Source organism: Aquitalea aquatica, from assembly GCF_013911085.1.
GTDB classification, from domain to species: Bacteria; Pseudomonadota; Gammaproteobacteria; order Burkholderiales; family Chromobacteriaceae; genus Aquitalea; species Aquitalea aquatica.
Genome location: NZ_JACERN010000022.1, coordinates 1 through 114,566, shown reverse-complemented (window position 1 = coordinate 114,566; position 114,566 = coordinate 1). Strand labels below are relative to the sequence as shown.

General features: G+C 59.9%; 102 protein-coding genes and 1 tRNA gene (1 of these 103 running past the window's edge). 50 read left to right on the top strand and 53 right to left on the bottom strand.

Annotation, left to right across the window (positions count from 1 at the left end; all coding sequences use genetic code 11):
* The 3 genes from mnmL to msrQ form a co-directional block, all read left to right on the top strand.
* Window positions 1–614 carry the 3' portion of a tRNA modification radical SAM protein MnmL/YtqA gene (gene mnmL, locus H2Z84_RS06450; protein WP_181835244.1) on the top strand. 313 nt of this gene lie to the left of the window's left edge, so 614 of the gene's 927 nt are visible here — the last part of the coding sequence; its start codon lies off the left edge, out of view; its stop codon occupies window positions 612–614.
* A gap of 107 nt (window positions 615–721) precedes the next feature.
* Window positions 722–1,630, top strand: coding sequence for a protein-methionine-sulfoxide reductase catalytic subunit MsrP (msrP, locus tag H2Z84_RS06445; protein WP_181835243.1), 909 nt, complete (start codon window positions 722–724; stop codon window positions 1,628–1,630).
* Between the two features lies 1 nt (window position 1,631).
* On the top strand, window positions 1,632–2,252 hold the full coding sequence (gene msrQ, locus H2Z84_RS06440; protein ID WP_181835242.1) for a protein-methionine-sulfoxide reductase heme-binding subunit MsrQ: 621 nt from the start codon (window positions 1,632–1,634) through the stop codon (window positions 2,250–2,252).
* Here msrQ and H2Z84_RS06435 read toward each other — a convergent pair.
* A complete protein-coding gene (locus H2Z84_RS06435; RefSeq protein ID WP_181835241.1) occupies window positions 2,249–2,545 on the bottom strand; it encodes an antibiotic biosynthesis monooxygenase family protein in 297 nt (98 codons plus the stop codon). The two genes, msrQ and H2Z84_RS06435, sit on opposite strands and share 4 nt — an antisense overlap.
* A 104-nt stretch (window positions 2,546–2,649) precedes the next feature.
* Here H2Z84_RS06435 and ybaK point away from each other — a divergent pair, with 104 nt between their 5' ends.
* Complete coding sequence (ybaK, locus tag H2Z84_RS06430) at window positions 2,650–3,132, top strand: Cys-tRNA(Pro) deacylase (RefSeq protein ID WP_181835240.1); 483 nt, start codon at window positions 2,650–2,652, stop codon at window positions 3,130–3,132.
* A gap of 57 nt (window positions 3,133–3,189) precedes the next feature.
* Here ybaK and H2Z84_RS06425 read toward each other — a convergent pair whose 3' ends face one another.
* From H2Z84_RS06425 to H2Z84_RS06405, 5 genes are all read right to left on the bottom strand, one after another.
* Window positions 3,190–4,644, bottom strand: a complete 1,455-nt coding sequence (locus H2Z84_RS06425) for a 4Fe-4S binding protein (protein ID WP_181835239.1) — start codon at window positions 4,642–4,644, stop codon at window positions 3,190–3,192.
* The gene (locus H2Z84_RS06420; RefSeq protein ID WP_181835238.1) at window positions 4,641–5,459 is read right to left on the bottom strand and encodes an FTR1 family iron permease; all 819 of its coding nucleotides are present in this window, start codon (window positions 5,457–5,459) and stop codon (window positions 4,641–4,643) included. Before H2Z84_RS06420 ends, H2Z84_RS06425 begins: the two co-directional genes overlap by 4 nt.
* A gap of 28 nt (window positions 5,460–5,487) precedes the next feature.
* Window positions 5,488–5,811: a cupredoxin domain-containing protein gene (locus tag H2Z84_RS06415; RefSeq protein WP_181835237.1), complete on the bottom strand. Its 324-nt coding sequence runs from the start codon at window positions 5,809–5,811 to the stop codon at window positions 5,488–5,490.
* A 121-nt stretch (window positions 5,812–5,932) separates the two neighbouring features.
* Window positions 5,933–6,478: an iron transporter gene (locus tag H2Z84_RS06410; protein WP_089083616.1), complete on the bottom strand. Its 546-nt coding sequence runs from the start codon at window positions 6,476–6,478 to the stop codon at window positions 5,933–5,935.
* A 207-nt stretch (window positions 6,479–6,685) separates the two neighbouring features.
* Window positions 6,686–7,894, bottom strand: coding sequence for a multidrug effflux MFS transporter (locus tag H2Z84_RS06405; protein ID WP_181835236.1), 1,209 nt, complete (start codon window positions 7,892–7,894; stop codon window positions 6,686–6,688).
* Window positions 7,895–8,176: 282 nt separating this feature from the next.
* Here H2Z84_RS06405 and arsC point away from each other — a divergent pair, with 282 nt between their 5' ends.
* From arsC to H2Z84_RS06380, 5 genes are all read left to right on the top strand, one after another.
* A complete protein-coding gene (gene arsC, locus H2Z84_RS06400; protein ID WP_181835235.1) occupies window positions 8,177–8,527 on the top strand; it encodes an arsenate reductase (glutaredoxin) in 351 nt (116 codons plus the stop codon).
* 256 nt (window positions 8,528–8,783) lie between these two features.
* Window positions 8,784–9,278, top strand: coding sequence for a MarR family transcriptional regulator (locus H2Z84_RS06395; RefSeq protein ID WP_181835234.1), 495 nt, complete (start codon window positions 8,784–8,786; stop codon window positions 9,276–9,278).
* Between the two features lie 104 nt (window positions 9,279–9,382).
* Entirely contained in the window at window positions 9,383–10,810 is a 1,428-nt protein-coding gene (locus tag H2Z84_RS06390) for an efflux transporter outer membrane subunit (protein WP_309545445.1), read from the top strand.
* 11 nt (window positions 10,811–10,821) lie between these two features.
* Entirely contained in the window at window positions 10,822–11,967 is a 1,146-nt protein-coding gene (locus tag H2Z84_RS06385) for an HlyD family secretion protein (protein ID WP_181835233.1), read from the top strand.
* A 66-nt stretch (window positions 11,968–12,033) separates the two neighbouring features.
* Window positions 12,034–13,569 (top strand): DHA2 family efflux MFS transporter permease subunit, encoded by a 1,536-nt coding sequence (locus H2Z84_RS06380; protein ID WP_181835232.1) that lies wholly within the window; start codon window positions 12,034–12,036, stop codon window positions 13,567–13,569.
* Between the two features lie 62 nt (window positions 13,570–13,631).
* Here the strand turns inward: H2Z84_RS06380 and H2Z84_RS06375 are convergent, their stop codons facing one another.
* The 6 genes from H2Z84_RS06375 to polA all read right to left on the bottom strand — a co-directional run bounded on the left by H2Z84_RS06375 (window position 13,632) and on the right by polA (window position 19,517).
* Window positions 13,632–14,069 carry a type IV pilin protein gene (locus H2Z84_RS06375; protein ID WP_181835231.1) on the bottom strand — a complete coding sequence of 146 codons (438 nt, stop codon included), beginning with the start codon at window positions 14,067–14,069 and terminating at the stop codon, window positions 13,632–13,634.
* Window positions 14,051–14,740: a pilus assembly PilX family protein gene (locus tag H2Z84_RS06370; protein WP_181835230.1), complete on the bottom strand. Its 690-nt coding sequence runs from the start codon at window positions 14,738–14,740 to the stop codon at window positions 14,051–14,053. Before H2Z84_RS06370 ends, H2Z84_RS06375 begins: the two co-directional genes overlap by 19 nt.
* The gene (locus tag H2Z84_RS06365; RefSeq protein WP_181835229.1) at window positions 14,728–15,540 is read right to left on the bottom strand and encodes a PilW family protein; all 813 of its coding nucleotides are present in this window, start codon (window positions 15,538–15,540) and stop codon (window positions 14,728–14,730) included. Before H2Z84_RS06365 ends, H2Z84_RS06370 begins: the two co-directional genes overlap by 13 nt.
* A gap of 7 nt (window positions 15,541–15,547) precedes the next feature.
* Window positions 15,548–15,973 carry a hypothetical protein gene (locus H2Z84_RS06360; RefSeq protein WP_181835228.1) on the bottom strand — a complete coding sequence of 142 codons (426 nt, stop codon included), beginning with the start codon at window positions 15,971–15,973 and terminating at the stop codon, window positions 15,548–15,550.
* Window positions 15,966–16,523, bottom strand: coding sequence for a GspH/FimT family pseudopilin (locus tag H2Z84_RS06355; protein ID WP_181835227.1), 558 nt, complete (start codon window positions 16,521–16,523; stop codon window positions 15,966–15,968). The genes H2Z84_RS06360 and H2Z84_RS06355 overlap by 8 nt, the downstream gene beginning before the upstream one ends.
* Window positions 16,524–16,721: 198 nt before the next feature.
* Entirely contained in the window at window positions 16,722–19,517 is a 2,796-nt protein-coding gene (gene polA, locus H2Z84_RS06350; protein ID WP_181835226.1) for a DNA polymerase I, read from the bottom strand.
* Between the two features lie 16 nt (window positions 19,518–19,533).
* Between polA and H2Z84_RS06345 the strand changes: the two genes are divergently transcribed.
* The 3 genes from H2Z84_RS06345 to thrB are packed head-to-tail and all read left to right on the top strand — an operon-like array spanning window position 19,534 to window position 21,560.
* The gene (locus H2Z84_RS06345; RefSeq protein ID WP_059285725.1) at window positions 19,534–20,262 is read left to right on the top strand and encodes an LOG family protein; all 729 of its coding nucleotides are present in this window, start codon (window positions 19,534–19,536) and stop codon (window positions 20,260–20,262) included.
* A 26-nt stretch (window positions 20,263–20,288) separates the two neighbouring features.
* Window positions 20,289–20,612: a DUF2782 domain-containing protein gene (locus H2Z84_RS06340; protein WP_181835225.1), complete on the top strand. Its 324-nt coding sequence runs from the start codon at window positions 20,289–20,291 to the stop codon at window positions 20,610–20,612.
* Between the two features lie 9 nt (window positions 20,613–20,621).
* Window positions 20,622–21,560, top strand: coding sequence for a homoserine kinase (gene thrB / locus H2Z84_RS06335; protein WP_181835224.1), 939 nt, complete (start codon window positions 20,622–20,624; stop codon window positions 21,558–21,560).
* A 68-nt stretch (window positions 21,561–21,628) separates the two neighbouring features.
* Here the strand turns inward: thrB and H2Z84_RS06330 are convergent, their stop codons facing one another.
* Window positions 21,629–22,495 carry a LysR family transcriptional regulator gene (locus tag H2Z84_RS06330; protein WP_103523554.1) on the bottom strand — a complete coding sequence of 289 codons (867 nt, stop codon included), beginning with the start codon at window positions 22,493–22,495 and terminating at the stop codon, window positions 21,629–21,631.
* A 176-nt stretch (window positions 22,496–22,671) separates the two neighbouring features.
* Here H2Z84_RS06330 and H2Z84_RS06325 point away from each other — a divergent pair, with 176 nt between their 5' ends.
* The gene (locus H2Z84_RS06325) at window positions 22,672–23,703 is read left to right on the top strand and encodes a YeiH family protein (RefSeq protein ID WP_181835223.1); all 1,032 of its coding nucleotides are present in this window, start codon (window positions 22,672–22,674) and stop codon (window positions 23,701–23,703) included.
* Between the two features lie 61 nt (window positions 23,704–23,764).
* Here the strand turns inward: H2Z84_RS06325 and H2Z84_RS06320 are convergent, their stop codons facing one another.
* On the bottom strand, window positions 23,765–23,953 hold the full coding sequence (locus tag H2Z84_RS06320) for a YbdD/YjiX family protein (protein ID WP_159874716.1): 189 nt from the start codon (window positions 23,951–23,953) through the stop codon (window positions 23,765–23,767).
* The gene (locus H2Z84_RS06315; protein WP_181835222.1) at window positions 23,946–26,012 is read right to left on the bottom strand and encodes a carbon starvation CstA family protein; all 2,067 of its coding nucleotides are present in this window, start codon (window positions 26,010–26,012) and stop codon (window positions 23,946–23,948) included. The genes H2Z84_RS06320 and H2Z84_RS06315 overlap by 8 nt, the downstream gene beginning before the upstream one ends.
* A 160-nt stretch (window positions 26,013–26,172) precedes the next feature.
* On the opposite strand from H2Z84_RS06315, the gene H2Z84_RS06310 reads away from it, so the two are divergent.
* The 4 genes from H2Z84_RS06310 to hemF all read left to right on the top strand — a co-directional run bounded on the left by H2Z84_RS06310 (window position 26,173) and on the right by hemF (window position 30,509).
* Window positions 26,173–26,880 (top strand): winged helix-turn-helix domain-containing protein, encoded by a 708-nt coding sequence (locus H2Z84_RS06310; RefSeq protein ID WP_181835221.1) that lies wholly within the window; start codon window positions 26,173–26,175, stop codon window positions 26,878–26,880.
* Window positions 26,877–28,238, top strand: a complete 1,362-nt coding sequence (locus H2Z84_RS06305; protein ID WP_258869315.1) for an ATP-binding protein — start codon at window positions 26,877–26,879, stop codon at window positions 28,236–28,238. The genes H2Z84_RS06310 and H2Z84_RS06305 overlap by 4 nt, the downstream gene beginning before the upstream one ends.
* Before the next feature lie 102 nt (window positions 28,239–28,340).
* Window positions 28,341–29,171 (top strand): alpha/beta hydrolase, encoded by an 831-nt coding sequence (locus H2Z84_RS06300; RefSeq protein WP_181835220.1) that lies wholly within the window; start codon window positions 28,341–28,343, stop codon window positions 29,169–29,171.
* 429 nt (window positions 29,172–29,600) lie between these two features.
* Window positions 29,601–30,509 carry an oxygen-dependent coproporphyrinogen oxidase gene (hemF, locus tag H2Z84_RS06295; RefSeq protein WP_181835219.1) on the top strand — a complete coding sequence of 303 codons (909 nt, stop codon included), beginning with the start codon at window positions 29,601–29,603 and terminating at the stop codon, window positions 30,507–30,509.
* Window positions 30,510–30,515: 6 nt separating this feature from the next.
* Here the strand turns inward: hemF and H2Z84_RS06290 are convergent, their stop codons facing one another.
* Both H2Z84_RS06290 and H2Z84_RS06285 read right to left on the bottom strand, forming a co-directional pair.
* A complete protein-coding gene (locus tag H2Z84_RS06290; protein WP_181835218.1) occupies window positions 30,516–32,036 on the bottom strand; it encodes a sensor domain-containing diguanylate cyclase in 1,521 nt (506 codons plus the stop codon).
* 241 nt (window positions 32,037–32,277) lie between these two features.
* Window positions 32,278–32,886, bottom strand: a complete 609-nt coding sequence (locus H2Z84_RS06285; protein ID WP_181835217.1) for an FMN-dependent NADH-azoreductase — start codon at window positions 32,884–32,886, stop codon at window positions 32,278–32,280.
* A gap of 109 nt (window positions 32,887–32,995) precedes the next feature.
* Here H2Z84_RS06285 and H2Z84_RS06280 point away from each other — a divergent pair, with 109 nt between their 5' ends.
* Entirely contained in the window at window positions 32,996–33,922 is a 927-nt protein-coding gene (locus H2Z84_RS06280) for a LysR substrate-binding domain-containing protein (protein ID WP_181835216.1), read from the top strand.
* On the opposite strand, the gene H2Z84_RS06275 is transcribed toward H2Z84_RS06280, so the two are convergent.
* Complete coding sequence (locus H2Z84_RS06275; protein WP_181835215.1) at window positions 33,919–36,594, bottom strand: bifunctional diguanylate cyclase/phosphodiesterase; 2,676 nt, start codon at window positions 36,592–36,594, stop codon at window positions 33,919–33,921. The genes H2Z84_RS06280 and H2Z84_RS06275 overlap by 4 nt on opposite strands.
* A gap of 299 nt (window positions 36,595–36,893) precedes the next feature.
* Here H2Z84_RS06275 and H2Z84_RS06270 point away from each other — a divergent pair, with 299 nt between their 5' ends.
* Window positions 36,894–37,592 (top strand): dienelactone hydrolase family protein, encoded by a 699-nt coding sequence (locus tag H2Z84_RS06270; RefSeq protein ID WP_181835214.1) that lies wholly within the window; start codon window positions 36,894–36,896, stop codon window positions 37,590–37,592.
* A 77-nt stretch (window positions 37,593–37,669) separates the two neighbouring features.
* Here H2Z84_RS06270 and H2Z84_RS06265 read toward each other — a convergent pair whose 3' ends face one another.
* The 3 genes from H2Z84_RS06265 to H2Z84_RS06255 all read right to left on the bottom strand — a co-directional run bounded on the left by H2Z84_RS06265 (window position 37,670) and on the right by H2Z84_RS06255 (window position 41,275).
* The gene (locus H2Z84_RS06265) at window positions 37,670–38,443 is read right to left on the bottom strand and encodes a hypothetical protein (RefSeq protein ID WP_181835213.1); all 774 of its coding nucleotides are present in this window, start codon (window positions 38,441–38,443) and stop codon (window positions 37,670–37,672) included.
* A gap of 106 nt (window positions 38,444–38,549) precedes the next feature.
* Window positions 38,550–39,149: a response regulator transcription factor gene (locus H2Z84_RS06260; protein WP_181835212.1), complete on the bottom strand. Its 600-nt coding sequence runs from the start codon at window positions 39,147–39,149 to the stop codon at window positions 38,550–38,552.
* Window positions 39,146–41,275, bottom strand: a complete 2,130-nt coding sequence (locus tag H2Z84_RS06255) for a sensor histidine kinase (protein ID WP_181835211.1) — start codon at window positions 41,273–41,275, stop codon at window positions 39,146–39,148. The genes H2Z84_RS06260 and H2Z84_RS06255 overlap by 4 nt, the downstream gene beginning before the upstream one ends.
* A gap of 183 nt (window positions 41,276–41,458) precedes the next feature.
* On the opposite strand from H2Z84_RS06255, the gene H2Z84_RS06250 reads away from it, so the two are divergent.
* Window positions 41,459–42,790 carry an MFS transporter gene (locus tag H2Z84_RS06250; RefSeq protein WP_181835210.1) on the top strand — a complete coding sequence of 444 codons (1,332 nt, stop codon included), beginning with the start codon at window positions 41,459–41,461 and terminating at the stop codon, window positions 42,788–42,790.
* A 1,110-nt stretch (window positions 42,791–43,900) separates the two neighbouring features.
* Here H2Z84_RS06250 and H2Z84_RS06245 read toward each other — a convergent pair.
* On the bottom strand, window positions 43,901–44,230 hold the full coding sequence (locus H2Z84_RS06245; RefSeq protein WP_181835209.1) for an ArsR/SmtB family transcription factor: 330 nt from the start codon (window positions 44,228–44,230) through the stop codon (window positions 43,901–43,903).
* A gap of 157 nt (window positions 44,231–44,387) precedes the next feature.
* On the opposite strand from H2Z84_RS06245, the gene H2Z84_RS06240 reads away from it, so the two are divergent.
* The 6 genes from H2Z84_RS06240 (at window position 44,388) to H2Z84_RS06215 (ending at window position 50,448) form a co-directional block, all read left to right on the top strand.
* Window positions 44,388–45,425 (top strand): ScbA/BarX family gamma-butyrolactone biosynthesis protein, encoded by a 1,038-nt coding sequence (locus H2Z84_RS06240; RefSeq protein WP_181835208.1) that lies wholly within the window; start codon window positions 44,388–44,390, stop codon window positions 45,423–45,425.
* Between the two features lies 1 nt (window position 45,426).
* Entirely contained in the window at window positions 45,427–46,107 is a 681-nt protein-coding gene (locus H2Z84_RS06235; protein ID WP_181835207.1) for an HAD family hydrolase, read from the top strand.
* Window positions 46,104–47,321 carry a cytochrome P450 gene (locus H2Z84_RS06230; protein ID WP_181835206.1) on the top strand — a complete coding sequence of 406 codons (1,218 nt, stop codon included), beginning with the start codon at window positions 46,104–46,106 and terminating at the stop codon, window positions 47,319–47,321. The genes H2Z84_RS06235 and H2Z84_RS06230 overlap by 4 nt, the downstream gene beginning before the upstream one ends.
* An 18-nt stretch (window positions 47,322–47,339) precedes the next feature.
* Window positions 47,340–48,866, top strand: a complete 1,527-nt coding sequence (locus tag H2Z84_RS06225; RefSeq protein WP_181835205.1) for an MFS transporter — start codon at window positions 47,340–47,342, stop codon at window positions 48,864–48,866.
* 127 nt (window positions 48,867–48,993) lie between these two features.
* Complete coding sequence (locus H2Z84_RS06220) at window positions 48,994–49,239, top strand: XRE family transcriptional regulator (RefSeq protein WP_181835204.1); 246 nt, start codon at window positions 48,994–48,996, stop codon at window positions 49,237–49,239.
* Between the two features lie 141 nt (window positions 49,240–49,380).
* Window positions 49,381–50,448, top strand: a complete 1,068-nt coding sequence (locus H2Z84_RS06215) for a hypothetical protein (RefSeq protein WP_181835203.1) — start codon at window positions 49,381–49,383, stop codon at window positions 50,446–50,448.
* A gap of 97 nt (window positions 50,449–50,545) precedes the next feature.
* Here the strand turns inward: H2Z84_RS06215 and H2Z84_RS06210 are convergent, their stop codons facing one another.
* Window positions 50,546–51,433 carry a LysR substrate-binding domain-containing protein gene (locus H2Z84_RS06210; RefSeq protein ID WP_181835202.1) on the bottom strand — a complete coding sequence of 296 codons (888 nt, stop codon included), beginning with the start codon at window positions 51,431–51,433 and terminating at the stop codon, window positions 50,546–50,548.
* Window positions 51,434–51,536: 103 nt separating this feature from the next.
* Here H2Z84_RS06210 and H2Z84_RS06205 point away from each other — a divergent pair, with 103 nt between their 5' ends.
* The 3 genes from H2Z84_RS06205 (at window position 51,537) to H2Z84_RS06195 (ending at window position 52,906) form a co-directional block, all read left to right on the top strand.
* Entirely contained in the window at window positions 51,537–51,857 is a 321-nt protein-coding gene (locus H2Z84_RS06205; RefSeq protein WP_181835201.1) for a carboxymuconolactone decarboxylase family protein, read from the top strand.
* 7 nt (window positions 51,858–51,864) lie between these two features.
* Window positions 51,865–52,266: a tautomerase family protein gene (locus tag H2Z84_RS06200; RefSeq protein WP_181835200.1), complete on the top strand. Its 402-nt coding sequence runs from the start codon at window positions 51,865–51,867 to the stop codon at window positions 52,264–52,266.
* Window positions 52,267–52,342: 76 nt separating this feature from the next.
* The gene (locus H2Z84_RS06195; RefSeq protein WP_181835199.1) at window positions 52,343–52,906 is read left to right on the top strand and encodes a DUF4865 family protein; all 564 of its coding nucleotides are present in this window, start codon (window positions 52,343–52,345) and stop codon (window positions 52,904–52,906) included.
* Between the two features lie 141 nt (window positions 52,907–53,047).
* Here the strand turns inward: H2Z84_RS06195 and H2Z84_RS06190 are convergent, their stop codons facing one another.
* A complete protein-coding gene (locus H2Z84_RS06190; protein WP_181835198.1) occupies window positions 53,048–53,725 on the bottom strand; it encodes a carbonic anhydrase family protein in 678 nt (225 codons plus the stop codon).
* A 105-nt stretch (window positions 53,726–53,830) separates the two neighbouring features.
* Between H2Z84_RS06190 and H2Z84_RS06185 the strand changes: the two genes are divergently transcribed.
* Window positions 53,831–54,745 (top strand): LysR family transcriptional regulator, encoded by a 915-nt coding sequence (locus tag H2Z84_RS06185; protein ID WP_181835197.1) that lies wholly within the window; start codon window positions 53,831–53,833, stop codon window positions 54,743–54,745.
* Between the two features lie 211 nt (window positions 54,746–54,956).
* Here the strand turns inward: H2Z84_RS06185 and H2Z84_RS06180 are convergent, their stop codons facing one another.
* The 5 genes from H2Z84_RS06180 to H2Z84_RS06160 form a co-directional block, all read right to left on the bottom strand.
* Window positions 54,957–56,291, bottom strand: a complete 1,335-nt coding sequence (locus tag H2Z84_RS06180; RefSeq protein ID WP_220272724.1) for a Bcr/CflA family multidrug efflux MFS transporter — start codon at window positions 56,289–56,291, stop codon at window positions 54,957–54,959.
* Window positions 56,257–56,838: an NAD(P)H-binding protein gene (locus H2Z84_RS06175; protein WP_220272723.1), complete on the bottom strand. Its 582-nt coding sequence runs from the start codon at window positions 56,836–56,838 to the stop codon at window positions 56,257–56,259. The genes H2Z84_RS06180 and H2Z84_RS06175 overlap by 35 nt, the downstream gene beginning before the upstream one ends.
* A complete protein-coding gene (locus H2Z84_RS06170) occupies window positions 56,838–57,305 on the bottom strand; it encodes a (R)-mandelonitrile lyase (RefSeq protein WP_181835195.1) in 468 nt (155 codons plus the stop codon). The genes H2Z84_RS06175 and H2Z84_RS06170 overlap by 1 nt, the downstream gene beginning before the upstream one ends.
* Entirely contained in the window at window positions 57,302–58,360 is a 1,059-nt protein-coding gene (locus tag H2Z84_RS06165; protein WP_181835194.1) for an NAD(P)-dependent alcohol dehydrogenase, read from the bottom strand. Before H2Z84_RS06165 ends, H2Z84_RS06170 begins: the two co-directional genes overlap by 4 nt.
* A 111-nt stretch (window positions 58,361–58,471) precedes the next feature.
* A complete protein-coding gene (locus tag H2Z84_RS06160; protein WP_181835193.1) occupies window positions 58,472–59,314 on the bottom strand; it encodes an SDR family oxidoreductase in 843 nt (280 codons plus the stop codon).
* 133 nt (window positions 59,315–59,447) lie between these two features.
* Here H2Z84_RS06160 and H2Z84_RS06155 point away from each other — a divergent pair, with 133 nt between their 5' ends.
* Window positions 59,448–60,422, top strand: coding sequence for a LysR family transcriptional regulator (locus H2Z84_RS06155; protein WP_181835192.1), 975 nt, complete (start codon window positions 59,448–59,450; stop codon window positions 60,420–60,422).
* Between the two features lie 247 nt (window positions 60,423–60,669).
* On the opposite strand, the gene glmS is transcribed toward H2Z84_RS06155, so the two are convergent.
* From glmS to mnmG, 16 genes are all read right to left on the bottom strand, one after another.
* On the bottom strand, window positions 60,670–62,499 hold the full coding sequence (glmS, locus tag H2Z84_RS06150) for a glutamine--fructose-6-phosphate transaminase (isomerizing) (RefSeq protein WP_181835191.1): 1,830 nt from the start codon (window positions 62,497–62,499) through the stop codon (window positions 60,670–60,672).
* Window positions 62,499–63,290: a DeoR/GlpR family DNA-binding transcription regulator gene (locus H2Z84_RS06145; protein ID WP_181835190.1), complete on the bottom strand. Its 792-nt coding sequence runs from the start codon at window positions 63,288–63,290 to the stop codon at window positions 62,499–62,501. Before H2Z84_RS06145 ends, glmS begins: the two co-directional genes overlap by 1 nt.
* A gap of 195 nt (window positions 63,291–63,485) precedes the next feature.
* Window positions 63,486–64,850, bottom strand: a complete 1,365-nt coding sequence (gene glmU, locus H2Z84_RS06140) for a bifunctional UDP-N-acetylglucosamine diphosphorylase/glucosamine-1-phosphate N-acetyltransferase GlmU (RefSeq protein ID WP_181835189.1) — start codon at window positions 64,848–64,850, stop codon at window positions 63,486–63,488.
* Window positions 64,851–64,943: 93 nt separating this feature from the next.
* Complete coding sequence (locus tag H2Z84_RS06135; RefSeq protein WP_059285294.1) at window positions 64,944–65,366, bottom strand: F0F1 ATP synthase subunit epsilon; 423 nt, start codon at window positions 65,364–65,366, stop codon at window positions 64,944–64,946.
* Between the two features lie 15 nt (window positions 65,367–65,381).
* Window positions 65,382–66,776 (bottom strand): F0F1 ATP synthase subunit beta, encoded by a 1,395-nt coding sequence (gene atpD / locus H2Z84_RS06130; protein ID WP_124644486.1) that lies wholly within the window; start codon window positions 66,774–66,776, stop codon window positions 65,382–65,384.
* Between the two features lie 42 nt (window positions 66,777–66,818).
* Window positions 66,819–67,685, bottom strand: coding sequence for a F0F1 ATP synthase subunit gamma (gene atpG / locus H2Z84_RS06125; protein ID WP_124644485.1), 867 nt, complete (start codon window positions 67,683–67,685; stop codon window positions 66,819–66,821).
* A gap of 39 nt (window positions 67,686–67,724) precedes the next feature.
* Window positions 67,725–69,269: a F0F1 ATP synthase subunit alpha gene (gene atpA / locus H2Z84_RS06120; RefSeq protein ID WP_181835188.1), complete on the bottom strand. Its 1,545-nt coding sequence runs from the start codon at window positions 69,267–69,269 to the stop codon at window positions 67,725–67,727.
* 8 nt (window positions 69,270–69,277) lie between these two features.
* Complete coding sequence (locus H2Z84_RS06115; RefSeq protein ID WP_103523579.1) at window positions 69,278–69,814, bottom strand: F0F1 ATP synthase subunit delta; 537 nt, start codon at window positions 69,812–69,814, stop codon at window positions 69,278–69,280.
* 7 nt (window positions 69,815–69,821) lie between these two features.
* Window positions 69,822–70,292 (bottom strand): F0F1 ATP synthase subunit B, encoded by a 471-nt coding sequence (locus H2Z84_RS06110; protein ID WP_103523580.1) that lies wholly within the window; start codon window positions 70,290–70,292, stop codon window positions 69,822–69,824.
* A 53-nt stretch (window positions 70,293–70,345) separates the two neighbouring features.
* Window positions 70,346–70,627: a F0F1 ATP synthase subunit C gene (gene atpE, locus H2Z84_RS06105; RefSeq protein ID WP_045847701.1), complete on the bottom strand. Its 282-nt coding sequence runs from the start codon at window positions 70,625–70,627 to the stop codon at window positions 70,346–70,348.
* Window positions 70,628–70,716: 89 nt separating this feature from the next.
* Entirely contained in the window at window positions 70,717–71,535 is an 819-nt protein-coding gene (gene atpB / locus H2Z84_RS06100; RefSeq protein WP_181835187.1) for a F0F1 ATP synthase subunit A, read from the bottom strand.
* 14 nt (window positions 71,536–71,549) lie between these two features.
* Window positions 71,550–71,909 carry an ATP synthase subunit I gene (locus tag H2Z84_RS06095; protein ID WP_181835186.1) on the bottom strand — a complete coding sequence of 120 codons (360 nt, stop codon included), beginning with the start codon at window positions 71,907–71,909 and terminating at the stop codon, window positions 71,550–71,552.
* Window positions 71,910–72,001: 92 nt separating this feature from the next.
* Entirely contained in the window at window positions 72,002–72,859 is an 858-nt protein-coding gene (locus tag H2Z84_RS06090) for a ParB/RepB/Spo0J family partition protein (RefSeq protein WP_181835185.1), read from the bottom strand.
* 4 nt (window positions 72,860–72,863) lie between these two features.
* The gene (locus H2Z84_RS06085; RefSeq protein ID WP_103523584.1) at window positions 72,864–73,655 is read right to left on the bottom strand and encodes a ParA family protein; all 792 of its coding nucleotides are present in this window, start codon (window positions 73,653–73,655) and stop codon (window positions 72,864–72,866) included.
* The gene (rsmG, locus tag H2Z84_RS06080; protein ID WP_103523585.1) at window positions 73,652–74,278 is read right to left on the bottom strand and encodes a 16S rRNA (guanine(527)-N(7))-methyltransferase RsmG; all 627 of its coding nucleotides are present in this window, start codon (window positions 74,276–74,278) and stop codon (window positions 73,652–73,654) included. The genes H2Z84_RS06085 and rsmG overlap by 4 nt, the downstream gene beginning before the upstream one ends.
* A gap of 16 nt (window positions 74,279–74,294) precedes the next feature.
* Window positions 74,295–76,187 (bottom strand): tRNA uridine-5-carboxymethylaminomethyl(34) synthesis enzyme MnmG, encoded by a 1,893-nt coding sequence (gene mnmG / locus H2Z84_RS06075; RefSeq protein WP_181835424.1) that lies wholly within the window; start codon window positions 76,185–76,187, stop codon window positions 74,295–74,297.
* Window positions 76,188–76,523: 336 nt separating this feature from the next.
* On the opposite strand from mnmG, the gene H2Z84_RS06070 reads away from it, so the two are divergent.
* The 4 genes from H2Z84_RS06070 to H2Z84_RS06055 all read left to right on the top strand — a co-directional run bounded on the left by H2Z84_RS06070 (window position 76,524) and on the right by H2Z84_RS06055 (window position 80,435).
* Window positions 76,524–77,273 carry a GNAT family N-acetyltransferase gene (locus H2Z84_RS06070; RefSeq protein WP_103523587.1) on the top strand — a complete coding sequence of 250 codons (750 nt, stop codon included), beginning with the start codon at window positions 76,524–76,526 and terminating at the stop codon, window positions 77,271–77,273.
* A gap of 118 nt (window positions 77,274–77,391) precedes the next feature.
* Window positions 77,392–78,093 carry a tRNA (N6-threonylcarbamoyladenosine(37)-N6)-methyltransferase TrmO gene (gene tsaA, locus H2Z84_RS06065; RefSeq protein ID WP_181835184.1) on the top strand — a complete coding sequence of 234 codons (702 nt, stop codon included), beginning with the start codon at window positions 77,392–77,394 and terminating at the stop codon, window positions 78,091–78,093.
* A 50-nt stretch (window positions 78,094–78,143) separates the two neighbouring features.
* Complete coding sequence (locus H2Z84_RS06060) at window positions 78,144–79,079, top strand: Tim44 domain-containing protein (RefSeq protein WP_181835183.1); 936 nt, start codon at window positions 78,144–78,146, stop codon at window positions 79,077–79,079.
* Between the two features lie 147 nt (window positions 79,080–79,226).
* Window positions 79,227–80,435 carry a sensor domain-containing phosphodiesterase gene (locus H2Z84_RS06055; RefSeq protein ID WP_181835182.1) on the top strand — a complete coding sequence of 403 codons (1,209 nt, stop codon included), beginning with the start codon at window positions 79,227–79,229 and terminating at the stop codon, window positions 80,433–80,435.
* 63 nt (window positions 80,436–80,498) lie between these two features.
* Here H2Z84_RS06055 and H2Z84_RS06050 read toward each other — a convergent pair whose 3' ends face one another.
* Genes H2Z84_RS06050 through H2Z84_RS06035 form a run of 4 tightly spaced genes read right to left on the bottom strand, consistent with a single transcriptional unit; the run spans window position 80,499 to window position 83,138 of the window.
* Window positions 80,499–81,086 carry a BON domain-containing protein gene (locus H2Z84_RS06050; protein WP_181835181.1) on the bottom strand — a complete coding sequence of 196 codons (588 nt, stop codon included), beginning with the start codon at window positions 81,084–81,086 and terminating at the stop codon, window positions 80,499–80,501.
* Window positions 81,087–81,677 carry a phosphoheptose isomerase gene (locus H2Z84_RS06045; RefSeq protein ID WP_103523592.1) on the bottom strand — a complete coding sequence of 197 codons (591 nt, stop codon included), beginning with the start codon at window positions 81,675–81,677 and terminating at the stop codon, window positions 81,087–81,089. It abuts the gene before it with no gap.
* Between the two features lie 31 nt (window positions 81,678–81,708).
* Complete coding sequence (locus H2Z84_RS06040; RefSeq protein ID WP_181835180.1) at window positions 81,709–82,044, bottom strand: YraN family protein; 336 nt, start codon at window positions 82,042–82,044, stop codon at window positions 81,709–81,711.
* Window positions 82,045–82,049: 5 nt separating this feature from the next.
* Window positions 82,050–83,138, bottom strand: a complete 1,089-nt coding sequence (locus H2Z84_RS06035; RefSeq protein ID WP_258869314.1) for a penicillin-binding protein activator — start codon at window positions 83,136–83,138, stop codon at window positions 82,050–82,052.
* A gap of 27 nt (window positions 83,139–83,165) precedes the next feature.
* Between H2Z84_RS06035 and rsmI the strand changes: the two genes are divergently transcribed.
* The 7 genes from rsmI (at window position 83,166) to H2Z84_RS06000 (ending at window position 88,539) form a co-directional block, all read left to right on the top strand.
* Entirely contained in the window at window positions 83,166–84,068 is a 903-nt protein-coding gene (gene rsmI / locus H2Z84_RS06030; protein WP_181835178.1) for a 16S rRNA (cytidine(1402)-2'-O)-methyltransferase, read from the top strand.
* 45 nt (window positions 84,069–84,113) lie between these two features.
* Window positions 84,114–84,198, top strand: a tRNA-Leu gene (locus H2Z84_RS06025).
* A 240-nt stretch (window positions 84,199–84,438) separates the two neighbouring features.
* Entirely contained in the window at window positions 84,439–84,642 is a 204-nt protein-coding gene (locus tag H2Z84_RS06020) for a hypothetical protein (protein ID WP_181835177.1), read from the top strand.
* Between the two features lie 356 nt (window positions 84,643–84,998).
* The gene (locus H2Z84_RS06015; RefSeq protein ID WP_181835176.1) at window positions 84,999–85,601 is read left to right on the top strand and encodes a hypothetical protein; all 603 of its coding nucleotides are present in this window, start codon (window positions 84,999–85,001) and stop codon (window positions 85,599–85,601) included.
* Between the two features lie 248 nt (window positions 85,602–85,849).
* Window positions 85,850–86,713: a hypothetical protein gene (locus H2Z84_RS06010; protein ID WP_181835175.1), complete on the top strand. Its 864-nt coding sequence runs from the start codon at window positions 85,850–85,852 to the stop codon at window positions 86,711–86,713.
* A complete protein-coding gene (locus tag H2Z84_RS06005) occupies window positions 86,691–87,113 on the top strand; it encodes a hypothetical protein (RefSeq protein ID WP_181835174.1) in 423 nt (140 codons plus the stop codon). Before H2Z84_RS06010 ends, H2Z84_RS06005 begins: the two co-directional genes overlap by 23 nt.
* Before the next feature lie 745 nt (window positions 87,114–87,858).
* Complete coding sequence (locus H2Z84_RS06000; RefSeq protein ID WP_181835173.1) at window positions 87,859–88,539, top strand: M24 family metallopeptidase; 681 nt, start codon at window positions 87,859–87,861, stop codon at window positions 88,537–88,539.
* 194 nt (window positions 88,540–88,733) lie between these two features.
* Here H2Z84_RS06000 and H2Z84_RS05995 read toward each other — a convergent pair whose 3' ends face one another.
* Window positions 88,734–90,965, bottom strand: coding sequence for a TonB-dependent receptor (locus tag H2Z84_RS05995; RefSeq protein ID WP_181835172.1), 2,232 nt, complete (start codon window positions 90,963–90,965; stop codon window positions 88,734–88,736).
* 259 nt (window positions 90,966–91,224) lie between these two features.
* Window positions 91,225–91,836, bottom strand: a complete 612-nt coding sequence (locus H2Z84_RS05990; protein WP_181835171.1) for a hypothetical protein — start codon at window positions 91,834–91,836, stop codon at window positions 91,225–91,227.
* Between the two features lie 95 nt (window positions 91,837–91,931).
* On the opposite strand from H2Z84_RS05990, the gene H2Z84_RS05985 reads away from it, so the two are divergent.
* From H2Z84_RS05985 to H2Z84_RS05960, 6 genes are all read left to right on the top strand, one after another.
* Complete coding sequence (locus tag H2Z84_RS05985) at window positions 91,932–92,267, top strand: hypothetical protein (protein WP_103525006.1); 336 nt, start codon at window positions 91,932–91,934, stop codon at window positions 92,265–92,267.
* 168 nt (window positions 92,268–92,435) lie between these two features.
* Complete coding sequence (locus tag H2Z84_RS05980) at window positions 92,436–95,420, top strand: bifunctional diguanylate cyclase/phosphodiesterase (RefSeq protein WP_181835170.1); 2,985 nt, start codon at window positions 92,436–92,438, stop codon at window positions 95,418–95,420.
* A 192-nt stretch (window positions 95,421–95,612) separates the two neighbouring features.
* On the top strand, window positions 95,613–96,407 hold the full coding sequence (locus H2Z84_RS05975) for a TatD family hydrolase (protein ID WP_181835169.1): 795 nt from the start codon (window positions 95,613–95,615) through the stop codon (window positions 96,405–96,407).
* A 217-nt stretch (window positions 96,408–96,624) separates the two neighbouring features.
* Entirely contained in the window at window positions 96,625–98,274 is a 1,650-nt protein-coding gene (locus tag H2Z84_RS05970) for a methyl-accepting chemotaxis protein (protein WP_181835168.1), read from the top strand.
* A 798-nt stretch (window positions 98,275–99,072) separates the two neighbouring features.
* On the top strand, window positions 99,073–100,254 hold the full coding sequence (locus H2Z84_RS21455; RefSeq protein WP_181835167.1) for a type IV pilus assembly protein FimV: 1,182 nt from the start codon (window positions 99,073–99,075) through the stop codon (window positions 100,252–100,254).
* A 373-nt stretch (window positions 100,255–100,627) separates the two neighbouring features.
* Window positions 100,628–101,302: a DNA-binding protein gene (locus H2Z84_RS05960; protein ID WP_181835166.1), complete on the top strand. Its 675-nt coding sequence runs from the start codon at window positions 100,628–100,630 to the stop codon at window positions 101,300–101,302.
* Between the two features lie 356 nt (window positions 101,303–101,658).
* On the opposite strand, the gene H2Z84_RS05955 is transcribed toward H2Z84_RS05960, so the two are convergent.
* Complete coding sequence (locus H2Z84_RS05955) at window positions 101,659–103,197, bottom strand: TolC family outer membrane protein (RefSeq protein ID WP_181835165.1); 1,539 nt, start codon at window positions 103,195–103,197, stop codon at window positions 101,659–101,661.
* A 153-nt stretch (window positions 103,198–103,350) separates the two neighbouring features.
* On the opposite strand from H2Z84_RS05955, the gene H2Z84_RS05950 reads away from it, so the two are divergent.
* Window positions 103,351–104,025, top strand: coding sequence for a transglutaminase-like cysteine peptidase (locus H2Z84_RS05950; RefSeq protein ID WP_258869313.1), 675 nt, complete (start codon window positions 103,351–103,353; stop codon window positions 104,023–104,025).
* 8 nt (window positions 104,026–104,033) lie between these two features.
* Window positions 104,034–105,950, top strand: a complete 1,917-nt coding sequence (locus tag H2Z84_RS05945; protein ID WP_309545444.1) for a bifunctional diguanylate cyclase/phosphodiesterase — start codon at window positions 104,034–104,036, stop codon at window positions 105,948–105,950.
* A gap of 149 nt (window positions 105,951–106,099) precedes the next feature.
* Here H2Z84_RS05945 and H2Z84_RS05940 read toward each other — a convergent pair.
* Window positions 106,100–114,566: Ig-like domain-containing protein (locus tag H2Z84_RS05940; protein WP_181835162.1), on the bottom strand; the 8,467-nt coding region annotated here is incomplete at its 5' end.

The following is a 114,566-nucleotide window of genomic DNA, read 5'->3' as shown; positions in this document are numbered from 1 at the left end:
TCGCCGCCGATGTGGTGGGCCTGTGCGTAGGCACCCGGCCAGACTGCGTGCCGGACAGCGCGCTGGAACTGCTGGCCTCCTATCAGGCCGCCGGCAAGGAAGTGTGGCTGGAGCTGGGCTTGCAAACCGCCCATGACCACACCCAGCGGCGCATTCACCGTGGCCACACCCTGGCCGACTACCGTGATGCGGTACGCCGCGCCCAGCAGCATGGCCTGAAGGTGTGTACCCACCTGATTGCCGGTCTGCCCGGCGAAGACACTGCCGATATGCATGCCACGCTGGAAACCGTGCTGGAAATCGGTGTACAGGGGCTGAAGCTGCACCCGCTGATGATCGTGCGCGGCAGCCGCATGGCGGCGCAGTACCAGCGTGACGAGGTGTCGGCCATGGCACTGGACGACTACGCCAGCCTGGCCGCCTCGTTGATCCGCCATACGCCACCCGAGGTGGTGTTCCACCGGATATCGGCCACGGCACAAGCCCCCACCCTGATTGCGCCCGAGTGGTGCGGCCCACGCTGGAGCGCCCTGCAAGCCATCGGCCAGTTGCTGGCACGCGATGGCGGCCAAGGCAGTGCACTGGGGCGGAGCTGGCCGACAGCAAGCGCCTGAGGCGAAATTAGTTACTGGCTATCAATCAGCCAAGAACAATCGCAAAGATTGCATGTCAGATTCTCCTTGTTGCTGCGACAAAGAAACACAGCACCGGAGAAACCATCATGCTCATCCAGAAACCTGCCGACATCGCCCCTTCGGAAATCACCCCCGAAGGTGTCTACTTCAATCGCCGCCAGTTCATGCTGGGTAGCGCCGGGCTGCTGCTGTCCGGTGAAACCCTAGCCGCACTGGCGGGCAAGAAAAGCACACTGTCGACCAGCGACAAGCCCAATAGCCTGAAAGAAATCACTACCTACAATAATTACTATGAATTCGGCACTGACAAGAGCGAACCGGCGATGTATGCCGGATCCTTGAAAACCCGGCCATGGAATGTGGTGGTGGACGGCGAAGTGGGCAAGGCGCGCAGCTTTGGCATAGAAGAACTGCTGAAGCAACCGCTGGAAGAGCGCATCTACCGCCTGCGCTGTGTGGAAGGCTGGAGCATGGTGGTTCCCTGGATAGGCTTTCCGCTGGCCAGCCTGCTTAAACAAGTAGCCCCCAACTCGCGCGCCAAATACGTGGCCTTCGAAACCCTGCAACGCCCGGCCGAGATGCCCGGTCAGCGCAGCCGCGTGCTGGACTGGCCTTACCGCGAAGGGCTGCGCATGGACGAAGCCATGCACCCGCTGACCATTCTGGCCGTGGGCCTGTACAACGATGTGCTGCCCAACCAGAACGGCGCGCCGATACGGCTGGTAGTGCCGTGGAAGTATGGCTTCAAGAGCATCAAGTCCATCGTGCGCATCCATCTGCAAGAGCAAATGCCGGCCACCAGCTGGAATATGGCCAATGCCCACGAGTACGGCTTCTATTCCAATGTAAACCCAGACGTGGATCACCCACGCTGGAGCCAGGCCAGCGAACGGCGCATCGGCGAATTTCTCAAGCGCAAGACCCTGCCGTTCAACGGCTATGGTGATCAGGTGGCCAGCCTGTATCGCGGCATGGACCTGCGACGGAATTTCTGACATGACCACCCTGCGCATGAAAAACCCGGCTGCCAGCCGCCAGCCAACCCGCTTCAACTGGCTGAAAATCACCGTGTTCCTGCTCGCCTTGCTGCCGCTGGCGCGCGCGGCGTGGATCGTGCTGTCCGGCATGGCGGTCAATCCAGTGGAGTTCATCACCCGCTCCACCGGCACCTGGACGCTGAGCTTTTTGCTGATCACCCTGGCCATCAGCCCCTTGCGCCAGCTGTCCGGCTGGGGCTGGCCACTACGCCTGCGGCGCATGCTGGGCCTGTATGCCTTCTTTTACGGCTGCCTGCACTTCACCACCTATCTCTGGCTCGACCAGTTCTTTGACTGGTCCGGCATATTGCACGACATCGCCAAGCGCCCCTTCATCACCGTCGGTTTTGCCGCCATGCTGCTGATGACGCCGCTGGCCATCACCTCCACTCAGGGCTGGATGCGCCGGCTCAAGCGCAACTGGGGCCGGCTGCACCGGCTGGTCTACCCGGTCGCCATGCTGGGTGTGTTGCACTACTGGTGGCTGGTGAAAAAAGACCTGACCCAACCGCTGCTCTACGGCACCGCGCTCGCGCTCTTGCTGGGCTGGCGGCTGTACCGGCGCTGGCGCCAGCCCTAAACCGGCAATATCTGCTCGAAATGCTCCACCACCGGAAACGGCTGATAGAAATGATGCAACAGCCGTTTCCACTCCTGATAGCCCGCTGACTGACGAAAACCCTGCTCATGGGCGGCCACGCTGTCCCAGCCAACCAGCAACAGGTATTTGCCTTCCACTTCCAGACAGCGTTGCAACTGGTGCCAGTGATAGCCCGGCATGCTGGCGATAATCAGCTGAGCCTGGGCAAAGGCGGCTTCGAACTCCTGCTGCATACCGGCTTTCACCTGCAGCATGGCGGCTTCCAGAATCATCACGGCTCCCCGCAGAAAACCTCAGCATGCCACAAGCCACACGGTTTGCAGTTGTCCGCCGCAGCCACTAAAGTAGCCGTTTTGCCGTAAATGGATAGACGGATATGTCCAAGGAAAAGACCCCGGTCACCCAGGCCATTCGCGTGCTGCGCGAACACAAGGTGGAGTACAGCGAGCATCTGTACAAATACGAAGACAAAGGCGGTACCACGGTGTCAGCCCGCGAACTGGGCGTGGATGAGCATTGCGTGGTCAAAACCCTGATCATGGAAGACGAGCAGAAGCACCCACTGATCGTGCTGATGCATGGCGACCGCGAAGTGGGCACCGGCATGCTGGCCAAACAGATCGGGGTGAAAAAGGTGAGTCCTTGCGACCCGAAAACGGCAGACAAGCACAGCGGCTATCAGGTGGGCGGCACCAGCCCCTTCGGCACCCGCCACCCGATGCCGGTGTACATGGAAAGCAGCATTGCCGAGCTGCCACGCATCTATATCAACGGTGGCAAGCGCGGTTTCCTGATTGGCGTGGCCCCGCAGGAAGTCATCCGCGTATTGCAGCCGGTGCTGGTACAGGCAGCCGCCTGAATCCGGACGCAAAACAGGGCGGTCACGCCGCCCTGTTTGCTAGCAAAGTCTGCCGCTTTACCACCACCAGAACATGAAGCCCCAGGCGGCATCCACCAGCGCCATGCCGGCCAGCAAGCTGGCTAGGGCTGGCACACTACGCCAGCCGGCACGCCATTGCCGCACGATGCCCGCCGCCAGCCATAGCGACCAGATATTGGCCAGCAGCAGCAAGCCCAGGCGCAGATCATTCGCCCAGCCGGTGGCAATGCCCTCGGCCTTGAGCAGGGTGACGGTCAGCGCCGACAAGCCCAGAAACACCCCGATACCGGCCAGCGGAATCAGGCTTTGTGCCAGATGATGCAAACGCTGCTTGCGCCAGGGCCCAGCCAGCCGCACCGCGACAGCCAACGCCAGCAGCAGGCCGCTACCAATCACCAGCGCGGTACCCAGCATGTAGGCGATGATGGACATGCCATCCAGCCAGGAAAACACGTCATTGTGATCCGGGTAATGCGTCAGTAGCCACCACGGCGCATCGGTATCCAGCGGCCACATGATATCGTGATCCACCAGCCATTCCGCCGCAGTCTGTTTCAGTTCGACAAACCAGGGGCTGGCTGTCCAGTGAAAGCCGCCCATGGCAATGCCGAGCAGGCCATAGACAATCAGCAGGGTCTGCCACACCGTGGCTTCCTTGGCCGCCACTTTCACCACCTCCTCTGCCGGCGAACGCAGGCTGAGGCTGATGGCATCGCGATGACCGCTGCAGCGGCCGCACATATGGCAGCCACTACCGCCCTGCATGTGGCGCAGCGGCTGCAAGGGTGCGCAATCCACCGCCTGGATACGGATCACGCCGGACTGGCGTGCCGACTCCTGCCAGCGCTGCTCATCCACCTTGTAATGCATGGGCGCCAGTTTGGAGAGCAAGGCAAACACGCCGTTTACCGGACACAGATGGCGGCACCAGGCACGCTTGCCACGGGTATACACCAGGCCGATGGCAATGGCGGCCACGGTAGAGCCGCCCAGCACCAGCAAAGCGGCCTTGGGGTACTGATACACACTCACCAGCTGACCGTACAGGGTGGTGAGGGCAAAGGCGACAAAGGGCCAGCCATCCCAGCGCATCCAGCGCGGAATCGGTCGGCCCAGGCCTTTCTTGGCAGCCCATTCGCTCAGCGCCCCTTCCGGACAGAGCACGCCACACCACAAGCGGCCAAACAGCACCATGGACAGCAGCACGAAAGGCCACCAGATGCCCCAGAACACGAACTGGGCAAAAATGGTGAGATTGTTGACGATGCGGGCGCTGTCACCCGGCAATGGCAGCCAGGCGGGAATCAGCAACAGTGCCGCATACACCAGCACCACCAGCCATTGCAGCAGGCGCAGGGTGCCGGCATGGTCGCGCAGCCAGTTGCCAACGGCAGTCAGGCGGCCATTGCCGGCAGCGGCGTGGCTGCCGCAACCGCTGTTAAGCGGGTGCAGCAACTCGGGCCGGCGACGGTGATCAGCAAGTGGTTTCATGCGGCCTGACGACGCTTGCGCCAGAAGAACATGCCAAATACGGCAGCCCAGAACAGGAGATAGGCCAGCAGGCTCATCAGCGCCGGGTGGGCACGGTAACCGGTAAGCGAAGCCACCACACCACCTGCCGGGCTCATGTCATCCAGCACCGCCGAACTGTCCCACAGCGGGTCGATCAGCGCCGGCAGGATTTCCATGGAAATCAGCTTCTCCACCCCAGCCAGGAACAAGGACGCCCCCAGCAGCAGCAGCATGATTTCGGTCACGCGGAAGAACAGCCGCCAGGACAGCACCTTGCCCCCCAGCTGCAAGACGAAGAAGGTGAGGAAGGCCAGCCCCAGCCCCAGTAGTGCCGCGCCGCTCATGTTCAGCAAGGTCTGACCGTCGGCACTGCCCAGCATGCCGTACAGGAACACCACGGTTTCGCTGCCTTCACGCGCCACGGCAATGGCCACCAGGGTGGTGACGCCCCACCAGTTGGCAGTGCTGGCATTATCCGCCAGGCCGGATTCCAGTTCCTTTTTCAGCGTGCGGCCATGCTCGCGCATCCACAGCACCATCTGCACGATCAGGCCGGAGGCCATGAATTCCATCACGGTCTGGAACACATCCTGCGAACCAGCCATCAGCGTACTGGCGGAAAACAGCGCCACCGCCAGCAATACCGCCAGCGCAATGCCCAGCGCCACACCACCCCACAAATAGGGTTTACCGGCCTTGCCCTGCGGGTTCTGGTTCATCCAGGCATTGAGAATGCCCACCACCAGCAAGGCTTCGACGCTTTCGCGCCAGACGATGAACAATACCTGACCCATTGTTTTACCTTCTTCCTGCGCGTGTCACTTACTTGGCAACAATCACGCCCTGCGCGGTTGCCATGTGGAAATCATCGAAGAACTTGTACTCGCCTGCAGCCAGCGGCAGGATCACTACCGAGGAAGTCACCCCTGGCGCCAATACTTTTTCCTTGCGCAGCTGGGTGCTTTCGAATTCGGCCGGCGTCTTGCCGGTATTGCTCACTTCCAGACGGAACTTGGTATTCACCGGCACCTGCAGGCGCGCCGGCTTGAGGACGCCGTCCTTCAGCTCCAGCTTGTAGGTGGGCATGTCGTCCGCCAGCGCCGACATCGACAGCAGTGCTGCCGCCAGAAACATCGCAATTTTCATGTGCAACCCCTGAATGGAAAACAGCGCTGTCTCAAATCAGGCAGCGCTGTTTCTTATAATACTCCAACGGGAATGGTTTGCGTTTAGATTCGCATTACACTTTGCCGTCGGGCGCTACGGCTTAGTAGCCGCCCTTCTTGCCAATACCGGCGTAGGTGAATTCGTAGTTCACCTCAAAAGACTTGTACCACGGGCCCACGCCGGTTTCCTTGTCCACATGGCGGCCAAAGTGGGCGTGCGGGTTTTCCGACGGCGGCAGGATGGTCAGCTTCAGCTTGTACTTGCCCGGGCCTTGCAGCTTGACGTTGTCACCATAGTGCGGGCCATCGTTGGCCACCATCGGCATCATGTCGCCCTTGATGCTGCCCTTGCCACCTACCTTGGTCAGTTCGTACTTGACCATCAGGTAAGGCATCCACGCGCCTTCTTCAAAACCATTGGGATTGTTCTTCAGCGCGTGAATATCGGCTTCCAGATGCACGTCGGACTCCTCAGCCTTGCGCATCATGCCTTCCGGCTCCATCTTGGTCGGCTGCAGGTAAACCGCGCCGATTTCCATGCCATTCTTGATCGCCGGCTTGCCAATCGGGTATTCCTTGGCCGCCGCAACGGCGCTCAGGGTCAAGGCGGCAGAAGCCAGCAACAAGGTGCTTACGGTAGAACGCATGAGATGCCCTTTCTCAAAGCAGCAAGCAGCCGGTGCGGCTACAAAAACTGCAAGCGAATGATAATTTTTCTCATTCTACATAAGAATCATTCTCTTTCGCAACATCCCCACACTGGCTTATCAGGAAAAAAACCGATAAATACCGGAATCAGCCAAGACATTTACCAGAAATTACCGTCGATACCAGCAGAAACTGACTGACTGCCATCAGCGCGCGGCAAGTCGTGCCAGGCGGCGGCGATAGGCACTACGGAAGAGGAAGCCCAGCAACAGAAAGCCCGCCATACAGCAAGCCAGGCTGAGCGTGCTGCCCCACACCAGCGGCGCAATCACGCCAGCCACGATGCTCCCCAGCATGGTCTGCAAAAAACCTTGCAAGGACGATACCGTCCCGCGCAGCGCTGGAAACTGGTCCATCAGGTTGAGCGTGATGGACGGTGCCGCCAGCGACATGCCGGTGGTGTACAGCGCCAGCGGCAATACCGCCCAGGGCATGGCTGCCTCTGCCACCAGCAGGTTGTAGGCCAGGTTGGCCCCGGCCGCAGCAAACATCAGCACATAACCCAGGGTAACGATCTCGCGTGCGCCGCGCCGGCCCGCCATCTTGCCGGACAGATAGGCCCCGAACATGATGCCGGACACCGCCGGGCCAAACATCCACAAAAACTGGTCTGGTCGCAAATGCAGATGCTGCAACAGAAACACCGGTGCCGAGGGGATATACAGAAAGAAACCGGCAAAATTGCAGGACACCGCAGCGGCCAGCAGCTGGAAATCGCGCTTGCGCAATACTTCCAGATAATTCTGCAACAGCGAGCGCCAGGCCAGCGGCGTACGCAGGTGGGCATGGTGGGTTTCATCCAGCGCAAACCAGCTCATCACAAACAACGCCAGGCCGATCAGCGCCATGAACACAAAGATGGAGTGCCAGCCAAAAGCACCAAACAGCCAGCCGCCCACCACCGGGGCAATCGCCGGCGACAGCGAAAACAGCATGGTCACCTGCGACATCAGCCGCTGCGCCTCCGCACCGTCCAGCTTGTCGCGGATGATGGCTCGCCCCACCACCAGCCCGGCCCCGCCACACAGCCCCTGCAAACCACGAAACAACAACAACCAGCCCAGCGAAGGCGCCAGCGCACAACCGAGCGAGGCCAGACTGAACAGCAAGGTGGTGACCAGTACCACCGGTCGGCGGCCAATGGCGTCGGAAATCGAGCCGTGCCACAGCATCATCACCGCATAGCACAACAAATAGACGGTGAGAGCCTGTTGCATTTGCAGCGGCGAAGCCGACAGCGATAACCCAATGGCCTGCATGGCAGGTAAAAAGGTATCGATCGAGAAGGGGCCCAGCGTGGACAGGGCCGCCAGTAATATGGCCAAACCGAAATGGCTGCGTGCGGAATACGACATGAAAATCCGATAAAAACAGGTGGGGGCGGCCCATGTTACCGCCCGCCCCGCACAAAGCCAAACCCTTGGCGAGTGCGCCTGGCTGGGCGAGAATGCGCGCCGGAAGAAAACCGCGCTACGCGGCAGACGATCTGCACTACACAAAAAAAAAGTTTTCTGCCTAAGATGGAAGTTGCTGACTCCACCCGCCGCGCCCTGGCGGCACAGCGCGGCCCTGCCTTGCACCACCGTGTACGGCCGCACCATCTTCCTGCCCCACCATAATCAAAAGGGAGACCATTCATGATCCGTCTATACCACAACCCGCGCTGTTCCAAATCGCGCGAGGCATTGGCACTGCTACAAGAAGCCGGTGCCGAGGTCGAAGTCATCGAGTACCTGAAACACCCACCGACCGCAGCAGAACTTGACCACATCCTCACACTGCTGCAACTGGAACCCCGTGACCTGCTGCGCACCAAGGAAGAGGAATACGAAACCCTGTGTCTGGACGACATCACGCTGGAGCGTGAGTCGCTGATCGAAACCATGGTGGACAATCCCATGCTGATCGAGCGCCCGATTGCCGTCAGCGCCAACATGGCCGTGGTCGGCCGTCCGCCAGAAAAGGTACTCAGCCTGCTGGATCGCTAAAAGCGGCTAAGAAAATAACGTAGCGTCCCTGGGGCAAGGTGCAATGCCGCAACAGGTTTTTTTGTTAGCAGCCCGAAGCCGCCAGCCACACCGCTCACCCAAACTGTCAGATACGCACCAGGCGATTCAGCCTGGTGTTTTTCATTGGCCTGACCGCCCGCTTGTCGTAGCAAAACTACAGCCCAGCCTTGCTGCAATGACTTCCATCCAAATAATAACTTGAAAAATAATAACGGACGTTACTAAAATGCCTTCCATGAACAAATCATTCCATCATCTGGAACAGGCAGTCGACCGCATCGAAAACCGCTTTCCGGGCGTACCGCGCCAGGAGGTGATTCTGACGCGGCTGTACTACCACATCATGCCGCGACTCACCTGCTATCTGAATGAGGGCATGAAGGAATACGGCCTCAACGAGTCGCTGTGGATGTCGCTGCTGGCCCTGTATGCCTGTCCGCAGCAGACGCTGTTTCCATCCGACATCAGCGACACGCTCGACTCCTCGCGTACCAATGCCACGCGGATTGTCGACGAACTGGTGCGCAATGACTGGGCCACGCGGATTCCCTGTGCGGAAGATCGCCGCAAGATCCGGCTGGAACTCACGGCCAAAGGCCTGGCACTGGTAGAAGAACTGCTGCCGATCTCCCGCGCCAGCCATCGCGCGCTGTGGCAGGACTTCGATGCCGAAGAACTGCAGCTGATGGAAAAAATGATGCGCAAGCTACTGGCCAGACTGGGCGGCTAACACACAGGCAGCGCCTGGCAACAGCTTGCTGTTGCACGCACAAATAATAACTTGAGTGACTATCACACCATCAATCATCATGATGGAATCTGGAGACCCACAAGGTGAATAAACCCAATTGGCAGCAGACCGCCGGCCTGCTGATGCTTACCGCCATGCTGGGTGGCTGCGCCGGTTTCGGCGACGACACCACCCCGGCCCGGCCGCTGTCTGCGACCCAGTTGCAGTTGGGCGAGCAGGCGGCCAGCCAGGTACATGCCGGCTGGTGGCAGCAACTGAATGATCCGGCACTCAATCAGCTGATCGACACCGCACTGCAGCAAGCACCGTCACTAAAAGTAGCCGATGCCCGTCTGCGCGAAGCACGCAGTGCCGTCGGCATGGCCCAAAGCAAGGAAGGCCCACAAGTCGAGGCCAGTGCCACTCTCGACCGCGAACGCTACTCGCTGTACGGCCTGCTGCCACCGCCCATCGGTGGCAACTACTACAACGTCTACACCATGTCGCTGGGCGCCAGCTGGGAAATCGACTTCTGGGGCAAGCACCGCGCAGCGGTAAAAGCTGCGCTGGGCAACCAGCAAGCCATCGCACTGGAAGGCCAGCAGGCCCGTCTGGTCATCACCCAGGCCGTGATCGCCCAGTACACCAGCCTGCAACGCATCCAGGAACAAGCCCGACTGCTGCAGGCACGCCAGCAACTGGCACAAAGCCAGCTGGCACTGACCCATGCCCGTGTTACCGCCGGCCTGCTGCCCGGTGACAGTCTGCGAGAACGTGAAATCCAGCTCAAGCGCCTGAGCCAGCAAAGCAGTGCACTGGCCAACGATGCCGACCATGCCCGTCATGCGCTGGCGGCACTGACCGGCCAGCCGCCTAATGCGCTGGCCAGCCTCAAGCCCGCCCCCTTGCGCCCAGCCCCGGCCATGCCGGAGGCCGCACTGACGCTGGACATCCTCAGCCAGCGTCCGGACATCGTGGCCCAGCGCGAGCGCGTTGAAGCCATGAACCAGTCGATCAAGGTAGCCAAGGCAGAGTTCTACCCCAATGTGTCGTTGTCGGCCTTTATCGGCCAGTCGGCACTGGAAACCTCGAACCTGTTCAATACCGGCTCCAAGATTGTCGGCATCACGCCAGCCATCCACTTGCCGATATTCACCTCCGGCGCGCTGCAGGCCAATCTGGCGTCCAGCCGTGCGCGTTACGACATTGCGGTGGAAAACTACAACCAGACCGTGCTGGATGCGCTGCGCGATGCGGCAGACAGCCTGTCCACCTGGCAAAAAGCCGCCAGCCAGTTGTCCGATGCCCACCAGGCGACACAGCTGAGCCGCAAGGCCTCCGACTCCACCGTGCTGCGCTTCAAGGCCGGTCTGGTCAACAAGCTGGCCGTACTGGATGCGCAGGAAGCCGACCTCAACCAGCAAGCCGGCAAGGTCGACGCCACTGCGGCCAACCGCCTGGCCTGGGCCGCACTGAATACCGCACTGGGCGGGGGTTTCGCCACCAGTGAAACCACCCAACAAGCCCGCTAAGGACACCCATCATGGATAAGCAGATCGAGACGGCGAAAAGCCGCAAACGCAATCTTTTTGTCGCCACCGGCATCATCGCCGCCCTGGCCATTGGCTACGGTGCCTACTGGGGCCTGGTGCTGAGCCATCAGGAAAACACCGACGACGCCTATGTCGCCGGCCACATGGTGCAGCTGACCCCGGAAGTGGGCGGCACCGTGGTGAAGATTGCCGCCGAGGATACCGACCGCGTCAACAGCGGCCAGACCGTGGTGGCGTTTGACAACAGCGATGCCAAGCTGGCCTTCGAGCGCGCCCGCAATGAATTTGCCCAGACCGTGCGTGAAACCCGCCAGCTGATGACCAGCACCCAGCAACTGGCCGCCCAGGTTGCCGTGCGCGAAGCCGAGCTGGCCAAAGCCCAGGCCGACCTGAAACGCCGGGAAACCCTGGCCGGCTCCGATGCCATCTCCAGCGAAGAACTGGGCCATGCGCGCGATGCTGTCAGCACCGCCAAGGCCGCGCTGGACGCCGCCCGCGAACAGGCCAAGGCCACCGATGCCCTGGTGGGCAAGGACGTACTGGCCAAGCAGCCGAACGTACAACGTGCCGCCAGCAAGCTGAAGGAAGCCTGGCTGGCGCTGCAGCGTACCGAGGTCAAGGCACCGGTTTCCGGCTATGTGGCCCGCCGTAATGTACAGGTTGGCCAGCGCGTGGCCGCCGGTACCCCGCTGATGGTGGTGGTGCCGCTGGAAAGCGTATGGGTGGATGCCAACTTCAAGGAAGTGCAGCTGGCCAAGATCCGTATCGGCCAGGACGTGGAGCTGACGGCCGACTTGTACGGCAGCAAGGTGAGCTATCACGGCAAGGTGCAGGGCCTGTCGGCCGGCACCGGCAGTGCCTTCTCGCTGTTGCCGGCGCAAAACGCCACCGGCAACTGGATCAAGGTGGTGCAACGCGTGCCGGTGCGTATCCAGCTGGACCCGAAACAGCTGAAGGAACACCCGCTGCGCGTGGGCCTGTCGGTGGATGCCGTGGTCGACATCTCCAAGCAGGATGGTCCTTCGCTGGCTGATACGCCGCGCACCACTCCGGCCCAGGAAACCCACGCCCTGACGCCAGACCTGAAACAGGCTGACGAACTGGTCGCCAGCCTGCTGGCCGCCAACGCCCAGTAATCCCCCGGTCGCTATCGGCTGCGGCAGCACGCCGCGCCGGCAGCTCCGTCTTGAGGACTTTCCGTCATGAATCATCCACCACTGTCAGGCTCGCGCCTGGTGTGGATCACGCTGGCGCTGTCGATGTCGGTGTTCATGCAGGTACTGGACACCACCATTGCCAACGTGGCACTGCCCACCATCTCCGGCAACCTCGGCGCTGCCACCAGCCAGGGCACCTGGGTCATTACCTCTTTCGGCGTGGCCAATGCCATCGCCGTACCGCTGACCGGCTGGCTGGCCAAGCAGGTGGGCGAAGTCAAACTGTTTACCATTTCTACCGTGCTGTTCGTGCTCACTTCGTGGATGTGCGGCATGGCCAACAGCCTGGAAATGCTGATCCTGTTCCGCGTGCTGCAAGGCGCGGTGGCCGGCCCGATGATTCCCTTGTCGCAAAGCCTGCTGATGGCCTGCTACCCACCGGCCAAGAAAGGGCTGGCGCTAGCGCTATGGGCGATGACGGTGATTGTGGCGCCGGTGTTCGGCCCGATTCTGGGCGGGGTCATCAGCGATAACTGGCACTGGGGCTGGATTTTCTTCATCAACGTGCCAGTGGGACTGGCAGCCGCCTTCATCAGCTGGAAGATTCTGAAAGAACGGGAAACCGGCCTGGTACGCCAGCCCATCGACAAGCTGGGCCTGGCGCTGTTGATCGTCGGCGTGGGCGCGCTGCAGATGATGCTGGACCGCGGTAAGGAGCTGGACTGGTTCAACTCCACCGAAATCGTGGTGCTGGCCATCGTGTCGGCGGTGTCGCTGATTTACCTGGTGATCTGGGAGCTGGGGGAAAAACACCCGATTGTCGACCTCACCCTGTTTGCCAAACGCAACTTCACCGTGGGCACCGTGGCCATCAGCCTGGGCTTCATGCTGTATTTCGGCGCAGTGGTGCTGCTGCCGCTGATGCTGCAAACCCAGATGGGCTATACCGCCACCTGGGCGGGCCTGGCTGCCGCGCCTATCGGCATCCTGCCGGTATTCCTGTCGCCCATCATCGGCAAGAACGCGCACCGGCTGGACATGCGCTGGCTGGTCACCATCAGCTTCAGCGTCTATGCCGCCTGCTTCTTCTGGCGCAGCACCTTCAATACCGACATGAGTTTCGCCTACGTAGTATGGCCGCAGTTCATCCAGGGTATCGGTGTGGCCTGCTTCTTCATGCCGCTGACCACCATCACCCTGTCCGGCCTGCGCCCGGATCAGATTGCCAGTGCCTCCAGCTTGTCCAACTTCCTGCGCATTCTGGCCGGCAGTATCGGCACCTCGATCACCACCACGCTGTGGGACCGGCGTGAAGCCCTGCACCATGCGCAGCTCACCCAGCATGTGACGCTGTACGATCAGGCCAGCCTGATGTGGTTCCGCCTGCTGGAAAGCACCGGCATGTCCACCAGCCAGCAGCAGGCTTACACGGCACTGCAGATTACCCGCCAGGGTTCGCTGATCGGCGTGAACGAGGTGTTTTGGCTGTTCGGCATCATGTTTGTCGCGCTGATTGCCCTGGTGTGGTTTGCCCGCCCGCCCTTCACTTCCAGCGGTGCGGCCGACAGCGGCGCGCATTAAGGTCTGACAGCAACAAAAAAGCCCGCGCAAGCGGGCTTTTTCGTGCGTCTATTCCTGACCGGCTAATCCACCTGGCAGCGCAACTGGCCGGCGCCATTCTCGGTGCACAGCCGGATATTGCCGTCCTGGTCCAGCACCAGCATTTCCTCGCCCAGCCAGGCCTCCCCTGCTTTGGGAATGGCGCGCAACTGGAAGCTGTCGGCCCGCGCATTGCCATCCTGCGCGCCAAAGCTCAGTTGGTAATGGCTGGTCGCGCTCAGCGGCAAGTCCGGCCAATGACCGCTGCCTGCGGTGTAGCGGCCATGCTCGCTGCGCCACTGCTCCATGAAGTGGCTGGCCTGCAGCAATGCCACTCTGGCTTCGGCCTGGCGCAGCCTCTGCACATGCCCGCGCCACAATGGCAGGGCAATCAGCAGCAATAGCGCCAGCATGGCCAACACCGTCAGCAACTCGACCAGGCTGAAGCCGCCGCGCTTTCTCTTCAGCGTAATTCGCGCCATGCCAGCCTCCTGCTGCGCGGGCTGCCCGTCGCCTCCGGCAACAGCAGCACATGGCTTTGCACAGTCACCGCACTATCCGGCAAACGGCCCCAGCCACGCGCCGTCACGCGTAATAGCAGACCGCGCTGTTCGCCATCCACATACTGCGGGTCCAGCAGCTCGAGCAGATAATGCGGGTCACTCCAGAACCAGGGTCCGCTGATCACCACCGGGCAGCGTCCAGCAGTCGCCACCGGCTGCAGCACCAGCCGCAATGCCACGCCACAGGGATGCAGTAAAGCCACCCCAGCCTCATCCTGCCTTTGCCAGGGCGGTGCAATCGCCTGCCCAGCCAGTGTGGCCGACAGGCATAAGCCCTGCTGCCAACCCGCCGGATTGCGCGACTGCCGACAGGACAGGGTAAACGGTGCGTCTGCCTGCAACAGCGCACTGCGGCTCATGCTGGCGACTTGCCCAGCCAGCGGCAGACTGAGCAAGGCCTGCTCGCCGGCCTGCAAACCCAGCTCGGCCAGCTGGAAGGCACGCTGGGCATCATCTAGCTGACTGGCGATGCGCTGCTCATCGCGCAATAAGCGGCTCAGCCCCAGCACCAGTGCGCTCATCAACAGCAGCAACAGCAAGGCCGTCACCAGTACCACCCCGCGCGCCCGCTGGCGCTTCAGCCGGGACATGCTGGCCCCGCCCGGCTTATCAGTTGCAGGCGATATGGCATGGGCGCAGCGCTGCTGCTGGCTTGGCGCATGGCCAGTTGCAAGGTCAGCCACTGCCGGGTTGTGCCACCCGGGCAGGTAGGCAGCGCTTGCACCAGCAGCTGCAGACTGGCAATGCCGCTGGCCAGCCATAGCGCCGGCTGGCCGGCCTGCTCCAGCCACAACTCATCGGCCGCATTGCCCTGGCCCAGCCGGTAATGGCGCTGCTGCAAGGCCAGCAGCTCGAGCGAGGGCAGATGATGTTCGGCCATGTGCACCGCCAGCGGACTAGCGGGGACAAGCTGCAACCAGAATGTGCCATCCTGCTGCTGCAGGAAAACATCACTACCCAGCGTCAGCAGATCGATACGGCGGCAACTGGCCAGCAACAGCAACTGCCCTGCAGACCAAGTTGGTGGCGGCTGCAGCAAGCGCCAACGGGTAATCTGGCCGTTGCCAGCGGCTGGCTCGGCCAGCAGGGCGATGCCGCCATCGCCATAGCTCAGGCTCAGCGCGCCCTCTGCTGCCTGCGGCATGATCACCGTCCCGCTGGCTGGCCACTGCGCTGGGCCGGCACAGGCAAAACTCCCGGCCATGCGCAAATCATGCGCCAGTTGCTGCAGTACAAAACGGGCTTCCTGCTGTGACGCCAGCCGCGCGCTGGCAAAGCTGCGGCTCTGCAATACCACATGCAGGCTTTGCCACAACAGGCCGCACAGCAGCAAGCCCAGCAAGATGCTGAGCATCAGTTCCACCAGCGAGAAGCCACGCGCCGCCGGCATCAGCGGCTTACTCCAGCGCCAGGGGCAAAGGCCCCGCCGCTACGGCCGGCTGCAGCAGCCATACCCGACCGCTGGCCTGACAGTCCGCCGCAAGCGGCACTGCCGGCAAGGCGCCGACATGGCGACAGAGCCAGAGGCTTATCGGCGGGCCCTCCGGCCACAGCGCACGGGCATCCTGCTGCAACTGCGCCAGCGCCACGCCGGCATATTGCCCGCCACCACCAGGTGACACGGCTTGCTGCCGCTCGGCCTGCATGGCCTCGGCCAGATTCAGGCTGGCCAGCAGCAGCCTGCTGTCCGCATCACTGGCGCGCAACTGCCGCAAGCTCTGCCCGGCCATGCCAGACAGGCTGAGCAGACCGAACAGCAGGATCAGCAAGCCCAGCATCACCTCGACCAGACTGAAGCCCCGGCTGAGCACTCGCCTAGCCACAGCAGCTGTCCTGGCTGCACCATTGCGCCCTGCCACTGGGCTGCAACTGCAGGCTATGGCACTGGCCACCGGGAGTGCGCAACTGGAAACGCGGTGCCGGGCCGCTATGCAAGCGGCCGTCCGCGGTAAAGGCAAAATCCTGCCGATTGCCACTGAGCTCTACGCTGGCGCTATTGAACAACAGGTGATGCAGCCGCTCGCCGCTGTCGTAGCGACCATTAGGCCGGAATGGCGCATCAGCAAATACCAGCATGCCTTCGCTCCAGTTGCCGATGGTGGCATTACCGGGCTGACAGCCCTGGATTTCCAGATTGACCTTGCTGTTGAGGGCACACACCCACACGGTGCGCTTGCCACGAATGGCCTCGCTGCGCGCCAGCTGCAGGCCGGATTGCAATAACTGGCCGCGTGCCAGCAAGCGCTGCCGCTCCAGCATGCCCTGCATGGCAGGCAGTGTCTGGCCCAGCAAAATGGCACTGACTGCCAGTACGATCAACAACTCGTACAGGGTAAAACCGCCACCTAGGCGGCAAGCAACAGAACGGGGCATGGGCAGGCCACCTCCGTGAGCGCAAGCAATTGATGGGCAAGACTGGACATGCTGCCCCGCCCTACCAGCGCCGGCTTGTGGCTTGTGCTGAGATCAGCCCGGAATGCTCTGATATACCGTCATCACAAACCGGATCAAACAAAGAAAAAGCCACCCGGATGGATGGCTTCAAGAAAAAATACGTGTGCCGCGCGGTAATCAGTGTGCGGCTTCCCAGCTGCTGCCCGCCCCCACCTCGGCCAGCAGCGGCACTTTCAGCGCCGCCACGCCAGCCATGATCTGTGGCAGTTTCTGTTTGACCAGTTCCAGCTCCGCTGCCGGCACTTCCAGCACCAGTTCATCGTGTACCTGCATGATCAGCAGGCTGGATAGCCTCTCCGCATCCAGCCAGTTCTGCACGGCAATCATCGCCAGCTTGATCAGGTCGGCGGCGGTGCCTTGCATCGGCGCATTGATAGCGGCGCGCTCGGCCCCGGCACGGCGCGCCGGGTTGGACAGCTTGATCTCCGGCAGATACAGGCGGCGGCCGAACACGGTTTCCACATAGCCGTGTTCGCGCGCGCTTTCACGGGTGTGCTGCATATATTCGGCCACGCCGGGGTAACGCATGAAATAGCGGTCGATGTATTGCTGGGCGGCGCTACGCTCGATATCCAGCTGGGCAGCCAGGCCAAAGGCGCTCATGCCGTAGATCAGGCCGAAGTTGATGGCCTTGGCCGCACGGCGCTGCTCGCTCGTCACCTGCTCCAGTGTCACTCCGAATACCTCGGCAGCCGTGGCCTTGTGGATGTCCTCGCCGCTGGCAAACGCCGCCAACATGCCGGCGTCGTCCGACAGATGGGCCATGATGCGCAGCTCGATCTGCGAATAGTCGGCACTGACAATGCTGTGGCCGGGCTTGGCGATAAAGGCCTCGCGCACCCGGCGGCCTTCGGCAGTACGTACCGGGATGTTTTGCAGGTTCGGGTCGGAGCTGGCCAGCCGCCCGGTAATCGCCACGGCCTGCGAATAATTGGTATGCACCCGGCCGGTGTCCGGGTTGATCAGCGTGGGCAGCTTGTCGGTATAGGTGGACTTGAGCTTGGTCAGGCTGCGGTATTGCAGGATGCATTTGGGCAGCGGGTAATCCAGCGCCAGCGCTTCCAGTACCGATTCGTCGGTGGAGAAACCACCGGACGGGGTTTTCTTGATGCCCTTGGTGGGAATGCCCAGCTTGCCGAACAGGATTTCCTGCAGCTGCTTGGGCGAATTCAGGTTGAAGGGCTGGCCGGCCAGCTCGTAGGCCTGGCTTTCCAGCTGCAGCATCTGCGTGCCCAGCTGATGGCTCTGCGCCGCCAGCTGGTCGCGGTCGATCAGCACGCCGTTGCGCTCCATGCGGAACAGCACTTCGGCTACCGGCAATTCGATATCGCGGTAGATTTCGCCAAGTTTATCGGTCAGTTGCGGGGCAAAGTACTGGTTCAGCCGCAGGGTGATATCGGCATCTTCTGCCGCGTAATTGGCAGCGATCTCGATATCCACCTCGCCAAAGCCGATCTGCTTGGCTCCCTTGCCGCAGATGTCTTCGTAGCTGACGGTGGTTTCGCCCAGATGGCGCGCCGCCAAGTCATCCATATTGTGGCGTTGGTGGCTTTCCAGCACGTAGGAGGCAAGCATGGAGTCGTCCACCACCCCGGCCAGCCGGATGCCGTGATTGGCAAACACATGGCGGTCGTATTTCAGGTTCTGGCCGCATTTGGGCTTGCTGGCATCTTCCAGCCAGGGCTTGAGCCGGGCCAGTACTTCATCCAGCGCCAGTTGCTGCGGTACACCGGCATAGTGATGGCCCAGCGGCAGGTAGGCTGCTTCACCGGCTTGCAGGGCAAAGCTGATGCCGACAATGCGCGCCTGCATCTGGTCGAGGCTGGTGGTTTCAGTGTCAAGCGACACCAGCGCACCGCTGCCCAGCTGGTCCAGCCAGCCTTGCAGTGCGGCTTCGTCCAGAATGGTGTGGTAATGGCGGGAGACGGCGCTGGCCGGCGGGGCGAGCGGCGCAGGAGCCGGCGCGGCATCGGCCATGGCAAACAGGTCGTCGGTCTGACCAGCAGCAGCGCGCGGCACATCCACGGCCACCGGGCTGCTAAGCGGCGCGTCTTCGCCTTCGGTCATTTCGCGGTAAAAGGTGCGGAAGCCCTGGTCCTTGAACAACTCGGCCAGCCGTGGGCGGTCTTTTACCCCGTGCTGCAGGCTGTTGAGGCCATAGGGCATTTCCTGCTGCAAATCGACATCGCACTTGATGGTGATCAGCTCATGGCCGCGTGGCAGCCAGTCCAGCGCGGCGCGCAGGTTTTCACCCACCTTGCCGCCCACCTTGTCGGCATTGGCGACGATATTGTCCAGCGTGCCATATTCTTCCAGCCACTTGACTGCCGTTTTGGGGCCGCACTTGTCCACGCCGGGGACGTTGTCCACCTTGTCGCCGATCAGGGTGAGGTAGTCGATGATGCGTTCCGGCGGCACGCCGAACTTATCTTTCACCCCGGCCTGGTCCAGGTTTTCATTGGTCATGGTATTCACCAGCGACACCATGGGCGTCACCAGTTGGGCCATGTCCTTGTCACCGGTGGAGATGATGACCTGAAAGCCGGCAGCCTCGCCCATCTTCGCCAGCGTGCCGATGACATCGTCAGCCTCCACGCCGTCCACCATCAGCAGCGGCCAGCCCGAAGCTTGCACCACCTCGTGCACCGGCTTAATCTGTGCGGCCAGCTCTTCCGGCATGGAAGGCCGGTTGGCCTTGTATTCCGGGTACAACTCATCGCGGAAAGTCTTGCCTTTAGCGTCGAAAACGCAGGCGCTATAATCGAACTGCACCTCTTTCTCCAGCCGGCGCAGCATGTTGACCATGCCGTATACCGCCCCGGTGGGCCGGCCATCCGGAGAACGCAAATCGGGCATCGCGTGAAAGGCGCGATACAGGTAGGAAGAGCCGTCGATCAATAACAATGTTTTCATAGAAGAGGGGCGAATGATGAGCTTGTCCGATAAGTTGCCGCAGACCAGTGATCGTTACGACATGATGCAGCGCTTCCGCTCGCGCGAGGCGTGGCACGTGATGAAGATCATGTCGGAGTTTGTCGACTCGGCCGAAGAACTGCAAGGCATCACGCCCGCAGTCAGCATCTTCGGCAGCGCCCGCACTCCGCGCGACCATCCCTATTATAAGCTGACCGAGGAAGTGGCCCGGCTACTTTCTGATTCCGGTTTCTCGGTAATTTCCGGCGGCGGCCCCGGCATCATGGAGGCGGCCAACAAGGGCGCTTTTTACGGCAAGAGCCCGTCGGTGGCGCTCAATATCGTACTGCCGCACGAGCAGAAGCCCAACGAATACCAGGACCTGTCGATCAAGTTCAACCACTTTTTCAGCCGCAAGGTCATGTTCGTCAAGCATGCCATCGCCTATGTGGTGATGCCGGGCGGCTTTGGCACACTGGATGAAATGTTCGAGGCACTGACGCTGATCCAGACCGGCAAGTCACGTCCCATCCCCATCATCCTGTGCTGCAGCGAATTCTGGAGCGGTCTGATCGACTGGGTAAAAAACCATCTGGTAAAAGAAGGTATGATCAACCCTGACGACGTGAACCTGATCCAGCTGATCGACGAACCCGGCCAGATCGTGGAAACCATTTTCAAGCACTACGAAACCCGCGGCTTCGAGGCTCTGCCGGAAGAACGCGAAAAACTGCTCAACCTATAACGACACTTCACCAAGGACCCATCATCATGCGCCGCTTCCTTGCCCTACTCGCCCTGCTGCCGCTATCGGCCGCCTGGGCTGCCACCCCGCCGGCCCCGGCCGTCGTGCCGCCGCCGCCCACCATTTCACAGGATGCCGCCGGCACAGCCGAGCCGGAAGTCCGCATCATCCAGCGTGGCGACGACAAGATCGAGGAATACCGCCTCAATGGTCAGCTCTACATGATGAAAGTGACCCCCTCCATCGGTTTTCCTTATTACCTGATGGATGAAGAGGGCAATGGCAGCATGAAGCAGGTGGATCCGAATCGCCGCATCATCATCCCGCAATGGGTTCTCAAGCGCTTCTGAGGAACAGGCATGTCGGTTTACACCACCGTCAGCGATGACATGATGCAAAGCTGGCTGAGCCGCTATGCGCTCGGCCAACTGGTCGAACTCAAGGGCATCGCCGCTGGCGTCACCAATACCAATTACTTTGTCACCACCACGCATGGCCGTTACGTTCTCACCATCTTCGAAACCCTGAAGCTGCAAGAACTGCCCTACTACCTGACGCTGATGAGCCATCTGGCGCGGCACGGTGTGGCCTGTCCGGCCCCGGTGGCCGACAACACCGACCAGTTTGCCTCGCTCTTGGCCGGCAAGCCGGCCTGCCTGGTGAGCTGCCTGTCCGGTGCCGACATCAGCCAGCCCAGCGCCATCCAGTGCCGGGCCGTGGGTGAAATGCTGGCACAGATGCATGTGGCCAGCGCCACCTTCCCGCGCAAGATGAAGAATCCACGCGGCCCGCGCTGGTGGAGCGAAACTGCCAGCGCCATGTATGGTTTCATGGATGAAGCCGACGCCGCCAGCTTGCGCCAGGAAATCCAGTTCCAGGATCAGCACCGTTTCGACCACCTGCCCAGCGGCGTGATTCATGCCGATCTGTTCAAGGACAATGTACTGATGGACGGCGACAAGATTGCCGGCTTCATCGACTTTTACTACGCCTGCAACGACATCCTGTTGTACGACGTGGCCATTGCCTTCAACGACTGGACGCGGCTGGAAGACGGCAGCATCTCCCCGGAGCGGGCCACTGCTTTCCTGGCCGGTTATCAGTCGGTCCGCGCACTGACTGCTGAGGAAGTCCGTGCCTGGCCGGTCATGTTGCGCGCAGCAGCCTTGCGCTTCTGGACTTCACGCCTGCTCGACCTGTACCAGCCGATGGCGGGCGAGCTGACCTACACCAAGGACCCCAAGGTGTTCCAGCGTCTGGTGGAGGCCCATCGCCAGCGCAGCGACTTCTGGCTGTAAGCAACCGGTTCACCAGCCTGCCCTGCCGCAGCCCACCACGGCCTTGCGGGCCAGCCCGCAGGGCCGTTTCACATGCGGTTGAACGCCAGCATGCCGCGCGTCTGGCTCTTGTCCTTGTGATGAATGCGATACAGCGGGCGATGCAAGGTGGGCAGCGGTGCCAGCACCGCCACCACCTGCCCGCTGTCCAGCAGCTCGCGCACCACATGCAAGGACAGGCAACTCACCCCCAGCCCGGCGGCGACTGCTCGCTTGATGGCTTCGGAATGGCCCATTTCCATCACCTGGGCAAAGCCGCCAACATGCGGCAGCAACAAGCGCTCCACTTCCTCGCGCGTGCCGGAACCGCTCTCGCGCAATACCCACTGCGCCTGCGCCAGCCGTGACAGGCTGACCGCGCCTTGCGCCAGCGGATGGCTGGCAGCGGCAAACACCACCAGGATATCGTCCTGCCATGGCTCTACCACAATGTCCGGATGATGGCAGGGCCCTTCGATAAAACCCATGTCCACCTTGAAACCAGCCACCGCCTCCACCACGTCGGCCGTATTGGCCACCATCAATTCCACCCTGGCCTGCGGCTGCTGCAACTGGAAACGGGCAATCTGCTCCGGCAGCAGATAATTGGCGATGGTGGTACTGGCCGCCAGCCGCACATGCATGGCTGCCTGACTGTCGAACAGCCGCTGCATGTCCTGCGCGGCATCCAGCATGGCGCGAGCACGCGGCAGCAACAGCCGGCCGTGTTCGTTCAGTACCAGTCGCCGTCCCACCCGGTCGAACAAGGGGGCGGCCAAGCCGGCTTCCAGTGCCGCCAGCGCCTGACTGGCCGCTGACTGGGTCAGCGCCACCTGCTCGGCGGCAGCCGTGACCGTGCCCTGCTCGGTTACCGCCACAAACACTTCCAGTTCACGCAAGCTCAAACGCAATGCCATCGGCTACTCCTGTTGCGGCGGTTCACCAGACAAGGCGGCCAGCCGGATTACACCCACCCAATATATTAATTTTTCTAATTGTTTTTAGATATTTTATCCGTTTTTCAACTTTAATGCGGCGGCGTATCGTTCAGACATCGGGGCAAAGCGCCCTCACTTCTTGCAGGTAGCTCATCATGAACACACTACGTCAGCACACACCCGGCCTGCTGCTGGTTCTGGTTCTGGCTCTGGGTTCGCTCCACGCCGCCGCATTGCCCTGGTTCAGCCAGCTTGGCCTGTCGGCACTGACCATAGCCATCGTCGGCGGCATGGTGCTCGGCAACACCCTCTATCCACGCATTGCCCTACCCAGCCACCATGGCGTCACCTTTGCCAAGGGGCAGATCCTGCGCCTGGGCATCATCCTGTTCGGTTTCAAGCTGACATTTCAGGACATTGCTGCCGTCGGCATCAGCGGCATCCTGATCGATGCCTGTGTGCTGACTTCCACCTTCTTGCTGGCCTTCTGGCTGGGCCGGCGCAAGCTGGGGCTGGACGAGCAAAGCGTCATCCTGATCGGGGCTGGCAGCTCCATCTGCGGCGCAGCCGCCATACTAGCTACCGAACCCGTGCTCAAGGCACATGCCGAGAAAGTAGCCGTGGCGGTGGCCACGGTGGTGGTATTCGGCACCCTGGCCATGTTCTTGTATCCCCTGCTGTTTTCGCTGGTGCAGACGCTGGGCGTGTCGGAATTTGCCTATGGCGTGTTTACCGGCTCCACCGTGCATGAAGTGGCACAGGCCGTGGCTGCCGGCCGTGCGGTGAGCGAGCAGGCCGCTACCAGCGCAGTGATTACCAAGATGATCCGGGTGATGATGCTGGCCCCCTTCCTAGTGATCCTATCGACCTGGCTAGCCCGTCGCCATCAGTCCGGCAGCAAGGAAGCACGCCGCATCACCATTCCGTGGTTTGCCCTGGGCTTTCTGGCCATGGCCGGTTTCAACTCGCTGCACTGGCTGCCGCAAGCCTGGGTGGCCCAGCTGATTGCGCTGGATAATCTGCTGCTGGCCATGGCCATGGGTGCCCTGGGTCTGACCACGCACTTTTCCGCCATCCGCCGCGCCGGCAGCAAGCCGATGTGGCTGGCCAGTGCGCTGTTTGCCTGGCTGCTGATTGGCGGCACGCTGATCAACAGCGGCATCAGCTATCTGGTTCACCAGCTCTGAAACACTACGTGCAATGAAAAACCGCCCGGAATCGGGCGGTTTTCCTATGGCTGACGGGAAATCAGCAAGGGCACTTTTTCATCGACTTGCCACCATAGCGCTCGCTCTGGCAGTGGGCGAAAAAGGCCTCGCGGCTCATCACCGGGGCATTGGGACTGCAACGGCGGCGGCTGGCGACATACTTGTCGTAGTCTTTCACCCCCACCATCAGCCGCGCCGCCTCGGTTAGCTGGCGCAACAACTCAGACATTGGCTTCTCCCTGACGATAAACCGCCGGCACTTCCTTGGTGGTCACCCACTTCACGGCCAGCGCCTTGCGGATGACATTGACCGAGAACACCAGCATGGCCACCACCACGGCAATGAACATGGCAGTCAGCGTGGCATCCACATAATCATTGAAGATGATCTGCTGCATTTGTGCCAGGCTTTTGGCCGGGGCCAGCACTTCACCCTTGGCCGCAGCGGTGGAGAACTTGTTGGCATGGGCCAGGAAGCTGATCTTGGGGCTGGCGTGGAACAGCTTCTGCCAGCCGGCTACCAAGGTAACGATCAGCAGCCAGATGGTGGGCACGGCGGTCACCCACACATAGCGCAGCTTTTGCATCTTGATCAGCACCACGGTAGCCAGGATCAGCGCAATACCCGCCAGCATCTGGTTGGCAATGCCGAACAGCGGCCACAGGGTGTTGATGCCGCCCAGCGGATCCACCACGCCTTGGTACAGGAAGTAACCCCAGCCGGCCACGGCCAGGCCGGTAGCGATCAGGTTGGCCGCCCAGGATTCGGTATTGGCCATGGGCTTGATGAAGATGCCCAGCAGATCCTGAATCATGAAGCGCAGCACGCGGGTGCCAGCGTCGATGGTGGTGAGGATGAACAGCGCTTCAAACAGGATGGCAAAGTGATACCAGAAGGCCATCATGGTCTTGCCGCCAATGACGCCGGACAGGATGTGCGCCATGCCCACGGCCAACGTCGGTGCGCCACCAGCGCGCGACAGGATGGTGGATTCGCCCACGTCCTTGGCCATCTGCGTCAGCACATCCGGGGTGATGACAAAGCCCCAGCTGGAAATCACCTGTGCCGCATCCACCGCGGTCTTGCCGATGACGGCGGCCGGGCTGTTCATGGCGAAGTACACGCCCGGATCCAGTACGCAGGCGGCAATCAGCGCCATGATGGCAACAAAGCTTTCCATCAACATGGCACCGTAACCGATGACGCGGGCGTGGGTTTCGTTCTCGATCAGCTTGGGCGTGGTGCCGGAGGCCACCAGCGCGTGGAAGCCGGATACCGCACCGCAGGCAATGGTGATGAACAGGAAGGGGAACAGGTTGCCGGCAAATACCGGGCCGCTGCCATCAATGAACTTGGTCAGCGCCGGCATGTGCAGGTTCGGCGCCACGATCAGGATGCCGATGGCCAGACCGATAATGGTGCCGATCTTGAGGAAGGTGGACAGATAGTCACGCGGAGCCAGCAGCAACCACACCGGCAGTACCGAGGCCACAAAGCCGTAGCCGATCAGTACCCAGGCCAGGGTAGTGCCCTGCAGGGTGAACAGCGGCGCCAGCGTGGCGCTCTTGGCCACATCACCACCATAGACAATGGCCAGCATCAGCAGCACAAAGCCGATGACGGAAATCTCGCCGATCTTGCCCGGACGGATATAGCGGGTATAGATACCCATGAACAGCGCAATCGGAATGGTGCAGGCAATGGTGAAACTGCCCCACGGGCTGCCGGTCAGCGCCTTGACCACCACCAGTGCCAACACAGCCAGCAGGATGATCATGATCATCAGGATGCCGATGGAGGCAATCACGCCGGGGATCGGGCCCAGCTCCAGCCGGATCATTTCACCCAGCGACTTGCCGTCGCGGCGCATGGACAGGAACAGCACCAGGAAATCCTGTACTGCACCAGCCAGCATCACGCCGATCAGAATCCACAGCGTGCCCGGCAGATAGCCCATCTGCGCAGCCAGCACCGGGCCAACCAACGGCCCCGCCCCGGCAATGGCGGCAAAGTGGTGACCAAACACCACCCATTTGTTGGTGGGTACGTAATCCAGGCCATCGTTGTGCCGTTCTGCCGGGGTCAGCCGTTTGGCATCCAGTTCCAGCACGGTCTTGGCAATAAAACGGCCATAAAAACGATAAGCGATGGAGTAGACCGACACGGCGGCCACCACCAGCCAGATGGCATTGACCGGCTCGCCGCGATTGAGTGCCACCACGGCAAAAGCGACGGCGCCCGCCAGGGCCACGGCAATCCAGATTGCCCATTCCTTTAAGCGTTGCATGTGATTTTCTCTGTCCTTGAATTAATCATGGGCCATTAATGAAACCGGCCTGAGTGCGTTGGGAAAACACGCGTTTCATTCTGTTCGCATGGATTCGGAAATACAAGCCATCTGCCAGTATGGTGATACTATTTCCTCCATTGATTTTCGCAGGCATGGCATGACACCCCACATTCTCATCATCGAAGATGACATTCATCTGGCTCAATTGATTTCCGCCTACCTTGGCAAACACGGTTATCAGGTCAGCCTGCATGGTCGCGGCGATACCGCTGCCGATGTGATTCTGGACACCCGGCCGGATCTGGTGATTCTGGATGTGATGCTGCCAGGTAAAGAAGGCTTTGATGTCTGCCGCGAGGTCAGGCTGCGCTACCACGGCCGCATCCTGATCATGACCGCGCGGGATGAAGATGTTGACGAAATCCTCGGGCTGGAACTGGGCGCCGACGACTATCTGGCCAAGCCGGTAGAGCCACGCCGCCTGCTGGCACGGGTACGCGCCCTGCTGCGCCGCGGCGTCGACGATGGCGGTAGCAGCGATGGTAGCGACAACGATGAACTGGTATTCGGCCAGTTCAACATCAGCCAGGGAACGCGCTCCGCCTATCTGTCCGGCGAGGAAATGGAGCTGACCACCGCCGAATTCGACCTGCTGTGGCTGCTGGCCAGCCATGCCGGCCAAGTACTGTCACGTGACGACATCATGAATGAGCTGCGCGGCATCGGCTTTGACGGGCTGGACCGCTCCATCGATGCCCGCATCTCGCGGCTGCGCAAAAAACTGGGCGACAGCCCCGATTCGCCCACTCGCATCAAGACCGTGCGCGGCAAGGGCTATCTTTTTTCCCGCAGTGACTGGGAATGATGCGTCTTCCCCTGTTGCGCACAGACAAGAAACAGCGCCTGGGCAAAACCTCGCTGGCCACGCTGTTTGCCCGCTACTTCATCATCGCCATGGCCGCCGAGCTGGCCATCATCATCGGTTTCGCCTTCATGCTGGGCAAGCTGTACCAGAATAGCGACAGCGAAAATGCCCGCCGCATGCTGGATGGCCCCGCCTCGCTGCTGGTACAGGAGCTGGAGCGGGTGCCGCCCGCCGGACGCGCACACGCCCTGCCACAACTGACACGCCATTTCAGCTATCCGGTCAAGCTGATCACCCAGCCGCCGGCTGATCTGGACCCCGACAGCAAGCAGAACTTCGCCGCCGGCAAAACCTATCTCGATTTCGACAACAATCTGCTCTATATCCCGCTACGCGACGAGCACCGCATGGTGTTGATGGGGCCGCTGGATGCCACCACCAACAGCAATGACAGCGGCTGGATTACCGAAGACATCGAAGTGCTGCTGCTATGGATCCTGTTTACCGGCAGCACGCTGGGGCTGCTGATTTACTTTTACCTGCGGCCGATGTGGCGCGATCTGGTGTCGGTGCGCGATGCCGCCGAACTGTTCGCCAACGGTGATTTCCATGTGCGTACCCCACAGGCGCACAGCCGGCTGTTCGCCCCACTGTCCACTGCGCTGAACAGCATGGCAGCCCGGCTGGAACGGCTGCTGGAAATGCACCAGGCGATGAGCCACGCGGTGGCGCATGAAATCCGCACCCCGATCGCCCGCCTGCGCTTTGGCTTGACCATGCTGGAAGAAGAAGAGGACGAGGCCGAGCGCCAGCGCTACCGCGACGGCATGGAACGCGATATGCAGGAACTGGAAGAACTGATCACCGCCAGCATGGAGTACGCCAAGCTCAACCGGGGCGAATCCATCCTGCAACGCGAACAGGTTGATCTGTACGATTGGTTCGACGATCTGCTTGATCTGGTCAACCCGCTAAAGCCGGCCACCCTCTCCCTGTCCATGGATTGCGCACGCGGCCAGGCCACCTTCGACCGCAAGCTGATCTATGTCGCCAGCCGCAATCTGCTGCTGAATGCCTTCAAATACGCCCAGCACCAGGTACAGCTGGTCGTCGTGCGCCAGGGCAATATGCTGGAAATTCATGTCGACGACGATGGCCACGGCATTCCGCCACAGGATTGGGAGCGGATTTTCGAACCCTTCCGCCGACTGGACCGCAGCCGCGACCGCGCTACCGGTGGCTACGGTCTGGGGCTGTCCTATGTCCGGCTGATTGCCGAGCATCATGGCGGCAACGCCTTCGCCAGCAAGAGCCCGCTGGGTGGTGCACGGCTCACCCTGCGCATTGCCCTCAGCTGAAAGGGTCACAGCCTGTCACAATCCTGTGACAGGAAACTGACAGACTGCCCACTTTATCTTGCCCATACTGCAGGCTGTTCATTCTCCTGCGCGGAATCTTCCATGCCCTCACCTCGCCCCGCCGCCCTGTTGATTCATGGGCTGGGTGGTACCGTTTACGACCTTGGCTCGCTGGGCCGCACTCTGGAAGAAGCCGGGATCGATACCCATGTCCCCCTGCTGCCAGGCCACGGCACGGTGCCGGATGATCTGCTGGAAACCGGCTGGCAAGACTGGATAGCCAGCATGCGCGCCGAATACCGCGCACTGAAACAGCGCCATGGTGTGGTGCATCTGGCCGGCGTCTGCCTGGGAGCACTGGTGGCACTGGAAGTGGCCCGGCTGGAAAACCATCAGGACAAGCTGGCACTGTATGCGCCGCCGCTGTTTCTGGATGGCTGGAGCCTGCCGCGCCTGACCTGGCTGCGCAAGCTGGGCTATATCCTGCCGGGTATGGCCAGACGCATGCGCGTGCCGGAAGCCGAGCCGTTCGGCATCAAGAACCAGCGCATCCGCAAGCTGATCCAGCAACGCTTCGAGCGTGGCGAACGCTTCCACTACCCGTATGTGCCGCTGGCCTGCATCCGTGAGGTAGACCAGCTGCGCAAGCAACTGATGCCACGCCTGAAGCAGATTACCTGCCCCACCCTGATCGTGCATGCCGACGAAGACGACATCACCAGCCCGCGCTCGGCCCACTATTTGCAAGCCCATCTGGGAGGCAAAGTGGAATTCATGCCGCTGTCCGACAGCTATCACATGGTGCTGGTGGATAACGAACGCATGGCGGTACTGGCGCGCAGTGTGGATTTTTTCCGCGCCCGCCCTGCCAGCAAGCCTCAGCCAGCCAGCACCACGCAGCCACTGTGGCAGGGTGAAGCCCTCACCGCCTGACCCCTACCCTGGCGCTTGCCACCACCGGGCCGACACTGCCAGCAGTGCCGGCCCTGTGTCATTGCGGGCAGGCGAAGTTCCCCGGCTTCATCAACCGCAACAAAGTCCGCCGCTTTGTCATGCAATGTCATCAAGCCGGCACAGCGCGGCTACATAGCCCAGACGCTAGCCGCACAGAGCTGCATGCTGGCTCTGGCACACTGTGTTCCATGCAAACAAGCCATGCCGCGGATACCCCCGAGCCTGCGGCAAGGTGCTTGCTCTGTATCTGTTTAGGGTCTGGCAACGGGCCCGTTCTCCTCTGTCCTTTGTGTGACTTTGTGTAACCCGCCCCCTCAGGCGGGTTCTTTTTTTGCCCACGCCGTGTGCTGCGGCGGCAGGGAATGGCTCTGCTACAATGCCAGCCACACCACCACCCAGGATATTGCGATGAGCCATCCCCACGCCAACGATGTGAAAGCCTTTCTGCTGCAACTGCAAGACCGCATCTGCGCCGCACTGGAACAGGCCGATGGCGGCGGGCGCTTTGTCGAGGATGCCTGGCAACGGCCGGCAGGCGGTGGCGGACGCAGCCGCGTACTGAGCCAGGGCGTGGTATTTGAACAGGCCGGGGTGAATTTCTCGCATGTCAGCGGTGATGCGCTGCCGGCCTCGGCCACCGCCCATCGCCCGGAACTGGCCGGCCGCCGTTTTGAAGCCATGGGCGTGTCACTGGTGATTCATCCGGAAAACCCGCATGTGCCCACCAGCCATGCCAATGTGCGCTTTTTCATTGCCGAACAGGATGGCGCCGAGCCGATCTGGTGGTTTGGCGGTGGTTTCGACCTGACACCCTACTATGGCGTGGAAGAAGACGTGGTCCACTGGCACACGGTGGCGCGCGAGCTATGCCAGCCGTTTGGCGACCGCGTCTATGCCGACTACAAGAAATGGTGCGACGAGTATTTCTTCCTCAAGCACCGCAATGAAGCACGCGGGGTGGGCGGACTGTTTTTTGACGATCTGAACCAGTGGGGCTTTGCCCGCTGCTTCGACTTCATGCAGGCCGTGGGCCTGGGGTTTGTCGAGGCCTATGTGCCCATCGTGGACAAGCGCAAGGCCACGCCGTGGACCGAGGCGCAACGCCAGTTCCAGCTCTACCGCCGTGGCCGCTATGTGGAATTCAATCTGGTATGGGATCGCGGCACGCTGTTCGGCCTGCAGACCGGCGGCCGTACCGAATCCATCCTGATGTCGATGCCACCCCTGGTACGCTGGGAATATGGCTATCAGCCGGCCGAGGGCAGTGCCGAGGCCGAGCTGTACCAGCGTTTCCTGCCGGTGCGCGACTGGGTCTGAACAGGCTTATGCCACGCCAGGAGGCTGCCCCCGCAGGTCGAGACAGACCCGGTTGCGGCCCTCCTGCTTGGCGCGGTACATGGCATCATCGGCCCGTTTCAGCACGGCCTCGGCCTTGTTGTCGCTGACCAGCACCACCGCACAGCCCATGCTGGCGGTCACTTTATCCGGCAAGCCCAGCTTGGCCCAGTTAAGCCGCTCCAGCTGCAGACGCAGACGCACGGCCGCTTTCATCGCATCACGCAGCTCGGTATTGGGCAACACCAGCACAAATTCTTCGCCCCCCAGCCGCGCGACCAGATCCTGATTGCGCAACATGCGCCGCGCCAGCCGCACCAGCACTTTCAACACCTCATCGCCCACGGCATGGCCAAAGGTGTCGTTGATTCGCTTGAAGTGATCCAGGTCCACCATCACCAGCGCAAACACCTCGCCACGTTCGCGGTAGTCCTCGTACAGCTGTGACAGCACGGACTGGAAAGCGCGGTGGTTCAAGGCCCCGGTCAGCGGGTCGTGCTCGGACAGGCGACGCAGCTCGCGATTGAGCACCCAGGTGCGGGTGAGCAAGGCCAGCGCCAGCCACAGCAGCAAGGCCGCCACGATGCCGGGTGCCGTTCCCTTGAGAATCTCCAGCGCCAGCACGCCATTGGGCAGGTAATGCAGCACCCGCATGCCGGTGTCTCCCACGGCAAATACCTTGACGTGGGCAGTGGGGCCGGCCAGGTAGTCGGCCATCACCGGCAGGCGCAACAGGTTTTCCTGCGGCAAGGCCTGCTCGGTATTGGCCGCGACAATCTGGTTCTGGGCATTCAGCAGATACAGCTTGCCCAGCACCTCGCCCGAGCGGCTCAGCAACTGCTGCAGGGTGCTGATGCTGATATCCATGTTCAGTGAGCCATAAAAATGGCCTCCGGCCACAATGGGTTGGCCGATGGTCAGCATGGCGCCCTTGCCCGCCTGATCGATATACACCGGCGTCATCAGCCGCCGCCCCGTCGGATTGGCTTCCGGCAGCGCCATGCGCCAGAACACGCCATTGGGCGTTTCCAGGCTGTAGTGGTAATCAGCAGCAGGGGCAAACGGATAAAGATAGATGAACTGCTGACGTGACACGTAGTAAATCCACGCCACGCCATGGTCATCCAGATTGCGGTAGGCGGCGCTCATCATCGGTGCCAGCCCCAGCGCCACGGCGATCTCGCGCTGGCGGGCCGGCTCGGGCTTGCCGGGCAGCACCAGTCCGGTCAGATTGCCGATCTGCTCGTGATTGAGCGGTGGCGGCAAATGATCCAGAGAAAAATAATTACTCCCCGGCACATGGCGCAGCGCCGACAATTGTTCATCCACATCATGGGATGGCTCGCCCGATTGCAGCTCGCGTACGGCCTCAGCCTGAATGGTGTCGATAAAACCGGATATTTTCTCGAAATGCTGGCGGATGCCGGTGACAGCACGGTGGGCATACTGGTCGGACAGGCTAAGTGAGCGGGAATAGACATACCAGCCGTTGGAAACAACCAATAGCATAAACACCAGCGTTAATATGCCGCGGAAGGCCCGCTGGTGATCCAGCACCATTTCTCCCAACAGCATCCTACGCATATTGCCAACCCGCTTGCGACTCTCTCGACACCATAGCCATGTACTTTATCTAGGCTCACACGCTAACACGGGTGTTAGCAGAGCTGTACTTTGCTCGGTCGATTCGCAAGCCGGCATTGAAAAAACGGGTCAGATTGACCCGTTTTTCCCACAACAACCCGCCGGATCAGAGTGCGAGTTTGGTAATCGCTTCCTTGGCGGCATGAATAGCGGTAGCACGCTTGTCTTCGCCCATATTCACCGCTTCAGCCCGCACGAATTCGATATCGCTGATACCCAGAAAGCCCAGCACGGTACGCAGGTAGTCTTCCTGGAAATCCATCAGCTGGCCCTGCTCGGTGGAGTACACACCGCCGCGGCTGGAGACGATCACCACTTTCTTGCCACCGGCCAGGCCCTGCGGACCATTCTCGGTGTACTTGAAAGTGCGGCCAGCTGCAGCCACGCGGTCAATCCAGCTCTTCAGTTGCGAGGGGATGGAAAAGTTGTACATCGGCGCACCGATCACCAGCACGTCGGCCGCCAGGAATTCTTCGATCAGCGCATTGCTCAGCGCGCTTTCGCTGCGCTGGGTATCGGTCCAGTCGGCTTCGGCAGTGAAATTGGCGCCGATGATTTCGCCGGACAGATGGGCAATCGATTGGCTGGCCAGATCACGGTAGCTGACATCGAGAGCGGCATGGCGCTGGCGCACGGCATCCACCACGGCGGCCGTCAGCTGACGGGAAACAGAATTCTGGCCAAGAATGCTGGAATCAAGGTGTAGCAGTTTCATGATGGACTTCCTTTTTGTGCAGTTTGGTATGGGTGAATAGTAGTTTTTGATACCAATCATGACTAGACTGCAAAAAAAGGAAACATTGTTCCACCCATAGGACAATTTCATGCAAGACCTCAACGACCTGCTGTATTTTGCCAAGGTGGTGGAATTCGGTGGTTTCATGGCGGCCAGCCGCATGCTGGGCATCCCCAAATCCCGCTTGTCACGCCGGGTAGCCGAGCTGGAAGAACGACTGGGTGTACGTCTGCTGCAACGCACGACACGGCGGCTGGCACTGACCGAGGTAGGCAGCAGCTATTACCAGCACTGCCAGGCCATGCTGGCCGAAGCCGAGGCGGCAGATGATGCCATTGCCCGCATCACTGCCGAGCCACGCGGCCTGGTACGGGTCAGCTGCCCCGAGCTGCTGGCCAAGACCTTGCTGGCACCGGTACTGCCGCGCTTCATGCTGCGTCACCCACAGGTACGGGTCAGCCTGGAAGCGACTAACCGGCGGGTGGACCTGATCGAGGACAATATCGATGTCGCCCTCCGCGTGCGCAACAGCCTGGACAACAGCGCCAACCTGGTGGTGCGCCAGTTGTCGGTCAGCCAGGTCATTCTGGTGGCCAGCCCTGATTTCATGCGCCAGCACCCCATGCCGCAATCGCCGGCCGACTTGCTCGCCCTGCCGGCGCTAACCATGAGCCGCCCGGATGGGCGTGGCCTGTGGCAGCTGCTGGACCAGGCCGGCCACACTTATAACCTGCAGATCGACAGCCCGCGCCTGATGACGGACGACCTGCTGGTACTGCTGGAAGCCGCCATCGCCGGTCTGGGCGTTGCCGCACTGCCGGTCATGGTCTGCGACGAAGCCTTGCAGCAAGGGCGATTGCTGCGGCTACTGCCGGAATTCGACAGCCCCTGGGGTATTCTGCATGCCGCCTTTACCAGCCGGCGCGGCCTGTCGCCCGCCATTCGGGCCTTTATCGATTTTCTGGTGACCGACCTGATCCCGCCGGGCCATCCCTCCTACCCACCAGCCGGCTAGGACGGCCGACCGGCACGCTGTGCCTGCAGATAGGCATGCAGCTGGGCGGCCGTGAGCGGCCGGGCAAAATGATAGCCCTGGGCCTGCTCGCAGCCCATTTGCCGCAGCAGCTCGGCAATCTGCTGGCTTTCCACGCCTTCGGCCAGCGTCTGCAATTGCAGCTTGCGCGCCATTTCGATGATGGCGCAGACGATATTGCCGTCGTCGGCATCTTCGGCCAGATGGCGGATAAAGGATTGATCGATCTTCAGCTTGTTGACCGACAGCCGCTTGAGGTAAGCCAGGCTGGAATAACCGGTACCGAAGTCGTCGATGGCGAGCCGGACACCCAGCTCGCTCAGCCGCGACAAGGTGTGCAACACGGCTTCGGTCTGGTGCAGCAAGGTGGTTTCGGTCAGCTCCAGCTCCAGCAGCTGTGGCGGTAAACCACTGTGCGCCAGCGCCTCGGCTACGGTATGTTCCAGATTGCCGCGCTTGAACTGCACTGCCGAAATATTCACCGCCACGCACAGCGGGCTGTCGTGTTCCTGCTGCCACTGTACCGCCTGGCGGCAGGCTTCGCGCAGCACCCACTCGCCCAGCGGCACAATCAGGCCACTGCTTTCTGCCATGGGGATGAACTCGGCCGGTGCAATCAGCTGCGCGCCATCCTGCCAGCGCACCAACGCCTCCACGCCCAATACCCGGCCATCCTCCAGCCTCACCTGCGGCTGGTAGTGCAATACGAACTGGCCGGCCTCCAGTGCCGCCATGAAATGGCTGCGCAAGCGCAAGACTTGCTGCGCCTCGACATTCATCCGTTCATCGAACAGGCGGTAAGTATTACGTCCGGCATCCTTGGCGTGATACATCGCGGTATCCGCCTTTTTCATCAGCGTGGTGAAATCACCGCCATCATCCGGATACAGCGCCACCCCAATGGAGGCCGAGGTGGACAGCTGATGATGCTGCAGGACAAAGGGCTGCTCCAGACCATGCAGGATGCGCCCGATCAGCAGCGCCAGCCCTTCCACTCCCCCCATGCCACGGATGCCGGGCAACAATAACAAGAACTCGTCGCCACCCAGCCGGCAGGCGGTATCGTGCTCGCGCAGCAAGGACTGCAAGCGCTGCGCCACCGCTTGCAGCATCTCGTCGCCCACGTCATGCCCCAGGGAATCATTGATGGTCTTGAAACCGTCCAGATCCAGGAACAGCATGGCCAGCCGCTCTTCGTGACGCTGGGCCAGGCCGGTCAGCTGGCAGAAGCGGTCTTCGGCCAGAATGCGGTTCGGCAGGCCGGTCAGCGCATCGTGATGGGCGAGGAAGGCAATCTGCTGCTGCTGCCGCTTGCGCTCGCCAATATCCTGGAACAGCAACACCGTGCCGACATTCTTGCCATCCTTGAGCAGCGGGTAGGCATCGTAACGCACGGCCAACAGGCTGCCGTCGGCGCGGGTAAACACGTCGTCGGCCTCATGCACGGTCTGCCCTTGCTGCACTGCCTGGCGGATCAGGCAGTCTGCGGGTGGCAGGGGCCGGCCATCGGCCTGCTGCCCATGAATCAGCCCAGGCAGGTCCTGCGCGTGCAGGGCGGCTTCGTCGGCATGGCCCAACAGGTGGCGGGCGGCCGGATTGGAAAACAGGTAGCGGCCCTGGCCATCCATACCGCAGATGCCCTCGCCCACCGAGTTGAACAATTGCTGGAAGCGGTCTTCGCTGGCCTGCAACTCGCCACTGGCATGCAGCCGCCGTTCTTCCGAGCGGCGCAGCCGCTGCAGCAGCCAGGCCAGCAACACCAGCGACAGCAAGGACACCACCACCGTCCCCAGCAAAGTGGCATGCCACTGCGCCAGGAAGTCATCGCTGGCAATGCCGGCCGCCACATAAAAAGGAAAATCACCCACCCGCTTGAACGCGTAAATCCGCTCGATATGATCGATGGCGGCATAAAAACGGATCACCCCCTGCTGCTCGCCGGCTTCCACCCGCTGGTGCATGGGATTGTTGTGCAAGGTCTGATTAACGGTGCCCGGCCGGGCCGGATGGCGCAACACCAGCCGGCCATCGTCACTGCGGCGAAAGGTAATCACCCCATGCGGCCCCAGATCCACCCCGTCGAACAATTGCTGGAAATAGCCGATATCCAGTGGCGCCATGGCAATGCCGGCAAAAGCGCCCTGCGGCGTGCGAATCGGCACTGCCATATACAGTTGCAGGCTGCGATTGATACGGCCGGTGGTCACTTCCGAAAAAAACAGAGACAGCTGCGGATGCTGGCTCAGGGCAATGAAATAGCTGCGGTCGCGCACATTGGCTTGTGGCAGCAAACGGTCCGAGGCATAGAGCACATTACCCTCGGCATCAATCAGCCGCAGGCCGACGATTTCGGGGAAATGGCGGGCCGGCAAGGCCAGTTGCCGCTGCATGGCCGCTGCATACTGCGGTCGGGCCGCCAGCGACAAGGCGGGTAGTGGCGTGCGCTGGGCCAGCTCTTCCAGATTGGCCTGGGTACGCCGTAGCGTCGCCTCCAGCCTGGCCTCCAGCACAGCCACCACATTACGGGCATTCACTTCGGCCTGATGCTGTTTCTCGACGTAAGCCGTCCCCAGCAGAAAGGCAATCAGTGCCGCCGTACCCATGAACAGCAGCAGGAAAAACACCAGATAAATACGTTGCGGGCGCTGGATCATGGGTAAAAGAAGGATCGTTGATGCTAAAAGCCATGTTAGCAAACCCTATCTGGCTGTCCTAGCAACTTCATGGTCAACAAGCTGATAAAAATCAAAGCTCCAGCCCGTCAAAAAATACAATGTCATTAATTGCCATTGCAAGCCATACAGAGCAGATTTTTCCACCACACTACCCCATTGCCACCTGCGAATTCACTGTGCTACACCACGGGTTTTGACTAAGCTGTGCCACGCACCTGGCCTTGCTGTGCCAGCGCTTACCCCCCCCGTGATGCACTTTCCGCGACAAGGAGTTGCCTGTGAACGCAAGATGGATTGATATCCCGGCCGCCGACGGCCAGACATTCAGCGCCTATCTGTCCCTGCCCCCCTGCGGCAGCGGTCCCGGCATTGTGCTGGTACAGGAAATCTGGGGTGTGAATGAACATATCCGCGCCGTGGCCGATCAGTATGCCCTGGCCGGCTATGTGGTACTGGCACCGGACGTGTTCTGGCGCCTCAAGCCCAGAGTGGAGCTGGATTATGACGCCGCCGGCACCCAGCAAGCCTTTGGCTACTACCAGACGGTGGATACGGCGCTGGCGGCTGCCGATGTTGCCGCAACCGTGGCGCAGTTGCGCCAGCTCCCCGAACTAACAGGCAAGGTCGCCACCCTGGGTTACTGCCTGGGCGGCCAGCTGGCATTCCGCGCCGCCGCGCAGAGCCAGGCCGATGCTGCCGTGTGTTTTTACGGCGGCGGCATCGATCAGCACCTGGCACTGGCCACCCAGATCAAGCAGCCCATTCTGTTTCACTATGCCGGCCAGGACGAGCACATTGCGCCCAGCGCCGTCGCCCAGGTCAAGGCGGCGTTTGCCGGTAAGGCCAATGCCGTATTCTTCGACTATCCGGCGGCCGGCCATGGTTTCAATTGCTGGGGCCGTCAGGCTGTCTACAATCAAACCGCCGCCGCGCTGGCAGCTGGCCGCACCCTGCAGTTCCTGGCCGAACATCTCTAAGCGTCTGCTCTGTACACAGACGGTTTGGCCTTGATCTGCCCAAACGGCCCCTCTATGGGGCCGTTGGTCATTGGCACTCAGGGTTGCCAGTCGCGGTAGGGCTGGTGCACTGCGGCATAAGCGCGGGCCAGTTCGCCACTGGCGCGTGCCGCCGCAATCGCCTTGCTCAGCACCTGGTTGACATAAGTGCCGCGCCGGTTGCAGGAAAGAAAGATCACGTCCGGGTAATCGTCGAAATGGGAGCGGTGCACATTATCCAGCTTGAGTTTGCGGATCAGGAAATCCGCCTCCTCCTGTGCCCAGATCACGCCGTCTATCCGCCCCTGGTTGAGCATTTTGAGCGAGCGTTCCAGATCCACCACACTCTCGGTGTGAAAGCCCCAGTTGGTTGGCGGTGCGGCCAGCTGATATTTGTTGAGGTTGGCCATGTCCAGTACCGCCGCCTTGTCCAGTGGCCTGGCCTTGTTGCTGTACAGGACAAAGCTGACCTTGCCCAGCATCTCATGACCAAACTGATAAGGCGTCTGGCTATCGGCTCCGTCGCGGATTTTCATGATGGGAAAGCGAAAATCGGCATTCTGATCGCTGATGTCCAGATAAACCCGCCGCACCGGCGCGATGCTGAGGCTGATCCGCCCATCGGGGTAGTACTTGTTCACCACCTTGATCAGATTGGCAAAGGGGCTGTCCACGACATTTTCCAGCACTTCCGGCAGAAACACCGCGATACCATGGATATCCGGCCGGTTGTAGGCCGCCGCCCCATCCGGCGTGACTGTCGCATTGCAAGCCTCTACCGGCAGCGGTAACAGGCCGAGGATAAGCGCGCCGCGCATGACAATTCGCCACATGTGTAAGCACCTTCAAGCAGCTTGCGATAATGCGTATTAGCATCAATCCGCCAACCGTGCTGGGCAAAATCAGCGCAAGCTCCATCCGCAATATCGGCGCAGGCGACTAGTCCAGCCAGGGATGCGCCGCCAGCCAACGACCCAGCTCATTGTCATTGGCACACTGCAGTTTGCTGAAGATATTGGCGCGGTGGGTTTCCACCGAGCGGTGGCCACACGGCGGCACCAGGATGCGGGCAATCTCCTTGTTGGGTTGGCCCAGCCCCACCAGCCGTGCCACCTCGCGCTCACGCGGCGTCAGCTCTGCCCAGCGTTGCAGGGCCTGGGCGCGGGCGCGCGCCAGCTCGATGGCCGCCGGCAGTTTATCCAGCAGCTGCTGGGTGTCCGGCTTTTCCACCCAGTCATAGGCCCCGCGCCGTACTGCTTCCAGTGCCGTAGGGATATCACCGTGCGCCGACAGGAACAGGGTGACCAGCGGGCTGTGTGCCGCCAGCAAGTGGTCAAACACGCTCAGCCCACTCATCCCGCCCAGCCGCAGGTCGAGGATCACACAGCCGGGCTGACGTAGATTGACCGCATTGAGAAAAGCCTCGCCTGAGGCAAAGGCCTGTACCGCCAGCCCCTGGGAAAATAGCAACAGGATCAGCGAGCGGCGTAGCGCTTCGTCGTCGTCGACAAGGAACAGAGTCAGTGGCAAGTCCTTCATGCTTCAACCGGTAAGGTAAAGGTAAACACCGCGCCACCACCGGCCCGGTTCTCAACCGTCATGGCACCGCCATGCGCTTCGATGATGGTGCGGCAAATATTCAGCCCCAGGCCCAGCCCATCTGGTTTGGTGGTAAAAAACGGAGCAAAAATCTGTTCGCGCTGCTCGGGGGGAATACCCGGCCCCGCATCGGCCACACTGATGGTGAGCAGCTGCTCCGCGCGCTGGCAGCTCAGCGTAATGGTGCGGCAGTGGGCCGGCTGGCCTTGCATGGCCTGTAGTGCATTGTGGATAAGATTGACCAGCACCTGCTCCAACAATACCGTGTCGCCGCGCACCGGAGCCGCCGCGTCGTCCAGCAGTAGCTGTAACTGCACACCGTGGCGTTGCAACTCCGGCTTCAGCAGCAGCGCGGCATGAGAGATGACATTCTCCATGCGCAGGCTTTCATGGTGCGCCCGCTGCGGGTTGATGAACACCCGTACCCGCTTGACGATTTCACTGGCCCGCCGCGACTGCTCGACAATTTCATCCAGTGTGCCGGCCAGCATGTCGGTTACCCCCTGCGCCGCCAGCGCCCGGGCGGCGACGGCAAAATTGGACAGCGCCATCAACGGCTGGTTAAGTTCGTGTGCCAGGGTGGAGGCCATTTCACCAACACTGGCCAGCCGTGCACTACGTGCCAGTTGCAGTTCCTGGTCGCGCTGGCGGGCTTCGGCCTGTTTTTGCGCAGTAATGTCCACCACCGAGCTCATCCAGCCACGGTGCACCCCCTGCGCATCCACCAGCGGCGCGGTGTACACCATGGTAATGACATCGTGTCCGTCCTTGTGGCGAATGCGTGACTCGAAGCCCTGCGGAGCAGCACGTCCCTGCAGCACCGCGTCGCTCTCGCGGGCCTGCTTTTCCAGATCATCCGGGTGCCAGTAAGGATAAGGTGGGCGGCGTCCCAGTAGCTCTTCCGCCGCATAGCCCACCATGGCGCACAATGCCGGATTGACATAGATGATGGTGCCTGCCGGGTCCCTAGCACGCATACCCACCAGCAAGGAGTCTTCCATCGCCTTGCGGAAGGTGTGCGCCTCTTCCAGATCCCGCGTGCGCTCCTCCACCCGGCGCTCCAGCTCCAGCCGCGCCGTGCGCTGTTCGACAAAGCGCTTTTCGCGCAGCCGCCAGTACAGGATGCCCAGCAGCAGCAGTGCCACCGCCAGGGCACTGAGCATCAGCGCCGCCTGGCGCGCCTGCACCACCTCTTTCATGTCGGTGGTCACCGTCAGCGTCCAGCCCAGTTCGGGCAAGGGGGTATCCAGCGCAAACAGTTCGCGCTGCTGGCCTTGCACCGTGGTGTGCAGGACAAATCCCGCCGCGTCACCCGCCGGTTCGCGACGCCAGGGCAGCACGGCAAAACGCTCGCGGCTGCCATACTGGCGATGGCCGCTAATCCAGCGCAAATCAGCCGGCGGCACTGGCTGGATACTGTGAAACAGCCACTCAGGCACCGCACTCAAAAAGACAATGCCATGGCTATCGCGCAGCACCACCGGGTCGCTGCCGCGCATCCAGGCACTCTGCAAAGGCTCCAGGCTGATCTTGACCACCACCACGCCCAGGATGGCACCCTTCACCCGCACCGGTTCGGCGATAAACAGACCGGACTGCCCAGTGGTGAGGCCAAGGCCATAAAACAGGCCGCGCCGACCGTGCAGGGCATCTTCGAAATAGGGCCTCTGCCGATACGACTGGCCGACAAAGCTCGAGGGCAGCTGCCAGTTGCTGGCGGCAAGCGTCAGCCCGGCGCGGTCGATGAGAAACAAGGCCGCCGCACCGGTAGTGCGCTGCAGATCAGCAAAATAGGCATTGACCCGGCCCTGCAAGGCAACATCCTGCGGCGTGCCGAGCAGGGTTTGTACGTCGGGATGGCGGGCCGCCGCATAAGGCAGGAAATCGTGTTTTTCCACCAGGCCACGCAGGCCCAGCACATGGGCAGCGGCGGCCTGACGCAAGGCGACGGTCTTGGATTGCATCTCATGCTGCGCAGCCCAGTTGCCCGATGCCACGATCAGAGCCAGAGCGCCGGCCAATATGATCAGCCTGCGCCAGTGGCGTGCTTTGAACCAGGCAAGCATGGCATTTCCCACAAGGCAGAGCAGACGACCATAGCAGCTGCCCCTGCGCTTTGGAACACGTCTCCGTAGTTTTACGGAGAAGCGGGCGACGAAGTTGCGGATGCCCATTCGCCTGCCGCCAGCGATAGTAGAAGGCCAAAAACGGGGGAAACCTACCCTCTCCCGCACAACAAAGGAGACAATATGAGCACCGCTTCCACCAGACCGGCCAGCCAGAGCCAGGCCAGCGAACGCATTTCGGGCAAACGCCTGCGCGCCATCTTTGTCGGCTCCGCCGGCAATCTGGTTGAATGGTTCGACTTTTACTGCTATTCCGCCTTCGCCCTGTACTTTGCCAGTGCCTTCTTCCCGGCACAGGACCCGACTGCGCAGATGATGTCCACCGCCGGTATTTTTGCCCTGGGCTTTTTCGTTCGCCCGCTGGGTGGCGTGCTGTTTGGCCACCTGGGCGACCGCCACGGCCGCAAGACGGCACTGATGGCCTCGGTGCTACTGATGTGTTTTGGCTCGCTGCTGATCGCCTGTGCCCCCACCTATGCCTCGGTTGGCATCCTCTCGCCGTGCATCCTGCTGCTGGCACGCCTGCTGCAAGGCCTCAGCCTGGGCGGAGAATACGGAGCCAGTGCCACCTATCTGTCCGAAATGGCCGACTCCAAACATCGGGGTTTCTATAGCAGCTTCCAGTACGTCACCTTGATTGGCGGCCAGCTGCTAGCACTGATCCTGCTGCTGGTCTTGCAGAAATTCCTGCTCAGCGCCGAAGAACTGCGCGCCTGGGGCTGGCGCATTCCCTTTGTCATCGGTGCCGGGCTAGCCATCCTCGCCCTGCGCATGCGCCACAACATGCCGGAAACCCAGTCGTTCGAAACTGCCCGCAAGCAGGCAAAACCGATGGGCGGACTGAAGCAGCTGGCACGCCATCCCAAGGAAGTATTGCTGGTGGTGGGCCTGACCATGGGCGGCACCCTGGCCTTCTATGTCTACACCACCTATATGCAGAAATTCCTGCGCCTGTCGGTCGGCCTGACCGACGGACAAACCACCGCGGTCTCCGCCGCCTCGCTGCTGTTCGCCATGTGCTTGCAGCCACTGTACGGTGCCCTGTCTGACCGCATTGGCCGCAAGCCGCTGCTGATCGGCTTTGCCCTGCTCGGCACCCTGTTCACGGTGCCGCTGCTCACCGCCATCCGTAACGCCAGCGGCCCGTGGGAAGCCTTTGGCCTGATTGCCTGCGCCTGGATCATCGTCTCTGGCTATACCTCGATCAATGCGCTGGTAAAGGCCGAGCTGTTTCCCGCCACTATTCGCGCCACCGGGGTGGGCGTCCCCTACGCCTTTGCCGTATCGGTGTTTGGCGGTACTGCCGAATACCTCGCCTTGTGGTTCAAATCCATCCACATGGAAAGTGGCTTCTACTGGTATGCCACCGCCGTCATCGGCTGCTCTTTGCTGGTCTGCTGGTTTATGCGTGATACCGCAGCCCATTCGCAGATTGATGCGGAAGCACGAGGGTAATCATGCGGCGGCCAGCCCGGCCGCTGCGGCCGGGAAGGGCTGGGTCATGACCGAATGTGGCCGCCGCCGGAGGGTGGCAGTTCACTCAGGCAATGACTGAGCGCGGTAATTTACAGCGCGCCATTGCATGAGCCGAAAGGCCCACTTGGGTCATGCTGTTCACTGCACAGAGAAGCACCGTGTCCAGATATGGGAAACGGTGCTTTTTTACGATTTCAGCGACTCCTCCAGCAGAAGAACCAGCACGCAGTCTTTAACTGCATGGCCTTCGCTACAGACGCCCCATTTTGCGGCAAGCCAAAACAAAAGCGCTGCCACCCGGTCCCGTCAGCGCGAGCCGACACGGTCATGCCGCCCAGGGTGTTAAGCGGTCGGCTGTCCACAGCGGCGCGACGCTAGCGCGCCGCAAGTTCCGGCCGCGCCCTGGCCGGCATGTTTCCGGTCTATACAGGCAAAGCAAAAGAAAGAAGCTCGCCAGCGGGGCGAGACCCGCGAAGTGGCTTTTGCTGTTGGTTTTAAACTGATGAGCACCGGGTGGGAATCCGCTGCGCGGATCATGTTTTACCTGCCGCTTCCGCGCAGCTAACGGGAAGGAGGGATTGCCTGGCCAATCCCTCCTTCACCTCCAAGGCCACCCCTGCAAGCATGGCCTGCGGCTACCCTCCGGGGCCCGTCACTGCTGCGGCACGGCTGGAACTCGCGATTGGCTAACGTCCAATCGCTCAAACAGCCAGCCGTTTAAAACCGCAGCAGTACCACCCGTCGGCATGCTTGACGGGGACGAGGGTCTCGTCGCCTGGTCCGGCATTTTTGATCAGTATCTGTGAGGATGGCCATCTTCTTATGCCAGGCTCAGCGACTGCAAGGCAAATACCGTTCAAACAACAGTGCAGACGGTAAGGTCCTTCGCTTAAACAAAAAAGCACCCTCTCCACCTAGGGGAAACGGTGCTTTGGGGGTGATTTTGGGGTGATTTCAGCGGCTCCGCCAGTCCGAAAAACTAGCCCAAAACCCTGAAGAAAACTGCCTTCGCCCACTTGGGCATCTTTGATTTACCGCCACCCGCAACTAGCAGGCTTGGCTACCCCACCGTCACCGGCAGACCACGCTTTATGGGGCAATATCCTTGTCGGCTTCTTGCAGGATCAGCCCGAGCAAGCCTGGAAAGCGTTGTTCGATATCCTGACGACGCAACTGGGCCATGCGGCTGTTGCCGCGGTCCACCTGGCGGATGAGGCCGGCTTCCCGCAGGATGCGAAAGTGGTGTGAGCGTGTGGCCTTGCTCAGTTGCAAGCCGAAAGAAGTGCAATGCCGTTCGGCAAATTCCACATCCTCCAGCAGCGCCTTGACCACCCGACGGCGTGTCGGGTCTGCCAGTGCCATCAATACTTTACCCAGTTCAATTTCATCCCGCTCAGGGTGCCCTTGCTCATCTGGCATTCATTCCTCTCCGAAAAATTCATTTGACATATATAAAACGCTGCTCTATAAAGCACTGGTTCGAAGATATTCGAACCTTCGACGAGTGTCAAACCATATGCGCATGATGATAGTGCGAGCCGCAAGATCTAATGCACTTAAGAGCAGGAGTTGATCGATGAAGATTGATCTTGGCCACGCATCGCCGGGCCTGGCTTACGAAAGCACCGTTCCGCGTCATATGGTGCACCGTGCAGCAGTCAGCGAAGTGTTCCTCACCGGCGGAGTGTGCTGCAGTGATCTGCATTTCCAGTGCAGTGCGCAATTGCCGCGAGCCCATCGCTATTTTAGTGATCACACCCACCCGCAGTCACACTACGACATGCTGTTGTTGCTGGAGGTGTTCCGCCAGGCTTCCATTTATGTCTCGCACGCTTTTCTGGATGTCAGCATTCAGGACAAGTTTATCTATCTGGATAGCGACACCCGGCTGCTGCAACGCTCTGCACTGGTGATGCGTGATTGCCCGGCCACGGCGCTGGTGGATGTGAAAGTGGTGGATGAGTATGTGCGCAACGGCGTGCGCTCTGGCGTGACACTGGACATGACCTTGCTGATCCAGGGCGAGGCTGCCGCGCACAAGCGCATGGGCATCCGCTGGCTGGATGAAAGCAGCTGGAACCGCATGCGGGCCAAGGCCATGCATAAAGTCATCGCCCATCCTGACCCGCAGATTCAGCTGCCAGCACCAGCCCTGCCCTCGCTGGTGGGCCGGGCTTATGCGGGTAATGTCGTGGTGGGCAGCAATATTCAGGAGCAGGATGGCGCGCTGATCGTTCCGGTGATTGTCGATCAGGGCAATGCCGGCATTTTCGACCATCCGCTCGATCATATTCCCGGCATGCTGCTGCTGGAGGCCTGCCGTCAGACCGCACTGATCGCGGCCAATCGCTACCAGGGTATCAATCCGGAAGAGGTTTTGCTGTCGCGCTGCCAGGTGCGCTTTACCCGCTTTGGCGAATTCGGCCTTGCCACCACTTGCCGCCTCACCAGTGATGCCGTTTGCCTGGCCGATGACCAGGAAACGGTGCTGATGTCCTTGCTGATCGAACAGGATGGCCAGGCAATCGCCACCGCCTCGCTGGAACTCACCGCGCTGGCCGGTAGCGCCGATGTCCGCCTGACCGCGCCGCTGACGCAGACGGAAAGGGTGTGAAATGCGTACTCCGAAAATGATCTGGTTTGATTTCGGCGGCGTGCTGTCGCCGCCCATTCCAGCGCTATTCCAGCAATATCAACACAAAACCGGCCTCGCTCCTGCGGTATTGCAGCAAGCCATGCGTGACGTGGCCGATGACATGCAGCTGCCCATGCTGGCACCAGTGGAAAATGCCGTCATCAGCGAGGCCGAATGGGGCGAGCGTCTGGAAAATGCCCTGCGCCGGCGCCACCCGGACATCGATTTGTCACGCGCCCGGCTGCGCGAATTCGGCGCGCAGTGGTTTGCCGGTGTCACGCCGAATCGGGCCATGGTGCAGGCGCTACGCCAGCTGAAGGCGGCGGCATATCAGGTGGGCATTCTCACCAATAATGTGCTGGAGTGGGAGCCCCACTGGTGGCCCGCGCTGCGGCTGGAGAGCGTGGTGGACCTGGTGGTGGATTCATGCAAGGAAGGCTGCCGCAAACCCGATGCCCGCTTTTTTGCCATTGCGGTACAACGGGCGGCTGTCGAACCGGCTGATTGCCTGCTGATTGATGACGTGGCCGAGAATATCGAAGCAGCGGCCAGCATGGGCTGGCAAACCCTGTTGTTCCAGGACAATGCCCAGGCCCTGCTGGAACTGGAAAGCATCACCAGGGTGGCCCTGCGTGAGCAAATGGAGCTGGTGGCATCATGAGCACTCCTGTCTCTGCCTTGGCATCGGTACGGGTTGGCGATATCCCGCATCTGGATGCCACACCGGTATACCAAACCACCAGCCCGGCCAACGGTATCGCGCGCATCATCTTGCCCAGCGGCCATGTCGCCTATCACCTGACCCGCTATCACCATGTACAGCAAGCTCTCACCGATACCCGCCTGGTGCGGCGTCCCTGCAATACCGAGGACGGTCCCAGCTTCCTGCCCACCATCACTCCCAACGAGCTGTTACTCAACAACGATGGCGCCAGCCATGCGCGCTTGCGCAAGGTGGTGGTGAAGGATTTCAGCGCCGCCGGGGTGGCGACACTGCGCCATGCAGTGGTGCAGGCCACCCACGCCAGGCTGGATGCCCTGCAATCGCGGACGGGCCCGGTCGACTTGCTGGGCCTGGTGCTGGAGTCCATACCATCGGAAGTGGATTGCCGCTTGCTGGGCATTCCGCTGGCGGATCGCAGTTATTACCGGCCGTTAACCCATACCGTACAGATTGCCGACCCGCGAGATGTACCGGAGTTGTTGCGCCAGTTCTGGCTGGTATACCACTACCTGATGGATCTGGTCACCGGACGCCGCCCCACCGCCCCCCATGGGCTGATCCGCCGCTTTGTCGCCGCGCGCGACGAAAGCACGCCGCCGCTGAACGATGAGGAGCTGGTGGGCATTCTGCTGGGCATTCTGATCGGCGGGGACCAGAACATCCTGACCGTGCTGTGCAAGGTGGTCTATGCGCTGCTGGCTGCACCATCGTTATGGCAGTCGCTGCGCGAGCAGCCCGAAGCCATCCCCGCCATGGTGGAAGAGCTGCTGCGGCTGATTCCACTGGGCAGCACCTCCACCTTTCCGCGCATCGCCAGTGAAGATGTTGATGGCAGCTTTGGTGTCATCCCGGCCGGCAGCGTGGTGTACGCCGATGTATTTGCCGCCAATCGCGACCCCGAGGTGTTTGCCGATCCCCTGCTGATTGATCCACAGCGCCATACCGCCAAGCATTTGCAGTTCGGTTATGGCATGCATCACTGCATGGGAGCCGCACTGGCCCGCATGGAAATCACCACCGTGCTGGAAATACTGCTGCAGCGCATGCCAGACCTGCAACTGGCGGTACCCGCCGCCAGTGTGCCATGGACCCACGGCACCATTCTGCGCAGACCCTCATCCCTGCCGGTCTGCGGATCAACCCTTCGCTAACAGGAAACGAGAATTACCATGAAGCAATCCATTGCAGACCAAGGACTGCTGGCGGTCATTTTGCTGGCCATCTTTGTCGTGCCCAGTTCCATTTCCGGCACTGCCCTTGCACTGCCGGCCATTGGCCGGGACATCCATGCCCCGCTGACCAGCCTGCAATGGGTGGTGAATGCCTTCAACCTGACTTTTGCCTGCTTCACCCTGTCCTGGGGTGCGGTGGCGGATAACTTTGGCCGTAAAACCTGCTTCAGCCTGGGCGCGGTGCTGTATGCGCTGGCCTCCTTGCTGTCGGCACTGGCCGACAGCCCCATGCTGCTGGATCTGTCGCGGGCACTGGCGGGTATTGGTGCGGCGGCAGTGTTTTCCTGCGGCATTGCCATTCTGTCCACCCGCTTTGACGGCGCGGCCCGCTTGCGCGCCTTTGCCCTGTTCGGCACTGTCGCCGGGCTGGGGGTGAGCCTGGGCCCCACCCTGTCCGGGCTGATCCTGGAGCATTTCAGCTGGCGCGCCATCTTCTGGTGCCACACCGTTGCCCTGCTGCTGGTCTTGCTGGGCAGCTCCTTCATTCCACGCGACCTGCCCAATATCGGCCAGCGCCTGCAATTTGATAGCGTGGGTGCCGGCCTGTTCATCCTGCTGCTGCTCGCCCTGATGACCGCCATCGTGCAAAGCTCGCAATGGGGCTGGAACAGCATGGGTATCCTGGCCCTGCTGGTGCTGGCCGTGGCCATGCTGGCGCTGTTCATCTGGCAGGAAAAGCGTCACCCCAACCCCATGCTTGATCTCTCCTTGCTGAGCAATCAGCGCTTTGTCGGCATGGCACTGGTGACGGTGGCGGCATCCTTCGGCTTTGTCACCTTGCTTACCTATCTGCCCAGCTATCTGGCCGGGGTGCTGCAATTGGCCCCCACCCGCGCCGGACTCACCATGTTGCTGCTGACCATGCCCATGCTGGTCTGCCCGCTGCTGGCAGGCAAGCTGGTGGCCCATGGTGTATCGGCCAACCGCGTGCTGAATGCCAGCCTGCTCAGCTTGCTGCTGGGCATCCTGTTGCTGGCCACCAGCAGCAATCCATCCAGCAATGGGTGGCAACTGGCACTGCCCATGCTGCTGCTAGGCTGCGGCATGGGGCTGTCTGCCGGTCTGGTGGATGGCATGGCGCTGAAAATGGTGCCAGCAGAAAAGGCGGGCATGGCCGCAGGCTTGCTCAATACCTTCCGCCTGGGCAGTGAGGCGGTGGCAGTGGCACTGTATGGTTCACTGCTGGCCACGCTGCTGGGCGATGCGGTACACGGCACGCTCACCACCTTGAGCAGCGATGCAGAGCAAATTCGCAGCTGGATCAACGATGCCGCGGCAGGCAATCTGACCACACCCGCCTCGCTAGCGGCCAGCCAGCTGCAGAGCATTCTGATCAAGGGCTATGACCAGGCTTTTCACGGCGTGTTGTGGGTACTGGCTGCCATCATCATGCTGCTTACCGTGCTGATTGCCTGGCTGATCCGCCCGGCCATGCCGGCCACAGAGGCCAGCCAGCCCTTGTAGACAAGCGAAACCCGCCAAGGTGGCCGCGCGCCTGGGCGCCGCCTTGCCGTTACCGGTAACAGACTGATCCAGTCGGCGGCAACATCAGCCTGCTTTGCTATCTGGCCACATTACTGTCGGGGGCTTTATGTCCAAGTTGCTTATTGATGATGGAAAAGTGCTGCTTGATCCACTGCTTCTGAAAAAATTGCGCAAAAACAAATGCTTTAGCCAGGATGACCTGGCAAGGCATGCCAGTAATCGCCGCTGCCCGGTATCCAGCGCCTCGATCAAACGTGCCGAACTCGGCTCGCCGGTACGCTACCGCACCGCCAAGAACCTGGCCCTGGCGCTGGATGTGGAAGTCGACAGCCTGTTTGCCCGCCTGGAATAATACTGTAGTAATAAATTGCTACCGATTTGATATTTATCTGATACCAAGATGATGCGGATATGATGCTGAAAACCATTCTCCATATTTATATATTTAATGAGCTGATGATTCAGCACATTATTTATTTTGGAGAAATTGAAAATGGCACAGATTTACAATATCTATGTAATCAATAAATCGGCAGATACCCAAAATTTCTGGTTGTTTTTGAAGCCACCGCAAGCCATGGAAGCTGACCCGGCCGTATTTGCCAACTCCAGCGCTTGCCTGACCATCGACAGCAATTCGCAAAGTTTGAATAATTTCGGCATTCCGCTGCAATATCGTGTGGGCTCGGGTGCCACTAACCAGGCTGTCGGCCTGGACGTGCAGATTTCTTCAAATGTTTCACTGGATGCTGAGATTAACCAGGCCTTTCAGGCCAATTACCAGGAAACGGTGCCGCCCAAAAAAGGGCCGACCATGAAACAAACCGGTGCTTCCACCAAGGATGGCACCATTCAAATTACCAGCAATAATTTTGACAAACCTGGCAATGAAGAAAACAGCTGGTTCTCGAATATGAGCTTCGGCATTCAATCGGCAGCCGGTTTTATTGGCATGACCTGGTCGCCGGCACCGGGCATGACTCGCACCCTGGAGCCGAAGTTTTCCTTTTATATCAGCACCGGTTCCTTCGATTACAACTCCCTGGCGCAATGGACCGATGTATCCAGCCAGGCCGCTACCGTGCAACTGTCTGACTTCAAGCAATTCAATTGCACGGTGACCCTGCTGCCCAACGGCACATGGACTGTTTCCCCAGGCCGCCCGCCGCAGCAAGTCTCCGCCCAGGCGTATCAGACGCTGGTTTCCAGCCACCAGGCTCTGTGCAATTCCCATGCCGAGCTGATCAGCCTGGCCAATGCAATTGAGCCGCTGGGTGACGGACTTGCCGCCACCGCTCAGCTGGATGTGATTACCGAAGTGGACTGGAATAATCAGCTCAAAGCCGCTGACGGCGCCTTCACCTTCCTGTCCGGCCGCCTGCGCGTGGGCACGGCATTGGCGGCTGGTTTTGGCTTTTTCATCCTCAGCGGGGTGCGCTTTACCATCAAGAACGGTGGCACCGGCGGCACGCAATTCGACTTTGAATATAACGGCACCCAGAGCGCCCAAAACATCAAGGCGCTGTTGCACGCCGGGGTAGAAGCAGAATTCCGTAAATAAACCTGCGTATCGCCACTGGCCCGGCCCGGATATCTGTGCGATGTCCGGGCTTTTTATCTGGCCAGCGTGCTTGCCCCGTCAGTATCCAAGGGAAAGATCAGTAACGCTGCAAACCATGCAGATAGCCATCCAGGGCATGGCTGACCACTTCCGCCAAGCGCTCACAACCGGTGGCCGCCGCTGACTCTGCCCGATAGAGCATGAGCCGGATATCCGGCAGTGCCGGTAGATCGTGACGCAGCTGCAGCGTATCCGGCAGGCCAAGCGGGGTGCGCACGGTAAGCCCCAGCCCCGCTGCCACGGCAGCCCATATCCCGCTCAGGCTGCTGCTGCAAAATGCCTGCCGCCAGCCCAGGCCCGCCTGCTCCAACGCGCTACAAGCAGCGGTGCGCATCAGACAGGGGGCCTCGAATGCCACCAAGGGAATGGCGCTGTCTGGTACATGGGCCACCGGGCTGGACTTGCTGTCTATCCAGCACAGCGGCAGCGTCCCCATCACCTGTTGATATGGCCATGGCTGACCACCATCCCAGGCCAAGACCAGATCAAGCTCCCCTTTGGCCAGGCCATCCAGCAATGGCTGATTGCGCGCCACTTTCACATCCAGCCGGAACTGCGGATGGGCCCGCGTGAATTGCCCAAGAATCTCCGGCAACAGCGACTCGCCAAAGTCTTCCTGCATGCCGAAGCGTATCCAGCCTTGCTCCAGTCCACTGCCCTGCACCGCTTGCACAGCCTCGTCATTCAGCGCCAGCAAGCGGCGCGCATAGGCCAGCATGACTTCCCCGGCAGGCGTCAGCACCAGGCCCCTGCCCGCCTTGCGCATCAGCGCTTGTCCTGCCTGTTCTTCCAGCTTTTTCAATTGCGCACTGATGGCTGATGTCGACCGGTTCATACGCTGTGCAGCCAGGGCAAAGCTGCCCATCTCCACGCCAGCCACAAAGCTGCGCAGCACATCCAGATCCAGGCTGATACGACTCGCCATAATAGTCCTGAAAAAATGAACAATTAATCAAAAAAATTTTGATTATCAAAACCATTCTGACTGGCTAAGCTGGCTTCTGTCAAAACCTGCAAGGGAGTAAAGCATGCCCACCTCCTCGTCAAACAGCATGCAGAACATGGCCACCGAAGCGGCCAAGCTGGCCGAGCTGACCGAATCCCTGTTATTTGGCGACATCTGGCAACGTACGCCACTCAGCCCACGCGAGCGCAGTATCGCGACAGTAGCGGCACTGGTCGCACTGTACCGGCTGGAGCAGCTGCCCTTTCATTTGCAGCTGGCCATGGATAACGGCGTCAGTCGGGCCGAACTGGGCGAGCTGATCACCCATCTGGCCTTTTACGCCGGCTGGCCAGCTGCGGTATCGGCAGTGGACAGGCTGGCCGACATCCCACAAGCAAAGTGAGCCCGCCATGCCCTATGTCCGTATCGCGCTTGCGGCAGGCAAGCCGCCAGCCTGGCTCTCGTCCATCTCGGCCAGCCTGCAACAGGCTTTGGAAGAAAGCTTTGAAGTACCGGCCGGTGACTGCTTTCAGGTTTTCCAGCAATGTCAGGCGGGGGAACTGGTGTTTGATCGGGACTATTTTTCAGGCGGCCGCAGTGACGATTTCATCCTGTTTCACATCACGGCAGGCCGCCCACGCAGCGCCGCGTGCAAACGCGCCTTTTTTGCCCGCCTGGCAGAACGCCTGGCGGCCAGCCCCGGCCTGCGCCAAGAAGACATCATGGTGGTGATCACCACCACGGAACTGGAAGACTGGTCATTTGGCAACGGCAAATCCGCCCTGCCAGACCATTCGTTTTCCCACCGCTAACAACACCTCGCAGCACACCCAGGCCAAAGCGCATCGCTACAGCGGGGTGTTGTCAGAGGATCTCAGGAGTAAGCCCATGCTCGCCATGCAATACCGTTTTACCCTGCCAGCCGACTACGATATGGCCATCATCAGGCAGCGCATCCAGCAACGTGGCCATCTGCTGGATGGCTTTCCCCAGCTGGAATGGAAGGCCTACCTCTGGTCGGAACGGGATGGCCAGCACCAGGGCGCGGTCAATGCCTATGCCCCGCTTTATCTGTGGCAGGACAACGACGGCATCAACCAGTTTCTGGCCAGCCCCGGCTTTGCTGCCGTTTGCGCAGACTTCGGCCGGCCGCAAGTCGATATCTGGTCGGTATGGGCTTGCCTGGGCAGCCAGACCATGCCTGCGGCCACCGTTTGCTATGAACAAACGCAAGCGATTGCACCAGGGACATCGCTCGCCGCACTACGCCAACAAGAACAGCAGCAGGCCACCAAGCTACACCAGCAAGGTGCCTTGTGTGTGCTAAGCGCTTACGACCCGCAACAATGGCGCATTTTGCGGATGTCGGCCTGGGATGCCGAGCAAGATTGCCTGCGCCAGACAAGCCACCACACCAGCTATCAGATTGGCTATGTGGCGACAAAGCGATAAGGCACAGCAGCACCATGCCGGAGAACCCTCCGGCATGGCTTACCCAGCGTCAGGCAAACAACCAGCCCACCTCCTGACCACTTCGCCGCACACCGGCCAGCAAGGCGGCGAAACACCGTTACGCACGGCCGCGCAGCATCACTATCCGGTAACGATGCGCTGCATTGTTGCCTCATCGTGGAACCAGGTGTCGGCAAAGAAGCTGACTTCGCCACTGGCCAGATTGTGTTTGGCACCAATAATGCCGATCTCGCCGGCGGCGATCATCTGCCCAAGGATGAAGCTGCGGTTGATGATGGAACGCACCGAGCGGCGTACATTCAGGTCGGCCACATTCTCCACAAAGGTGCTGTTCTGCGAATTGCGCCTGGCCGGGTCCAGGGTATGGCTCTCTTCGTACACCGCAGGCTGGATCTTCGACAGCAGCTCAGTCAGATTGCCCAGCTCCACATGGTCACAAGCCCCCTTTATCGCACCACATGAGCTGTGTCCGAGCACGACAATGAGTTTCGATCCCGCCACGTGGCAGGCGAATTCCAGGCTGCCGAGGATATCGGTGTTGATGACATTACCGGCAATGCGCACCGAGAAGATGTCGCCCAGGCCCTGGTCAAAGATCAACTCGGCCGAGGTGCGGCTGTCAATACAGCTGACAATGGTGGCAAATGGCCATTGGCCGTCGCGTGTTTCGTTGGCCTGCTGAAGCAAATCACGGCTGGCGCGCAGGTTGTTCACAAAGCGGGCATTGCCTTCCTTGAGCAACTGCAAGGCAAGTTCTGGGCTGCAAGTGGCTTGTGTTTCAGAGGTGTGCGTTTTCATGGCGGGCGTATCTTGATGGCGACAATGGGATGTGGTCGCCATGGTAAGCGCAGCATAAAATAATTAATAATCGATAATAGTTATTCAATCCATAGTAAAAAACCTATGAATGCCACTTTTCGCCAGCTACGCCTGTTTCTGGCCTTGGCCGAACACGGCAGCATCACCGCTGCCGCCAAGGCTTGCCATGTCACCCAGCCCACCGTATCGATGCAATTGCGCGAACTGGCGGACACCGTCGGCCTGCCGCTCTACGAACAGATCGGCAAGCGCCTGCACCTGACCGAGGCTGGCGAAACGCTCGCCAGGACAGCACAGGCCATGCTGGAGCAATGGCGGGAATTCGAACAGGACATCAATGCGATGAAGGGGCTGGAGCAAGGGCGCTTGCGCGTCGCCCTGGTCAGTACGGCCAAGTACTTTGTCCCGCGTCTGCTGGGCAGTTTTTGCGCGCAGCATCCAAATATCGAGATTTCGCTGGAGATTCTCAACCGCGATGGCGTCGTGGCACGCCTGCGTGAGAACCGCGATGATCTTTACATCATGTCGATGCCGCCCGAGAGCCTTGAGCTTGAGCAGCATGCCTTCCTGCACAACCCCCTGGTTCTGATCGCCCCGGCAGCACACCCGCTGCAAGGCCGCCAGCTGGAACTGACCGAGCTGCAGGCGGAACGATTCATCCTGCGCGAACGCGGTTCTGGCACGCGCCTGGCCGGTGACGCTTACTTCGCGCAATGCGGCTTCGTACCAGCGGTGCGGCTGGAGCTGGGCAGCAATGAGGCGATCAAGCAGGCCGTATCCGGTGGCCTGGGTCTAGCCGTGATCTCGCGTCATGCACTGGCCGCCCGGCCAGAGGACGATCAACTGACCGTTCTCGATGTCGCCGGCTTCCCGCTGCAGTCGCACTGGTTCACCCTGTATCCGCGCGGCAAAAAGCTTTCCCCGATTGCGGCGGTATTCCTTGAGCATCTGCAGCAGTCCGCCGCCGAATGGAGCGAGCGGCGCGAGTCTGGCGTGTAGCAAAAAACAGGGGCCAATGCCGGCTAACGCCAGATGACCGACGTCCGGGCATGTCCAGCATTTTGTGTAAACCAGACCTTCCCCACTCACCTGTCAAAAGACAGCTTTGGCCGACCAACAGCCGATGTGTCAGCCTGGCCGACGGTAATTCGGCCATAGCGGACAAATACCAACATACCATGCCAGCCGCTGATCATTTGCTTGCGGCCATTTACAAGACGCGCCATCTCTCCTGCATTGGCAATGGAATCACTGACAGAATCGCCACCAGCAAACTGGCCAATCCACATAGCCCCATCAGCCAGGCCATCGCCCATGGTGTGCCATCGGCAAACCATCCCACTAATGCAGCACTCAGAATTCCACTGCCGTAGTGCATGGCGCCAAGCAGTGAAGAGGCAGTGCCTGCCTTGTGTGGCAGATGCTCCAGAGCGCCAGCCACCGAATTGGCCACAATGAAGCCATTCATCGACATATAGAAAAAGATGGGTAACACCACGCCGGCCAAACCACCGATTGACCAATGCACATCCATCATCAGTACAAGGCCGGACAGTGCCAGGACCAAGCACCCGGCCATGAATAAATGCTTGCTGGAGAATCGTCCCAGCAGGTGGCGGTTGGCTGCATTAGCCAGCATCATGCCGGCAATATTGATACCGAACAGATAACCATATCCCTGTGGCGAGACATGAAAATACTCGATATAGGCAAACGGGGTTGCCACGATGAAGGTATAAGCACCGGCATAAAAAAATGCACCTGCCAGCGCATAGACCAACAAGCTTTTATCTTGCAGCAGGGACAGATACTCCCTGAACACCTGTTGGGCCGGCTGCGTGTTACGGTTTTTCCTGGCCAGTGTTTCTGGCAAATAGCGCAAGCAAAATAACAAAAGTGCCGCCACGATGGTCAGCAGCCAAAAAATGCCTTGCCAGGACCAGACCAGTAGAATCTGCCCTCCCAGCAGCGGCCCAAGCAAGGGAGCCACCCCCATGATGAGGATCAGCGTGGAGAGCTTGTGAGCCGACTGTTCCCGCCCGTAGCGATCCCGCACCATGGCGCGCGACAGTACCGGTCCGACACAGGCGCCAACTGCCTGGATGACACGCCACAGCATCATCTGCCACACGGTATCCGATAGTGCGCATCCTGCCGAACCAAGGGCAAACAGGACAATACCAATGGCAATTGGTTTGCGCCGTCCGACACGGTCGCTGTAGGGTCCCCAAAACAGTTGCCCCATGCTGAAGCCCACCAGGAAGGCAGAAAAGGTCAGCTCGATACCGGCACGGCTGGCGTGCAAGGCATGCTGCATGCTTGGCAGGGCGGGCAGGTATAAATCAGTGGAGATGGAGGCGAAAGACATCAGCGCGCTGAGAATCAGCATCAGGCGCAGATCACGTTGCTGTGTCATGGGGTAGTGGAGAAGAGTAGATAAAAAATGCAGAGATGTCTGACCGCAAAGATCAAGCTCGGCGCGGCCCGTCGGTACATGGGCTGCGCTGTGCTCATTGCCGGTGTACGCCCAGGCTTTCGCCGACATGCAGGGCAGGGTCCAGGCAAATGGCCCGGACAATTTCTGCCACGCTACGCCGGGATACCACCTCGTGCGCAGCCTTGAATGGCTCGCCTTTGCGCGTCAGGCCATATGCGGCGATATCTTCGTCATTGAGCCAGGCGGGGCGCAACAGGGTGTATTCCAGCCCGGATGCTTCAACAATGGCGGCAGAGTCCCGATACGGGTCGAGGATGTTGCGATACTTTTCGCCCGGAACCTCAGCGTAAATACCCATTGAGCTGATGAATACCAGCCGGTGCAGGCCAGTGTGCTGCATGGCTGCGACAATGGCCTTGGCCTGGCTTGCCATCTCGCCGGACAGGTTGGCATAGACTAGGTCCTGCCCGGGCATGGCCGCGCTCAACTGCGCTACATCGCGGGCGTCACCCTCTACCAGCGTCACCCGTGGATGCGTGGCGAGTGATTGCAGCCGCTGCGCACGGCGCAGGTAGAGCGTCAATGCCACATCAGCGTGCTCCAGTAACAGCCGGGTGACGACGCGGGCAATCTGGCCATGGGCACCAATAATCATCACCCGCCGCATGCGCTACCCTCTCCGCTGGCGGCATAGTCAGCATCGCTCACGGCCTCCATCCAGTCGGCCGATTTGCCGTCCAGCGCCTCCTGGATGGCAATATGGCTCATGCTGCTCTCAGGCATTGCCCCATGCCAGTGTCGGGTATGGGGCGGAATGCGCACCACATCGCCCGGGCGAATTTCCTGCAGCGGGCCGCCGGCGCGTTGTACATAGCCAGCCCCGGCGGTAACCAGCAAGGTCTGCCCCAGCGGATGGCTATGCCAGTGGGTGCGTGCTCCGGCAGGAAAGGTCACCAGACCGGCAGAAGCCCGGTCGGGGCCAGCCGGGGAGAACAGCATCTCCAGTTGAACCAGGCCGGTAAACCATTCGGCTGGCACGGCTACCGTGGCGCGTGTGCTGGAATGGGAAATCAGCAATCCTTCAGCCCCGGCGTCGCTACCCGTTTGCGTGTTGGTGTTCATGCCGGTTCTTTCAAAGAAGCCATATCAATGACGAAGCGGTATTTCACATCGGCCTTGAGCAGGCGGGCGAAGGCGTGATTGATATCCTGGATGCGGATCAGTTCGATATCGGAGTGAATGCCGTGCTGGCCACAGAAATCCAGCATTTCCTGTGTTTCTGCGATGCCGCCAATCAGCGAGCCGGCCAGCGCCTTGCGGCTAAACACCAGCGGGCCGGTATTGAAATCATCCAGCGGTCCCAGGTAGCCCACCATCACCATGGTGCCGCCGGATGCCAGCGTCGGAATGTAGGGATTCACATCATGCTGGTAGGGCACGGTGTTGATGATCAGGTCGAATTTTCCGGCTACTGCAGTCATCTGCGGGGCATCGGTGGACATCACCACATGGTCAGCGCCCAGGCGGCGGGCATCGGCCTCCTTGCCGGGTGAACGGCTGAACAGCGTGACCTCGGCCCCCATGGCCTTGGCCAGCTTCAGACCCATATGGCCCAAGCCACCCAGGCCGACGATGGCCACCTTGCTGCCCTGGCCGACCTGCCAATGGCGTAGCGGCGAATAGGTGGTGATGCCGGCGCACAGCAGCGGAGCCGCGCCAGCCAGATCCAGACTATCCGGCACTTTCAGCACGAAGTCCTGCGCCACGACGATTGTCTCGCTATAGCCGCCATAGGTACGGCTGCCATCAATCGGGTCCTGATGGTTGTAGGTATAGGTTGCCCCGTTCTGGCAATACTGTTCCTGGCCGTGCTCACAGGGCGCACAGTGTTTGCAGGAGGCCACCAGGCAACCCACGCCCACCCGGTCGCCGATCTGGAAACGGCTTACGCCGGAACCTACAGCCAGCACCTTGCCGATGATTTCATGGCCGGGCACCATCGGATAATTGGCATTGCCCCAGTCGTTATGCACATTGTGCACATCAGAATGGCAGACGCCGCAGTAGAGGATTTCGATCACCACATCATCTGCGCGCGGGCTGCGGCGTTCGATCTGGAATGGTGCCAGCAGGCTGCCGGATGACTGAGCGGCGTAACTTTTGACGCGATAGTTCATACGCTGTTTCTTCCTGAATACTTGATGTCTGGCAAGGGCTGCCAGTCGCCGGGGGCGGTGGCAGCCCATGCTGGTGTGAGCGGTTAGCGTTCTGTGGGCCTGAGTTCCGCTTCAGGACTGCACGACCGGCTGCTGGATATCGCCAAAGCGGAAGGCAGAAGTCACGCCGCCATCCATCAGGATGTCGCTACCGGTGATAAAGGTGCCATCCTGCCCCATCAGCAGGGCGGCGACATGGCCCACTTCATCCGGCGTGCCGGCTCGTCCTACCGGGCTGCCTTCAATCATGCGACGGTAACCGGCACCGCGCGGGCCATTCAGTTCGTCATTGGCCAGCGGGGTGATGATGATGCCGGGGCTGATGGTATTGACCCGGGCGCCACGCTGACCCCAGCGTACGGCCTCGGCCATCACCCGCAGTGAATTGCCGCGCTTGGACAGCTGATAGGCATGCAGGGTATCCACCACTTGTGATGGCTGCAGAAAATCCAGCTCAAGCAGCTGTTCGGTGGGTGTCATGGCCAGTGCACGGTCCTGTTCCTGGGTCAGGGCAGGCAGGCGATGACCGGATTGCGAAGCGATGACCACGGCAGAACCACCCCTGGCCATGACATTGCCGAACAGCTCCAGCACCAGCGCCGTGCCGTACAGGTCAACACGCAAGATCGTTTCCACCGGCGCTTGCGACGGGGAAACCCCGGCGGCATGAATCAGCCCGGTGATCGGGCCTAATTGTTCAGCTTGCTTGACCAGGGCCAGGACCGATTCGCGCGAACTCACATCCACGCTGGCGGCGGTGGCCGTGAAACCTGCATTGTGGAAAACGGCACTGGCTTGTTCTGCATCCTGAAGGCTCAGTGATGCCAGCAAGATCTGCTTGCCCACACCAATGCGCCGGGCAATGGCCTGGCCGATCAGTCCGGCTCCAACGACGACGACGACTTCTTTTTGCATGATCAAGACTCCTGCTTGTTTGTATGCCGCTACTATAGGAAATTAAATATCAAGCGAATAGCCGATAAAAAATTGCATAAGTAGCAACTTTATATTGATAATTCATCACGCCATTAATCTGCGATGCAGCCCCATGCCCATTAACGAGTTACGTTCCATTTCCATGTTTGCCAAGGCTGTCGAGCTGGGCAGTATCCGCAAGGCTGCCCAGGCGCAAGGGGTGTCGGCACAGGCGGCCACCCAGGCCATCGCCATGCTTGAAAAACACCTGGGCGTACGACTGCTGCACCGCACCACGCGTAGCCTGGCACTGACCGAGGAAGGGCAGCAGTTTCTGGAAGATGCACAGCCTGCGCTGGCGACGCTGGAGCGTGCAGTCAATACCGCACGGGCAGGGAAAGAAGGGATTGCCGGACCACTGCGGATTGTTGGGCCCAAGTCATCATTTGCCGGTATTTTGATGCCGCTGCTGGATGCATTCTGTCAGGCACATCCTGAAGTGCGACCGGATGTCGCGCTGGATGATGGTATTGGGGACTGGGTGCTGGACCGGGTGGATGTGGGATTTCGCATTGGCGCATCGGCACAGGATGGCGTGATCAGCCGCCGGCTGTTTCCCATCCAGTTAATCGTTTGCGCAGCACCAGAATATCTTGCGCGCTACGGCATACCGACAACCATAGAAGAACTCAGTACTCACCGCTGCAGTGTGTTCCGACACCCGGTAAGCGGCAAGGTATTGCCCTGGTATCTCACGGTGGATGGCAAGGTGGAGCAGCGCCATTTTCCCCCCGCCTTTTACAGCAACGATACTGAGCTGGAACTGCAAGCCGTGCTTTCGGGGCAGGTGATAGGGCAAGTGGCCAATCTTTCCGCAGCACCACACATCCGCTCCGGCAGATTGATTCCCTTGCTGCTGTCGCAACTGAGCACGCCGTTTGCACTGCATTTGTACTACGGCAGTCGACAGGCACTCCCGGTGCGGGTCAGGGCGTTTCTAGATCTGACGCTGGAAAAGTTGCGGGACAGCCCGGAACTGGTTCTGTCAGAGCAGGAACTTGCCACTGCCCATGAAAAAGTCAGCCAAATCTGTTTGCACGGGCAATAGATGAGCAATCCGGGTTCGGGCCTGCCCGGAACTCCGTGTAAAACGGTCCTTGCTTCCAATGATGCTGACCGGCCGCTTTGGCTGAGAAGCACTCACCCCACATGCGCTCACCTCTGGTGACCCTGCACACCCGCCAACTGAAAAAGGAGAAGGGGCCAATGGCCCCTTCTCCTTGCTCAGACTCCGACCAACTTTATTCGGATCCGACGAACTTTATTTACTCTAGTCACACACCACTCAGACTTGCTTACTCCACCGTCACACTCTTGGCCAGGTTGCGTGGCTTGTCGACGTCGGTGCCGCGGGCCAGGGCGACGTGGTAGGCCAGCATCTGCACCGGAATGGTGTGGACGATGGCGGACAGCACGCCGACATGGCGCGGGGTGCGGATGACGTGTACGCCGTCGGATTCGCTGAAATGGCTGTCCAGATCAGCAAACACGAACAGCTCGCCACCACGGGCGCGCACTTCCTGCATGTTCGACTTCACTTTTTCCAGCAGGGCGTCGTTGGGGGCAATCACCACCACCGGCATGCTTTCATCCACTAGCGCCAGCGGGCCGTGTTTCAGCTCGCCGGCCGGGTAGGCTTCGGCGTGGATGTAGGAGATTTCCTTGAGCTTGAGCGCGCCTTCCAGCGCAATCGGGTAGTGCAGGCCACGGCCGAGGAACAGGGCGTTTTGCTTGGCGGCAAACTTGTCGGACCAGGCCTTGATTTGCGGCTCCAGGTTGAGCGCATGCTGTACTGAACCCGGCAGCTGACGCAGCGCTTCCTGATAGCCATGCTCGGCAGCGGCATCCACCCGGCCACGCTGCTTGCCCAGGGTGACGGCCAGCGCAAACAGGCCGACCAGCTGGGTGGTGAAGGCCTTGGTGGAGGCCACGCCGATTTCGGCACCGGCGCGGGTGTAGAACACCAGTTCGCTGGCACGCGGAATGGCGGATTCACGCACATTGCAGATGGACAGGGCCATGGTATGGCCCAGTTCCTTGGCGTATTTCAGCGCTTCCATAGTGTCCAGCGTTTCGCCGGACTGGGAGATGGTCACCACCAGATGCTTGGGATTGGCAAAGGCATCGCGGTAGCGATATTCGCTGGCGATTTCCACATCGCAGCTGATGCCGGCAATGCTTTCAATCCAGTATTTGGCGGTCAGGCCGGCATAAAAGCTGGTGCCGCAAGCCAGAATTTTCACGCCCTCTACCTGCGGCAGCAGCTTGGCGGCGTTCGTGCCGAACAGTTCGGCGACAAAGCCGTTTTCCAGCACCGCTTCGATGGTGTCGGACAGGGCCTTGGGCTGCTCGTGGATTTCCTTCTGCATGAAGTGGCTGTACGGGCCCAGTTCCAGCGAGGCCAGCGAGACGTCGGACACATGCACGGCGCGTTCGATGACCTGATCGTTCTTGTCATGCAGCAGCACGCTGTCACGGGTAAGCAGGCCGATATCGCCCTCTTCCAGGAAGATGACGCGACGGGTGGCGGACAGGATGGCAGACACGTCGGAAGCAATGAAGTGCTCGCCTTCGCCCAAGCCCACCAGCAGCGGGCAGCCCATGCGGGCGCACACCAGTTCGTCCGGGCGGTCCAGCGCGATCACGCCGATGGCGTAAGCGCCGGTCAGCTGGCGGGTGGCTTGCTTGACCGCATCGAATAGGCTGACACCGCCTTGGTAGTAGTGATGTACCAGATGGGCAATGACTTCGGTATCAGTCTGCGAGGTGAATTGGTAGCCCAGTGCCTTCAGTTGCTGGCGCTGTTCTTCGTGATTCTCGATGATGCCGTTGTGCACCACGGCAATGCTGTCGTGCGAGACATGCGGGTGGGCATTGGGCTCGGTTACACCGCCATGGGTGGCCCAGCGGGTATGGCCGATGCCAAGCATGCCCTGCAGATTTTCGGCAGCGGCAGCGGCTTCCATTTCGGCCACGCGGCCAACACGGCGCACGCGGCTGATCGCCGTACCGGTATGCACGGCGATGCCAGCGGAGTCATAACCGCGATATTCCAGTCGTTTCAGGCCATCTACCAGGATGGAAACCACATTACGCGCCGCAATGGCGCCGACGATGCCACACATTATTTTCTCCTTGCACTATCACTGTTCGAGGGCGCGCAGATCAGCGTGATGCCCTTCGCTTTGATCATGTCCGCTGATGCGGCGGGCAGGGCCTCGTCGGTAATCAGGGTGTGAATGCTGTGCCACGGCAATTCCAGATTGGGAATGCGGCGGCCTATCTTGTCCGACTCCACCATCACGATGACTTCGCGCGCCACCTCGGCCATGACCCGCGACAGCCCCACCAGTTCGTTGAAGGTGGTGGTGCCGCGTTCCAGATCGATGCCGTCGGCACCGACAAACAGCTGGTCGAAATCGTAGGAGCGCAGTACCTGCTCGGCCACCTGGCCCTGGAAGGATTCGGAGTGCGGGTCCCAGGTGCCACCCGTCATCAGCAGGGTGGGTTCGTTTTCCAGCTCGCGCAGCGCAGCGGCCACATTGAGCGAATTGGTCATCACCACCAGGCCGCGCTTGTTGCCCAGCAGGGGAATCATGCCGCTGGTGGTGGTGCCGCTATCGATGATGATGCGGTTATGGTCGCGAATGCGTTCGGCAGCGGCACGGGCGATATCCAGCTTGCGGTCGGACAGCTGGCCAGCATCCGGTTCGGCCATCATTTCGCTGGGCAAGGACACCGCACCACCATAGCGGCGCAGCAGCAGGCCGCCGGTTTCCAGCAGGGCCAGATCCTTGCGAATGGTCACTTCAGAGGTGGCAAAGCGGCGGGTCAGCTCGTCCACGCTCACCTCGCCCTGTTCTTGCACCAGGGTGGCAATGGCATGGCGGCGCTGCTGGGTGTTTCGTTTGGTCATGCCGTGGTTTCGTTTCGAAAGTTTGCCGATGATAGCAAGGCGAAAAATCCTTGGCAATGAAGCAAAACAACAAATTAGGCAATTTTCTTTCGTTTCGAAAGAAAAACGACAACACTGAAAGAAAGCCCCCAGCAAAAACCCGGTGGCTTCCTACAGGAAACACACCGGGTTTCAGCAGAGCACTGGCCAGCCGCTTCAGCTCTTTTTCTGCGGTCGCTTCCAGCCGGCAATTGTCACCTGCCGTGCACGGGCCACGGTCAGGGCATCGGCCGGAGCGGTGCGGCTGATCACCGAGCCGGCACCGACGGTTGCGCCGCTTTCCAGCGTGACCGGAGCCACCATCAGCGTGCCGGAGCCGACAAACACATTGTCGCCAATCACGGTCTTGAATTTGTTCACGCCATCGTAATTGCAGGTTACCGAGCCGGCACCCACATTCACCTTGCTGCCAATCTCGGCATCGCCAATATAGGTGAGGTGATTGACCTTGGAACCCAGCCCAACCGTGCTCTTTTTGATTTCGACAAAATTGCCAATATGCACTTCGTCGGCCAGAGCCGCACCAGGACGCAGGCGGGCATACGGGCCGATGCGGCAATCTGCCCCGACCACGGCATCCTCCAGATGCGAGAACGCAGCGATACGGGTGCCTGCCGCGATCTTGACGTTTTTCAGCACGCAGTTGGCACCGATTTCGACATTGTCGCCCAGCTCCACCACGCCTTCGAACACGCAATTGACGTCGATGCTGACATCGCGGCCATGTTGCAGGCTGCCACGGATATCAATGCGGGCCGGGTCGGCCAAGGTGACACCGGCAGTCAGCAGGGCACGCGCCTGATTCAGTTGCAGGATGCGTTCCAGTTCGGCCAGTTGCAGCTTGTTGTTGACCCCAGCGGCTTCCCAGGAGGCCGACACGCTGGCGCTTTCCACCGGGATGCCAGCGGCGACGGCCAGTTCCAGCACGTCAGTCAGATAGTATTCGCCCTGGGCATTGCCATTACGCAAGGCATGCAGCCAGTCGCCCAGATGGCGGTTGGGCAGCACCATCATGCCGGTATTGATTTCACGGATGGCCAGCTGCTCCGGCGTGCAGTCCTTGTGTTCGACAATGGCCTTGAGCTTGCCATCGGCTCCGCGCAGCATGCGGCCATAGCCTGTGGCGTCGTCCAGTACGTCGGTCAGCACCGCCATGCCATCGCCAGCAGCGGCAATCAGCTGCTGCAGCGTTTCGCTGCGGGTGAGCGGCACATCACCGTACAGCACCAGGGTCTTGCCATCTTGTGGTAGTGCCGACAGCGCCATTTTCAGCGCGTGGCCGGTGCCCAGCTGCTCGGCCTGCTCGGCCCAGATGATGTCTTCATCCTTGATGACCTGACGCACCTGTTCACCGCCAAATCCGTACACCACCACCAGCCGTGTCGGCTTGAGCGTGCGGGCGGTGGCAATGACACGCGCCAGCATGGGCGCACCGCCGATGGGATGCAAAACCTTGGGTTTGGCGGAGTACATGCGGGTACCCTTGCCTGCCGCCAGAATGACAATGCTGAGGCTGTCCATGCGAGCTCTTTACTGGTCAAAAATAATGCAGAAATGAAAAAGGCTGCCACAAAAGTGGCAGCCTGCAACTATACACGATTCGTTCTCGCGCTTTTAGTGCACACGCTTCTTGAGGTAATCCAGTGCCTTGAGCTGGGCAATGGCTACTGCCAGGGCAGCGTGCGCCTTTGCCGTGCTCAGGTCATCGGTAGCATGCTGCAGAGATTCCTCTGCAGCGCGCTTGGCCTCATTGGCGCGAGCTTCGTCGAGATCCTCGCCGCGGATCGCCGTATCAGCCAGCACGGTGATGTGGGTGGGCTGCACTTCCAGCATGCCGCCGGAGACAGCCACCAACACTTCTTCCTTGCTGCCGGGTACTGTCATGCGCAGTACACCGGGTTTGATACGGGTCAGGAGCGGCACGTGTCGCGGATAGACACCGATCTCACCTTCCAGCGCCGGAGCGACCAGAAACTCGGCTTCGCCAGAGTAGATGAGTTGTTCGGTGCTCACCACTTCCACATGCATCTTGGACATAAGCCCTCTCCTTAATTAAAGGGTCTTGGCTTTCTCAGCGGCTTCTTCAATAGAGCCAACCATGTAGAACGCTTGTTCCGGCAGGTGGTCGTATTCGCCAGCGAGAATCGCCTTGAAGCCCTTGATGGTGTCGCGCAGGGAGACGTATTTGCCCGGAGAACCGGTAAATACTTCGGCCACGTGGAAGGGCTGGGACAGGAAACGCTGGATCTTACGAGCGCGTGCCACGACCAGTTTGTCTTCCTCGGACAGTTCGTCCATACCCAGAATGGCGATGATGTCGCGCAGTTCCTTGTAGCGCTGCAGCGTGGATTGCACGCCACGGGCTACGGAGTAGTGCTCGTCACCAACCACCAGCGGGTCCAGCTGGCGCGAAGTGGAGTCCAGCGGGTCAACGGCCGGGTAGATACCCAGGGCAGCGATGTCACGCGACAGAACCACGGTAGCGTCCAAGTGGGCAAAGGTGGTTGCCGGGGACGGGTCGGTCAAGTCATCCGCAGGGACGTATACGGCCTGGATGGAGGTAATGGAACCATCCTTGGTCGAGGTAATACGTTCTTGCAGACGGCCCATTTCTTCGGCCAGAGTCGGCTGGTAACCCACTGCGGAAGGCATACGGCCCAGCAGTGCGGATACTTCGGTGCCGGCCAGGGTGTAACGGTAGATGTTGTCAACGAACAACAGTACGTCACGGCCCTTGCCAGACTCGTCCTTCTCGTCACGGAAGTGCTCGGCCATGGTCAGACCGGTCAGAGCAACGCGCAGACGGTTACCCGGCGGCTCGTTCATCTGGCCATACACCATCGCTACCTTGTCCAGTACGTTGGAGTCCTTCATTTCGTGGTAGAAGTCGTTACCTTCACGGGTACGCTCACCTACACCAGCGAACACGGACAGACCGGAGTGGGCCTTCGCGATGTTGTTGATCAGTTCCATCATGTTCACGGTCTTGCCTACACCGGCACCGCCGAACAGACCAACCTTACCGCCCTTGGCAAACGGGCACAGCAGGTCAATCACCTTGATGCCAGTTTCCAACAGGTCGGTAGCGGAAGACAGCTCGTCGAACTTCGGAGCAGACTGGTGAATGGCGCGACGTGCGTCGGTAGCCACCGGACCAGCTTCATCAACCGGATTACCCAGTACATCCATGATACGACCCAGGGTGGCGTTACCCACCGGCACCGAAATCGGTGCGCCGGTGTTGGCAACAGCCATGCCACGCTTCAGGCCGTCCGAGCTACCCATCGCAATGGTACGGACCACGCCGTCGCCCAGCTGCTGCTGGACTTCGAGCGTCAGGTCAGCGTCAACCAGCTTCAGGGCATCATAAACCTTCGGCATGGCGTCGCGCGGGAATTCCACGTCGATCACCGCACCAATGATTTGTACGATTTTGCCTTGGCTCATTATCGGTTCCTAAACATTTAACTTTTACAGTCTGTGTACGGCTTACACCGCTGCGGCACCAGCCACAATCTCAGACAGCTCAGTGGTAATCGCCGCTTGACGGGCCTTGTTGTACACAAGGCGCAGCTGCTTGATCGTATTACCCGCGTTGTCGGTTGCGGCTTTCATGGCCACCATACGCGCTGCCTGTTCGGAAGCCATATTTTCGGCCAGAGCCTGATACACCACCGACTCCAGGTAACGCTTGACCAAGAACTCCATCAGGCTGGGGGCATCCGGTTCGTAGAGGTAATCCCACGAATGCGAGTGCTCCACCACCATGTGATGCGGAGTCAACGGCAGGAGCTGTTCGATTGTCGGTTCCTGCTTCATCGTGTTGATGAAACCGGAATAGACGATGTAAACCGCGTCCAGTTCGCCTTCAGCGTACTGCTTGAACAGCACTGTAAGCGGGCCAATTAGTTTGTCCATCTTCGGAATATCACCGAGCTGGACAGCGCTAGCCACAACATTGAGACGAGCACGCTGGGTAGCAGCCAGGGCCTTTTGACCCAGGCAGCACACGTCGATTTCGACGTTTTGATCCTGCAGCTCCTTGACTTTGGCATAGAAGCGCTTGAACGAGTTTACGTTCAGGCCGCCACACAGGCCCTTGTCAGAAGAAACCAGGATGATACCAGCGCGCTTGACAACGTCACGGCGTGCAAGCAGTGGATGACCAAGATCCGCGTTTGCCTGAGCAAGGTGCGCCATAACAGTGCGCACCTTCTCAGCATAAGGACGGGCAGCGCGCATACGCTCTTGCGTTTTGCGCATCTTGGAGGTTGACACCATTTGCATCGCGCGAGTGATCTTCTGCGTGTTTTGCACGCTTCGGATCTTGGTGAGAATCTCTTTACCGACTGCCATTCCTGAACCTTTCTTTAGCTACGACGTGAGTCGAAAGGCTCAGTTGAAGCTGTAGCCAGCCTTGAACGATTCCATCGCCTTGGCCAGTAGCTTCTCGTTGTCGCCGGACAGATCGCCCGAAGCGTTAACGGCTGCCAGTACATCGCCGTGGTTCGCACGCACGTAGGCGAGGAACTCGGCTTCGAATGCCAGGGCCTTCTTCACCGGAACGTCTTCGTAGCTACCCTTGTTCACAGCCCACAGGGTCAGCGCCATTTCAGCGGTGGCCAGCGGCACGAACTGCTTCTGCTTCATCAGTTCGGTAACCACTTCACCGTGTTGCAGCTGCTTGCGGGTTGCTTCGTCCAGGTCGGAAGCGAACTGCGAGAACGCAGCCAGTTCACGATACTGAGCCAGGGCCAGACGAATACCACCACCCAGCTTTTTGATGACCTTGGTCTGGGCCGCACCACCCACGCGGGATACCGAGATACCGGCGTTGATGGCCGGACGGATACCTGCGTTGAAGAGGTCGGATTCCAGGAAGATCTGGCCGTCAGTGATGGAAATCACGTTGGTCGGAACGAAGGCGGAAACGTCACCAGCCTGGGTTTCGATGATAGGCAGTGCGGTCAGCGAACCGGTCTTGCCCTTCACTTCGCCCTTGGTCAGTTTTTCTACTTCGTCCTCGTTGATGCGGGAAGCGCGTTCCAGCAGACGGGAGTGGAGGTAGAACACGTCGCCAGGGTAGGCTTCACGGCCCGGGGGACGACGCAGCAGCAGGGAGATCTGACGATAGGCAACGGCTTGCTTGGACAAGTCATCGTATACGATCAGTGCATCTTCGCCGCGGTCGCGGAAGTATTCGCCCATGGAGCAGCCGGAGTACGGTGCAATGAATTGCAGCGCAGCAGCTTCCGAAGCGGTAGCAGCAACGATGATGGTGTGACCCAGTGCACCGTGCTCTTCCAGCTTGCGAACCACGTTGGCGATGGACGAGGCTTTTTGACCTACGGCTACGTAGATACAAACAACGCCAGTTCCCTTTTGATTGATGATGGCGTCCAGAGCAACGGCAGTTTTGCCGGTCTGGCGGTCACCAATGATCAGCTCACGCTGACCACGGCCAACCGGAACCATGGAGTCAATGGCTTTCAGGCCGGTCTGCATCGGCTGGGATACGGATTGACGCGCAATCACGCCCGGCGCGATCTTTTCGATCGGGCTGGACAGCTTGGCGTTAACCGGACCCTTGCCGTCGATCGGCTGACCCAGAGCATTGACAACACGGCCCACCAGTTCCGGACCTACCGGCACTTCCAGAATGCGACCGGTACACTTGACTTCGTCGCCTTCGGAAATGTGTTCGTACTCGCCCAGAATCACGGCGCCGACAAAGTCGCGCTCCAGGTTCATGGCGAGGCCGTAGGTGTTGCCCGGGAACTCGAGCATTTCGCCCTGCATCACGTCTGCCAGACCGTGGATACGAACGATACCGTCGGTCACGGAAATGACCGTACCTTTGGTACGGACTTCAGCGCCTTCAGCCAGGTTCTGAATCTTGGCCTTGATCAGATCGCTGATTTCAGAGGGGTTCAACTGCATGATCTCTCCTAATTCTTGAGGCTTGCCGCCATCGCTTGCAGCTTGCCGCGCACGGAACTGTCGATGACATCGTCACCTACCAGTACGCGCACACCACCGATCAGATCGGCATTGTCACGCACATCAAGACGTACGGTTTTGCCGTATTTCTTGGAAAGCGTGCTGGTGAGTTCGGCTTTCTGTTCTTCGGTCAGCGGGAACGCCGTTTCAACTTGCGCATCAACGATGTTTTCCGCTTCGGCCTTGTACAGTTCGAACTGACTGGCGATATGCGGCAGCAGCATCAGGCGGTGGTTCTCGATCAGGGCGACCAGAAAGTTTTTCACGCTTTCATTGGCACGCTCGCCGAGGACATCCAGCATCAGCGCCTCAACCTCTTTTGCGGTATGTTTCGGATTGGTGACAACTTCGACCATATCCGGGTTGTTCACCATGGCAGCCAGCCACGCAAGCGCATCGGACCACTGGTCCAGCGTACGCGTTTCGGTGGCGAGGCTGTATACCGCTTCGGCGTAGGGCCTTGCGACGGTAATGAGTTCTGCCATGAGTTAATTAAAACTCCGCTTTGATGGAGGAAAGCAGGTCGGCGTGCTTGGCTGCATCGATCTCTTTGCGCAGGATCTTCTCTGCGCCGACTACGGCCAGCTGGGCCACATGCTCACGCAGGGCTTCCTTGGCACGCATCACTTCCTGATCGATCTGACCTTTGGCGTCAGCCACAATACGGGCACCTTCAGTGCTGGCATTGTCCTTGGCTTCGTCCACGATCTGGGTAGCACGCTTCTCGGCAGAAGCAATGATTTCCATTGCTTGCTGCTTGGCCTTGCGAACTTCGTCCGCAACGCGCTTTTCAGCGGCTTCCAGATCTTGCTTGCCACGTTCTGCAGCGGCCAGGCCGTCTGCAATACGCTTGGCACGCTCTTCCATCATATTGGTAAGCGGAGGCCAAACAAACTTCATGGTGAACCATACCAGGATGGCGAACGTGATCGCCTGGCCCAGTAGTGTTACGTTAAATTCCACGCTTGTTTTCCTCCAGAGAATGACTTCTACACCAACCGTTTACTGACTAAAAATTAGCCACCCAGAGCTGCTTTGGCAGCGGACAGGAACGGGTTGCTGAAGGTGTACAGCATGGCAACGCCCACACCGATCATGGAAATCGCGTCAAGCAGACCGGCGATAATGAACAGCTTGGTTTGCAGAACCGGGATCATTTCCGGTTGACGGGCGGAGGCCTCGAGGAACTTGCCACCCAGAATGGCGAAACCGATAGCAGTACCCAGAGCGCCCAGGCCAATGATCAGAGCAGCTGCGATAGCGGTCATCGACTGAATCTGAGAAACGAGTGCTTCCATTATTTATCTCCTAAGACTTATGCAAGGATGGTTGGTAAAAAAACTAAAACAAAGGTAAAGCTCAAACTAAAACAAATACTACGAACTCTTTAGTGCGCTTCCACTGCCAGGCTCAGGTACACGATGGTCAGCATCATGAACACGAAGGCCTGCAGGGTAATGATCAGGATGTGGAAAATGGCCCACGGTGCGCCCAGAACCCACTGCGCGCCCCAGGGCAGCAGTGCGATCAGGATGAAGATCAGTTCGCCAGCGTACAGGTTACCGAACAAACGAAGCGAGAGAGAGATCGGCTTGGCGACCAGTTCCACCAGCTGGAAGATGAAGTTCAGCGGAGCCAGGATGATGGCACCAACCGGATGGTGGGTATGGAAGGGAGCAGTCAGCAGTTCCTTGAACCAGCCGCCCAGGCCCTTGGCCTTGATGGAGAAGCCGATGATGCACAGGAATACGGACAGCGACATGGCGAAGGTGGCGTTCACGTCGGCGGTCGGTACCGAACGGAAATAAACGTGATGTGCTTCCAGGCCGAAGAAGCTGTGACCAATCCACTGCGCAATATTCGGCAGCAGGTCAACCGGCAGCATGTCCATGGCGTTCATCAGGAAGATCCAGCAGAAGATGGTCAGTGCCAGCGGGGCGATGACCTTGCTTTTTGCATGGAAGATTTCCTTGACCTGGGTATCGACCAGTTCAATGATGGATTCGACGAACAACTGCAGCTTGCCCGGATTTTCCAGGCTGGCACGACGGGCCACCATCGCAAAGATGCCGGCGAACACGAAGGCCAGGACCAGGGACACCGAGAAGGTATCTACGTGCAGGCTCCAGAAGCCACGAGCCGGGGACGGATCGGAGTTCCAGAAAGTAAGGTGGTGGTTAATGTACTCAATTGCGTTGCTTGCCATCGCTCTTTTCTCAATTATTTGATTAGAAGCCCTAACCAGTAGCCGGACACCGTGGCGAAAAAGCCTGCCAGCAAACCCACTACCGATAAATCCTTGAAAAACACCAAAGATGCACCAAACATTAAGACAGTCAGAATGAATTTGACTGCCTCTGCCATGAAGTGCGCCTTCATCAGCACCGCAGGTGGGACATGACGCTTGGCGTAGGCGATTCTGGCATAGACCGCGGCTGGAATCAGCGCCGACAATCCCCCCAACAGAACCGACACCGGAACCACCGTGGTGCCACCACTCAATACGGCGCCAAGTAGCACGGCCACTACAAGCAGTTTTGCCTGCAGGCGCAGCACGCGCCCGACTTCCGGATTTTGCATGTCCGACACTTAAAAAATCGCTCGATTATAGGCTGAGGGCTTGATTTGCGTCAAACTGAACATCACCCGCACCATTGCAGTGCAACATATAATCATTTGCTTGATTTTGCTTGAAGTTTTTCCAGCAGCCGTTCCAGATCGTCCAGATTGGCATACTCCACCTGCAAACGGCCCTGCCCGCGTGCGCCATGACGGATGCTGACCTTGGCTCCGATGCATTCCGAGACTTCCTGTTCCAGCCGGGCAATGTCCGGATCTACGCGCTTATCCACGGTCGCCACTGTGGTTTTTTGGTCAGACAATTGTTGTACCCGGCGCTCGACTTCGCGTACCGACCAGCCCTTGTCCACCGCCGTCTGCGCCAGCTCCAGCTGCTGCACCACCGGTAGCGCCAGCAAGGCACGGGCATGGCCCATTTCCAGCAGACCCTGATGCAACATGTGCTGTACCGGCTCCGGCAGCGCCAAGAGGCGCAGCAGATTGGACACGGCGCTGCGCGAACGGCCCACCGCATCGGCAGCGGTTTCATGTGTCAGACCGAATTCGCTGATCAGCCGCTTGAGACCTTGCGCCTCTTCTATCGGGTCCAGTTCCTGGCGCTGGATGTTCTCGATCAGCGCCATGGCCAGGGCAGCTTCGTCAGCTACGGTTTTCACCACGGCCGGCACTTCGGCAAGACCCGCCTTGCGCGCGGCACGCCAGCGTCGTTCGCCGGCGATCAGTTCGTATTCACCGAGGCCCACTTCGCGCACCACCACCGGCTGGATAATGCCCTGCACCCGGATCGACGCGGCCAGCTCATCCAGCGCCACTTCATTCATATGACTGCGCGGCTGGTATTTGCCGGGACGGATCAGGTCGATGGAAAGCGTGGTGAGACGGTCGTCTACCGCGGCGCTGGTGGCGAGGAGCGCGTCAAGACCGCGCCCGAGTCCTTTGAGTTTGGCCATGTTGTCAGACAGATGGAGTTGCGGTTGCGGATTCGAGGCGGGCAGTCAGTTCCTGCGCCAGCGCGAGATAGGCCTGTGCACCGCGAGCATTGCGGTCGTACACCAGACCGGGCAGGCCATGACTGGGGGCCTCGGCCAGACGCACATTGCGCGGGATGACGGTTTCGAACACCTTGCTGCCAAAATGGCTGGCCAGCTGCTCGGACACCTGCTGTGAAAGATTACTACGTGCATCGAACATGGTACGCAGCAGGCCCATGATTTCAATGCGCGGATTCACCGCTGCGCGCACCTTGCGCAGGGTGGTGACCAGATCGGACAGCCCTTCCAGCGCATAGTATTCACACACCATGGGAATCAGCACGCTATTGGCGGCCACCAGGCCATTGAGCGTCAGCAGATTGAGCGAGGGCGGGCAGTCGATCAACACATAGTCGTACTGATCGTCGACCAGGCTGAGTGCGTTTTTCAGACGGGCTTCGCGGGCCAGCTCATTCACCAGTTCCAGCTCGGCTCCACCCAGGTCGCGGTTGGCGGGCAGTACGTGATAGCCGCCCTGCTTGGCGGGCTGGCGCACCTCTTCCACCGAGGCATCGCCCAGCAGCACGTGATACACCGACTGCTCGAGCGCCTGCTTGGCAATGCCGCTACCCATGGTGGCATTGCCCTGCGGGTCGAGATCCACTATCAGTACCCGCCGCCCCAACTCAGCCAGACCTGCTGCCAGGTTGACCACGGTGGTGGTCTTGCCGACCCCACCTTTCTGGTTGGCGACCGCGATCACCCTTGCATTCATTTAGCCACCATTCTCACCAGATGGCGTTCGGCGTCCAGACCGGGCACCGACACCGGCAATACTTCGGCAACTGCCACCGTCTCTGGCAGCAGCGAGATTTCTTCGTAGGGATAGACACCCTTCATCGCCAGGTACTGACCACCCTCGGCCAGCAGGTGCGGGGTGAGCTTGACGAACTCGGCCAGCTCGGCAAAGGCGCGACTGGTGATGCGGTCGAACTTCTGCTCCGGCTGGTAGGCTTCCACCCGGCTGGTGATGACCTCGACATTGGGCAAACCCAGCTCGATGACCGCCTGACGCAGGAAGGTGGTTTTCTTGTGGTTGGAGTCCAGCAGCACCACCTGCAGATCCGGCCGGGCAATGGCCGCCGGAATGCCGGGCATGCCGCCGCCTGAGCCTACGTCCAGCAGACGGGTACCGCCATTCAGGTGTGGCACCAGCGACAGGCTGTCCAGCAGGTGGTAGCTGACCATGCGCTGTTCTTCGCGCACGGCAGTCAGGTTATAGGTGTGGTTCCATTTGGCCAGCAGCGTCAGATAGCCATCCAGCAAGGCCAGCTGTTGTTCATTCAATCCCAGGGCCAGTTGATCCAGCCCGTTTTTCAGTTCTGCAGTATGTGTCATGCGCTTGGCTTGGCAATTATTCAATTTTGGCGTCGGTAAAACCGCGTTTCAGATGCACCATCAGCAGCGCAACGGCCGCCGGGGTGATGCCCTGGATGCGCGATGCCTGGCCCAGGTTTTCCGGGCGCTGCTGATTCAGTTTTTGTTGCACTTCCTTGGACAGACCCTTGACCAGAGCAAAGTCGATGTCGGCCGGCAGGCGGATGTCTTCCAGATTGTCACGCCGCGCCAGTTCTTCGTTCTGGCGGTTGATATAGCCTTGATATTTGACCTGAATTTCTACTTGCTCGGCAACCACGTCGTCCGCCACACCGCCAGCGGCCTCAGGCAGGGTCATCAGGTCGCGGTAGGCGACATTGGGGCGCTTGAGCAGGTCAAACAGGTTGTATTCACGCTCAATGCCCTTGCCCAGCAAGGTTTCCAGCGCAGCAGCATCCTGCAGTTTGGCCGGATGCAGCCAGGTGGTTTTCAGGCGCGTGGTTTCGGCTTCCACTGCATCACGCTTGCGGCAGAAGGCATCCCACTGCGCATCGCCTACCAGGCCCAGCTTGCGGCCCATGGTGGTGAGGCGCAAGTCGGCATTGTCTTCGCGCAGCTGCAGGCGGAATTCGGCACGGCTAGTAAACATGCGGTAAGGCTCGGACACGCCCTTGGTGATGAGATCGTCCACCAGCACGCCCAGGTAGCCCTCGTCGCGGCGCGGACACCAGCCCTCTTCATCCCGTGAATACAGGCCGGCATTCAGGCCGGCCAGCAGGCCTTGTGCGGCCGCCTCTTCATAACCGGTGGTGCCGTTGATCTGCCCGGCAAAGAACAGGCCCTTGATAGCCTTAGTTTCCAGCGTGGACTTGAGGCCACGCGGGTCGAAGTAATCGTATTCGATGGCATAGCCGGGGCGCAGGATATGGGCGTTTTCCATGCCGCGAATCGAACGCACCGCTGCCAGCTGGATATCAAACGGCAGGCTGGTGGAAATTCCGTTGGGGTAGAACTCGTGCGTGGTCAGGCCTTCCGGCTCCAGGAAGACCTGATGACTGTCCTTGTCGGCAAAGCGGTTGATCTTGTCCTCGATGGACGGGCAATAACGCGGGCCGACGCCTTCGATCACCCCGGTAAACATCGGGCTGCGCTCGAAGCCGGAACGGATGATGTCGTGGGTTTGCTGATTGGTATGGGTAATCCAGCACGGCAGCTGCTTGGGATGCATGCTGCGCTGGCCACGATAGGAGAACACCGGTTCCGGAGTATCACCCGGCTGCTCTTCCATCACCGAAAAATTGATGCTGCGGCCATCAATGCGCGGCGGCGTGCCAGTTTTCAGGCGGCCAACCGGCAAGGCCAGCTCACGCAGACGCGCACCCAAGGTGGACGCTGCCTGATCGCCGGCGCGGCCACCGGTGTAGTTTTCCAGACCGACGTGAATCTTACCGGACAAAAAGGTCCCTGCAGTCAGCACTACGGTACGGGCACGGAAAGTGATGCCGATGGCGGTGATGGCACCGGCCACGTGATCACCTTCGATCAGCAGATCATCCACCGGCTGCTGGAATAGCGTGAGATTGGGCTGGTTTTCCAGCATCTCGCGAATGGCCGCCTTGTACAGGATGCGGTCGGCCTGGGCGCGGGTAGCGCGCACCGCCGGCCCCTTCGAGGCATTGAGGGTGCGGAACTGGATACCGCCGATATCGGTGGCCAGCGCCATGGCGCCGCCCAGTGCATCCACCTCTTTCACCAGGTGACCCTTGCCGATGCCACCAATCGACGGATTGCACGACATCTGACCCAGGGTCTCGATATTGTGGGTAAGCAGTAGCGTGGCGCGCCCCATGCGGGCTGCGGCCAGTGCGGCCTCGGTGCCGGCGTGACCGCCGCCGACCACGATCACGTCAAATTGTGTGGGATAAATCATCTGGCTGTACTCGGAACCCCGTGCATGCGAACGACGCATGGGTGATGCGTGCAGGAAAAACGGCCTATTCTACGGCAAAACCGATAACCGTGTAAGTCATTGATTTACTTCGCCCCTGTTGTAACCCGGCGTTAAAACGCAGGTCATCCACAAGTCATATGACGGAAATGTCTTCGTCAAACAGGATGATTAGCATGTTTTGGACGGACAGCAGGCCAAAAAGCTGCTGCCAAATGAAGGAGTTGCCGCAACGACCGGCCCGACTAGACGAAAGCCCGAGCGACATTCCTTGCTGACAAAACTAGCATGCCACGCATGTTCCGAGGGGAGTAAGTCATGCAACTGAACGAAAGCGTTTCCGCCCGCCGCCAGCTGAAACTGGGAGTACGTGTCGCTGAAACCGCCGAAGACATCCGCCGCGCCCAGAAACTGCGCTTTGATGTCTTTGCCGGTGAAATGGGGGCCGAGTTGTCCTCGCAGCAACTGGGCATAGACTGCGACGAATACGATGCGCTGTGCGACCACCTGATTGTGGAAGACGCCAACAGCGGCCTGGTGGTGGGTACCTATCGCATGCTGCCGCCGGACATGGCACGGCGCGCCCCCTCGCTGTATTCCGAACACGAATTCGACCTCACCCGCCTGGACAATCTGCGCGATGGCCTGATCGAAGTCGGCCGCTCCTGCGTCCACAAGGATTTCCGCAGCGGTGGCGTGATTGCCCTGCTGTGGTCTGGCCTGGCCGACTATGTACAGAAAAAAGGCGGCGAATATCTGGCCGGTTGCGCCAGCGTCAGCCTGGCCGATGGTGGCCACCAGGCCGTCAGCCTGTATCGCCAGCTGGAAGCCAGCCACCTGTCCCCGGCCGAATGGCGCGTGTTTCCGCACCTGCCGCTGCCGCTGGACCGCATTCAGGACGATGCCGCCTCCTCGCCGATGCCACCGCTGATCAAAGGCTATCTGCGCGCCGGTGCCTTCATCTGCGGCGAACCGGCCTGGGACCCTGATTTCAACTGCGCCGACTTCTTCATGCTGTTGCCGATGAGCCGCCTCACCGGCCGCTACAACCGTCACTTCGTAGGCTGATTCACAGCCTGCCGCAGCCTTGCTGTGTCATCAGCCCGGACGAAACCCCCCGCTCGTCCGGGCTGTTCTGCTTTCAAGCTGCCGCCCAGCCCGGCAGCTGGCTGCTACAATCCGCCAGATGAGCTACCCGTTTGCAGCAGTCGGCATCGTCCACTCGCCCTACAAGGAAAAATTCGGCATCCCGCGCCAACCTTCGCTGGCCCCGGCCGCCGACGTCAGTGTGGAATTACTGCCGCCATTCAATCATCCGGACACCGTGCGCGGGCTGGAAGCCTTTTCCCATGTCTGGATCAGTTTCGTGTTCCACCAGACTGCCCGCCGCGGCTGGCAAGCACTGGTGCGGCCACCGCGCCTGGGCGGCAATGCCAAGGTGGGCGTGTTTGCCAGCCGCTCCACGCATCGGCCCAATCCGCTAGGCCTGTCGCTGGTGGAGCTGCGCGGCATCGACTTTCACGACGGCGTACGCCTGCAACTAGCCGGCGCCGACCTGCTGGATGGCACGCCGGTGCTGGACATCAAACCCTACATTCCCTTTGTGGAAGCCCGGCCGGAAGCCCGTGGCGGCTTTGTCGACGGCCCGCCGGCCTGCCTGCAGGTGGACTGGACTAGCACAGCGCTGCAACAGCTGGCCGCCCTGCCCTCCCCGCCGCCCACCCTGGCCGCCCTGATCGAACAAGTACTGGCGCAAGACCCCCGACCGGCCTATCAGGACGACCCGCAGCGCATCTATGGCGTGCGGCTGTATGACTACAACATCCGCTTCAGCGTGGCGGATAACCATGCCCGCGTGCTTGAAATACAGCGGCTTGCCCCGAACTAAAGTCACATGCCCCAGTCACACCGGGGCCCTTTACTCTGGAGAATAAAATCATGACACCTCGCGCGAAGACGATCATGCTCGCCTTCACCCTGGTTTCTGTCCTGGCGGCACCGTTCGCGGAAGCCGCTCGCCTGGGCGGAGGCAAGAGCGCCGGCATGCGCCGCTCGGCCCCGACCAAGAGCTACCAGCAGCCCACCCCGATGCCGGCACCCGCACCGCAAGCTGCTCCGCAAGCACAGCCCAAGAAAGGTCCGGGCGTAGGCACGGCCATTGCCGCCGGTGCCGCTGGCGCAGCAGCCGGCTACATGCTGGGTTCGGCCATGAACAGCAATCACGCCTCCGGTAATGCATCAGAAGCCGCCAGCGGCTCCAGCTTCCCATGGGGCACACTGGCCTTGCTGGGCCTGCTGGGCATTGGTGGCCTGATGTGGTTCCGCCGCAAGAATGCCGCCACGGCAGCACCGATGAACACCCCGATGCCGGCTGGTAACGCTCCTGTATTCAATAGCAGCAGCCAGGATGCCGCCCGCTTCGATCCGATTCCCAAGATCGGCTCCGGCCTGGGTCAGGCACCGTCTTACGGCGGCGCTGCGGCAGCCATGGCAGGCGGTGCACCCGCCCGCCTGCCGGATGGCACGGAAACGCCGAACTTCCTGCGCCAGGCCAAAGCCACTTTCCTGCATCTGCAAAGCCTTAACTCACCGGACAGCCTGGAAGAAGTACGCAAGTACATGACGCCGGATCTGTTCGAAGGCCTGCGCAACGACATCGCCGGCAATGGTGATGTGGCGGACTTCCCGCAGCTGGACTGCCAGCTGGCCGAAGCCGTGGAAGAGGCCGGTCGTTATATCGCCACCGTGCGCTTCTCCGGCACGGTGAGCGAATCGGTCAACGCCCCGGCAGTGCCGTTTAGCGAATACTGGCACTACATCAAGGATGGCAGCACCGGCGGCAAATGGCTGGTGGCAGGCATTCAGCAGGAGTAATTTCCTTCTTTTATGCGGATTTATCTCAACGGGCCCAGTCGGGCCCGTTTTTTATTATCCGGCCATGCTCTACACTGGAATGCCAATTGCTAGAGAGATTGGCTTACGGGCCAGCAAGAGCCCCACTCCAGGAAGGAATGTACTGTAATGAAACGTTTCGAGCATGCCGGTCTGACCCTTGGCAGCCATTTTCAGCCCATCTACAGCCTGGCGCATCGCCGCACGGTAGGGGTGGAGGCCTTGTTGCGCGCCGAGCAGAACCAGCTGCCACTCTCCCCAGCCGAGGCCTTTTACGCCATGGTGTCGCCAGAACGGCGTCACGGGCTTGATCTGGCCGTGAGCCAGGCGCATGTCCAGCATTTTTCCCAGCTGGAACAAGCCCATCCGCACTGGCTGTTCCTCAATGTCGATGCCGCCTCGCTGTCGCGCCCCGAGCGCGCCATGGCGCTGGCCAACTCCATCCGCGAAGCCGGCTTGCAGCCTGGCAATGTGGTACTGGAAGTGCTGGAACATGTGCTGGAAGTGGATGAAGCGCTGATCGAAGGCGTTAATCTGCTGAAGAAAACCGGTTTTCTGATCGCCATCGACGACTTCGGCGTCGGCCATTCCAACCTGGACCGGGTCTGCCAGCTGGAGCCGGACCTGGTGAAATTCGACAAGGACTTGCTGCGCAGCGCGGTGAGCCAGCCACGCACCCGCAATCTACTGTCCAGACTGGTGCGTCTGATGCACGAAATTGGTGCATTAGTGGTGGAAGAAGGCATCGAAACCGAAAACGACGTACTGGTGGCGCTGGAATCCGGCTGCGATCTGGTACAGGGCTACTATGTGGCACGGCCCAGCCTGACCCCGGACCCGGACGACATCATCACCAAACGGCTGGATTCGCGCTGGGACGAGCTGATGGTGCGCGACTTGCTCAAGCGCAAGATCACCCGCCGCCAGATCGAGCTGGCACGGCAGGCTTTTGTACAATCAGCCATTTCGCTGATGCAGGGCACCCCGTTTGATCAGGCGGCCACACCGATGCTGGCCATGCCAGACGTAATCCGCTGCTTCCTGCTGGACAGCGAGGGCCGCCAGATTGGCCGCAACCTCAACAGCCGCCACAACACCGTGGCCAGCAACCTGAAATTTGCCCCGCTAGCCGACACCACCGGTGCCGTGTGGTCGCGCCGGGCCTATTTCCAGCACGCCATCGACCAGCCCGGCGTGCTGTACATGAGCGAGCCTTATCTGTCGATGACCGACACCCGCTCCTGCGTGACGCTGTCGATGGCGATTGAAATCGACGAAGCCATGCACGTGCTGTGTGCCGACGTACTCGCCCCGCGTGTACACAGCAGCCACGGCTGAAAACGGCAAAAGCAGCAATAAAAAAGGACCGCACGCGGTCCTTTTTCGTTTCCAGCTGCCGGCTTACTGCGCCGGGGCAATCTCGGTGATGTTTTCAAACAGGGTAACCACCTTCTGCACCCCTGCGGTTTCGCTCACCACTTGTGCAGCGGCCTGGCCCTCGGCCGGCGTTACCAGGCCCAGCATGTATACCACGCCACGCTCGGTCACTACCTTTACCTGATTGGGCGAATAGCCCTTGCCATCCAGCATGCGGGTACGCACCTTGCTGGTGATCCAGGTATCGTTGCTACGCTCGGACAGGCCGGACGCCGGTGCCACCACCGTGTAGTTGTACACCCGGCGGACATTGGGCATGCCGCGGGCAATCAGCTCGGCCTGCTGGCCGGCCTCGGCCGTCGGTACCTCACCGGTCAGCAGCACGGCGCGGTTGTAGCTGGTGGCGTTGACATGGGCAGATGGCAGCTTGTCGCCAATCTGGTGCGATACCTTCACTTCGATGCTCTGGTCATCCACATAGGCACCACTGGAACGACGGTCGGTAGCCACCAGCGCACCGCCGGCCACACCGCCAGCCGCCAGGGCAAAGCAACCGGACAAGGCACTGGACAAACCAGCAGCCAGCAACAGGGTCAGGACTGTGTGTTTCATTTACTCGCCTCCCAACAGCATGTAGTCAATCGCATCGCACAGTGCATGCACCAGCAGGATATGCACCTCCTGAATGCGCGCAGTACGCAATACCGGCACATTCAGCTGAATGTCTTCCGGCGACAGGATTTCACTGATCTTGCCGCCGTCCTTGCCGGTGAGGGCAATCACGCCCATGCCGCGTTCGTGGGCGGCATAGATGGCTTCGATCACATTGGCAGAATTGCCCGAGGTGGAAATGGCCAGCAAGAGGTCGTTGGTATGCCCCAGCGCACGTACCTGCTTGGAAAAAATCATGTCGAAATCGTAGTCGTTACCAATGGCGGTAAGGGCCGAGGTATCGGTTGCCAGAGAAATGGCCGCCAGACCCGGGCGCTCTTTTTCAAAGCGTCCCAGCATCTCTGCGGCAAAATGCTGGGCATCTGCTGCCGAGCCGCCATTGCCGCAGGCCAAAATCTTGCCCTCGTTCATCAGGCAGGTCACCATGCGCTCGGCCGCCAGTGCCACGGCTGGCGACAGCAACTCCATTGCCTCCTGCTTGGCAGCGATGCTTTCCAGAAAATGTCCGTTGACGCGTTCAATCAGGTCCATGCTTTTCCTCGTAGCAGCCAACCGGGGGCTGCTATGCAAAAATGTTTTTCAGCCACTGTAGCGGCTGCTCGCCTTCACTCAGCACAGCATCAAAACGACAAGGTGCGTCTACTACCCTATCGGACAGGTAGACTGCCGCCGCGTGCATGAGTTTCCTTTGTTTGTTTGCGGTAATGCTGTAAGCGGCACCGCCAAAGCGGGCGCTGGCACGATGGCGCACCTCGACGAACACCCAGCTGCGGCCATCACGCATGATCAGATCGATTTCGCCACCCCGGCACAGCCAATTGCGCTCCACCAGTTGCAGCCCCTGTCGCAACAGGAAGGACAAGGCCCGCTCTTCCGCCAGCCTGCCCTGCTCATTCATGGGGTTTACTCGCCCTCGCCAATCAGCGACACCGGCAACTGGCGGTCGAACACACGGTCGCGCCCCAGTTTCAAATCACCGGTCACGCCATCCAGCTTGATGCTGGCCGGATTACGGCTGGTCGCCAGTTGCAAGGCCAGGCGATAGGCATCAATCCCCAGCGCGTACAGCCGCTCGGTTTGCAAGGTCAGCGTACTGGCCGGCCGCGCATAACGCTTCACCGCCGGATGCTGCGGCATCAGGAACCAGGGCATGTCGATAAAACGGATACCGGCCAGTTGCCGGTCTGGTGTGCGGGTGCTGATCTGCGAGGTGGCATACACCGCCAGCTCGGGCAACAGCGCAGGCTTCAGCCGTGCGGCCTCGGCCGGCTCCACTGCCAGAAACACCGCATCCGCCCGCCCGGCCGCCACGGCCAGCTCAGACAGATTGTGGCCGTTGTCTTCCATCTGCTGTGCATCCTTGCCTGCCTGGCTGCGCCATTCGTCGGCAAAAGCCTGCTTCAGCCGGCTGGACAGCACTTCGCCATCGGTAATGATCAGCGGATTGGCCCGGCCATCATCGCGCATCAGCCGGGCAATCTGCCGGGCTTCCACTTCCACATTCAAGGCCAGGGTAAACAGCTTGGGGCTGGTGGGCACATCGCGCCCCACCGCATTCAGCGCCAGCGTCGGCACGCTGACATAGGGAGCCACCGCAGCAATGCCGGTGCGCGACAGCGGGCCGATCATCACATTCACCCCGCCGGCCACCGCCTCCCGATAACGTTGGGCGGCATTGTGCTCATCCGCATCAATCACCACCACCTCGGCCTGTGGATCAACCTCATGCGCTGCTTCCACCCCGCTGCGCACCACCGCCGCCGCCTCGCCCAGCAGGCGCGACTCGGTAGGCAGCAACAGGCCTATTTTCACCCGCGACGCCATCTTGCCCGGTGCGGGCAGGGGCTTGGCCTGCGGTGCCATGGCTGGCGCAGATGCCGGCGCAGTCTGCGCCCGAACCGCCGCACCAGCCGCGCTATTGAGCGGCGCGGCATTGAGTTGGATGATATAGTCCGGTGCCTGCGCCTGCGCAGCCGTCAACCATGTCATCATGACGCCAACCAACAGCGGAGCCAGTCTTTGCATACTTCGTTCGCTCACTTGCTTGAATCTGCACGGGAAAGTTTCTGTCGCGGCACATTATATGTGGTGGCCACCCCCATTGGAAACCTGGGAGATGTTACCGCGCGTGCGCTGACTGCCTTTGGCGTGGCCGATGTGGTGTGCGCCGAAGACACCCGCGTCACCGGTAGCCTGCTGACAGCATACGGCATTCACGCCAACAAACTGGTCAGCCTGCGCGAACACAACGAACGCAGCATGGCCGAACAAGTCATCCGCTGGCTGGCCGAAGGCCAGATCGTGGTGCAAGTATCCGATGCCGGCACCCCTGCCGTGTCTGACCCCGGCGCCCGGCTGGTAGAAGCCGTGCGCGCTGCCGGCCACCCGGTACGCCCCATTCCCGGCGTATCCGCCGTCATCACCGCCCTGTCCGCCAGCGGCTTTACCAATAATGCCTTTCTGTTTCACGGCTTTTTGCCGCCCAAAAGCGGCGAACGCCGCCGCACCCTGCAGCAATGGCTCAGTGCCGACCACCTGGTGGTGTGCTACGAAGCCCCGCACCGCATCGTCGACACCCTGCAGGACATCGTGGCCGAGCTGGGGCCGCAACGCCGGCTGATGCTGGCGCGAGAGCTGACCAAAACCTTTGAAACCTTCCACAGCCTGCCCGCCGGCGAACTGCTGGAATGGGTCAAGGCCGACAGCAACCAGCAGCGCGGCGAAATCGTGCTGATCATCGACGCCGCCCCGCAGCCTGACAGCGACGAAGCGCTGCCGGAAGAAGCGGTGCGCATCATGAACATCCTCAGCGCCGAACTGCCGATGAAACAGGCCTCCACCCTGGCCGCCCAGATCAGCGGAGCCAACCGCAAGCAACTTTATGACCATGCGCTGAAATTGAAAAAGGACGCCGCAGAGTGATTTACAAGGGCAGGCAGATCAGATAGACTTGCCTCCTCTTGCGATGCCCGGGTGGCGAAATCGGTAGACGCAGGGGATTCAAAATCCCCCGCCGCAAGGTGTGTCGGTTCGAGTCCGACCCCGGGCACCAAGTCCTTACCAGATAAGGATTTCCGCAAGAATCAAAACAGCGCCGCAAGGCGCTTTTTTGTTGCCTGTCGTTTTCGCAAGCCTCCCCAGCACACCGAGCGCAGATCATGTTAGTTGCGCCCGAACACCTGCCGTCATCACGGCCTGCATACCGCCAACATCCCCCTATGCGTGCTGTGTGCTATCTACCATCTCCACGTCCATTTCTCACTGACGTTCCGCCCGGCAAAAGCCCATCTTCATGGTGTCTCCTGGTCCCTTCAAGCCGGAAGTGATTGCCGGATACAAGGCGCGCAGAGCCTGCGAAGTGCTGCACAAGGCGGAAATGCTGGACCGCCCCAAAGGCCGCGATGCCTGGACGGTGAACGGCGGAAAAAGCATTGGCCAGGTGTATCGCATGCACCTGTACCAAGTCATGCCGGGCGAGGAGGAAGAAGGGGGGTAAATTCTCACGTAAGGAAAAAACTGCCGCCAACACCGCCAACCCGCCAATTCTTATGTAACTCTATTGATTTATATAGGTTTATTTGTTGGCGGTGAGTTGGCGGTGTTGGCGGTAGTCACGTCTGAAATCCACCCCCTCCCGCCCAGTTGGCGGTTTCAGGGTGGCTGTTGGCGGCAAAATTGGCGCAACCGCCAACAACTTAATCATTACAGATCAATAACTTAGACACGAGTTGGCGGTGTTGGCGGCATTGGCGGCGGTTTTTGCTACATACGTGAGAAAAAAGAAGCGCTGTTTAAAATCAATCGGCATATCATTTAAGCCTAATTGTGCCAGCCTAGATACAAGGACGTTGCATGGCAAAGCTACGCTACACCCGCGAGCAACTGAACCGCGCAAAAGCGCTGATTGGTGAAGAATGGCCCAACAACTTGAGCGACGAGAAACTAGAAGAACTGTTGGTCAGCACCCTCAAGCGCAAAGCCAAGGATTTGACCTTAAGCGGTGAGACTCCGGATCCACTGACCGGCATCGACTACGACCCGAAGCGACAGGCCGACCAAACCTTGGTCAAGGGCCTATCACTGCAACGGATGCTATTCGAAATGCTGCATCCTGGCATTACCCTATCGACCTACCACGAGCGCGAAGCCGAGAAGACCGCCGCCAGGTCGCAACTGCAAAACGTCAGCGCGTCCTTGGCTCAACGTATCCAATCTGCTCAACGCGTCATTGCTATGCACTACGCCCGCTCTGTTTGGGATGGGATCGATCACAAGAAACCGCTGGGATTCCTGCATCACCCTGGCCTTGCTGAATACACCGCCCACTATCTGAATTCCTCGCCAGACCAAGCTCACAGTCAATTTGGTGAGGATGTTGCGCTGGATCTTTTAAATCAGTACCCAGCACCTTCTTTATTAAAAATCAATGCTGGTTTTAGTTATTGGCTAAACTAAATTAATTAAGATAGAAATGATACAAGCAGAGCGAAACCATTAATTTCAGTGATGAGTAAAACTGTGAAAATGAAACTCCTAACAATTAAGAGTTGAAGTGGAATATTCATGCTTGGTGCGATCTAAAGATGAGCATATCTGCCTGATGGAGACAGCCCAAGCATCCAGAAAATCTGAAGCAATTCGTTCCTCATCTGGCATTAGCCATTTAAATTTATTTTATCTTTATTAGCACGATAGGCTATAAAATGTCTGAATTATCTATAAAAATAGAATATGAAAATAACCGCAAAAAGCCAGCCGCAGTTTTTGAGGCCATGGCTCAATACATTGAGGCATACCAAGACTTTAGTCAGCTATTAATCAGCTCAGTTGGAATTAAAGCAGACTTTGAATTTCAGCTTGACGATATCAAAGAAGGCTCTATTCTTAGCAAACTATCAGCCTTACCTGGCTTGATAGACAAGGGACTAGAAGAAATATTCTACGCAGCTGGAAATAGAACAATGGCAAAATTAAAAGGGCAAACTAGCACAGAAGAAGATGTTGAGAGTTTGGGCGCGGAATTGGAAGCCGATATAGCCAAGAGGATATCAGGAGAAATAGCTTCACCTATGATTGACCGAACCAAATTAGCCTTTGTACTAAGGGAGTTCTCTCAAGCAAATGAGAAGCTAAACAAAGGAGAAAAAGTAAGCTTTCATTCGAAGGATGAGAGATCGAATATTTATCACTTGGACACAGATTGGCGCTTTACTGGAAATCCGGCTGAAATGTTTCAAGGTGATATCGAGCATCATGATGTAGAGGGTAGCTTCTATGCCGTTATGGCAGTTAATGAGGGAAATGCTTTGTGGTGTTTTAAAAGCATTGAGATGAATCGCAGAATACATGCTACCATTACACACAAAGATTGGCTGAGTAGATATCAAAATGGTCTCATTCAGCCTATTGGCCCCAAAGATGTTATAAAGGCACGCGTTGCATATGACATTTACACCCCTCCCAAAGGACGAGGAAATCCAACAATAAGAAATGCAAAAATAATTGATGTAATTCAAATAATTCGCAACCAGAGTGGATACCAGTATGAATTCGGTGGAAATCAATAGAGAGAAATCAGTTATATTCACCGAATTAAAAACTGACTATTTATATATCGCAATTCCTTTTTTGCTTCTAATTGCAATTAAGCTATACATGGGAGAGTGGCGGGATGTAATCCTCAGTACTGACTGGTCACTCGCATCCTGCTTAATATTTGGCCAAAGTGCGTCAAAATTATCACGAGCCGCAGTAGCTTCTAAAAATATGATAGTCGAGCAAAATTTCGGTTGGTATACCGCCAAAAGATTTTTATTAATTGTAGCATCTCTAGCTGTATATTTTGGAATGATTGCAAAACCCTCGCTTAGCCTAGCTTTTTCTCAAATATTTCTTTTCCTAATCGCAAGTTTCTTTCACTTCAAAGATGGATTTGCAGCTCTATTAATAATAAGAAATAAACAATAATGATTCTTCTTTCTTTTCTATATATGGCAATTCCCATTATAAATTTTCAATAGCTATCGATGAAAAATAGCGAGTTACCGAAATTGTGGATTTTGAGCTGTGAATAGGTGCAGCGTTGTCAGCTATACACTTGATACGGATACAGTGTCCCCCATGCTAGCGTCTGGCCTCATTTGCAGAAAAGCAACTATAAGTGGATGTTGCCCAAACATCTGATTTGAATCGAATGTTGCCGCTCGCCAATAGAACTGAGTCGCTATCGAAGAGCTACGGACATGGCTGAACCGATTACCATTATCCCCATCCTGTAGCTCACGGCACCTACAAGCTGTGTATAGATTTGTGTACAGATCAAGTTTCCACAAACTAAAAATCACAACCTGTATTGGCTTTCCAGCCACACTTCGATAGAGACCCCGCCTAATAAGCCCAGAACCCCGCACAGCACCATGCTCTGCGGGTTTTTATTGTCCTGTGCGATCCGGCAAGTCCAATCCGGTGTGAACCAGTCGCTCTACCCCGTTGCCGCCGGTCTACTCCGGGCGTGCGGGTATTGAGGCACAGCGCAGTTGCCATCCAGCACACATCCCCGCCTGACGCTTGTCCGCATCTTCCCACCAGCGCAGCTGGCCGGCGCTGTCACCAGCTTGCCCGTCTGGGTGGTTTTTGTTCATGACTCTTGCGTTCAGCGGCATCATGGATATGATGAATTCATTTTTCAGCCACCACCCTTGGAGGGATTGCCATGTCGGATGCCCTGGCCCAGCAGGAAGCTGTCGGTTCCCGTTTTTCCCTTGCCAAAATGCGCCATGCGCGTGACAAGACCTTCGAGGCGGTGCGGCTGATTGCGGCGCAGATTCGTCCCGGCATGGACGAGCAGCAGGCCAAGGACCTGGCGCGGGCGACGCTGGCGCGCATGGGGATGGAGCGGATCTGGCATGGCATCATCATCCGTTTTGGCCATTCAACGCTAAAAACCTTCAAGCAGAAAATCGACCCAGACAATGTGCTGGGTGAGCACGATATTTTCTTTATCGACCTGGGGGTGGTGTGGGATGGCCACGAGGGCGATGCCGGCGCTACCTTTGTAGTGGGGCAGGATGCGGACATGCATGCCTGCGCGGCAGCGGCCCGCACGCTGTGGCAGCTGGTCAGCGAAAAGTGGCAGCAGGATGGCTGCGCCGGCAGTGCGCTGTACGACTATGCGGCGGAGCAGGCTGCGGCCATGGGCTGGAAGCTGAATCTGGATATCAAGGGGCACCGGGTTTGTGATTTTCCGCACGCCATTTACCAGGCCGGTTCGCTGGGGGATTTTGCCGCCTGCCCGGATACCGGGGTGTGGATTCTGGAAATCCAGATTCGCCACCCCACGCTGCCGTATGGTGCGTTTTATGAAGACCTGCTGCTACGCGATGCCAAGCGCTGAAACATGCGCCACCGCAGCTAGCCAGGGGTTCAACTGCCCTTTTCATGAGGTTTTGCACGCTTGGCGGCTGGGCTGGCTGTGCCAACCCGTTTCCAGGCTGGCGGCTGACCATACAAGACATCCCCCCCACAGGCGCTGGCCAGTAGCGGCCAGTCACCCAGTGGGTGATAACGCGGCCTGCTGCCGGGCTGCGCTCAGAACTGGTAATTCAGCGCGGTATACAGCGAGCGGGCTGCACCCGGCACGCCAGTTCCCCATTCACCCATCCCGCTGGGGTTCTTCGCCATGGTCCGGCCCTGGCCGGTATAGGCCCCGCCCAGCGGCTGTACGTAGTAGCGATTGAACACATTGTCCACGCCCACATCCACGCTGAACTGCTTCCACTCATAGCGGCTGCGCAGGTTGAACAGGCTGTAGCCCGGCGTTTTGATTTCATTACGCACGGCCGAGACAGCGGTCTTGGCACGCACCAGCTGCAGTTCGGCGGTATTGCTCCACTGGCCCAGGGTGTGCACCAGCGCCAGCTTGGCATTCAGCGGCATAATGTTGTACAGATTGTCGCCGGTAGTCAGGTTTTCGCCACGGGTGTAGCTGAGCTGGGCGGTGGCATCGACACTGCCGTATTGCGGGCCATTGGCCAGCCGCAGCTTGCCGCTGACATCCACGCCGTATAGCTGGGCGTTCTGATTGACGTATTGCAGGGTGACATAGCTGTTGGTGCTGCTCAGGTTGCTGCTACCCCCACACAGGCTGGTGCCGCAACGCTGGGCATCGATGTAGTTTTGCACATAGCTGTAGTAGGGGCTGATTTTCAGGCCCCAGGCCTTGCCATCGGCGGCGCGCCAGTCGGCACTGCTGCTGAGGGTATGCGCCACTTCCGGCTTCAGGTTGGGGTTGCCGAAGTAGCCGTTACCATCACCGACAAAATTATTCATGATGGCGGCCATGCCCATGCTGGACCAGGTATAGCGCTCGTACAGATTGGGCGAGCGGGTTTTCTGGGCATAGGCCAGTTCGTACTGCTGCCCGGCCGACGGGGTGTAGCGTACCAGGGCGGACAGGTCGATATTGTGGTCGGTCTGTTGATGGTTCAGCGCGTTGAAGGCAGCGGCATCGGTGGCATAGGAGGCCATGCTGTTATAGCCCGCCACATTGCCGGCATTGCTCTTTACCTGGGATGCACGCAGGCCGAGAATGCTGCGCCATTGCGGTGTCCAGTCGGCCTGCCATTCGGCAAACACATCCAGCTTGTCGCGCGTGCCGTCCTTAATGTTCCAGAAGGTATTGGGGCTCATCATGCCCATGCCGCTGCCGGCGGCAGGCCACCAGTCATTCAGGCCATAACGCAGGAATTCGGCCCCCAGCTTCAGTTGGTCGCGCGGGCTCAGTGGCAGATCAATCACCAGCGCCCCGCCCAGGGTGTGGCTGGCGGTGTCCATCGGCATGCCGCCATAGCTGCCGTATACGGTTTGCTTGTCATCGCCAAAGTCCATGCTGTGCCGCACATACTGGTTGTACAGCCGTGCATCCAGCTCGCCCCAGCCAAACTGGCCGTTGTAGTGCAGGTTGAACTGGCTGCTGCTGTTGTCGGTCATGTCCATGCGCTGGTTGGCAAAGCCTTCGTACGGGGTGTTTTGCACGCCCACCTTGGCTTCCAGCAGCTGGTAGCTGTCGCGCCAGGCCACGCTGACTTCGTGGTTCTGGGTGTGGTAAGCGCTGGAGCCTACTGTGTCGCCATCCAGCCAGGCGCGGCCGGTGGAGGCACCGGCACTCTTGAATGCGGCAGCGGCATCGTAATTGCCGGAGCGGGCGGTAGAGCCGCTGTAGTTGATGCTGACATGGTCATTGGCCAGCGTGGCGGACAGATTGGCACCGCTGGCATCGCCATTGCTGCGGTAATAGGCGCCCATCTGGCCGGTCAGCAGGGTTTGTCCGGTTTCGGCAAAGCGCGGGGCGGCGGCCTTGGCCACGATGACGCCACCGATATGATCGCCACCGGCGCTGACCGGGGCGCTGCCGTTATACACCTGCACGCTGTCCACCTTGCTGGCATCCATATAGGACAGCGGCGAGTTCATGTGATTGGGGCAGGAAGACACCAGGCTGATGCCGTCGGTCTTGATCAGCAGGCGGTCATCGGCCAGGCCACGTAATACCGGCAGGCTGGAAAAACCACCCGCACCATGCAGGCTGAGGCCGGGAATATCCTGCAACAGCTGGGCGCTGTCGCTGCTGCGGGCTTTCTGGGTGGCCAGCTGGGTCGCGTCCAGCGTGCTGCCATCGGCCAGATTAGCCGGGCGCGTGCCGTGCACCACCACCTCCGGCATGCTTTGCAGCGCATTCGTGTCTTCTGCCAGCGCGCTTTGACACAGCGCGGCCATGGCCAGGGCAACTGCCAGTACGGCAGGCTTCTGATGGTATTGCATGATGTTTCCCAAGTGAGCAACGGAATGGAATGCGGGCCAGGTCAAAGGCGCAACTTGCCTGCCATCTTGTTGGCAAGCCCATTCCGGCTGGAGGGGAACACAAAACAGGCTTGCAGGCGCTGCCAACAAACAGTTGTTTGCTTAACAGCCGGGGCGAGATTAGCAATTTGCTACCCGCTTGGGATGTGACCAATTGTCGCAGGGAGAGTGATGCAGCCAGACAGAGGGGGCCGTGGCAGCGCAGGGATTGCCGCCCGGTTCAGGGTGCAGGCGCGGCAAATGGCCGCAGTACGCTGCCTTCCAGTTGCAGCACCGGCCGCCAGGGGCCGCCGCTTGGGCCGATATTGATCAGGGTCTTGCCGCCCTGATAGCTCTGCAAACTGGTGCATTGCCGCAGATTGGCCGACTCCTTAGCCGATGCCGCAGGCCAGGCCGTAATTTGCTGGTAAGCCCCGTCGGCCGACAGTTGGTAGTATTGCTGCTCGGTGCAGTTTTCCTGCTGCGGCGGGCAGCCGTGCAGGCTGAACAGCAAGCTGCCATCCGGCAGAATGCGCGGGCGCATCTGATAGCGATCCGACTGCCGCCAGCGTGCGGGCGCATCCAGGCTCAGTAATTTGCGCAGTTGGCCGCTGGATGGCCGGAACAGGTAGAAATCTGCCCGGTTAGCGGTAAGGTGCGCAGCGCCCGGCCCCCAGCCGCCCAGCGCATCCCACACCGAATGGCTCTGCGTGTGCTGCGTCAGCGCCACGGCCAGCAGCTCGCAAGCCGGGCCAGCGCTATCCGCCACACTGATTGACACCACCGCAGCACGCACCGGCGCTGCGCATGACAAGCCCGCGAACCATAGCAACAATACCGGCAGACCGCGCATCGATTTGCTCCACGTAGGCTACCCGGCAGAGCTGACTGGCCGGGCCTGGAAGGACAAATTACACTGTCTGGCGGACAAACAACAGCAGGCACGCCATGACCGAACCCACACCAGACATGAACCAGGATATTCGCGATTTCCGCCAGCCCATGGTGACCTCGCTCGGCATCATTCTCGGCTTTCTGCTTGGCTTTCTTGGCCAGTGGGCCACCAATGACAATGGTGAATCCGCCATCCAGAGCCGCGCCGACTGGGTGGTGGCGCTCACGCTGGTTGCCGCCATCAGCATGATGCTGCTGGTGCTGTACCGGCTGCTGAATAACCGCTATCCGCTGCAGCGGGCCGGTCATTACTATCAGCACACCTTCCAGCTCTATATGTTGTCCATCGTGGTGGCCTTCAGCGGGGTCGTGGCGGCCCTGTTCGTGTAAACAGCCTGATATCGCGCAAAAGAGTGTGAGATGGCTTGCAATTGGCATGACAAGCCAGGAAATTGCTCAGTAAACTAGCGACTCTATGTGCAGGCAGCCTGCCATGGCCTGGAAGCACAACGGTCCGGTTGCTGCGCTGCCATTTTCCACTCATCTGCACTGGCTACCGTGAATAAAATCTGGCGCTCCTGGCTGATCAGCCTGCTGGTCGCCCTGCTTGCCTGCCTTATCGGCATGAGCGTGGTGTATTTCACTGCGCGGCAAGACGAAAACATCGTCCGCTCCCAGGCGCTGGCCGACGCCAGCGACCGTGGCAATGCGGTCAAGGTTGCCATCGACCACGCCCTGTCCTCCACCTATGCCCTTGGCGCCATGGTGCGGCAGGGCCGTGGCCAGCTGGATGAGTTTGATACCTTTGCCCGCCCGCTCATCATTTACTACCCTGGCGTGATGTCGCTGCAACTGGCTCCCTCCGGCGTAGTGCAGCAGATTTATCCGCTCAAGGGCAATGAAAAGGCCATCGGCCACAATCTGCTGGCCGACCCGGCGCGCAACAAGGAAGCCTTCATGGCGCGCGATACCGGCCAGATGACACTGGCCGGACCCTTTCCGCTTTTGCAGGGCGGCACCGGTGCCGTTGGCCGGCTGCCCATCTTCATCGGCCGCGACAACAACGGCAAACCGCACTTCTGGGGCTTTGCCATCGCTCTGGTGCGGTTTCCCGATGTACTGCAAGGGGCCGGGCTGAACTGGCTGCCGCAGCGCGGTTATCAATATCGCCTGTGGCGGCAGCATCCGGACACCAAGCAGGTGCAGATCATTGCTGGCGCAGACAGCAAAAACAAGCAACTAAGCGACCCGGTGCATTACCACATCAATATGCCGAACGGGATATGGACGCTGGATGTGCAGCCACAGGATGGCTGGCGCGACCAGCACCGCATCGTCATCAACAGTGCGCTGGTGCTGGTCATCAGCTTTCTGCTGGGCTGGCTGGCCTGGCAAATGCTGGAGCTGCGTCGCCACCGCGCCGAGCTGGCCCTGCTGGTAGCGCTGCGTACCCGTGCGCTGGCACAGGAAACCTCGGATCGTCAGGCTGCCGAACACGCGGCGCTGGCAGAAACCATACGCCAAGCTGCCCTGCTGCAAACCGCATCGGACGGCATCCATATCCTGAATGAACACGGCCAGCTCACCGAATTCAGCGACTCGTTCGCCAGCATGCTGGGCTATACCCCGGACGAACTGCGCCAGCGCCAATTACAACTGGCCGACTGGGACGATACCGTGCCGGCGGGCTTGTTCGAGCAGCTGCTGCAAGACGAAAGTGGACAAGGCTATTGCCTGGAAACCCGCCATCGCCGCAAGGATGGCAGCCAGATCGAGGTGGAGGTGAATGCCAAGGCGATGAATATTGGTGGCCGGCGCTATCTGTATGCTTCTTCGCGCGACATCTCCGAGCGCAAGCATGCCGAGCAGCTGCTGCGCATCGCCGCCACCGCCTTCGAAGCACAGGAAGGCATGGTGGTGACCGACTGCCACACCGTCATCCTGCGCGTAAACAGCGCCTTCAGCAAAATCACCGGCTACCAGGCTGAAGATGTTGTGGGCCGCAAGATCAACATCCTGCAATCTGGCCGGCACGACGCCGCCTTCTACCGCCGCCTGTGGCTCAGCCTGCGCGAACAAGGAGCCTGGCAGGGCGAAATCTGGAACCGCCGCAAGAACGGCGAAATCTACCCGGAGTGGCTGAGCATCAGCGCGGTGCAGGGCGACAATGGCGAAGTCAGTCATTATGTTGGCACCATGAGCGACATCACCCAGCGCAAGGCCGCCGAAGACAAAATCAAGCGGCTGGCCTTTTACGACCCGCTCACCCAGCTGCCCAACCGTCGCCTGCTGCTGGACCAGCTACAGGTCGCGCTGGACAGCAGCGCACGCCACCAGCAAACCGGCGCCCTGCTGTTTATCGACCTGGACAACTTCAAGACCCTCAACGACACCCTGGGCCATGACATGGGCGACCGGCTACTGCAGGAAGTGGCGGTACGCCTGAATGAGTGCCTGCGCAGCGGCGACACCGTGGCACGGCTGGGCGGTGATGAATTCGTGGTCATGCTGGAAAGGCTCAGCCCGTTGCAACAGCTGGCCGCGCAACAAACCCGCGAGCTGGGCCAGCGCATCCTGGACTCGCTCGCCCGCCCCTACCCCATGCTGGGAGGCACCCACCACAATACTTGCAGCCTGGGTGCGGTACTGTTCTTCGGCAATACCACCACGGTGGAAGAGCTACTGAAGCGGGCCGACCTGGCCATGTACCAGGCCAAGGCTGCCGGGCGCAATACGCTGCGCTTTTTCGATCCGGAAATGCAGCAGGCGGTCACCGCCCGCGCCGAACTGGAGGCCGACCTGCGCCGTGGCCTGCAACAGCAAGAGTTCCAGCTATTCTATCAACCACAGGTGGATGCCGACGGCCACATTACCGGTGCCGAAGCCCTGCTGCGCTGGCAGCGGCCGGAATACGGCCTGGTGACACCGGCCAGCTTTATCCCGCTGGCCGAAGAGTCCGGCCTGATCGTGCCGCTGGGCGAGTGGGTCTTGCACACCGCCTGTCGCCAGCTGGCAGCCTGGGCCGCTGATCCGGCTACCGCCCAGTTGGAGTTGTCGGTCAATGTCAGCGCCCGCCAGTTTCATCAGCCCGGCTTCGTGGCCATGGTCAGGATGGCGCTGCAGCAAAGTGGCGCCCCGGCGCGCAAGCTGAAACTGGAGCTGACCGAAAGCCTGCTGCTGCAGGATGTAGACGACACCGTGCGCAAGATGCAGGCACTGAAACAGGATGGCGTGGGCTTCTCGCTGGACGACTTTGGCACCGGCTATTCCTCGCTGTCCTATATCAAGCGCCTGCCGCTGGACCAGTTGAAAATCGATCAGTCCTTCGTCCGCGACATCGACAGTAATGTGAACGATGTCTCCATCATCCGCACCATTGTCGCCCTGGCCGGCAGCATGCAATTGCAAGTGATTGCCGAAGGGGTGGAAACCGCCAGCCAGCGCCAGTTTCTGCTACAACAGCACTGCCGCGCCTTCCAGGGCTATTTGTTCGGCAAGCCGATGTCGATTGGCCATTTCATGCGGCTGCTGACCAGCCGCTGACTGCGGCTAATAAAATAGCGTAGCGTCCCTGAGACCAGGCCTGCCGGCGCAGACAGTACAAGGTGTACGGCAAGAAGGCGCAACGCAGTCGCAGTTTTTTTGATAGCGGCGCGGGGCAGTAGCGCACGCGCCGCATAGCCGACAGCCGCCAGATCGTGTTACAAAATGCGGCCTCACCCTGCGGAGCCTGCCATGCGCTTTCAGCCTGCACCCGGCCACTGTCTGATCGACTCGCACTGCCATCTGGATGCGCCGGAATTCGACGGCCAGCGCGATGCCATCGTCGCCGCCGCACAAGCCGCCGGCATTGGCCAGTTGCTGCTGCCCTCCATCCACAGCGACAGCTTTGCCGACAGCCTGACCATGCGCGAGCGCTATGGCTGCTGGATTGCCTTCGGCCTGCACCCCATCTATCTGCAACGCCATCTGGATGACCACCTGCACACGCTGGAACAACACTTGCAACAGCATGCGCCGGTTGCCGTGGGAGAAATCGGGCTGGATTACTATGTGCCGGGACTGGATGCCACCCGCCAGGAGCAATTGCTGGTGGAACAGTTGAAACTGGCACGCAAATACAATCTGCCCGTGCTGCTGCATGTGCGCCGTGCACAGGACCGCATCCTGAAATACCTGCGCCAGATTCCCGTACCGGGTGGTATTGCCCATGCCTTCAATGGCAGCCGGCAGCAGGCCGATGCCTTTATCCGGCTCGGTTTCAAACTGGGCTTTGGTGGCGCCATGAGCTATAGCGGTTCGCGCCGTATCCGTGAACTGGCCGCCACCCTGCCGCTGGAGGCGCTGGTACTGGAAACCGATGCCCCGGACATCCGCCCACAATGGGCCACGCAACAGCCCAACACACCCGCTAATCTGCAAAAATTCGCCATGATCATGGCCGAATTAAGAAATATGGACTTGAATACATTAACACCTGCCCTCTGGTCCAATACCTATCAGGCAGTTGGTTTGGCTTTGCCAAGCTAACAATGCAGTACCAAGGGGTGATTGTTAAGCTAGTCCATGCTAATGTGCCGGCCGGATGTGGCTGGCATGGTCACGATGGTAGGCAGCGACAACAATAAAAACCGGGCTGACCCCTGCCGTCATCAGTTGGTCATCCTGATGACTGACTGTTGCTGACAACCGCATGCAAGTACCCATCCGCCATCTATCTGTCTGGCTACGAGGTTCGGGGAGTTCAATGAAAAATCTATCCATCGCCACGCGCATCACCGCAGGCTTCAGCCTGCTGCTGGTGGCACTGGCCATCATCGGCAGCATCACCCTGCAAGGGCTGGGCCGCATCGACCAACGTGTCGAGAACGTCTCCAGCCACGAACTGGTGTTTTTCCGCGATGTATCGCAGCTACGCGTACACATGGGCAATCTGCGCCGCTTCGAGAAAGACTATTTCCTTAATGTCACCTCGGCGGAAAAACGCAGCGAATACCTGGGCAAATGGAAAGACACCTATGGCAAGGCACAGGAAACTGTGAAGGTGCTGCTGCAAGAGCTGAACGCAGGCAATAACAGCCTGAGCGCCACGCTCACCGGCCCGGTTACCCGGCAAGGTGAATTACTGCAAGCCTATGCTGATGGTTTCACCGCAGTCAGCAGCCAGGTTGAGGCCGGCAGCATCACCACACCGGCCGATGGCAATGCCGCCATCGGCAAGTACAAGGAAAACGTGCACCAGATGGAAGACATGCTGCAGACCATCAGCAAGTCGGCCGTGGAAGCCGTGGATGCACTGGGCAGCCAGATCAATACCACTTCAACCTCGGTACGCACCGCGGTCCTGGCGCTGCTGGCCATTGCCCTGCTACTGGGTATTGCCCTGTCCTGGCTCATCATCCGTTCCATTCGCCACCCGCTCAACAGCATGCGCGACAGCAGCCAGCACCTGGCACAAAGCCGCGACCTGACGCACCAGTTTCCCGATCTGGGCCGTAATGAACTGGGCAGCATGGGCCGCTCGGTAGCCGATCTGGTGGGTACGGTACGCACGCTGATCCAGGAATCGCACGGTTATTCCTCGCAGCTGGTCGGTGTGGCCGACCAACTGGGCAATGTCAGCGACTACGTGGCCAAGGCCTCGCACCAGCAATCGGAAGCCGCCTCCGCCTGTGCCGCCAGCATCGAGCAGATGACGGTCAGCATCCACATGGTGTCGGACAACACCCAGGGCGTGGAAGAACAGGCACGCCACGCCACCAGCGAAGCCACCCAAAGCAGCCAGCTAGCGATCCAGGCAGCCGCCGAAATTCGCCAGATTGCCAGCAGCATTACCGAAACCTCGCGGGTCATCGACCAGCTCAACCAGCGCTCCGGTGAAATCGGCGACATCGTCAAGGTGATACGCGATATCGCCGACCAGACCAATCTGCTGGCTCTGAATGCCGCCATCGAAGCAGCACGTGCCGGTGAAATGGGTCGTGGCTTTGCCGTGGTGGCCGATGAGGTGCGCAAGCTGGCCGAACGCACCAGCGTGGCCACCGCTGAAATTTCCTCGCGCATTTCCGGGGTACAAACCGACACCCAGCAAGCCTTCCACAGCATGCAGCAGGCTAATGCCCGCATCGAAACCGGTGTCCGCAGCACCCAGCAGGTGGCCACCTCGCTGCAACTGATCCGTGATCTGTCACAACGCTCGGTAGACAAGATTGGTGATGTCGCCGGGGCCATCAAGGAACAAAGCCAGGCCAGCCAGGATGTGGCACGCAATGTCGAGCAAATCGCCCAGATGAACGACAACACCAACCGCTCGGTACAGGAATCGCATCAGCTGGCTCAGCAACTGAAAGATTTGTCGGCCGCCCTCAACGATAGCCTGAACCGCTTCCGCGTCTGACACACCCGCCCTCCCCTCTGCAAGGCCGCTCTTCGAGCGGCCTTTTTCCTGCTTGCGGCAGCGCCAGCAAGTAGCGCTGGCCATCCGGGGCTGACAAATCGGGCAGGAATCACCATAAAGCAGGGTCGCCCCACCAGCCTTGCCAAGCTGGCCTGCCGCTGCTGTTTTCTGACCGGAATCCAGGCCCGGACATGACAAGCACGTCTGCGATTGACAGGACAGTACAATGCCTACAAACTCAACAGATTTATGAGCTGTTTTAAAGGAAAAATCGCTACTAGAATCGGGAAAATGACAGGCAAAACATTGAAAAAACGATGTGGCACTGGCAAACCGAGCGGCGAGACGCAATAAAACAGCTTTATTATCTGTTTATGCTGCAACAGCGCCAGGGCAGTCGCTGGCAGCAAGGTGCGCGCAGGATGACGGGCGGTGTCTGAAAGTAGCCAGTACGCATGACAGGGTGCCAGCAATGTGGCCCTGCAGGCTGCCGATGACGCGTAGCTGGTTCTGGCATACAGTACGCAGCTTAGCGTTTCAGGCAAGACCGAAACAGGATAGCGCACTGAACATAATAAATAAAGCCGCAAATAATTACTCTGCCAGAGCAATAGCCGCAGAGTTGTTTTACAGCAGCAAAACAATCATTGCCAGGCAAATAATAAACGGCAGTGCAAACTAATAAATCAAAATTTCCAGCGGCCAGCCACTGTGCAATGACCGCTTCCATAGCCTGTATATGGAAATCATTTGTGGAGCAATATCATGTCGGGTTGCGATAAAATCAAGCTGGGGAGCATGATTGTATCTTCCTTCCTTTCGGCCAATGCACTGGCTGGCTTGGGAGATTTACAGGTCAAATCACACCTGGGCGAACCGTTTCAGGCTGATATTAATCTGGTCGGATTCTCCGCCGAGGAACTGGATAATGCCAGAATCGCCTTGGCCGGTGATACCGAAGTCCGCGACCCCGATCTTTATTCTTCCCGCTTTCTGTCATCCCTGCGCTTTACCCTGCTTTCTTCCGATCAGGGCGGCATGATTCATATCAGTTCGAATCAGCCTATTGATGAACCTTCTCTGCGCTTTGCCATTAAAATCGAGGCTTTATCCAAGTGGCAGGTCCGCGAATACACCGCAGTTCTGAGCCCGACCACTGCACCGGCGACCAGCAAACCGCTGGCTAATGCCACGCCTGCGCCGGCACAGCCGGCATCGGTGGCAAACCCTGTAGTGGCATCGGTGGCGACACCTGTAGCTGCGCCCGTGGCAAGCATTGTCGCCGCGCCGGCCCAGCCGGCCCCGGTGGCAAACCCTGTAGTGGTCTCGGAGGCGACACCGGTAGCCGCGCCCGTGGCAAGCATTGTCGCCGCGCAGGCAGCCACTCCCGCTCCTGTCCCGTCGCAGCCGCCTGCAGCAGAGGCAGTGGTACGTAGCGAGCCGCTCAGTGCCCCGGTAGCCGCCAGCAAACCAGAGCCGAAGCCGGCCGCAGTGCTGCAGCACATCAGAGCCAACCGTGGCACCAGCCTGTGGCGCCTGGCCCGCCAGCTGAAACCGGCCAATACCAGTATCAACCAGACCATGGCTGCTCTGTATCTGGCCAACAAACATGCTTTTGTCGGTGGCAACCCCAACCGGCTCAAACAGGGTGCCTTGCTCCAGCTGCCCGCAACCGCCCGTATCAAGGCGGTATCAAAAGGCCAGATTGATAAAATCCTGCATTCTGACAAACTGCCCACCAAGACCAAACTCATGTTGAAACCGGCCAGCAAGCCGACTGGCAAGACATTTGCCAAGCCAGCTGTCGACACCAGGCCGGCCCCGGTAGGCAAACCAGTAGTCGCACCGGCCAGCACGAGCAACGACGACCTGCGTATCGAAGAGCTGCAAAAGAAACTGCACTCCATTGACGAAGCGATGACGAAAATGGATGGCCTGAACAAGCGGATCGAAAAGCTGCAACAACAGTTGAAGAATTAGCCAGACTGATTGCCGCCACCAGGCAATCATCTGCAATAAAACACGGCGCCTTAATAATCTATCCGGATATCAATGTGCCTAATCATGAAGATGGTGCCGGTCAAATCAACCGCCACCATCTTGCTTGTAAAAGACGGACTGAACTGAACAGAGCATGTACAGGAAATGGATTTACCCTGCCCATAGAACAGGATCGCAATTGAATAGCGAGCCCGGGTACGGCGCAGGCGGATTTAATGTGTTCGTGTACCGTTTATGGCGTTGCCTCACTTTGGGCACTTTGGGTGGTAAACTGTAGGTAAGCAATTTTAGCACTTCCGACAATGGTATTCTGATAAGCCAGGGTGGAGTGCAATTAGACAGGAGAGTTAAAATGGATAATCGGATGCAAGTGCCGACTGAAGTCAGGGATCGGATTTTTTCTATTGCCAATCTGTTGTACGAGCAATCGGGGAGAAGCGAAATGCCGGCGCTTGACAAGGTCCGCGAACTCGCCGGTATCGACATGGTGACCGCCAGCCAGGTTCTGAAAGAATGGCGCAAGGTCCTGCCGGCTTCCGCTGCCCAGCTGAGCGGCAATACACCGGAAGAACTGTCGAAAACCTACAATGAGATGCTATCTAGCGTCTGGGAATGCGCCAAGAAAATCGCCAACCAGAATCTTTACGCCGCCCAAAAATCCTGGGAACAGGAACGCGACGAACTGGAACGCCTGCGTCTGGAACTGTCCATGGCCTATGACCGCCAGACCCAGGAGCTGATCGCGACCCAGAAGCAGTTGTCGCATCAGTTGAGCATCAACACGACAAACGAAAACAAGCTGAACCAGATGCTGCCCAAGCTGCATGAATTCGGCACCAAGGCGGTCAGCGCCCAGGAAAAGGTTACCGTGCTGGAAGAAACCGTACAGCAACTGGAAAACCGCCTGCGTACCGAACCGCAGGAGTCGTCTTTCAATCCGCCGCAAGCTGCCGACCTGGCAAATGGCGCGGAAGCCGAGTCGCTGGACGCTGCAGATCGCGTGAGCAAGTTCGTCAAGATGTCCTGATCAGCAGGCAATGTCGAAAACGCACTGCTGAGTGCGTCATTGCCTGACAGGAAAATACTGTAATACCGGAACGGGAACGGTGCTGTCGTGCCTGCTGCATGTGCCAGCGGGCAGCACGCCGTTCTCCTGTCGGCCATACTTTCCGCACTACCTACCCTGCCCTTGCAGCTTGGCTGTCACGCCAGCCCCATACCGCCAGTCAGCTCCCCCACGATGCAATGCAACATAGCAGCCGGCATACCATTCATGGCGGCCGCTGGGTTACGCCTGTTCCAAAGAAAAACGGGACATTGCTGTCCCGTTCTTGTCAGGCAAAGTCTAGTCTGCTGCTTGTACTGCCGCAGACCAACTGCTGCTTAATTGGCCATCGATGCCGCGATTTTCTTCTTTTTGGCTTTTTGCTGTGGCAGCTTGGCCGGAGCCGGTGCGGCAAGAGGAGCCGCCGCTGCAAGAGCGGGTTCAGCGCTGGCGGCTTCGTAGTGCCGCGCCTGGATCGACTGCACATCGATCAGGGTGGGTGCGGTATACGTCGTGCTGCAGGCATTCTGCTCTTCATCACTCAGACTGTTGTCCGTCTGGAAGCTTTCCACCGGTTTCAGTCTGAGCGTTTCCAGCAGGCGACCGGAGTTGCCCAGCACAGTGGCTTCGGCAAGCTTGTAATCGGACTGGGCATTGATGTAAGCGCGCTGGGCGTCGAACAATTCATTCTCGCTGTCCAGAACGTCCAGCAGGGTACGCTGGCCGATATCGAACTGCTTGCGATAGGCATCACGTGCCTTCTCGGTGGACAGCTGATGCTGACGCAGCGAATTCATCTGAACCTTGAGCTTGAGGATATTGTTGTTGGCAATACTCAGCGTCTGGCGCATGTCACGGCAAACTTTGTCGCGCAGGTCTCTGGTGGTATTCAGCTTCTCGGCAGCCGAACCCAGACGCGCACGGTCAGCGCCGCCACGGAACAGGTTCATGTTGAAGATGATGGCCGTCGATGAAAGATTGGTACGACCATTGTAGCCGTCATAGTTATTGGTGGGTGCCTTGCTGGCCTGCAAGTCCAGCGTAGGCGAGAAAGCACCACGGCGGACATTCACCTCGGCAGCGGCAGAACGGATATTGGCCAATGCACCCAGATAAGCCGGATTGTGCAAGACCGCGTCCTTGATCAAGTCGCCATTACGCGGCAAGGCTTCGGTCAACGCCGGTAGCTCGTTCAGCTGTGCCGGCGGTTCGCTGCCGGTAAGACGGGTATAGCGGGCAGACACATCATGCAGATTGGAGGTGTCAGTCAGCAGGTTGGTTTCGGCCAGGGCCAGACGGCCGGCAGCCTGCTCCAGGTCGACACGGCGGCCCACGCCGGCTTGTACTTTTTGTTCGATCTGTTCGTAAATGCCTTTGTGGATGGCATAGTTTTCCTGCGCGCTGTTCACCAGCTGGCGATAGCGCAGCACATCCTGATAGGCCTGGATGGTTTGCAGGGCAATGCTTTCCGATGTATCAAGCAGGTCGAAATAGCGCACTTGCTGATCGTAACCCAGCTGCTTGACCGTGTTATAGGTTTGCAGACCCTGGAACAGATTCTGACTCAGGCTCAGTTTCCAGCCACGGGTGGTGTAATTCTGATCGGCCACACCCGCATTGTTGGGGTAGTCATAACGCTGACGATTTGATTCATAGCCCAGATCGACAGTCGGCATATAACCGGCACGGCCTACATTCACATCCTGTCCCGCCCCACGGAACTGGTGCAGCTTGGCCAGCACTTCCGGGTTGTTCAGCACTGCCTGCTGAACAGCATTATCTACATCGATCGCCAAAGCATGCTGTGGCAGTACTGCAGCAATACCGCTGAGAGCCAATGCTGCCGACAATCTGATGGATTTATGTAGACTTCTCATGAATACTACCCCATATCAAATATCTTGTTTATTTATAATTAAAAACTAAAACACAATATATACAAAATTATACACACGGAAATTTCCGAACGCTGCAATTTTTTGTTCCAGATCAAGATCATGCCCCAGCTTTGTGCAGCCAGAACCTTACGCTTGCGTCGCCCGCTGCTGAGTTCACTCTCGGCCGCAGCGTTACGCCTGTTACTGCTGCCCTTGCTGCTGTGGTTTCTCTGCCTTGGCGTCACCGGCAGCAGTCTGCCCAGCGAACAGACGGTATCGCGCTACGGGCCACAGGCACAGCGCCTGTATCGCGAATGGCAGAGCATGCTGAATACCGCGGGCAGCAGCGACAGCCAGCGCCTGAAAGACGTCAACGAGTTTTTCAATCGCCGCATCACTTATGCTGAAAATAGCCAGGTATGGCGACAGGAAGACTACTGGGCCACGCCACTGGAAACCTTCGGCAAGGGCATGGCTGACTGCAAAGGCTTTGTCATCGGCAAATATGTGTCGCTGCGACTGCTTGGCATGTCGCCGGACAAGATTCGTCTGACCTATGTCAAGGCACGCATAGGTGGCCCTAGCAGCAATATCACCCAGGCACACATGGTACTGGCATACTATCCGACGCCCACGGTGGAGCCGCTGATTCTGGACAACCTGATCACCAGCATCCAGCCTGCCTCGCAACGCCCCGACCTGATCCCGGTATTCAGCTTCAATATGGAAAGCATCTGGGTCGGCACTACGCAGAACAACAATGTCAACCGGCTGACCCGCTGGAAACAGCTGCTGGATAAACTGAAAACTGAAGGCTTTTCTTTTTGAGCATGCCCGTGATTACACGCAAACTTTCTCTGGTGCAGCGCCTGTGGCTGCTGCTGCTGCTGCTGGTCACCCTGTCTATTGGCGGCGCGCTGATTGCCAATCTGCTGAATGCCCGCAATTACCTGGAGCAGCAACTGAGCGCCCAAAGCGCCGATACCGCCAACTCGCTGGCACTGATGGTCACCCAGTACAAGGCTGATCCGGTCATGGCGCAAACCCTGCTCAGCGCCGCCTTCGAACAAGGGCATTTCGCCGAGGTCCGCTGGGAAGGCGTACCGGCCGATGCCGCCATCCGCCTACGCAATAGCAACGGTTTGGAAGACACGCCCACCTGGTTTCACCGCCTGCTGCCGCTCAGGCCGCAAAGCGGCCAGGCCCAGGTCAGCAATGGCTGGCTGCAGGCCGGCCGCATCGTGGTGGTGGCCCACCTGGGCTATGCCTACAACTCGCTCTGGCTGGGGGCGCTGCAAACCGTGTTCTGGCTGGTCGTCATTGGCCTGGTGGCCGGCCTGCTTGGCTTTTTCGATATTCGCAGCCTGCGCAGACAACTGCATGCGGTGGTCGAACAGGCCCATGCCATCAGCGAACAGCGCTTCATGCGTATTCCCATTCCCGGCATCCCCGAACTGGCCGAAGTCGCCACGGCAATGAACACCATGGTAGAGCGACTGCAAAACTACCTGCTTGGCCTGCGCGACGAGGTAGATCAGCTGCGGCGTGCCGCGCTGACCGACAGCAGCACCGGCCTGCCCAACCGCGAAGCCTTCGAGCAGCGCTTCTCCAGCCTGCTCGACCCACAAGCCGACCCGGCCAACGGACATCTGCTGCTGATTCGCATCGCCGGTCTGGCCGAGCTCAACCAGCGCCTGGGTGGCCGCCGTACCGATGCCCTGCTCAAACGGGTGGCAGACGATCTGTCCACCCAGTGCCAGCACAACCGTGGCTGGATGGCCACCCGCCTGCGCGGTGCCGACTTTGCCCTGTTCTGTCCCGAACTGGGTGTCGAGCAAGCCTGCAAGCTGGCCGATGAGCTCTGCCTGCTATGGCCGGTGTACTGGACGATGGAGCTGTCCGACCAGCCCGGCCTTGGCCATATTGGTATCACCCACTTCCAGAGCGGCGACAAGCTGGGCGAAGTCCTGACTCGTGCCAGCAACAGCCTGAGCGTGGCCGAAGCCCAGCCGCTCAACAGCTGGAAGCTGGATGACGGGGCCGGCAATCCACAGCAAACCAGCGATTTCGACTGGAAACAGCTATTGGAAACCGTCTGCCAGGACAATTCGCTGCAGCTGCGCTGGTATCCGGTATGCGACCCGGACAAGCAGGTACTGTGGCACGAGGGCATGCTGTTCCGCCCAGCCAGCGGACTGGTTCCGGCCATGAGTGCGCTGCGACTGGTATCCCAGGCCGCCCGGCTGGGGCTGATCCACCGGCTGGATATCAATACCCTGACGCTGGCATTGCAGCAGGGGCCACAGGGGGTACTGGCGGTGAATATGTCACCGGCCTCGCTGCATCATCCCGAATTCCTGCCCACCATCCTGCACTTGCTGCAGCAGCACCCGCAGCGCCAGATCAATTTCGAGTTTCACGAAACCGGGCTGGACGAGCATTGGGAGCACTTCATCGCCTTCAGCCGCGCCATTCGCCCGGCAGGCCATCAACTGGCGGTAGAAATTCAGGGCCACAATATGGCGCTGGTGGCGCGAACACATGAAGCCAGCATCAGCTACCTGGTGCTGGACAACACGCTCACCCAGGGCATGCACAGCGATGAAGGCCGTGCTGCCTTGTTGCGTGGTTTGCTGCGCATGGCCTCGCTGATGGGCGTATGGCTGGAGGCCAAGGGCGTCAACGATACGGCCGACGCAACAGCCCTTATCGAGATGGGCGTGCACTGCCTGACCGGGCCGGCCATCAGCTGAGTCCATTCACCAGGCCCAGCAATCAACCCCCCGCCTCCAGCCACTGGACGCGGGGGTTTTTCATATCCGTGATAGGGCGCAGTCAATACTGACTGCAATAAAAAAGCCGACAGCGTGTCAGGCTGTCGGCTGTTGAGACTAGGGCTGGCTTAGTCAGTGATCAGTTTGCCATTCCCCAGCAGGTTTTGCAGGATCTGGGTATCCGACAACAGCGTGGTGCCGCTATGGGTCAGATCGACATTCTGCAGCACAATCTGCTGGGTCTCATGCGATGCCAGATTACCGGTTTCGCTGACATGAATCACCGTGCTGGTTACCCCATTGCTGGTACTGGTGGTGAAGTGCAGGTAATTGCTGAGGTTGCCGACATCGGTACCGCTATGGCTTTCACCTACCAGCAAATCACGCAGATCCAGCTTGTCACCACCACTGGCCACGGCTGCGGTCTTGAAGTTGATGATGGTATCCACCGCCGGTGTTGCCACCGTGCCCTGGTCACCTAGCACCCACTTGAAGGTATCCACACCGGTGCTGCCACTGGTCATGGTGTCGTTGCCCGCCCCTCCATGCAGCAAGGTGGCGCCGGTGCCGGCGTACAGATAGTCGGTACCTGCAGTGCCATGCACCTCATTACCTGCTCCCACCAGGAAAGACACCGGCACGGTCGACGAAGTCGCCGTATTGCCATTGCTTTCAATCGCGGTCACGGTGGCATTGAAGCTGACCTGTCCATGGTAGCTACCGGACAACTGCAAGGAACCGCTTTGCAGATCGCTCAGGCTCAGACCGGTTACCGTCAGGTTGCCCGAAGCATCCGGCGTGTAGGTTGTGCCATGCAGTACCAGTGACGGCGTTCCTTCGGCAGAGGTCAGGCCGCTGATATTCAACGTCAGGGTTTCCGTGCTGACCGCTACCGGATGCGAAGCCGTCATCAGGCTGGACAGGGCAATGGTGGTGATTGCCGCATCGCTGGCCTGGAAACCGCCCTGGGTCAGCACGATATTGTCCACCATGGCACCACGGCCACTGGAGTCAACCGCACTGGCCGGGGTATCGGTCAGAATGGTAATGACCTGGTTGCCACCGGTGCCGGTAAAGTCGAAGGAAATATTGCGCCAATCCAGCGTACTGCCCGATGTCGCCGAATATTCAGCCACCAGCTTGCCATCCACATAGATACCAATCTTGTTGATATCGGTGGAGTAACCCGGCCGACCGGCAAAATCCATGGACAACTGGTATTCCGCCCCAGCCACCGTGGCAACGGTACGGGTAATGCCCAGCGTCTGGATAATGTTGGTCGTCGAGTTGTTCAGCTCAATCCAGTGGGTATTACCAGTACCGGTAGACGAAGTCGGGGTAATGGTGCTGCCGCTGGCCGTGGTCATGGTGTCGCTGGAGGTCCAGATTTCGAAACCATTGATACCGCCAGGGGCAACGTCGTTGCTGGTCACCAGCGTCCAGCCCTCGGCAGTTGTCGAGGAGGTTGTCTGGTTGGTGGCTTCCCAGGTGGTATTGAACAACTGGGTCGTCGTGATGTTCGATACCAGGTTGATGGTCGGCAAGCTGGTATCCACGGTCAGGCCATGGGTAGCCGGTGTGGCGGCATTGCCGGCGGCATCGCTGACATTCGCGGTTACCGTGACGCTGCCATCTGCCAGCTTGACCACATCGGTAGCCGGTACGGTTACCGACCAGCTATTCCCGCTTACCGTCGCGCTGTAGTGAATATTGTTCAGCACCACATCCACCTTCTGACCATCTTCCACACCTACCGTACTACCGCTGACCAGCAGCGACTGATTGTGTTCGGCGGCATTGATTACATCATCGCCGGACAGCGTGGTGGCAATGGCAATGGTCGGTGCCGTCAGATCAATCTTGGCACTGTCGCTGGCACTGGCCGAGGTATTGCCAGCCGGGTCGCTGACCGAAGCAGTCACCGTCAGCGTGCTGCCATCAGCCGGTGCGGCCGGGGTCAGCACCACTTTGCCTGCGGTAATTTCAGCCGCCGTCAGTACATGGCCGCTCTGCACCACGCCATTGATGGTGACATTCAGCGTATCGCCAGCCTTGGCATTGCTCGGCAGGCCGATATTTACCGTATCGGTGGTGGCACTGCCTTGCTCCGCCTTGTTGATGTAGCCATCGTTGTTGACATCGGTGGCAATCACCACGGTCGGTGCCGACGGGCCGGTGATGTCTTCGGTGGCTGCGGCAGCACCATTCGATGAAGTGATGCCGTAGTGGTCGGTCTGCGTGGCGGTCACATTGACCGCCTTGCCATCACCCGGAGCATTCATGGTCAGGGTGAGCAGGCCGGTCGTGGCGTTGTAGCTACCAGAAACATTATTGGCAGCCCCCGTTACCGTACCGCCGGAGCCGACTTGCAGCGTTGTCGTGGTACCGGCATCCACCACCACGATGCTGGCACTACCACCAGCACTGATCAGCGCCGGATCAAGCTGCACCGTCGAACTGATGGTGCTGCCCGCTGCGGTAATTTCCGCCGCATTCAGATAGCCGTCGTGGTTGGCGTCGGCAACAATGCTGACCGGCGGTGTAGTCGGCAGCGCATAGCTGCCGCTGCCCGGATTGGAGACATTGCCGTACACATCGCTGACCATGGCGGTCACCGTCAGTGTCTGGCCGGTGCTGGGTTCCACCACCGGCAGGTAGATCACGCCGTTCTGGTAGGTGTATACCGTGCCGCTAGAGTCCACCAGATTGCTGCCACTGAGGTGCAGCGTGACATTGGTGCCGGTATTGCTGCTGATCGTCACCGCCCCACCCTTGCTCAGATCGGTCTGGTCCGTACTATCCAGCGTCACGGTCGCGGTCAGGGTGTTGTTGGTGGTCAGGCTGATGGTCTGCACGCCTGTCGTTGTGGTATTGCCCAGCTGCTGGGTGGACAAGGCCGCCTGGAACACAGCCGCCCCTCCCTGATCCCAGTACAGGATCTGGATGGTATGCAGGTTGCCCGCCGTCGCAGCCAGAGTCACCGAGGCCGGTGCCGCATTCTGCGACTGGATGCCGGTCATCGAGGACACGATCTGGCCATCGATCATGATCTGATAGCCATCGTCGGCATTTACGTTCAGATAGTAAGTGCCAGCTGCTGCGCTGAAGGCACCGCTCATCTGGATGATCGACTGCGTGGTACTTGTGTAATTGCTGTTTAGCTGCAGATTGGTGGCATTGCTGCCCAGGAAGGTGGACAGATTGCCGGTCGCCCCCAGGTTATTGGTGAAGTCGGCAGTGCCATGCCATACCCCGCCCACATCGCCATAGTTCAGATTGGTGGCGATAAAGGTGGCAGCTGCCTTCAGCGTCTGCAGGTCGGCCTGCACCACGCTCAAGGACGTGGAGCCGCTAGGCGGGCTGGATATCTTGCTGTCGTTCACGTTGTAGTACTGGCTGGTCAAGCCATTCGACAGGAAGCTGACCACCGGCGCATCCGGCAAGGTGGCAGTCTTGCCTTCGGCCGCACTGGCGTTAGCCGTATTGCCGGCCTTGTCGCTGACACTGGCGCTGACGCTGACGCTGCCGTCAGTCAGGCCGGACAGGTTGGCCGGGTTGGCCGTCCAGTTGCCATTGCTATCAACGGTGGCGGTGCTGCTGGCGGTATGGCCCTGGCTATCAGTGAAGGTGACAGTGACGGTCTGGCCGGCTTCCACGCTGCCGGTACTGCCACTCACCACCACCGCACTGCTTTCAGTGCTGTTATAGACATGATCGCTGCCACTGCCGTCACTGCTGATGGCAATGGTGGCAACCGTATCCTTGCTGTCGGTATTGCTGGCGGTGGCGGTATTGCCGGCCACATCGCTGACCGTGGCCTTGACCGTTACCGCGCCATCCACCAGACCGCTCAGGCTGCTGGCCGGAACGGTCCAACTGCCATTGGCTGCTACGGTCGCCGTGGTGGTGACCACGTGGTTGGCGCTGTCGGTGAAGGTGACGGTGACCGTCTGACCTGCTTCCACACCCGTGGTGGTACCGCTGACCACTGCCGCAGCGCTTTCGGTCTTGTTGAATACACCGTCACTGCCGCTGCCATCACTGCTGATGGCAATGGTGGCGGTGGTGTCCTTGACTTCGCTGACGCTGGCGCTGGCCGGGTTGCCGGCTACATCGCTAACGCTGGCTTTCACTGTCACCGGACCATCCAGCAGACCGCTCAGGCTGCTGGCCGGAACCGTCCAGCTACCATTGGCCGCCACGGTCGCCGTAGCGGTGACCACGTGATTGGCGCTGTCGGTAAAGGTGACGGTGACCGTCTGACCAGCGTCCACACCCGTGGTGGTGCCGCTAACCACAGCGGCAGCGCTTTCGGTCTTGTTGTAAACATGATCACTGCCGCTGCCGTCACTGCTGATGGCAATGCTGGCGGTGGTGTCCAGCTTGGCGCTGTCGCTACCCTGGGCCGAGGTGTTACCAGCCACATCGGTGATGGTGGCGGCCACCGTCAGCGTGCCGCCTTCAGCCGGTGCGCTCGGAGTGAGAACGACCTGACCGGCAGTAATTTCAGCTGCGGTCAGTACATGACCAGCTTGCGCTACGCCATTGATGGTGACGTTCAGCGTGTCGCCCGCCTTGGCATCTGCCGGCAGGCCGATGTTGACGGTATCCGTCGTCGCGCTGCCCTGCTCGGCCTTGTTGATGTAGCCGTCATTGTTGGCGTCAGTGGCGATAACGACGGTCGGGGCGGACGGCGCGGTGGTATCCAGCTTGGCGCTGTCACTACCTTGCGCCGAGGTATTACCAGCCACATCGGTGATGGTAGCAGCCACCGTCAGCGTGCCGCCTTCGGCCGGCGCGGTCGGCGTCAGTACGACTTGGCCAGCGCTGATTTCAGCAGCAGTCAGTACATGACCCGGCTGGGCCACGCCATTCAGGGTGACGTTCAGCGTGTCGCCAGCCTTGGCATCGCTCGGCAGGCCGATGTTGACGGTATCTGTCGTGGCACTGCCTTGCTCGGCCTTGTTGATGAAGCCGTCGTTGTTGGCATCGGTGGCAATCACCACGGTCGGGGTACCCGGTGCGGCGGTATCCACAGCCAGGCCGTGGCTGGCTTCCGGTGCCGGGTTGCCAGCCTTGTCGCTGACATCGGCGGTGATGGTGTAGCTCTGACCATTGGCCAGTTTGGCCACGTCGGTCGCCGGTACGTCCAGCGTCCAGCTGTTGTTGGTCACGGTGGCGCTGTAGTGGGTGCCGTTCAGCACCACGTCCACCTTCTGGCCGTCTTCCACACCCGTAGTGCTACCGCTGATGGTCAGCGGCTGGTTGTGTTCGGCGGCGTTGACGATGTTGTCGCCCGCCAGGGTGGTGGCGATAACAATGGTCGGTGCCGAGGTATCCCGAACGGCGCTGTCACTACCTTGTGCCGAGGTATTACCAGCCACATCGGTGATGGTGGCAGCCACCGTCAGCGTGCCGCCCTCAACCGGCGCGGTCGGGGTGATCACCACCTGGCCTGCAGTAATTTCAGCAGCGGTCAGTACGTGACCCGGCTGGGCAGTACCGTTAATGGTGACGTTCAGCGTGTCGCCAGCCTTGGCATCGCTCGGCAGGCCGATGTTCACCGTATCGGTGGTGGCGCTGCCTTGTTCGGCCTTGTTGATGAAGCCGTCGTTGTTGGCATCGGTGGCGATGACCACGGTCGGGGCCGACGGTGCGGTGGTGTCGCGAACCGCGCTGTCGCTGGCACTGGCCGAGGTATTTCCGGCCACGTCAGTGATGGTAGCGGCCACCGTCAGCGTGCCACCTTCAACCGGCGCGGTCGGCGTCAATACCACCTGACCTGCAGTAATTTCAGCAGCAGTCAGTACATGACCAGCTTGTGCCACACCGTTGATGGTGACGTTCAGCGTGTCACCCGCCTTGGCATCTGCCGGCAGGCCGATGTTCACCGTATCGGTAGTGGCACTGCCCTGCTCGGCCTTGTTGATGAAGCCGTCATTGTTGGCATCGGTGGCGATGACCACGGTCGGTGCCGACGGCGCGGTAGTGTCGCGAACCGCGCTGTCGCTGCCTTGTGCCGAGGTGTTACCAGCCACGTCAGTGATGGTAGCGGCGACTGTCAGCGTGCCGCCTTCGGCCGGTGCAGCCGGAGTGAGAACGACCTGACCTGCAGTGATTTCAGCAGCAGTCAGTACATGACCCGGCTGGGCCACGCCATTGAGGGTGACGTTCAGCGTGTCGCCAGCCTTGGCATCGCTCGGCAGGCCGATATTGACGGTGTCGGTCGTCGCGCTGCCCTGTTCGGCCTTGTTGATAAAGCCGTCGTTGTTGGCATCGGTGGCGATGACCACGGTCGGGGCCGACGGGGCGGTGGTGTCCAGCTTGGCGCTGTCGCTGCCCTGAGCCGAGGTGTTACCTGCCACATCGGTGATGGTAGCGGCAACCGTCAGCGTGCCGCCTTCTGCCGGCGCTGCCGGAGTGAGAACGACCTGACCTGCAGTGATTTCAGCTGCAGTCAGTACATGACCCGGCTGGGCCACGCCGTTGAGGGTGACGTTCAGCGTGTCACCCGCCTTGGCATCTGCCGGCAGGCCGATATTGACGGTGTCAGTCGTGGCGCTGCCTTGTTCGGCCTTGTTGATGTAGCCGTCGTTATTGGCGTCGGTGGCAATGACCACAGTCGGGGCCGACGGGGCGGTGGTGTCGCGTACTGCACTGTCGCTGGCGCTGGCCGAGGTGTTACCAGCCACATCGGTGATGGTAGCAGCCACCGTCAGCGTGCCGCCTTCGGCCGGCGCGGTCGGCGTCAGTACCACCTGGCCCGCAGTGATTTCAGCAGCAGTCAGGACATGACCCGGCTGGGCCACGCCATTGAGGGTGACGTTCAGCGTGTCGCCAGCCTTGGCATCGCTCGGCAGGCCGATGTTGACGGTATCTGTCGTGGCACTGCCTTGCTCGGCCTTGTTGATGAAGCCGTCGTTGTTGGCATCGGTGGCAATCACCACGGTCGGGGTACCCGGTGCGGCGGTATCCACAGCCAGGCCGTGGCTGGCTTCCGGTGCCGGGTTGCCAGCCTTGTCGCTGACATCGGCGGTGATGGTGTAGCTCTGACCATTGGCCAGTTTGGCCACGTCGGTCGCCGGCACATCCAGCGTCCAGCTGTTGTTGGTCACCGTAGCGCTGTAGTGAGTGCCATTCAGCACCACGTCCACCTTCTGGCCGTCTTCCACACCCGTAGTGCTACCGCTGATGGTCAGCGGCTGGTTGTGTTCGGCGGCGTTGACGATGTTGTCGCCAGCCAGGGTGGTGGCGATAACAATGGTCGGTGCCGAGGTATCCCGGACGGCACTGTCGCTGCCCTGTGCCGAGGTGTTACCGGCCACGTCAGTGATGGTAGCGGCGACTGTCAGCGTGCCGCCTTCGGCCGGGGCAGCCGGGGTCAATACAACCTGACCTGCAGTAATTTCAGCAGCGGTCAGCACATGACCCGGCTGCGCCACGCCATTGAGGGTGACGTTCAGCGTGTCGCCAGCCTTGGCATCGCTCGGCAGGCCGATGTTGACGGTGTCAGTGGTCGCACTGCCTTGCTCGGCCTTGTTGATGAAGCCGTCGTTGTTGGCATCGGTGGCGATCACCACGGTCGGGGCGGACGGCGCGGTGGTGTCCAGCTTGGCGCTGTCGCTACCCTGAGCCGAGGTGTTACCAGCCGGATCGGTGATGGTGGCAGCCACCGTCAGCGTGCCGCCTTCGGCCGGAGCGGTCGGGGTGAGAACGACCTGACCTGCAGTAATTTCAGCTGCAGTCAGTACATGACCCGGCTGGGCCACGCCGTTGAGGGTGACGTTCAGCGTGTCACCCGCCTTGGCATCTGCCGGCAGGCCGATGTTGACGGTGTCAGTCGTGGCGCTGCCTTGTTCGGCCTTGTTGATGTAGCCGTCGTTATTGGCGTCGGTGGCAATGACCACAGTCGGGGCCGACGGGGCGGTGGTGTCGCGTACTGCACTGTCGCTGGCGCTGGCCGAGGTGTTACCAGCCACATCGGTGATGGTAGCAGCCACCGTCAGCGTGCCGCCTTCGGCCGGTGCAGCCGGAGTGAGAACGACCTGACCTGCAGTGATTTCAGCAGCGGTCAGTACGTGACCCGGCTGGGCAGTACCGTTAATGGTGACGTTCAGCGTGTCACCCGCCTTGGCATCTGCCGGCAGGCCGATATTGACGGTGTCAGTCGTGGCACTGCCCTGCTCGGCCTTGTTGATGAAGCCGTCATTGTTGGCGTCGGTGGCGATGACCACGGTCGGTGCCGACGGCGCGGTGGTGTCTCGAACCGCACTGTCGCTGGCGCTGGCCGAGGTGTTACCAGCCACATCGGTAATGGTAGCGGCCACCGTCAGCGTGCCGCCCTCGGCCGGAGCGGTCGGGGTGAGAACGACCTGACCTGCAGTAATTTCAGCTGCAGTCAGTACATGACCCGGCTGAGCCGTACCGTTAATGGTGACGTTCAGCGTGTCACCCGCCTTGGCATCTGCCGGCAGGCCGATGTTGACGGTGTCTGTCGTCGCGCTGCCCTGCTCGGCCTTGTTGATGAAGCCGTCGTTGTTGGCATCGGTGGCGATGACTACAGTCGGGGTACCCGGTGCGGCGGTATCCACAGCC

Bases quoted from the DNA above. Each gene is read 5' to 3' on its own strand.
- rsmG (WP_103523585.1), bottom strand. From the start codon at position 74,278: ATGACACATACTGCAGAACTGAAAAACGGGCTGGATCAACTGGCCCTG.
- H2Z84_RS06365 (WP_181835229.1), bottom strand. From the start codon at position 15,540: ATGCCGGCGGCGCGTGGCTTCTCGCTGGTGGAACTGATGCTCAGCATC.
- H2Z84_RS06185 (WP_181835197.1), top strand. From the start codon at position 53,831: ATGAATGCCACTTTTCGCCAGCTACGCCTGTTTCTGGCCTTGGCCGAA.
- H2Z84_RS06195 (WP_181835199.1), top strand. From the start codon at position 52,343: ATGCTCGCCATGCAATACCGTTTTACCCTGCCAGCCGACTACGATATG.
- H2Z84_RS05995 (WP_181835172.1), bottom strand. From the start codon at position 90,965: ATGCAATACCATCAGAAGCCTGCCGTACTGGCAGTTGCCCTGGCCATG.
- atpB (WP_181835187.1), bottom strand. From the start codon at position 71,535: ATGGCAAGCAACGCAATTGAGTACATTAACCACCACCTTACTTTCTGG.
- arsC (WP_181835235.1), top strand. From the start codon at position 8,177: ATGATCCGTCTATACCACAACCCGCGCTGTTCCAAATCGCGCGAGGCA.
- H2Z84_RS06375 (WP_181835231.1), bottom strand. From the start codon at position 14,069: ATGGCGCGAATTACGCTGAAGAGAAAGCGCGGCGGCTTCAGCCTGGTC.
- H2Z84_RS06330 (WP_103523554.1), bottom strand. From the start codon at position 22,495: ATGGCATTGCGTTTGAGCTTGCGTGAACTGGAAGTGTTTGTGGCGGTA.
- H2Z84_RS06035 (WP_258869314.1), bottom strand. From the start codon at position 83,138: ATGATGACATGGTTGACGGCTGCGCAGGCGCAGGCACCGGACTATATC.
- H2Z84_RS06290 (WP_181835218.1), bottom strand. From the start codon at position 32,036: ATGCTATTGGTTGTTTCCAACGGCTGGTATGTCTATTCCCGCTCACTT.
- H2Z84_RS06380 (WP_181835232.1), top strand. From the start codon at position 12,034: ATGAATCATCCACCACTGTCAGGCTCGCGCCTGGTGTGGATCACGCTG.
- H2Z84_RS06355 (WP_181835227.1), bottom strand. From the start codon at position 16,523: ATGCCCCGTTCTGTTGCTTGCCGCCTAGGTGGCGGTTTTACCCTGTAC.
- H2Z84_RS06340 (WP_181835225.1), top strand. From the start codon at position 20,289: ATGCGCCGCTTCCTTGCCCTACTCGCCCTGCTGCCGCTATCGGCCGCC.
- H2Z84_RS06160 (WP_181835193.1), bottom strand. From the start codon at position 59,314: ATGCAAAAAGAAGTCGTCGTCGTCGTTGGAGCCGGACTGATCGGCCAG.
- H2Z84_RS06235 (WP_181835207.1), top strand. From the start codon at position 45,427: ATGCGTACTCCGAAAATGATCTGGTTTGATTTCGGCGGCGTGCTGTCG.
- H2Z84_RS06280 (WP_181835216.1), top strand. From the start codon at position 32,996: ATGCAAGACCTCAACGACCTGCTGTATTTTGCCAAGGTGGTGGAATTC.
- H2Z84_RS06415 (WP_181835237.1), bottom strand. From the start codon at position 5,811: ATGAAAATTGCGATGTTTCTGGCGGCAGCACTGCTGTCGATGTCGGCG.
- H2Z84_RS06420 (WP_181835238.1), bottom strand. From the start codon at position 5,459: ATGGGTCAGGTATTGTTCATCGTCTGGCGCGAAAGCGTCGAAGCCTTG.
- H2Z84_RS21455 (WP_181835167.1), top strand. From the start codon at position 99,073: ATGATTGTATCTTCCTTCCTTTCGGCCAATGCACTGGCTGGCTTGGGA.
- H2Z84_RS06155 (WP_181835192.1), top strand. From the start codon at position 59,448: ATGCCCATTAACGAGTTACGTTCCATTTCCATGTTTGCCAAGGCTGTC.
- H2Z84_RS06190 (WP_181835198.1), bottom strand. From the start codon at position 53,725: ATGAAAACGCACACCTCTGAAACACAAGCCACTTGCAGCCCAGAACTT.
- atpA (WP_181835188.1), bottom strand. From the start codon at position 69,269: ATGCAGTTGAACCCCTCTGAAATCAGCGATCTGATCAAGGCCAAGATT.
- glmS (WP_181835191.1), bottom strand. From the start codon at position 62,499: ATGTGTGGCATCGTCGGCGCCATTGCGGCGCGTAATGTGGTTTCCATC.
- H2Z84_RS06010 (WP_181835175.1), top strand. From the start codon at position 85,850: ATGTCTGAATTATCTATAAAAATAGAATATGAAAATAACCGCAAAAAG.
- H2Z84_RS06240 (WP_181835208.1), top strand. From the start codon at position 44,388: ATGAAGATTGATCTTGGCCACGCATCGCCGGGCCTGGCTTACGAAAGC.
- H2Z84_RS06325 (WP_181835223.1), top strand. From the start codon at position 22,672: ATGAACACACTACGTCAGCACACACCCGGCCTGCTGCTGGTTCTGGTT.
- H2Z84_RS05955 (WP_181835165.1), bottom strand. From the start codon at position 103,197: ATGAGAAGTCTACATAAATCCATCAGATTGTCGGCAGCATTGGCTCTC.
- H2Z84_RS06275 (WP_181835215.1), bottom strand. From the start codon at position 36,594: ATGATCCAGCGCCCGCAACGTATTTATCTGGTGTTTTTCCTGCTGCTG.
- H2Z84_RS06385 (WP_181835233.1), top strand. From the start codon at position 10,822: ATGGATAAGCAGATCGAGACGGCGAAAAGCCGCAAACGCAATCTTTTT.
- H2Z84_RS06070 (WP_103523587.1), top strand. From the start codon at position 76,524: ATGCAACTGAACGAAAGCGTTTCCGCCCGCCGCCAGCTGAAACTGGGA.
- H2Z84_RS06405 (WP_181835236.1), bottom strand. From the start codon at position 7,894: ATGTCGTATTCCGCACGCAGCCATTTCGGTTTGGCCATATTACTGGCG.
- polA (WP_181835226.1), bottom strand. From the start codon at position 19,517: ATGAAAACATTGTTATTGATCGACGGCTCTTCCTACCTGTATCGCGCC.
- H2Z84_RS06000 (WP_181835173.1), top strand. From the start codon at position 87,859: ATGTCGGATGCCCTGGCCCAGCAGGAAGCTGTCGGTTCCCGTTTTTCC.
- H2Z84_RS06175 (WP_220272723.1), bottom strand. From the start codon at position 56,838: ATGATTATTGGTGCCCATGGCCAGATTGCCCGCGTCGTCACCCGGCTG.
- H2Z84_RS06300 (WP_181835220.1), top strand. From the start codon at position 28,341: ATGCCCTCACCTCGCCCCGCCGCCCTGTTGATTCATGGGCTGGGTGGT.
- msrP (WP_181835243.1), top strand. From the start codon at position 722: ATGCTCATCCAGAAACCTGCCGACATCGCCCCTTCGGAAATCACCCCC.
- H2Z84_RS06115 (WP_103523579.1), bottom strand. From the start codon at position 69,814: ATGGCAGAACTCATTACCGTCGCAAGGCCCTACGCCGAAGCGGTATAC.
- thrB (WP_181835224.1), top strand. From the start codon at position 20,622: ATGTCGGTTTACACCACCGTCAGCGATGACATGATGCAAAGCTGGCTG.
- H2Z84_RS06410 (WP_089083616.1), bottom strand. From the start codon at position 6,478: ATGCGTTCTACCGTAAGCACCTTGTTGCTGGCTTCTGCCGCCTTGACC.
- H2Z84_RS06005 (WP_181835174.1), top strand. From the start codon at position 86,691: ATGAATTCGGTGGAAATCAATAGAGAGAAATCAGTTATATTCACCGAA.
- H2Z84_RS06225 (WP_181835205.1), top strand. From the start codon at position 47,340: ATGAAGCAATCCATTGCAGACCAAGGACTGCTGGCGGTCATTTTGCTG.
- H2Z84_RS06320 (WP_159874716.1), bottom strand. From the start codon at position 23,953: ATGTCTGAGTTGTTGCGCCAGCTAACCGAGGCGGCGCGGCTGATGGTG.
- H2Z84_RS06015 (WP_181835176.1), top strand. From the start codon at position 84,999: ATGGCAAAGCTACGCTACACCCGCGAGCAACTGAACCGCGCAAAAGCG.
- H2Z84_RS06260 (WP_181835212.1), bottom strand. From the start codon at position 39,149: ATGAAGGACTTGCCACTGACTCTGTTCCTTGTCGACGACGACGAAGCG.
- H2Z84_RS06285 (WP_181835217.1), bottom strand. From the start codon at position 32,886: ATGAAACTGCTACACCTTGATTCCAGCATTCTTGGCCAGAATTCTGTT.
- H2Z84_RS06060 (WP_181835183.1), top strand. From the start codon at position 78,144: ATGACACCTCGCGCGAAGACGATCATGCTCGCCTTCACCCTGGTTTCT.
- H2Z84_RS06435 (WP_181835241.1), bottom strand. From the start codon at position 2,545: ATGATTCTGGAAGCCGCCATGCTGCAGGTGAAAGCCGGTATGCAGCAG.
- H2Z84_RS06045 (WP_103523592.1), bottom strand. From the start codon at position 81,677: ATGGACCTGATTGAACGCGTCAACGGACATTTTCTGGAAAGCATCGCT.
- H2Z84_RS06145 (WP_181835190.1), bottom strand. From the start codon at position 63,290: ATGACCAAACGAAACACCCAGCAGCGCCGCCATGCCATTGCCACCCTG.
- H2Z84_RS06425 (WP_181835239.1), bottom strand. From the start codon at position 4,644: ATGAAACCACTTGCTGATCACCGTCGCCGGCCCGAGTTGCTGCACCCG.
- H2Z84_RS05970 (WP_181835168.1), top strand. From the start codon at position 96,625: ATGAAAAATCTATCCATCGCCACGCGCATCACCGCAGGCTTCAGCCTG.
- H2Z84_RS06255 (WP_181835211.1), bottom strand. From the start codon at position 41,275: ATGCTTGCCTGGTTCAAAGCACGCCACTGGCGCAGGCTGATCATATTG.
- H2Z84_RS06085 (WP_103523584.1), bottom strand. From the start codon at position 73,655: ATGAATGCAAGGGTGATCGCGGTCGCCAACCAGAAAGGTGGGGTCGGC.
- H2Z84_RS06305 (WP_258869315.1), top strand. From the start codon at position 26,877: ATGATGCGTCTTCCCCTGTTGCGCACAGACAAGAAACAGCGCCTGGGC.
- H2Z84_RS06095 (WP_181835186.1), bottom strand. From the start codon at position 71,909: ATGCAAAATCCGGAAGTCGGGCGCGTGCTGCGCCTGCAGGCAAAACTG.
- H2Z84_RS06040 (WP_181835180.1), bottom strand. From the start codon at position 82,044: ATGAATGAGCAGGGCAGGCTGGCGGAAGAGCGGGCCTTGTCCTTCCTG.
- H2Z84_RS06180 (WP_220272724.1), bottom strand. From the start codon at position 56,291: ATGTCGGCGAAAGCCTGGGCGTACACCGGCAATGAGCACAGCGCAGCC.
- H2Z84_RS06020 (WP_181835177.1), top strand. From the start codon at position 84,439: ATGGTGTCTCCTGGTCCCTTCAAGCCGGAAGTGATTGCCGGATACAAG.
- H2Z84_RS06265 (WP_181835213.1), bottom strand. From the start codon at position 38,443: ATGTGGCGAATTGTCATGCGCGGCGCGCTTATCCTCGGCCTGTTACCG.
- H2Z84_RS06205 (WP_181835201.1), top strand. From the start codon at position 51,537: ATGCCCACCTCCTCGTCAAACAGCATGCAGAACATGGCCACCGAAGCG.
- H2Z84_RS06055 (WP_181835182.1), top strand. From the start codon at position 79,227: ATGAAACGTTTCGAGCATGCCGGTCTGACCCTTGGCAGCCATTTTCAG.
- H2Z84_RS06315 (WP_181835222.1), bottom strand. From the start codon at position 26,012: ATGCAACGCTTAAAGGAATGGGCAATCTGGATTGCCGTGGCCCTGGCG.
- H2Z84_RS06200 (WP_181835200.1), top strand. From the start codon at position 51,865: ATGCCCTATGTCCGTATCGCGCTTGCGGCAGGCAAGCCGCCAGCCTGG.
- atpE (WP_045847701.1), bottom strand. From the start codon at position 70,627: ATGGAAGCACTCGTTTCTCAGATTCAGTCGATGACCGCTATCGCAGCT.
- H2Z84_RS06165 (WP_181835194.1), bottom strand. From the start codon at position 58,360: ATGAACTATCGCGTCAAAAGTTACGCCGCTCAGTCATCCGGCAGCCTG.
- H2Z84_RS06370 (WP_181835230.1), bottom strand. From the start codon at position 14,740: ATGTCCCGGCTGAAGCGCCAGCGGGCGCGCGGGGTGGTACTGGTGACG.
- ybaK (WP_181835240.1), top strand. From the start codon at position 2,650: ATGTCCAAGGAAAAGACCCCGGTCACCCAGGCCATTCGCGTGCTGCGC.
- H2Z84_RS05990 (WP_181835171.1), bottom strand. From the start codon at position 91,836: ATGCGCGGTCTGCCGGTATTGTTGCTATGGTTCGCGGGCTTGTCATGC.
- H2Z84_RS06215 (WP_181835203.1), top strand. From the start codon at position 49,381: ATGGCACAGATTTACAATATCTATGTAATCAATAAATCGGCAGATACC.
- H2Z84_RS05985 (WP_103525006.1), top strand. From the start codon at position 91,932: ATGACCGAACCCACACCAGACATGAACCAGGATATTCGCGATTTCCGC.
- H2Z84_RS06245 (WP_181835209.1), bottom strand. From the start codon at position 44,230: ATGCCAGATGAGCAAGGGCACCCTGAGCGGGATGAAATTGAACTGGGT.
- H2Z84_RS06310 (WP_181835221.1), top strand. From the start codon at position 26,173: ATGACACCCCACATTCTCATCATCGAAGATGACATTCATCTGGCTCAA.
- msrQ (WP_181835242.1), top strand. From the start codon at position 1,632: ATGACCACCCTGCGCATGAAAAACCCGGCTGCCAGCCGCCAGCCAACC.
- atpD (WP_124644486.1), bottom strand. From the start codon at position 66,776: ATGAGCCAAGGCAAAATCGTACAAATCATTGGTGCGGTGATCGACGTG.
- H2Z84_RS06090 (WP_181835185.1), bottom strand. From the start codon at position 72,859: ATGGCCAAACTCAAAGGACTCGGGCGCGGTCTTGACGCGCTCCTCGCC.
- tsaA (WP_181835184.1), top strand. From the start codon at position 77,392: ATGAGCTACCCGTTTGCAGCAGTCGGCATCGTCCACTCGCCCTACAAG.
- glmU (WP_181835189.1), bottom strand. From the start codon at position 64,850: ATGGACAGCCTCAGCATTGTCATTCTGGCGGCAGGCAAGGGTACCCGC.
- hemF (WP_181835219.1), top strand. From the start codon at position 29,601: ATGAGCCATCCCCACGCCAACGATGTGAAAGCCTTTCTGCTGCAACTG.
- H2Z84_RS05975 (WP_181835169.1), top strand. From the start codon at position 95,613: ATGCGCTTTCAGCCTGCACCCGGCCACTGTCTGATCGACTCGCACTGC.
- H2Z84_RS05960 (WP_181835166.1), top strand. From the start codon at position 100,628: ATGGATAATCGGATGCAAGTGCCGACTGAAGTCAGGGATCGGATTTTT.
- mnmG (WP_181835424.1), bottom strand. From the start codon at position 76,187: ATGATTTATCCCACACAATTTGACGTGATCGTGGTCGGCGGCGGTCAC.
- H2Z84_RS06050 (WP_181835181.1), bottom strand. From the start codon at position 81,086: ATGAAACACACAGTCCTGACCCTGTTGCTGGCTGCTGGTTTGTCCAGT.
- H2Z84_RS06395 (WP_181835234.1), top strand. From the start codon at position 8,784: ATGAACAAATCATTCCATCATCTGGAACAGGCAGTCGACCGCATCGAA.
- atpG (WP_124644485.1), bottom strand. From the start codon at position 67,685: ATGGCAGTCGGTAAAGAGATTCTCACCAAGATCCGAAGCGTGCAAAAC.
- H2Z84_RS06220 (WP_181835204.1), top strand. From the start codon at position 48,994: ATGTCCAAGTTGCTTATTGATGATGGAAAAGTGCTGCTTGATCCACTG.
- H2Z84_RS06250 (WP_181835210.1), top strand. From the start codon at position 41,459: ATGAGCACCGCTTCCACCAGACCGGCCAGCCAGAGCCAGGCCAGCGAA.
- H2Z84_RS06170 (WP_181835195.1), bottom strand. From the start codon at position 57,305: ATGAACACCAACACGCAAACGGGTAGCGACGCCGGGGCTGAAGGATTG.
- H2Z84_RS06135 (WP_059285294.1), bottom strand. From the start codon at position 65,366: ATGTCCAAGATGCATGTGGAAGTGGTGAGCACCGAACAACTCATCTAC.
- H2Z84_RS06345 (WP_059285725.1), top strand. From the start codon at position 19,534: ATGAGCTTGTCCGATAAGTTGCCGCAGACCAGTGATCGTTACGACATG.
- H2Z84_RS06210 (WP_181835202.1), bottom strand. From the start codon at position 51,433: ATGGCGAGTCGTATCAGCCTGGATCTGGATGTGCTGCGCAGCTTTGTG.
- H2Z84_RS06230 (WP_181835206.1), top strand. From the start codon at position 46,104: ATGAGCACTCCTGTCTCTGCCTTGGCATCGGTACGGGTTGGCGATATC.